Below are 113,280 nucleotides of genomic sequence, written 5' to 3'. Positions count from 1 at the left end.
CGCTGATGACGCGAGCGCATGATCATCTTGTCGGTCGACTTGTTCGACCGGGTGCGCTTGCCCTTGGTCGGCTTGCCCCACGGAGAAACCGGGTGACGACCACCAGAGGTGCGGCCTTCACCACCGCCGTGCGGATGGTCGACCGGGTTCATGACGACGCCGCGGTTATGCGGACGCTTGCCGCGCCAAACAGTACGACCGGCCTTGCCGTCGTTGATGTTGGCATGGTCAGGGTTGGACACCGCACCGATCGAAGCAAGGCAGGTGCCGTGCACGAGGCGCTGTTCGCCCGAGTTCAGGCGAAGGATCGCCATTCCCTGGTCACGGCCGACGAGCTGCGCGTAGGAACCGGCAGAGCGGGCAATCTGACCGCCCTTGCCCGGCTTCATTTCCACGTTGTGGATGATGGAGCCGACCGGGATGTACTGCAGCGGCATCGTGTTGCCGGGCTTGACGTCGACAGCCTTGTCGGAAGCGATGACCTTGTCGCCGGCAGCAAGACGCTGCGGAGCGAGGATGTAGGCCTGTTCGCCGTCGGAGTAGCGGACGAGCGCGATGTAAGCCGTGCGGTTCGGGTCGTATTCGATACGCTCAACGGTGCCTTCGACGTCGAACTTGCGACGCTTGAAGTCGATGATGCGATAGGTACGCTTGTGACCGCCGCCGATGAAGCGGGCCGTGATGCGGCCGAGGTTGTTACGACCGCCGCTCTTGGTCAGACCTTCCGTCAGCGACTTGACCGGCTTGCCCTTGTAGAGGCCCGAACGGTCGACGATGACCAGCTGGCGCTGGCTCGGGGTCGTCGGATTGAATGTTTTCAATGCCATTTTTCTATCCTCAGAGACCGGTGGAGACGTCGATCGTCTGGCCTTCGGCCAACGTCACGACAGCCTTCTTCACGTCCTGCTGCTTGCCGACAAAACCGCGGAAACGCCGGGTCTTGCCCTTGCGCAGCAGAGTGTTGACGGCGGTTACCTTGACGCCGAAGAGCGCCTCGACTGCAGCCTTGATTTCCGGCTTCGTCGCCTTCTTGGCGACATTGAAAACAACCTGGTTGTTTTCCGATACCAGCGTGGACTTTTCGGTGATCGCAGGAGAAACGATCACATCGTAGTGGCGGAGATCGGTCACTTGAATCGCTCCTCTAGCGCTTCAACGGCAGCCTTGGAAAGCACGAGCTTGCCGCGGCGGACGATGTCGTAAACGTTGATGCCCTGGATCGGCAGAACATCGATGTTCGGGATGTTCTGTGCAGCGAGCTTGAAGTTACCGTCGAGCTCGGCGCCGCCGATGAAGAGGGCGTTGGTGAGGCCCAGCGTTGCGAATACGCCGGCCAGAGCCTTCGTCTTTGCTTCGTTGGCGACCAGATCATCGATGATGATCAGCTCGTCTGCCTTGATCTTGGCAGACAGCGCATGACGCAGGCCAAGTGCACGAACCTTCTTGGGAAGGTCGTGTTCGTGGCTGCGAGCAACCGGGCCGTGAGCCTTACCACCGCCGCGGAACTGCGGAGCACGAGCCGAATGGTGACGAGCGCGGCCCGTACCCTTCTGCTTGTACATCTTGGCGCCGGTGCGCCAGACGTCTGCGCGGCCCTTTGCCTGGTGCGTGCCCTGCTGCTTCTTGGCAAGCTGCCAGCGGATAACGCGGGCGAGAATATCTTCGCGGGGCTCAAGGCCGAAAATCGCTTCCGAAAGGGAAACCTTCCCAGCGTCTTTTCCCTCGAGGGTCTTGACGTTCAATTCCATTGGTCTGGCTCCCTTACTTCGCTGCCGACTTGACGGCGTCGCGCACGATGATCCAGGCACCCTTGGAACCGGGTACTGCACCCTTAATCAGGATCAGACCGCGATCTTCATCGGTCGAAACCACTTCAAGGTTCTGCGTCGTCACGCGCGTCTGGCCCATGTGACCAGCCATCTTCTTGTTCTTGAAAACCTTGCCCGGATCCTGGCGCGAACCCGTCGAACCATGCGAGCGGTGCGAAACGGACACACCGTGCGTGGCGCGGAGACCGCCGAAACCGTGGCGCTTCATAGCGCCGGCAAAGCCCTTACCAATCGTCGTGCCGGTGACATCGACGAGCTGACCAGCGGCAAAGTGACCAGCCTTGAGCTCGGTACCAACATCAAGCAGATGGTCTTCCGAAACGCGGAATTCCTGAAGCTTGGCCTTGGGCTCAACGTTAGCGACGGCAAAGTTGCCGCGCATGGCCTTGGACGTGTTCTTGACCTTGGCCTGGCCAGCACCGAGCTGAAGCGCGGTATAGCCATTCTTTTCTACGGTGCGCTGGGCCACAACCTGGCAGCCTTCCAAACGCAGTACCGTTACCGGGACATGCTCGCCGGCGTCGTTGTAGACGCGGGTCATTCCCACCTTCTGTGCAATTACACCTGAACGCATCGGTTCAATCCTTCCAACTCAGCTCGAGCAAGCTCAGAGCTTGATCTCAACATCGACACCTGCGGCGAGATCGAGCTTCATCAGCGCGTCTACCGTCTGCGGGGTCGGATCTACGATGTCGAGCAGGCGCTTATGCGTGCGCATCTCGAACTGTTCGCGACTCTTCTTGTCGATGTGCGGGGACCGGTTGACCGTAAACTTCTCGATGCGGGTCGGAAGCGGAACGGGGCCCCGGACGCTAGCACCGGTGCGCTTCGCCGTCGACACGATCTCGCGCGTGGAAGCATCGAGAATCCGGTGATCGAACGCCTTCAGGCGAATGCGGATATTTTGGCCGTTCATTCGACGTTATCCTTGTGTTTGTTTTTCCACATGTCTTTAGGCAAGACACGGGTTGTTCTTTCTTCCTAAGGCGGACCACCGGTTTCAAAGATCGAGAGAGACGCCTGTTACGGCACCCCTATCCACTCTTCAGGGCCTTTTGACCCACCTTATTGTTTGTTTAGTCGCCGCTTCGTCATCCAAAGCGTTACGCAAATCGCGCTCGCGCGCCATTTGCAACATTTCTGTGTAATAAGCAAGCGGCTTGCGCCGCCTGCATCATAATAATGTCATCGAATCGGCTGCCCCACCGGAGCAGCCGAATGAATTACTCGATGATCGAAGCAACGATGCCTGCACCGACGGTGCGGCCGCCTTCGCGGATAGCGAAGCGAAGCTTTTCTTCCATCGCGATCGGAACGATCAGCTCGACGTCAACGGTCACGTTGTCGCCAGGCATAACCATTTCCGTGCCTTCCGGAAGCGTCACGATGCCGGTCACGTCCGTCGTGCGGAAGTAGAACTGCGGACGGTAGTTCGTGAAGAACGGCGTATGACGGCCGCCTTCTTCCTTCGTCAGGATGTAGGCTTCTGCCTTGAACTTCTTGTGCGGCTTGACAGAGCCCGGCTTGCACAGGATCTGGCCACGCTCGACGCCGTCACGGTTCACACCGCGAACCAGAGCGCCGATGTTGTCGCCAGCCTGGCCCTGATCGAGCAGCTTGCGGAACATTTCAACGCCGGTCACCGTCGTCTTCGAGGTCGGACGAATGCCGACGATTTCGACTTCTTCGCCAACCTTGACGATACCACGCTCGACGCGGCCGGTCACAACCGTACCACGGCCGGAGATCGAGAACACGTCTTCGATCGGCATCAGGAACGGCTGGTCGATCGGACGCTCAGGCGTCGGGATGTAGGCGTCAACTGCAGCCATCAGCTCGCGGATCGCGTCTTCACCGATCTTCTTGTCAGAATCTTCAAGAGCAGCAAGCGCCGAACCCTTGACGACCGGAATGTCGTCGCCCGGGAAGTCGTAGGACGACAGAAGTTCGCGCACTTCCAGTTCGACGAGCTCGAGAAGCTCGGCGTCGTCAACCTGGTCGACCTTGTTGAGGAACACGACGATTGCCGGAACGCCAACCTGGCGGGCGAGCAGGATGTGCTCGCGCGTCTGCGGCATCGGGCCGTCAGCGGCAGAGCAGACCAGGATCGCGCCGTCCATCTGCGCGGCACCCGTGATCATGTTCTTGACATAGTCAGCGTGGCCGGGGCAGTCGACGTGCGCGTAGTGGCGGGCCGGCGTTTCATACTCGACGTGAGCCGTCGAAATGGTGATGCCGCGTGCCTTTTCTTCCGGAGCAGCGTCGATCTGGTCATACGCCTTGAACTCACCGAAATACTTCGTGATCGCTGCCGTCAGAGACGTCTTGCCGTGGTCAACGTGGCCGATCGTGCCAATGTTGACGTGCGGCTTGTTGCGCTCAAACTTACTCTTTGCCATTTTCGGCTCTCCATTCTTTGGCCCCGAGGGGCGCTAATTCTTGTTATCGGTCAATTGGTATTCCGGTCACTTCTGACCGGAATACTTTGCCTGGATTTCGGTTGCGACGTTCGACGGGACCGGCGAGTAATGATCGAAGGTCATCGTGTACTGAGCACGACCCTGCGACATGGAGCGCAGGTTATCGACGTACTTGAACATGTTGGCCAGCGGGACGTTGGCGTTGATGACAACGGCTACACCGCGGCTTTCCTGACCCTGGATCTGACCACGGCGGGAGTTGAGGTCGCCGATAACGTCGCCGACGTAATCTTCCGGGGTAACGACCTCGACCTTCATCATCGGCTCGAGGAGCTGAGCGCCGGCCTTCTTTGCCGCTTCACGGAAGCAAGCGCGGGAAGCGATTTCGAACGCCAGGACAGAGGAGTCGACGTCATGGAAGGCGCCGTCGATGAGCGTCGCCTTGACGCCCAGCATCGGGAAGCCTGCCAGCGGGCCAGAAGACAGAACGCTTTCGATACCCTTCTGAACGCCCGGGATGTATTCCTTCGGAACAGCACCGCCGACGATCTTGGATTCGAACTTGAAGTCTTCACCATCCGGGTTCGGTTCGAAGACGATCTTGACGCGCGCGAACTGGCCGGTACCACCGGACTGCTTCTTGTGCGTGTAGTCTTCTTCGTGCTGGCGCGTGATGGTTTCGCGGTAAGCAACCTGCGGCGCGCCGACGTTTGCTTCAACCTTGAACTCACGACGCATGCGGTCGACGATGATGTCGAGATGCAGTTCGCCCATGCCGGCAATGATCGTCTGACCGGATTCCTGATCCGTCTTCACGCGGAAGGACGGATCTTCTGCTGCCAGGCGGTTGAGCGCGAGGCCCATCTTTTCCTGGTCGCCCTTGGACTTCGGCTCGATAGCGATCTGGATGACCGGCTCCGGGAACTCCATGCGCTCAAGGATAACCGGCTTCAACGGGTCGCAGAGCGTGTCACCCGTGGTGGTTTCCTTGAGACCTGCGAGAGCAACGATGTCGCCTGCAAAGGCTTCTTCGATGTCTTCACGCGAGTTGGAGTGCATCTGCAACATGCGGCCGACGCGCTCGCGCTTGTCCTTGACCGTGTTCATGACCGACGAGCCCTTTTCCAGCTTGCCGGAGTAGATGCGTGCGAAGGTGAGCGAACCGACGAAGGGGTCGTTCATGATCTTGAATGCGAGCATGGACAGCGGCTCGGCATCATCTGCATGACGCTCGATTTCGGCTTCGGTCTTGAAGTCGATGCCCTTGATCGCCGGAATATCAAGCGGCGACGGCAGGTAATCGACAACGGCGTCGAGCAGCGGCTGGACGCCCTTGTTCTTGAAGGCGGTGCCGCAGAACATCGGGTGGAACTTGACGTCGATCGTGCCGCGACGAACGAGTTCGCGGATCTTGTCGTTGTCGGGCATGTTGCCTTCGAGGTAGGCTTCCATCGCGGCTTCGTCGATCTCGACAACGGTCTCGATCAGCTTTTCGCGATATTCTTCAGCCTTGGCCTTCATGTCGTTCGGAATTTCAACGACATCCCACTGAGCGCCGAGGGATTCGTCGCGCCAGATGAGAGCGTTCATCTCGACGAGGTCGATTACGCCCTTGAAGTCGCTTTCAGCGCCGATCGGCAGCTGCATGACGACAGCGATCGCACCCAGACGGGTCTTGATCATCTCGACCGAGCGGTAGAAGTCCGCGCCGGTCTTGTCCATCTTGTTGCAGAAGATCATGCGCGGAACGTTGTACTTCTCAGCCTGACGCCAGACGGTTTCCGTCTGCGGCTCGACACCGGCGTTGGCATCGAGCAGCGCGATGGCGCCGTCGAGAACGCGAAGCGAACGCTCGACTTCAATGGTGAAGTCGACGTGGCCGGGGGTGTCGATGATGTTGAAACGGCGCATTTTGCCGTCACGGCCCTTCCAGTAGGTCGTGGTGGCAGCGGAGGTGATCGTGATGCCACGCTCCTGCTCCTGCTCCATCCAGTCCATCGTGGCTGCGCCATCGTGGACTTCGCCGATCTTGTGCGACTTGCCGGTGTAATAAAGGATACGCTCGGTGGTCGTGGTCTTGCCGGCGTCGATATGCGCCATGATACCGAAATTGCGGTAGTCTTCGATCTTATATTCGCGAGCCATAATGGACTGCCTTTCGATATCGTTCGGGATTACCAGCGATAATGCGAGAACGCGCGGTTGGCATCAGCCATCTTGTGCGTGTCTTCGCGCTTCTTGACTGCAGAACCGCGGTTGTTGGATGCGTCGAGAAGTTCGCCCGAAAGACGATCGATCATGGTGGTTTCGTTGCGCTTGCGAGCGGCAGCGATCAGCCAGCGAATGGCAAGAGCCTGACGGCGCTCCGGACGAACATCGACCGGAACCTGATAGGTCGCACCACCGACGCGGCGCGAACGGACTTCAACGTGCGGAGCGATATTGTCGAGCGCGGAATGGAAAACCGTGAGCGGCTCCTGCTTCGACTTGCCCTGCACGGAGTCAAACGCGCCGTATACGATGCTTTCAGCGACGGACTTCTTGCCGTCGAGCATGATGGCGTTCATGAACTTCGTGACAACGAGGTCACCGAACTTCGGGTCCGGATTGATCTCGCGCTTTTCTGCTTTGTGGCGTCTGGACATACTTCTCGTCTCTTTAACTGTTAAGGCGCTCTACCACGCGGAGGACTTCGCGCAGCGCCGGGATTTCACTTCAAGCCTTTCCGGACGGTATCGCCCGGGGCGAAATTACTTCGGACGCTTCGCACCGTACTTGGAACGGCGCTGCTTGCGGTTCTTGACACCCTGGGTATCGAGAACGCCGCGGATGATGTGGTAACGGACACCCGGAAGGTCCTTTACGCGGCCGCCACGGATCATGACGACAGAGTGTTCCTGAAGGTTGTGGCCTTCACCGGGGATGTAACCAATGACTTCGAAGCCGTTGGTGAGGCGGATCTTTGCGACCTTACGCAGAGCCGAGTTCGGCTTCTTCGGCGTCGTAGTGTAGACGCGGGTGCAAACGCCGCGCTTCTGCGGGTTCTCCTGGAGAGCGGGAACCTTATTACGCTTTACGTTCGCCTGGCGAGGCTTGCGGATCAGCTGGTTTACGGTAGGCATTCAACCATCCCTTACGTTTGTCTCAGTACCCTTGCGGGCTCGAACTTCGCCGTTTCCGGCATTGCCACACATATTTCCCTCAATGCGCAAAATATGGCCCGATCCGCTTCCGCAGATGGACCACATAGAGCAGAGGACGCAAAAAAGATGCGTCATGCGTGCAGCATCATGACTTCAACGTGCGTATAGAACCTTGTTTGAGGCGATCTTCAGGACGCGTCGTCCCAAACAGCCAAACCTCACATTGGATCTGATGGCGGGCGTACTACTGGTTTCCACCCTGTTCGTCAAGGCCGGTTAAGAAATAATCTCCGCGCCGACGGCATGAAAACCCCTGTGAACAGGCTGTTTACAGGCTCTTTAAGCCGGTTAAAGATACCCGGCAAGATAAACTTGGGCATTGCAGCAAAAACAGATAGGAATCGGTATTTGCAGACATGAAGCCCTTATATGGGATCTGCATATTGCGATTCTCAGAGAGCCGAAGGACAAGAAGATGATCGGGACACCGGACAACGACAACAATTTCGACGGACCGATGATCTTCATCATCATCGGCAAGGGCTATGAATCCGACACGAGCGAGGGCGTTGACCTGCACGTCATGCTGAAGGCCGCCGATGACGATAGCGCCGTGCGCGAAGCATTAAACGCCCTTGCCGAGGAAGGCTTCATCGAAGCCGATCTCGACCAGATCGGCATGTTGACCGAAGTACCCTCCGATGAGCCGCATGCCTCTGCCTATCAGGGTGCCCTGGACGGCGAAGTCTCGATCATCCGCTTTAGCTAAGCCTATATATAAAGAATAGCGCCTGCGCGCCGGTGCAGGCTGCGTCCTCCTCCCCTCACCTTTTTCATTTTGCCGATATCACGAGGGCAGCGAGCCTGGGTTCACGCGATAGCGTCGCCAGTGGCCTCAGCGAGTTCCACATCCACCTTTTGCGCAGATCAAACTGCACACCGCAGTGGCAGCTCGTCTGCGTTCGCGTAACGTCCGCCGACCCTTCGATACCGGTCTCCGTTCGAGGCGGCCGGCGGCTTCGTTTACCGGCGCAACCGGTTGAGCAACGCAGGATGAATGCAGGCATCGCCGTTTGCTTTGGGCCTTGCGGTCTGCCGCCATCGGAACAACAGCGCGACAACGATCTCCCAGCCACCTTCCAGACAAAGAAAAACCGCCCGGATTTCTCCGGGCGGTTTTGGATTCTGGATGTCTCGAACTGGCGATTACTCGGCAGCAGGAGCGCTTTCGTTCGCCAGGTCCTGCAGCATCGGCGTTGCGGCCCCTGCCCCGGAGCCCTTGCGGCGCTCTTCCAGGATCAGGTCGTCGCGAGCCGTCGCAATGCGGCGGATCTGGGTCATGGTGCCACCGGTACCCGCCGGGATCAGGCGGCCGACGATGACATTTTCCTTCAGACCCTGCAGGCCGTCGGTCTTGCCGGCGATCGCAGCTTCCGTCAGCACCTTGGTCGTTTCCTGGAAGGAAGCGGCCGAGATGAAGGACGGCGTCTGCAGCGATGCCTTGGTGATGCCGAGCAGAACCGGATCACCGCTGGCAGGCCTCTTGCCTTCCTCGATGAGGTGGTCGTTGACGTCTTCCAGCTCGATACGGTCGACATTGTCGCCGACGATATAGGTCGAGTCGCCTGCATCGGTGATTTCCACCTTCTGCAGCATCTGACGGACAATCACTTCGATGTGCTTGTCGTTGATGACAACGCCCTGCAGACGATAGACTTCCTGGATTTCGTTGACGAGGTAGGAAGCCAGAGCCTCCACGCCCTTGATCGCCAGGATGTCGTGCGGAGCCGGGTTACCGTCGAGGATGTAGTCACCCTTTTCGATATAGTCGCCTTCCTGAAGGTGGAAGGGCTTGCCCTTCGGGATCAGGTATTCGACCGGCTCGACACCGTCTTCCGCCGGCTCGATGATGACGCGGCGCTTGTTCTTGTAATCGCGGCCGAGGCGGATCGTACCATCGATCTCTGCGATGATGGCGTGGTCCTTCGGACGACGGGCTTCGAACAATTCTGCGACGCGCGGCAGACCACCGGTGATGTCCTTGGTCTTGGCGCTTTCCAGCGGCGAACGGGCAAGAACGTCACCCTGGGAGACCTTCGTGCCCGGCTCGACCGACAGGATCGCGTCGACCGAAAGCAGGAAGCGGGCTTCGCCGCCACGGGAGAGCTTCGCGACATTGCCGCTTGCGTCCTTGATGACGATGGCAGGCTTCAGGTCCGAACCGCGCGGGGTCGAACGCCAGTCGATAACCTGACGCTTGGTGATGCCCGTGGATTCGTCGGTCGCTTCGAGAACGGAGAGGCCGTCGACGACATCTTCGAACTGAACCGTACCGGCTACTTCCGTCATCATCGGACGGGTGTAGGGATCCCACTCCGCCAGACGCTGACCGCGCTTGACCTTGTCGCCTTCATCGACATGCAGCTTCGAACCGTAGGCAACACGCTGCGAGGAACGCTCCACGCCACGCTCGTCCAGGATCTGGACGGTCATGTTACGGCCCATGGCAACGAGGTTGCCATCGGAGTTGCGCAGGATGTTGCGGTTCTTGATCTGCACCGTACCTTCATACGAGGCTTCCAGGAACGACTGGTCGACCACGGTTGCCGTGCCACCAAGGTGGAACGTACGCATGGTAAGCTGCGTGCCCGGCTCGCCGATCGACTGGGCGGCGATGACGCCGACGGCTTCGCCCATGTTAACAGGCGTACCGCGAGCAAGGTCTCGGCCGTAGCAGACCGAGCAGACGCCCGTCTGGATTTCGCAGGTCAGCGCCGAACGAATACGGATCGACTGGATACCGGCCTTCTCGATCTCGACGACGTCGGGCTCAAGGATCATCTTGCCAGCATCGACGATACGCTCGCCGGTCACCGGATGGTCGATGTTGTCGAGGGCCGTACGGCCGAGGATACGGACACCGATCGAGGCAACGACCTGACCGGCATCGACGATGGCGGTCATGGTGAGGCCGGTTTCGGTACCGCAATCGACGTGAGTGACGATGCAATCCTGCGCGACGTCGACGAGACGGCGGGTCAGGTAACCGGAGTTTGCGGTCTTCAAGGCGGTGTCTGCCAGACCCTTACGGGCACCGTGCGTCGAGTTGAAGTACTCGTTGACGGTCAGGCCTTCCTTGAAGTTCGAGATGATCGGCGTCTCGATGATTTCACCCGACGGCTTGGCCATGAGGCCGCGCATGCCGCCCAGCTGACGCATCTGGTTCGGAGAACCACGAGCGCCCGAGTGGGACATCATGTAGATCGAGTTCATCGGCTTCTGACGACCAGTCGCCGGATCGAACTCGACAGCCTTAATGCGGGCCATCATCTCTTCGGCGACCTTTTCGGTAGCCTTACCCCAGGCGTCGACAACCTTGTTGTACTTTTCGCCCTGGGTGATGAGACCGTCGTTGTATTGCTGTTCGTATTCCTTCACCAGGTTTTCGGTGTCGTTGACGATCTTGGCCTTGGTGTCCGGGATGACCATGTCGTCCTTGCCGAACGAAATGCCGGCGCGGCAGGCATGGCTGAAGCCGAGCTGCATGATGCGGTCACAGAAGATGACCGTGTCCTTCTGGCCGCAATGACGGTAGACCGCGTCGATCATCCTGGAGATGTTCTTCTTGGTCATTTCCTGGTTGCAGATATCGAAGGTCACCTTGCCGTTCTTCGGCAGGAGTTCACCGATGAGCAGGCGGCCCGGCGTCGTTTCATAGATCTTCGAGTAGGGCTTGCCGTCCTCGCCGATCGACTTGAAGCGGCCGCGGATCTTGGTGTGCAGCGTCACGACCTTGGTTTCGAGGGCGTGGTGCAGCTCGCCGAGATCGGAGAAGGCCATGCCTTCGCCCGGCTCGTTCTGGTTCATGATCGACAGGTAGTACAGGCCGAGAACCATGTCCTGCGACGGAACGATGATCGGTGCACCGTTTGCCGGGTGCAGGATGTTGTTCGTCGACATCATCAGAACGCGAGCTTCGAGCTGGGCTTCGAGCGACAGCGGCACGTGAACAGCCATCTGGTCACCATCGAAGTCGGCGTTGAAGGCCGTGCAGACGAGCGGGTGCAGCTGGATGGCCTTGCCTTCGACCAGGGTGGGTTCGAAGGCCTGGATGCCCAGGCGGTGCAGCGTCGGTGCGCGGTTCAGCAGAACCGGATGCTCGCGGATGACCTCGTCGAGGATATCCCAGACTTCCGGCTTTTCCTTTTCGACGAGCTTCTTGGCCTGCTTGACGGTCGAAGAATAACCTTTCGCGTCGAGGCGGGCGTAGATGAACGGCTTGAAGAGCTCGAGCGCCATCTTCTTCGGAAGACCGCACTGATGCAGCTTCAGTTCCGGACCGGTCACGATGACCGAACGGCCGGAATAGTCGACGCGCTTGCCAAGCAGGTTCTGACGGAAGCGGCCCTGCTTGCCCTTGAGCATGTCGGACAGCGACTTCAGCGGACGCTTGTTGGCGCCGGTGATGACGCGGCCGCGACGGCCGTTATCGAAGAGCGCATCGACAGATTCCTGCAGCATGCGCTTTTCGTTACGGATGATGATGCCCGGAGCGCGCAGTTCGATCAGGCGCTTCAGACGGTTGTTACGGTTGATGACGCGACGATACAGATCGTTGAGGTCAGACGTCGCGAAACGACCACCGTCCAGAGGAACCAGCGGGCGCAGGTCCGGCGGGATGACCGGAACGACCTTCATGATCATCCATTCCGGACGGTTGCCGGATTCCATGAAGTTCTCGACGATCTTCAGGCGCTTCATCAGCTTCTTCTGCTTGAGATCCGACGTGGTGTCGGCAAGCTCGGAGCGCAGGTCGCCAGCGATCTTCTCAAGGTTCATCGATGCCAGCATCTCATAGATGGCTTCGGCACCGATCATGGCCGTGAACTGGTCTTCACCGTATTCGTCGACGGCAAGCATGTACTCTTCTTCGGACAGGAGCTGGTGCTCCTTGAGTGCGGTCAGACCCGGCTCGGTCACGATGTAGTTTTCGAAGTAGAGGACGCGCTCAACATCCTTCAGCGTCATGTCGAGCAGCGTGGAGATGCGGCTCGGCAGCGACTTCAGGAACCAGATGTGGGCAACGGGAGCGGCGAGCTCGATATGGCCCATGCGCTCACGGCGAACGCGCGACAGCGTGACTTCGACGCCGCACTTTTCGCAGATGATGCCCTTGTACTTCATGCGCTTGTACTTGCCGCACAGGCACTCGTAGTCCTTGATCGGTCCGAAGATGCGCGCGCAGAAGAGACCGTCGCGTTCCGGCTTGAACGTACGGTAGTTGATGGTTTCCGGCTTCTTGATCTCGCCGTAGGACCAGGAAAGAATCTTCTCCGGAGAGGCGATCGAAATCCGGATGGAATCGAAGTTCTGTGCAGGCACCTGCGGATTGAAAAGATTCATGACCTCTTGGTTCATGCCTGTCTCCTTCATGGGCGAAAGCGCCCTTAGCTTGCGAGGTTGGCGGCAAATTCCCGGGAGCCGCGCCAGCGCTTAAACGACAATAACCGCAGAATGCGGCGAAAGCGTCCCTGCCCGGCCAACACGTTAAGGGGCCTCGGCGGGAACTGTGTGCGCTCTTTTGAAGAGCGCACACCCTATCAAGTGGTTACTCGGCTGCGTCCGGCAGCTGGCCTGCAGCCTGCAGGTCCTCGACCTTGGAATTTTCGAGCTCGACCGAGAGACCCAGCGAGCGCATTTCCTTGACGAGAACGTTGAAGCTTTCCGGAATGCCGGCCTCGAATGTGTCGTCGCCACGGACGATCGCTTCGTAGACCTTGGTGCGGCCGGCAACGTCGTCCGACTTCACCGTCAGCATTTCCTGCAGCGTGTAGGCTGCGCCGTAAGCTTCGAGCGCCCAGACTTCCATTTCGCCGAAGCGCTGACCGCCGAACTGCGCCTTGCCGCCCAGCGGCTGCTGGGTAACGAGCGAGTACGGGCCGATCGAACGAGCGTGGATCTTGTCGTCGACCAGGTGGTTGAGCTTCAGCATGTAGATGTAGCCAACCGTGACCTGGCGGTCGAACTGCTCGCCGGTACGACCGTCGTACAGCGTCGACTGACCTGTGTCCTTGAGACCTGCAAGGCGCAGCATCTCATTGACGTTCTCTTCGTTCGCACCGTCGAAGACCGGGGTCGCGATGGAGACGCCACGCTTCCACTGATCGGCCAGACGCAGGACCGAGTCATCGTCGAAATCCTTGACCTGTTCGGCCTTCGGACCGTCACCGACAACGTCGCCGATCGTCTTGCGCAGCGGTTCGATGTTGCCGTTGGCCTTGTAGGCCTCCAGCATATCGCCGATCTGACGACCCATGCCGGCGCAAGCCCAGCCAAGGTGCGTCTCAAGGATCTGGCCGACGTTCATGCGCGAGGGCACGCCGAGCGGGTTCAGAACGACGTCCACATGCGTACCGTCTTCCAGGAACGGCATGTCTTCGACCGGCACGATGCGCGACACGACACCCTTGTTGCCGTGACGGCCGGCCATCTTGTCGCCCGGCTGGATCTTGCGCTTAACAGCGACGAAGACCTTGACCATCTTCATGACGCCCGGAGGCATTTCGTCGCCGCGCTGGACCTTTTCGACCTTGTCCATGAAGCGCTGTTCAAGGCGCGACTTGGATTCGTCGTACTGGCCGCGGAGTGCTTCGAGCTCGCTCTGGACCTTTTCGTCTTCGACGGCGAACATCCACCACTGCGAGCGGGGATATTCGGAAACGACGGCATTCGACAGCTCGGTGCCCTTCTTGAAGCCCTTCGGGCCTGCAATGGAGGACTGGCCGCGCAGCATGTCGATCAGACGGCCGTAGACGTTACGGTCGAGGATCGCCTGCTCGTCGTCGCGGTCCTTTGCCAGACGCTCGATCTCTTCGCGCTCGATAGCCATCGCGCGCTCGTCCTTTTCAACGCCGTGGCGGTTGAAGACGCGCACTTCGACGATCGTGCCGTAGGTGCCGGGCGGCATGCGCATGGACGTATCGCGGACGTCGGATGCCTTTTCACCGAAGATGGCGCGCAGGAGCTTTTCTTCCGGCGTCATCGGGCTTTCGCCCTTCGGCGTGATCTTGCCGACCAGGATATCGCCTGGCTGAACTTCGGCGCCGATATAGACGATGCCGGCTTCGTCGAGGTTCTTCAGCGCTTCTTCCGAAACGTTCGGAATGTCGCGGGTGATTTCCTCAGGACCAAGCTTGGTGTCGCGCGCCATCACTTCGAATTCTTCGATGTGGATGGAGGTGAACACGTCGTCGGCAACGATGCGCTCGGAGAGCAGGATCGAGTCTTCGTAGTTGTAGCCGTTCCAGGGCATGAACGCGACGAGCGCGTTGCGGCCGAGAGCCAGGTCGCCGAGATCGGTCGACGGGCCGTCGGCGAGGATGTCGCCGCGGTTGACCTCGTCACCGACGGTGACCAGCGGACGCTGGTTGACGCAGGTGTTCTGGTTCGAACGCTGGAACTTCTGCAGGCGGTAGATATCGACGCCGGACTTGCCGGCTTCGAGGTCTTCCGTGGCGCGGATAACGATACGCGTCGCATCGACCTGGTCGACCACACCGCCGCGGCGCGCGCCGATGGCGGCGCCGGAGTCGCGGGCGACGACCGGCTCCATGCCGGTACCGACGAACGGCGCTTCAGCGCGCAGAAGCGGAACGGCCTGACGCTGCATGTTCGAGCCCATGAGAGCGCGGTTGGCGTCGTCGTTTTCCAGGAACGGGATGAGAGCGGCTGCGACCGAAACGACCTGCTTCGGCGAAACGTCCATCAGGTTCATGCTGTCGCGCGGGGCGAGCATAACTTCGCCGGCGTGACGGCAGACGACGAATTCATCGACGAAGGAACCGTCCGACGTCAGTTCGGCGTTGGCCTGGGCAACATAGTACTTCGCCTCTTCCATGGCGGAAAGGTATAGTACGTCAGTCGTGACCTTGCCATCGACGATACGACGGTACGGGCTTTCGATGAAACCGTACTTGTTGACGCGCGCAAAGGTCGCCAGCGAGTTGATCAGACCGATGTTCGGGCCTTCCGGCGTTTCGATCGGGCAAATACGGCCGTAGTGCGTCGGATGAACGTCGCGGACTTCGAAGCCGGCGCGCTCGCGGGTCAGACCACCCGGGCCAAGAGCCGAGAGACGGCGCTTGTGGGTGATTTCCGAGAGCGGGTTCACCTGGTCCATGAACTGCGAGAGCTGCGAGGAACCGAAGAATTCGCGGACGGCTGCAGCAGCCGGCTTGGCGTTGATCAGGTCCTGCGGCATGACCGTGTCGATTTCGATCGAGGACATGCGTTCCTTGATCGCGCGCTCCATGCGAAGCAGGCCGAGACGGTACTGGTTCTCCATCAGCTCGCCAACCGAGCGGACGCGGCGGTTGCCAAGGTTGTCGATGTCGTCGATCTCGCCCTTGCCGTCGCGCAGTTCGACAAGCATCTTGACCACGGCCAGGATGTCGTCCTTGCGCAGGATGCGGACGGTGTCTTCGACGCTGAGGTCAAGACGCATGTTCATCTTCACGCGGCCGACGGCGGAGAGGTCGTAACGCTCCGCATCGAAGAACAGCGAGTTGAACATGGCTTCGGCCGAATCCATCGTCGGCGGTTCACCCGGACGCATGACGCGGTAAATGTCAAACAGAGCGTCCTGACGGTTCTCGTTCTTGTCTGCGGTCAGCGTGTTGCGGATGTAGGCGCCGACATTGATGTGATCGATGCCGAGAACCGGGATCTCGTCGAAATGGTTGGCGAGGATGACGCCGAGCGTCTTCTCGTCGATTTCGTCGCCGGCTTCGAGATAGATCTCACCCGTCGAGTAGTTGACGATGTCTTCGGCGAGGTAGTTGCCGTACAGATCGTCGTCCGTCGCCTTGAGTGCCTTCAGGCCCTTGTCGGAGAGCGTGCGAAGCAGGCGTGGCGTGAGCTTCTTGCCAGCTTCGACAACGACTTCGCCGGTATCGGCGTCGACCATCTCGGTGATCGCCTTTGCACCCTTCAGCGTTTCCGGCTTGAAGGGAATGCGCCAGCCTTCGCCGTCGCGCTTGTAGAGCGACTTCGTGTAGAAGGTGTCAAGGATTTCCTCGCCGTCCATGCCGAGGGCCATCAGCAGCGACGTCACCGGAATCTTGCGGCGGCGGTCGATACGGGCATAGACGATGTCCTTGGCGTCGAATTCGATATCGAGCCAGGAGCCGCGATACGGGATCACGCGCGCAGCAAAGAGCAGCTTGCCGGAAGAATGGCTCTTGCCCTTGTCGTGGTCGAAGAAGACGCCCGGCGAACGGTGCATCTGGGACACGATCACGCGCTCGGTGCCGTTGACGATGAACGTACCGTTATTCGTCATGAGCGGCATGTCGCCCATGTAGACGGACTGTTCCTTGATGTCCTTGATCGACTTCGCGCCGGTATCCTCGTCGATATCGAACACGATGAGACGGAGAGTAACCTTCAGCGGCGCGGCGTAGGTCAGGTCGCGCTGGCGGCATTCGTCGACGTCGAACTTCGGCGGTTCGAATTCATAGGACACGAACTCCAGCATGGAGGCGCCGGAGAAGTCGGTGATCGGGAAAACGGACTTGAAGACGGCCTGAAGGCCTTCGTCGGGACGACCGCCCTTGGGCTCTTCAACCATCAGAAACTGGTCGTAGGAAGCCTTCTGAACCTCGATGAGGTTCGGCATTTCTGCGACTTCGGGGATTTTACCAAAAAACTTGCGTACGCGCCTGCGACCATTGAACGTAAGGGTCTGAGCCATCGTCGCTCCTTCAAAAATTGCATCCGGGCCTGCAACGGACGGGAACCGATGGCCAGTCGATCCCGTCAACCAATGGATAGTTCAACCTCGTCCCACCTCCCGAAACAGCCAGGCCGGATTGCCTTGGCGCCTCGGTTCGAGACCATGCTCTTGAAGAACCCATTACCCAAAAGCCGTTTTCACGCGGCTTTTGGGTAATTCGTTCAAAAAAACGGCAAATGGGAGACGGTAAATACCGTCTCCCAAAAGACGTTCAAGATTACTTGACGTCGGCCTTTGCGCCAGCGTCTTCAAGCTTCTTCTTGATGTCAGCGGCTTCAGCCTTGTTAACGCCTTCCTTGACAGCCTTCGGAGCGGCTTCGACAAGGTCCTTGGCTTCCTTGAGGCCCAGGCCGGTGATGGCGCGGACTTCCTTGATGACGTTGATCTTGTTGGCGCCGGCATCCGTGAGGATGACGTCGAACTCGGTCTTTTCTTCTTCAACGACAGCAGCAGCACCTGCACCGCCAGCAGCGGCAGCAACAGCTACCGGAGCAGCAGCGGAAACGCCCCACTTTTCTTCGAGAAGCTTCGACAGCTCAGCGGCTTCCAGGACGGTCAGCGAGGAGAGGTCGTCAACGATCTTTGCGAGATCAGCCATTTTACTAGTTCCTTTTGTTCGGTTCGAACCGGTTGATTATAAACAGCGAAAAACCGCCTTAAGCGGCTTCGTCCTTCTTGGCGTAGGCCGCAAACACGCGGGCAAGCTGGCTTGCCGGTGCTGCAACAACCCCAGCGATGCGGGTAGCCGGCGTCTGGATCATGCCCAGCAGCTTCGCACGCAGCTCATCGAGCGAAGGCAGGGTCGCAAGCGACTTGACAGCTTCAGCATTGAGCGTGGTTGTTCCCATGGCGCCGCCGAGGACAACGATCTTGTCGTTGGTCTTGGCGAAATCCATGACGACCTTCGGAGCGGTGATCGGATCATTGCTGTAAGCAATGAGGGTCTGACCTTTGAAGAGATCGGCGATCCCTTCCGCTTCCGTACCCTGAAGGGCAATTTTGGCCAGGCGGTTCTTCGCGACTTTGATGGTGCCGCCAGCAGCGCGCATCTTCGAACGAAAATCGTTCATCTGTGCGACTGTAGCACCAGCATAGTGGGCCACGACAACCGAGCCGGATGCCTTGAAGACATCGTTCAGTTCCGTGACGAATTCGCGTTTTTCCGCTCTTTCCACTGCCTATCTCCAGTTGATGGGACCGCTTGAACGGACCCACCGGGTTGCCTTTGCCTCCTGGGATCAGAAGCGATCCCAAGCGACGCTTGAGGATCCTGTCCCCTCGCGCTCCGCGCCAATTAAGGCAAAGGAGGCACAAGGCATCCAAGGCTCGAACCGATTTCCTAGAAGCAGAACTTCATGCAATTCGGGTCTTACCCGTCTCATGCAGGCAACAGTGATTAAGGGAAAACCACCTGCAATCTCGGACAGGATTCCGGATTTCTCCGGAATATTCCGGCCTCTTGCGAGGCCGGAATTCTTTACAATCGGGCCGAAGCCCGATGAAACTTAAGCAGCAGTAACCGCTGCGGTGACCGAGCCGACTTCGATCTTGACGCCCGGACCCATGGTCGAGGAGAGGGCTACGCGCTTGACGTAGTTGCCCTTGGCGCCAGCCGGCTTTGCCTTGATGACGGCGTCAGCGAAGGCACGGATGTTTTCTTCCAGAGCCTTGGCATCGAAGGATGCCTTGCCGATGCCGGCGTGAACGATACCAGCCTTCTCGACGCGGAACTCGACAGCGCCGCCCTTGGAAGCCTTGACGGCACCAGCGACATCCATCGTAACCGTGCCGACCTTCGGGTTCGGCATCATGCCACGCGGGCCGAGAACCTTACCGAGGCGGCCGACGAGCGGCATCATATCCGGGGTGGCGATGCAGCGATCGAAGTCGATCTTGCCGCCCTGAACGATTTCAACGAGCTCTTCCGCGCCAACGATATCTGCGCCGGCAGCCTTGGCTTCATCAGCCTTGACGCCACGAGCGAAAACAGCAACGCGAACCGTACGGCCGGTGCCGTTCGGCAGGTTGACAACGCCGCGGACCATCTGGTCTGCGTGACGCGGGTCGACGCCGAGGTTCATCGAAACTTCGATGGTTTCATCGAACTTTGCGACAGCACGTTCCTTGACCATGCCGATGGCGGTCGTCAGAGCGTAGAGCTTGGTCGGATCAACACCTTCGTTGATCTTCTGAGTGCGCTTGCCTGCCATGGTCTTAACCCACCACTTCCAGGCCCATGGCGCGGGCAGAGCCCTCGATCATCGCCATTGCACCTTCGATATCCGCTGCGTTCAGATCCTTCATCTTGGCTTCGGCGATCGTCTTGATCTGAGCCTTGGTGAGGGTACCGGCCTTTGCGCCCTTGCCCGGGGTCTTGGAACCGGACTGGATCTTCGCTTCCTTCTTCAGCCAGTAGCTGACCGGAGGCTGCTTCATGGCGAAGGTGAAGGACTTGTCCTGGTAATAGGTGATGACGACCGGGATCGGCATACCCTTTTCCATTTCCTGCGTAGCCGCGTTGAACGACTTGCAGAATTCCATGATGTTAATGCCACGCTGACCAAGCGCCGGGCCGATCGGCGGGGACGGGTTTGCCGATCCTGCCTTGACCTGCAGCTTGAGCTGGCCTGCAACTTTCTTAGCCATATATCTCTCTGCCTTTCACTGATGACCGGTTTCCCGGCCCTTGATGCCGGATCACTCCGGCGGCTGCGGTTGCGTGGTGCGGATCGTTAGGACCTGGCTTAAGACCCCTCACCTTCCACGCGATGCGGCTTTCGCCGCCCGAAGAACGGTCACAAGTGACCGAGCCTCGATCTCGAAAATCAGACCTTCTCGACCTGAGCGTATTCCAGCTCGACCGGCGTAGCGCGACCAAAGATCGACACTTCCACTTTCAGGCGCGAACGCTCTTCGTCCACATCCTGAACCGTGCCGTTAAACGAAGCGAACGGACCATCGGAAACGCGAACCTGCTCGCCGATTTCAAAGGTAACGGAAGCCTTCGGCCGCTCGACACCTTCCTGAACCTGACCGAGAATGCGCTCAGCCTCAGAATCCGGAATCGGAACGGGCTTATTGTCCGAGCCAAGGAAGCCCGTGACCTTCGGCGTATTCTTGATCAGGTGATAGGCCTCATCCGTCAGGTTCGCACGAACCATGACATAGCCCGGGAAGAACTTGCGCTCGGAATCGACCTTGCGGCCGCGGCGCACTTCCACCACCTTTTCGGTCGGCACGAGGATCTTCTCGAACAGGTGCTCAAGCCCCTTCTGGCGAGCCTTGTTCTCGATGTCCTCAGCCACCTTCTTTTCAAAATTAGAATATGCGTGGACGATGTACCAACGTGCCGCCATTTTCATCTCCACTCGTATCAGTTGCCGGTATTGAGCACAAAGCTCAGGGCCCAGCCAATGAGCTGGTCGGCGGCAAAGAAAAACAGCGCAGCAAAAACAACCATAAACAGCACCATGACCGTCGAGATCATTGTCTCGCGGCGCGACGGCCAAGTAACTTTAGACGTCTCCGTGCGGACCTGCTGCAGAAACGCGAATGGATTGGATTTGGATGCCATCGACTGCCCACGCAATTACGGCGCGTAAAGCTGAAACTATCAGCCCCACGCACCGCGTGTCTGTTGAACCCTAAATAAACATCGATTTCCGAATACACAAGAGGGAAACCGATGTTTAACGAAATTTGTCGCCATATGCCCAATCCTCGCCGGAACGCTGCGTTCACGTCCGCGCTGTCCGTTCAAGGAAAAATGGCAGGGGCAGTAAGGCTCGAACTTACGACCTGCGGTTTTGGAGACCGCCGCTCTACCAACTGAGCTATACCCCTTTACGCTTTGCATTCAGCCTGTTGACCTTGAGATCATCAGCCGGTGAAAGCATGGCGCTCCCTTTAAAACGGCGGCTCGGGATATGCAAGAGCGATTTTTGATTTTCAGAACCATTCTCCGCAGGCGACCGGAAGAAGTGGCCGACAGCAACGTATCTGGCGGCCGGACGCGAAATTGAATGCGCCCGACCCCGCAAGAGTTTTCTGACCGGAATCTCAGACTTTTACATATTTGCGCCAGTCGTGCTCTTCCTTAAAGCCGAGCACCTCGCGAATCTTCCGGTTGGAAAGCAGGCCCTCATATTCGCCGATCTCACGGGTGAAGGGCACATTCGGGAAGAATCGTTTGGCGAGCTCTCTCGACGGGGTATTGGCCGAAACCGTGTCGTTGGCGGCATTAAAGACCTGGAAGCCCAATCCGTCCTTCTCAATGCAGCGATGGACGATTTGGCCGAGGTCGCGCGCGTCAATATAACTCCAGGCGATGCGCTTGCGCATTTCCGGATTGGCGAAATAGGTCGGAAATTTCTCGTATTCATGCGGCTCGATGACGTTGCCGATGCGCAGCGCGTAAATATCGAAGCCTGAGCGCTCGGCAAAAGCGCGCGCCGTCTTCTCGTTCAGGACCTTCGAGAGGCCGTAGGAATCCATCGGATTGACATCATAGTCCTCATCCAGCGGGAACTGGTGGAAGTCGCGATGGCCTTCGGCGAAACAGACGCCATAGGTCGTCTCGCTCGACGCGACGATGACCTTCCGGATACCGAGCTTCACTGCAGCCTCGATGACATTATAGGTGCCCATCGTGTTGATGCGGAAGGTCTCGTTGTCCGGCTTGATCAGGATACGCGGCACCGCCGCAAAATGCACAACGGCGTCGAAAGGCTGTACGCCCTTGCCCGCTTCCAGATCCGGAAAGTCCCGGTGCATGGAAAGCACGTTGAACATCTGGCCGCTGTCGGTGATGTCGGCGATGAGATTGGTGACTTTAGGGCTTTCGAGTGGCACGAGATCGACATTGTGCACATCATAGCCAGCATTGATGAGCCACGGCACGGCATGGCGTCCCGCCTTGCCCGAACCGCCAGTGAAGAGAATGCGCTTTTTCATGGAAAATCCTCCGCGTCATGAAATCGGAGGCATAGATAAACTCTTCCGCGCGAAGAGCAAGCGAGCGTCTCACGGGCAGGTTCAAACCCACCTCGGCCAGGAGCTTCCTCCCGGAAGCACCTGCGCTGTTACTTTTACGGCCCGCCGGAATATCCGGCGATCCAGTCATGCTATCATTTAACGACGCTTACTTCGTCTATCTGCACGCCAGCTGCCTGAACAACTTCCTGCGGAATTGCAGCGATGAAAAACATCGTGAAAACATACATCGCGAAAATCGTCGCAACGAATGTAGCTTTGTGAATCATCCTACTCTCCTCTCTATAATGAGGAGTCTGGACTAAAAATGCCGGAACGCAAAACGCTTTCTGAACGCTAGATGAACAAAATACTGTTATGGGGCATCTTAACGATATTTTTACAACATCTCAGGAACGCCTGAGGATGCTGGAAAACGAAAAAACCCCGCAGTCTCCAGCGGGGTTTTTCCTAAAATCGGGGATAATTCCGATTATTCGATGATCGAAGCAACGATGCCTGCACCGACGGTGCGGCCGCCTTCGCGGATAGCGAAGCGAAGCTTTTCTTCCATCGCGATCGGAACGATCAGCTCGACGTCAACGGTCACGTTGTCGCCAGGCATAACCATTTCCGTGCCTTCCGGAAGCGTCACGATGCCGGTCACGTCCGTCGTGCGGAAGTAGAACTGCGGACGGTAGTTCGTGAAGAACGGCGTATGACGGCCGCCTTCTTCCTTCGTCAGGATGTAGGCTTCTGCCTTGAACTTCTTGTGCGGCTTGACAGAGCCCGGCTTGCACAGGATCTGGCCACGCTCGACGCCGTCACGGTTCACACCGCGAACCAGAGCGCCGATGTTGTCGCCAGCCTGGCCCTGATCGAGCAGCTTGCGGAACATTTCAACGCCGGTCACCGTCGTCTTCGAGGTCGGACGAATGCCGACGATTTCGACTTCTTCGCCAACCTTGACGATACCACGCTCGACGCGGCCGGTCACAACCGTACCACGGCCGGAGATCGAGAACACGTCTTCGATCGGCATCAGGAACGGCTGGTCGATCGGACGCTCAGGCGTCGGGATGTAGGCGTCAACTGCAGCCATCAGCTCGCGGATCGCGTCTTCACCGATCTTCTTGTCAGAATCTTCAAGAGCAGCAAGCGCCGAACCCTTGACGACCGGAATGTCGTCGCCCGGGAAGTCGTAGGACGACAGAAGTTCGCGCACTTCCAGTTCGACGAGCTCGAGAAGCTCGGCGTCGTCAACCTGGTCGACCTTGTTGAGGAACACGACGATTGCCGGAACGCCAACCTGGCGGGCGAGCAGGATGTGCTCGCGCGTCTGCGGCATCGGGCCGTCAGCGGCAGAGCAGACCAGGATCGCGCCGTCCATCTGCGCGGCACCCGTGATCATGTTCTTGACATAGTCAGCGTGGCCGGGGCAGTCGACGTGCGCGTAGTGGCGGGCCGGCGTTTCATACTCGACGTGAGCCGTCGAAATGGTGATGCCGCGTGCCTTTTCTTCCGGAGCAGCGTCGATCTGGTCATACGCCTTGAACTCACCGAAATACTTCGTGATCGCTGCCGTCAGAGACGTCTTGCCGTGGTCAACGTGGCCGATCGTGCCAATGTTGACGTGCGGCTTGTTGCGCTCAAACTTACTCTTTGCCATTTGAATGCTTCCTGTGGACGTAAATGGGTGACCCCGGCGAACCGGTTTAGTGCCGCCGTTTAAGGCTTTCGGCGAAATTGCGCAAGACTTAATTGCAGACGCCATTCTTGGCGTGTCAGCGCATATGGGAGATAATTCGCAACCCGCAAGACGATTCGTCGGCACCTGCCCCAAAACACCTGAAATCTAAGGTAAAATCGAGAGAAAGCCCGCTTCTGGCCTTGTTGATGCCAGCAGCGACTGCAATTTCTGCAGTCGTGACCCGGGTGCCGCGCGATCTCATCGGCGCGACGCCTGCCGACAAGATTATATTACATTTTACTAATTGATTTCACCGAACGGGAAAACTTGCATGATATCCCTCTAATATTCGGAGGGACACCCAATGCAATCGGAGAGCTATACCAACCACTATTCGGCATTCATGGAAGACCATCGTGAATTCGGCTATCCGCGCGAAGACGATGCAGGCACGGGCGTCAAAAAGAACACGGGCCAGTCTTCGGTCTTCATCGCCGGCATCGCCATAGGGGTGCTCGGCTACTGGATCATTGGCAATTTCATGAATCTCGTATTCGAGTTCTGAAAGCGGGCGTGATTCGTCGAGAACGGCAAGGAAGATGGAGCGGGTAGCGGGAATCGAACCCGCGTATTCAGCTTGGAAGGCTGCTGCTCTACCATTGAGCTATACCCGCGGGGTTGGTCCGATCCAATGACGAATGGTGGAGAGAGTTGGATTTGAACCAACGTAGGCTGAGCCAACGGATTTACAGTCCGTCCCCTTTAACCACTCGGGCATCTCTCCAGTTTTTCGTCCGGATCTTGAAGACCAAGTTCGTCAGACTTTGAAGCGTTGCCGCCCCGTCGTCTGCGCCGCGTATATGACCGGACGATTTCAGTCTGTCAACACGATGACAATGGAAAAGACAGGAAAAATTTCATCGCCTGTTGAAAGCCGGCGTATGAAAGAAGGCCTATGCGGCAACAGGCGCCATCGTTATAAAGCCGCATGAGCAAAGATAAGAAATCCGGCGACAAGCCCGCTATCGACAAGTCCGCAAAGGACACGCATTACGCAACCTTGCGACGCGCGCATCGCGACGGCAAGCGCGAACGCGGTGAGATTCCAACACCGGCACCACAGAAGCGCAAGCGTGGCGGAGACGACTGGAAACCGCCGGCGCTCGCCCCCGATCAGGTCTTCCTCTACGGTCTTCATACCGTTCGTGCCGCGCTTGAAAATCCTGAGCGCAAAAACATCAAGCTATCGGTGACACAGAACGCGCTTGCTCGATTGGAGATCGATCCTGATACGATCGGCATTCCCGTCGACATGGTCTCGCCGCAGGATATCGACAAGGTGCTCGGCCCCGAAGCGATCCATCAGGGCGTGATGCTGGAAACACGCCCCCTGCCCGTCCGGCGCCTGGAAGCACTGAAGGACAGCCCATTGCTTCTCCTGCTCGACCAGGTAACCGATCCGCACAATGTCGGCGCCATCATGCGATCGGCCGTCGCCTTCAATGCAGGCGCCGTTATCACCACCCAGAGACATAGCCCGACTGAATCGGGCGTGCTTGCCAAATCGGCTTCCGGCGCGCTGGAACTGATACCTTATATACAGATCACCAATCTCTCGGATGCGCTCGGCGAATTGCACAAGCTCGGCTTCTTCACGATCGGGCTTGATTCGGAAGGACCGGCGCCGCTGGAAGGCACGTTCTCAGGTGGTCGAATCGCGCTGGTGCTCGGCTCCGAAGGCAAGGGCCTGCGGCAGAAGACCCGCGAAACCGTCAGCGCGCTCGCCCGGCTCGATATGCCCGGCGCCATCAAATCGCTGAACGTATCGAATGCCGCGGCGATTGCCCTTTATGCAGCGGGACTGCACCTGAAGGCATAGGCCACAGTCGGCAGATCACTGTTGATATGTCGCAGAGAGAGGGAATGATGGTCGCCATTGCGGTTGAACACCCTCTTCCCTGGTCCATATTCCGCCTTGGAAAGAGCTTGCCGGTCACTATCATCGGCAGTGCATTCATCTTTGGGGCGCCGGCAAAAGGGAATCCGCACTATGGCAATTCGACCGCTGATCTTCGGCGTTCTTTTCATTGCGGTCCTCGTCATGGTCATTTTGAGCATCACGTGGGTGGACAGGTCTCACCCGATCCGCCAGCCGGATCCCCTGGCACCGTCGACGACGCCATCAAATCCACCTCCATCTGTGCAATAACCGATCCGGAACCCGCAACGTCGCCGGGCGTTTAATCCCACCAGACAAATAGGGATCTAGATGTTCATGCGCCTGATGATTGCCGTCGTTGCCGTTATGATTGCTTCGGTCCTCAGCATCGCGATGATGTCTCCGTCCGGTGCCGGACAGACCGGCAGCGGTACGAAGATCGCATCGAGCATGAACGAGCCGGCACGGAAGTGACTGCAAATCGCCTCATCGGATGAGGCGCAGAACACCATTCTCGATATTGCTAAGCAGTTTTGATTGCCCGGCATCATCGTCGCCGATGCCGCTCTGATTTACGACGCCGTGCAATGCGTTAAACAGGAATATGGCGGTGAATGCCGGCTCCTTCAGTGACCAAGCTCCCTCACGGCTTCCTGCTGCAAGCAATTGCTGGAGACTATAGATCAGGATGTTGCTCGTCAGGCCCTCGCGGCTTGGAGGCGGAGAAGCAGCAAAAACGAGATTGTGCAGGCGCGCGGCTTTTAGATATCCCATGGCGCAGGCTTTTGCCCAGGCCGTCAACTTGCCGTCCCAGTCGCCAGTCTCCTGCTTACCCACTTCTTCCACGATGCCGTTCAGAAGCTTCTGAACGAAGCGGGTCCGCAATGCTTCGATAACATCCGCCTTCGAAGAGAAATGAAGGTAAAAGGCACCCTTCGAGACGGCGGCACCTCGGGTGATCTCCTCGATCGTCGTATGCTCCACCCCCTTGTCGAGAAAGAGGCGTTCGGCCGCGACCATGAGGTCGTCCCGCCTTTCCTCGGCTGGTTTGGTTCTTGGCCTGCCGGCCATGCGTGATGTCATCGGAAAGTCCGTCAATGCCCGCGACGCTGAGGCTCCGCCCGGTGCAGGTAGCCCGCGAATACGTCGCGCATAGCAGTGTTTTCAATGTCGGGCAAAAGACGACCGACCTCCCCGCGGTGATAACCGCTGTGGGTGATGACATGGGCCAGCATCTCCTCCCGCGACATGCGGCCCTGCCCACCATCGGTGAAAGTGAAGTCAATCGTCTCTTCGAGCTCCTCGGGCGCCACCTGCACCATATAATCCAGATACCACCTGTCGGTTTTCCTAATCGCGGAAGCAAGATCTCCAAAAGCTGGCGGCTCGCTGGTCCAACTCGCCGTATAACCATGCGGCTCCTTCCGCAGGTTGGCAGCGAAAATCCGATCGACGATTTGAGCGTGATTGAGAACACGAAAAGCGGACTGGAGGTTTTCCGATAGCCCGCTTTCGGGAAAAGCAGCAAGCGCGGTCAGAAGTTCCTCATCAGCGCTGGCCTTATATCGAAAGAGAGAGGTCAGGAGTGTTTTTGCGGACATGGCGAACTCCATCGCGGCGATTGATGAACTGATCTTTAAATTATTGACTGGTGGTCAGTCAATAAAATTGTCAAATGCGCCGAATAACGATCAAGCAAAAATCCCGTCGCAAGTTCGAAAACTTGCAACGGGATTTTGCTAAAGCATGCCGCGTAAAACTGTGCAGCGGTTTTGCGATAACGACCTGCGTGAAGACAAAGACCTAAAGTGTGGAAAGCGAATCTGAAAGATCGCGGCATGCTTCAGGATCGGAAAATGCGTGGCTCGGTCAGCTATCAGCTCCGGTAGAGCCAATAGGGTCCATCGTGGTGGCGACGCCAATAATGACGCTCGCGCCAACGCTCTTCCCGCCACGGGCTCCAGCGGCGTTCATAGCCCCAGGCCGGACGCCAGTAGCGACGTTCACGCCACTCGCGACGCTCGCGCCAGTCACGGCGATCACCCCAATCGCGGTCGCCCCGGTCACGGTCGCCCCAATCTCGATCACCCCAATCCCGATCAGCGCCGCGGACCTGGATCACATCGCTCTGTTGCGAGGCTGCCGGACGGTCGAGAGGGATGGCCGCAGCCGGAGCTACGGCGGAAAACAAAGTACCGGCCGAAAGGGCGGCTGCTAGGAGAAAACTGGAGATCCTCATGGCTCACTTCCTCGTTTCTGATGAAGCGAGAATGACCTGATGCTCCTGAATTGCCGCTGAATCGACCCTTCAGTCTCTGTTCATGTAATGCAATGGCTTGGGAAAACTGGTGCCCCCGGCAGGGTTCGAACCCGCGACCCCCTGATTACAAATCAGGTGCTCTACCAACTGAGCTACAAGGGCAATGGCTGCGAAGTAGCAGATTCTGATCTTTTGTAAAGAAAATTTGCCCATTCCGGCAGCTCGGTAAAGCTATCCACAGCCGGTTGTCGATCAACGCTATGGTTGGGAAAGCCCGCTGGGGGCCATGTGGACATGTTCATCACCGGAATCACCGGCCGATCTATCAGGGCGATAAGATCATCCGAACTTCGCCCGCAACGCAAAACGTCTTGTCGTATAGGCCCTTTATCCTTTAGCTAGAGCAGCATAACAAAGGGCATTGCATGGGCCGGTCATTTCAGACGCTTTCTTTTATCGCCTCGCCGACCACGGAAGCACTCGCCGCGCGAGATGAACTGATTCGCCTTTACGGCGATGTGCCCGCAAACGAGGCCGATGTCATCGTCGCGCTCGGCGGCGACGGCTTCATGCTTCAGACACTGCACAGTACCATGAACAGCGGCAAGCTTGTCTACGGCATGAATTGCGGCTCGGTCGGCTTTCTGATGAACGATTACAAGACTACCGACCTGCATGACCGTATCTGTACCGCCGTTGAGAATGCCTTTCATCCGCTGAAGATGACGACATCCAATGCCGACGGCAGCAGTTCCTCGGCGCTTGCGATCAACGAGGTCTATCTTTTCCGGCAATCCTATCAGGCAGCGAAGCTCAGGGTGGAAATCGACGGACATGTGCGGCTGGAGGAATTGATCTGCGATGGCTTGATGGTGGCAACGCCTGCAGGCTCGACCGCCTACAATCTTTCGGCCCACGGCCCGATCCTTCCGCTTGACGCGCCCCTCCTCGCCATGACGCCGGTCAGCGCCTTCCGGCCTCGGCGCTGGCGCGGAGCGCTGCTTCCCAACCGGGTGACGGTGGACATCCATATATTGGAAGCCGAGAAGCGGCCCGTGAATGCGGTCGCCGACAATACGGAGATCAAATCCATACTGCATGTGCGCATCGCCCAGTCCGAGGACATGACCGCACGCATCCTTTCCGATCCCGACCGCTCTTGGTCGGACCGGATTCTGGCAGAACAATTCGAGGATTGAAATGATGGCGATGCGGCAAGCATTTATGACGGCGCTCCTCGTTTCCGGCTGGGCGATCGCCGCAGAGGCGCAGACCGTTCATGACGATATCCTGCCGGCCTCGATCATCTTCGCGACCAGCACCGGCTATTGGGAAGATGACGGTAATTCGTTGCCGGTCGAGCGTGCCCCGACAACCACGCAAAGCGTCAGCGCCCAAAATGTGAGCGAGGGGGATGCCAAGCAAGAGCAGCGGCATGGCTATTACAAGCTTTTCGCTGTGCGCCAGCCGGACAAGACCTCCAAAGTCTTTCTGCAGCAGATCGCGCAGAGAGACGCTGGCCCCACCATCATCTCGACGGTCGAACTGCAGGAAATCAGCGATCTCAAGCCCTATGTCACCGACATCCGGCCCGAAAATTCGAGCGGCCTCATCAAGGAACCGGGCCTTTTCGCCACGGTCTATCTGAAGACCGATCCAGCCGCCGAATCCGATGGCTGGACGGTGCTGATTGACGAGTTTGGGGACATTACTGTGGAGAAAGCGACCAACTGAGCGCCGCAGGCTATTCATCGGGACTAAGCATGAAACTCGGCTTTCGCGAAGGCGTCCTCCACGACGAGACGCGGCCGGACTGGGATGAGACCGGGCCAAGACCTGTCCGCTGGTCGCTCTGGTATCCGGCAACCGAGGGATCGATCGAAACCGAAATCCCGGGACGAAGCTGGTTCCGAAGGGCCGCGGTCGCCCGTGATGCGCCCGTTCAGCCGGCGACGAAGCCCTACCCGCTGGTCCTGCTGTCGCATGGTACCGGTGGCTCGGCTGCAGGGCTGGAATGGCTCGCCCGCCGCCTGGTCAATCGTGGATTTATCGCGCTCGGCGTCGACCACCACGGCAATACCGGCGGCGAAGCCTATCGCGCCGAGGGCTTTGCCTGCCTTTGGGAGCGTGCGCCCGATCTGAGCCTCGTGCTCGATCGCCGAAAAGACTGGCAGGGTGATCTTGCCGGGCATGTCGATACAAGGAGCGCGTTCGCCGCCGGCTTTTCAGCAGGAGCCCATACGGTGATGCTGCTTCTCGGCGCGGTCGCGCAATTCTCGCAGTTCGAACAATCCAGATTGAAGCCGGGGGGCCTGCGCGGCCCGAGGGAGTTTCCTGACCTCGCCGATCATATTCCGTCGCTGCTTCGCACGAGCACGGCATTTCGCGATTCATGGTCGCGGATGTCGCAATCCTATCGCGACGACAGGATCAAGGCCGCGCTGGTCTGCGCGCCGGGTCGATCTATCCGCGGCTTCAGCGAAGAGAGCCTGAGAGCCATCAATAAGCCTGCCCTCATTCTGGTCGGTGATGCCGACAACACGGCCCCGGTCGAAGAATGTTCGTCATGGCTGCATGCGCGGCTTGATCGAAGCACCTTCAAGATACTCCAGGGCGGCCTTGGGCATTATGTCTTCCTGCCCGAGGGCACGGCATTGGGGTTTTCCTTTGCAGAGCAACTCTTCACCGATCCGGCTGGCGTGGAACGTGCTGATGTCCACGAGGAGATCGCCGAACTATCGGGTTTGTTCTTTCGCGGAACAGGCATTCCAGTGGACATCTGAAAAAGAAAGAGCCCCGTTTCCGGGGCTTTCTATCTCAGGTCCGTCTTCGCCCACTCAGTCGACGTCGTCAACAACAGCATCGGCTGCGCCGCTGATGCGGTGAGCAAGTGCTGCTTCCATGAACTCGTTCAGGTCGCCGTCGAGCACGTCATCCGGAGCCGTGCTCGCAACGCCGGTGCGCAGGTCCTTGACGAGCTGGTAGGGCTGCAGAACGTAGGAGCGGATCTGGTGGCCCCAGCCGATATCCGTCTTGGAAGCGGCTTCGGCGTTGGCGGCGTCCTCGCGTTTCTTCAGCTCCGCTTCGTACATGCGGGCGCGCAGCATGTCCCAGGCCTTGGCGCGATTCTTGTGCTGCGAACGCTCCTGCTGGCACTGCACGACGATGCCTGTCGGGATATGCGTGATGCGCACGGCCGAGTCTGTCGTGTTGACGTGCTGGCCGCCGGCGCCCGACGAACGGTAGGTGTCGATACGGCAATCGCTTTCGTTGATCTCGATCTGTATCGAGTCATCAACGACGGGATAGACCCAAATCGACGAGAAGGACGTGTGGCGGCGCGCATTGCTGTCGTAGGGCGAGATACGCACCAGGCGGTGCACGCCCGATTCGGTCTTCAGCCAGCCATAGGCGTTGTGGCCCTTGACGAGAAGCGTTGCGGACTTGATGCCGGCTTCTTCACCGTCATGCACTTCCAAAAGCTCGACCTTGAAGCGCTGACGCTCGGCCCAGCGAGTGTACATGCGCAGAAGCATGTTCGCCCAGTCCTGGCTTTCCGTGCCGCCGGCGCCGGAATGGACTTCCAGATAGGTGTCGTTGCCATCGGCCTCGCCTGACAGCATAGCTTCGACCTGTCGGCGGGCTGCCTCGGCCTGCAGGCTTTTCAGCGCGGCCTCAGCTTCCTTGACGATGCTTTCGTCGCCTTCTTCTTCCCCGAGATCGATGAGCTCGACATTGTCAGACAGCTGCTGTTCCAGCGCCTTGACGCCATTGATGCCGTCATCGAGCTGCTGGCGCTCGCGCATCAGCTTCTGGGCTTCCTGCGCATCGTTCCAGAGGTTGGGGTCCTCTGCCTTGTTATTCAACCAGTCCAGTCGTCTTACCGCCTGGTCCCAGTCAAAGATGCCTCCTCAGCAGGGTGATAGCCTGCTTGGTTTCATCGACTATGTTCTGGATTTCCGCTCGCATTTTCCTGCTTCTTTGCTTCGGTATTCTGTGAGTGCTGGTGACATAGAGACGCCCGCCGCGGATGTAAAGAGCCGTGGCGGGCGCAAAGGAAATCGGTCTCGATCAGAACAGGCCGGGCGTGTTGGTCTGGACCGCCTGGTTTGCCTGCGGCGACGTGCGCAGGATTTCTTCCGGCGCCATCGTGCCGTCCATGCCGATGACAGAGAAGCTGTCAGCCGGGCCGGTGCCCGGCTTGAAGGCTTCGATGATGGTGCCCGGCTCGCCGTCGACAGCAGCCATGCCGGTCTTGCGGTTGATCGCGATCATGTTCATGCCGGCCGGGACCACGAACTTGGATTCCGGCATGTCCTTGACGGCCGCCTGCATGAATTCATTGAAGATCGGCGCCGAAAGAACGCCACCCGTGCCGCCGCGGCCAAGCGGAGCCGGCGTATCGAAGCCCAGGTAAAGGCCTGCAACCAGATCCGGCGTGAAGCCGACGAACCAGGCGTCCTTTTCATCGTTGGTCGTACCGGTCTTGCCTGCAACGTCACGGCCGGAGAGATCGACCTTGCCAGCGGCGGTACCGCGCTGGATGACGCCCTGCATCATCGAGGTGATCTGGTAGGAGGTCATCGGATCGAGAACCTGCTCGCGGTTGTCGACGATATTGGGTTCTTCCTGGTTCTGCCAGTCGCCGGCATTGCAGCCTTCGCAGAGACGCTCTTCATGCTTGAAGATCGTCTTGCCGTAACGATCCTGGATGCGGTCGACCAGCGTCGGCTTGATCTGCTTGCCGCCATTGGCGATGACCGAGTAAGCCGAAACCATACGCAGCACCGTCGTTTCGCCCGAGCCGAGCGACATGGCGAGCAGCGGCGGCATCTTGTCGTAGATGCCGAAGCGTTCGGCATATTCGGCAACGATATTCATGCCGAGGTCATTGGCGAGGCGCACCGTCATCAGGTTGCGCGAATTCTCGATGCCGGAGCGCAGCGTCGAGGGGCCACTGACTTCGCCGCCGTAGTTTTCCGGCTTCCAGACCTGACCACCCGAAACGATCTCGATCGGCGCGTCCATGATGACCGAGGCCGGCGTATAGCCGTTGTCCATGGCGGCGGCGTAAACGAAAGGCTTGAAGGAGGAACCTGGCTGGCGCATCGCCTGCGTGGCGCGGTTGAATTCCGACTGGGCATAGGAGAAGCCGCCGACCATGGCGAGAACGCGACCGGTCTTCGGGTCCATGGCAACGAGACCACCCTGTACCTTCGGCGGCTGGCGCAGGCGATAGGAGGTCGAATTGTCGCCGCCGAGGCGCTCAACGTAAACGACATCTCCTGCCGAGACGGCGCCGACCGGCGACTTCGTCGTCTTGCGGTCGCCGGCGGCGGAGCGGAATGCCCACTGCATATCCTTGGCTGCAATCGAACCACGTTCGCGTTCGCCTGCGACTTTGCCGCCTCCATCCTTGGGCGGCTGGAGGCCGATATCGACGGCCTCATTGGACACGGCAAGGACGACCGCAAGGCGCCATTCCGGCACGTCGGAGAGAGCGGGAACTTCGGCGAGCGCCGGTCCCCAGTCGCCAGACGTGCTGATCTGCTTGACCGGTCCGTGGAAACCACGACGCTCGTCGTAATTGGTCAGGCCATCCTGCAGCGCCTTACGCGCAAAGAGCTGCATCTGCGGATCGAGCGAGGTGCGCACCGAAAGGCCGCCTTCATAAAGCGCCTTCTCGCCATACTGATCGATGAGCTGGCGTCGGACAGCCTCGGCGAAATAATCGGAAGCAAAAAGGGACGGTCCGCTGGTGCGGGCGGTGACGCCGAGTGGTTGCTTTTTGGCATCCTCGCCGTCGCTCTGGCTCACATAACCGTTCTCGACCATGCGGTCGATGACCCAGTTGCGGCGTTCAAGCGCGGCATCCGGATGGCGGAAGGGATGGTAGTTGGCCGGCCCCTTCGGCAATGAAGCGAGATAGGCAGATTCGGCGATCGTCAGCTCGGTGACCGACTTGTTGAAATACGTGAGCGAGGCACTGCCAATACCGTAAGAGTTCAGGCCGAAAAAGATCTCGTTGAGATAAAGCTCGAGGATCTTGTCCTTGCTGTAGGCCTGCTCGATGCGGAAGGACAGGATCGCTTCCTTGATCTTGCGGTCAATCGTCTGGTCGGAGGTCAGAAGAAAATTCTTCGCCACCTGCTGGGTGATCGTCGATGCACCGACCGGGCGGCGGCCGGAGCCGAAATTCTGAAGGTTGACGAGGATGGCGCGGCCAAGGCCGGTCAGATCGACGCCGGGATGGTTGTAGAAGTTCTTGTCTTCGGCCGAAAGGAAAGCAGCCTTCACGCGGTCCGGGATAGCCTGGATCGGCAGGAAGAGGCGCTTTTCCTTGGCGTATTCGGCCATGAGCGCACCGTTACCGGCGTGAACGCGGGTGGTAACCGGCGGCGCATAGCTGTTCAGCACCGCATAGTCAGGAAGATCCTTCGCGACATTAGCAAGATAGACGGCAATAACAGCCGCAGCGCCCAGGAACAGGACGCATGCTATCCCGAAGAAATATCCAAGAAGTCTAACCATATTTTCAGCTACCGGTATTTCTAATCATTAGATCGGCGCAGCCGCCACAATCGCACAGATCATGTCTCTTTGCACGTTGCGCGGCTTACTCCATGCGCGTTGGCGCCACAAGCCGATTTCCGTCTTACATGTTCGAAACATATAGACCGGAGTAACGGCGCGAATGTGAGCAAAATAGGGCCCGTCCCGCCACTTTCGCCTTCCCGGTCGGCAAGAGGTCCCGGTTTAGGCGCGAGTGTCACTTCCGGGCAACGCCCAGACTAGCCACCGTTTGCCATCAGGCTCGTGCGGTAACGTTTCACCGCATCGGTCAGGAGATCGGCCATCTTCAACCGCCAGGCATCGTCAAGCAGACGCTTTTCGTCCTCGACATTGGAGAGGAAGCCGAGCTCGAGCAGGATAGACGGGACGTCCGGCGCCTGCAGCACACGGAAGCCCGCGTGACGGTGCGGATTGTTGATCGTGCCGACCTGGTCCTTGAACGAGGCAAGTACGCTTTCGGCGAGCGAGATCGAGAAGGCCTGCGTTTCGCGCCGCGTCAGGTCGAGAAGGATATCGGCGACCTCAGGCGGCTCGGCGACCGTTTCCTTGCCGGCGATCTGGTCCGACAGGTTTTCGCGTTCGGCGAGATCGGCGGCGAGCTTGTCCGAGGCCTTGTCGGAAATCGTGTAGACCGTCGCGCCGCGAATATCTTTCTGCTTCAGCGTATCGGCATGCAGGGAAATGAAGAGGCCCGCATGGTTCTGCCGGGCGATCAGCACACGCTGCGAGAGTGACAGGAATTCGTCATCGTCGCGCGTCAGGAAGGCCTTGATGCCCGGCTCCTTGTTCAGGCGATCGGCCAGCGCCTTGGCGAAGGCGAGCGTCACCAGCTTTTCCTCGGTCTTCGTATCGACGCCGATGGCGCCCGTGTCGATACCGCCGTGGCCGGCATCGACAGCAATGACGAAATCGCCAGGTGCGGTCTTTTCCGGCTGGGGAATGGCACTCGTGGTCTCAGCCGCATCGGCTTGGTCGTTCCAGGACTGGGTCTTCACCAGTTCGGCGAATTTCTGCTTGTCGATCATCTCGGCATCGAGCACCAGCCGGTGGCCATTACCGCTCTCATCCGTCTGCACCTTGGCAAGGGCGAGCTGGACCGGGCGCGCCGCCGTCAACACGATGCGGGCGCTTCCTTCGTCCATGGCGCCATAACGGATGTCCTTGAAGAGGCCCCGCGCCTCAAGATCTTTGGCCGGAAAGCCGAAAGCGGTTGCCGGCAGGTCGACGACGATGCGCTCGGGATTGGCGATGTAATGGACGGAAAAACGAGGCTCACGGTCGAAATCGATGACGATACGGGTTCTGGCGTCGTCGCCGACGATACGCGCTCCGTAAGCCAGCAAGGGATTCTTTGCACCGGCTGCGCTGCCCGGAACCGCGCAAAGCGCTGCGAAGGCGAAAAGCCACGCCGCAAAACCCAGTTTTCGCCCTGCGGACAACTCCACCGCGATCCGAAACCTCTTAAACAATAGCCCGCCACACCCTATTTATTTCTGCGATGGACCCTACATGGCCTCCGCGGTCGCCCGCTAGAGGCGAGCGCACACGCACTGACCCTCGAATCGAGATCGCTCATCCCCGAGAAGTTTATGCGATACGAAATCCATCAATATTATGGCACATTTGGCTTTTCCCTTGCTATTGTGACAGAGAAAACATACAACGAATTTTAGGGTAGAAGTGTTGACGGGATAGAGTCGCCGCGAGGCAGCCAGCCGACCCCCGGATCTGGCGCTACAACCGGTAATCGTCCGCCGTCTAGTGCATTTCCACCCGAGAACTGGATCCTGATTTTCCGGCTTCATGCTGGGATTTCATTGGTGGATCAGCCACCACGCTCTCAGGGAGCAAACTCATCGGACCCGAAACGGGTCTTCGTCATTGTCGATCACGCTTGGTTGTTGATGGTTTCGCAGCAGGTTTTATCTGAAGTGTACAGGCCCCGGAACGAAATGGTTCCGGCTGCGGTCTGGCTGCTGCATTCTCCTTCGCACCAATCGCGACTTTCATTATCCGGCGCGGCCACGGCGGACCGCATTCTTTCTGTGTCAACAGCAGTCGGGAATGCGCTCTCGCGGCCTCGCCGAGGAGCTCAGCTTACATGGCAGACAAAATGCTTATCGATGCGTCTCACGAGGAAGAGACGCGCGTCGTTGTCGTTCGCGGGAACCGCATAGAAGAATTTGACTTCGAGTCGCAGCACAAGAAGCAGATCCGCGGCAACATCTATCTTGCAAAAGTAACGAGGGTCGAGCCCTCGCTGCAGGCCGCTTTCGTCGATTACGGCGGCAACAGGCACGGCTTCCTGGCCTTTGCCGAAATCCATCCCGACTATTACCAGATCCCGCTTGCCGACCGTCAGGCCCTGCTTCGCGCCGAAGCCGAGGAGCATCGCCGCGACGAGGATGTCGAGCATGTCGAGACGGCGCCTCTCGTCGATCTTTCGACACAGGACCAGCCGGATATCGGCATCGTTCCGGTCGAGACTGATGTCGCCCCCGCTGTAGAAGCGGCACCGGCGGAAGAGGTAGTCATCGCTGCAGAGGCTGCCCCAGTTGCCGAGGAAACGCCGGCAAAGAAGCCGCGCGCACGCCGTAGCCGCAAGAAGGTAGTCGAGCCTGTCGCGGAAGAGACCGAAGCATCCGTCGCGGACAACGACGATGAAGGCTCGACCGGCGGCGAAATGGCCGCGATGGTCGAAACCGACTCCATTTCCGAGGACGTTTCCAAGCGCCGTCAGGATGATGACGACGATGACGACGACCACGGCGAAGAGGAAATCATCGAATCCGTTGGCGCCGAAGACGCGATGGAAGAGGTTCCGGACCGCGTGCAGCGCAAGCCGCGCAAGCAGTACCGCATCCAGGAAGTCATCAAGCGCCGCCAGATCCTGCTGGTGCAGGTCGCCAAGGAAGAGCGTGGCAACAAGGGTGCTGCTCTCACCACCTATCTTTCGCTCGCAGGTCGCTACTCGGTTCTGATGCCGAACACGGCGCGCGGTGGCGGTATTTCCCGCAAGATCACCAACCCCCAGGACCGCAAGCGGCTGAAGGAAATCGCCCGCATGCTCGAAGTGCCGCAGGGTATGGGCGTGATCCTGCGTACGGCCGGTGCGAACCGCACCAAGGTCGAGGTCAAGCGCGACTTTGAATATCTGATGCGCCTGTGGGAGAACGTCCGCACGCTGACGCTCGCTTCTACCGCTCCGTGCCTCGTCTACGAGGAAGGCTCGCTCATCAAGCGCTCTATCCGAGATCTCTACAACAAGGATATCAGCGAGATCATCGTTGCCGGCGAAGAAGGCTATCGTGAAGCAAAAGACTTCATGAAGATGCTGATGCCGAGCCACGCCAAGGTGGTTCAGCCCTACCGCGATATCCACCCGATCTTCTCGCGCTCCGGCATCGAAGCGCAGCTCGATCGCATGCTGCAGCCGCAGGTAACGCTGAAGTCCGGCGGCTATCTGATCATGAACCAGACGGAAGCGCTGGTTTCGATCGACGTCAACTCCGGCCGTTCGACCCGCGAACACTCGATCGAGGACACGGCCCTTCAGACGAACCTCGAAGCGGCGGAAGAAATCGCCCGTCAGCTTCGCCTGCGCGACCTTGCCGGCCTGATCGTCATCGACTTCATCGACATGGAAGAAAAGCGCAACAACCGCGCTGTCGAGAAGAAGCTGAAGGAATGCCTGAAGAACGACCGCGCCCGCATCCAGGTCGGCCGCATCTCGCATTTCGGCCTTCTGGAAATGTCGCGCCAGCGCATCCGCGCTTCCGTTCTCGAATCGACGACGCAGGTCTGCTCGCATTGCGGCGGCACCGGCCATGTCCGTTCACAGTCCTCCGTCGCCCTGCATGTGCTGCGCGGCGTCGAGGAATATCTGCTCAAGAACACCACGCACAACATCACCGTGCGCACGACGCCAGATATCGCGCTCTACCTGCTCAACCATAAGCGTCAGACGATCGTCGATTATGAAAGCCGCTTCGGTGTGGCGATCATCATCGATGCGGATGGCTCGGTTGGTGCGCAGCACTTCGCGATCGATCGTGGCGAGCCGGTTGAAAACCCGGTCAAGATCGAAAGTCTCTTCAATTTCGCAGCCATCCCCGATGACGATGACGACGATATCGTCATCGAGCATGACGAGGAGGAAGACGAAGAACTGGAAGAAAAGCCTGTTGCTGCCGAACGCCCGGCTGCTCGCGCAGAGGCTGAAGGCGAAGGTGGACGCAAGCGCAAGCGCCGTCGCCGCCGTCGCGGCCGCAATGGCAATGCCGAGCAGCAGGTTGGTGCCGATACTGTCTCTGACGTGGCTGACGATAGTGATGAGGGCGAGGACGACGGCAGCGAGGGCGATAGTGACGCCAGCGAAGCTCCAGCCGAAACCCACGCCGACGGCGAGGATTCGCAGCGCCGCAAGCGCCGCCGTCGCGGCAAGCGCGGTGGCCGCCGCAACCGCGGTGAAGAAGGTGCTGAAGTCAACGCCGCTTCCGAAGGTGACGAGGGCGACGATAGTGGAGCCGACGAGACGTCCGAGACCGCAGCGGAAGTGATCGAAGTCGTCGCAGCCGAAACGGTTGAAGCTCAGCCGGCAATGGCTGCTGTCGAAGCTGGCGAAAGTGTTGCCGAAGAGGTCAAGCCGGCACGCGGCCGTGGCCGCCGCAAGGCAGCTGCCGCACCCTCGCCGATCGAGGAGCCCGTAATCGAAGCGCCTATCGCTGAGACCGCGGCCCAGGCCGACTCGGAAGTGATGGAAGCGTCTGCGGATCTCGCAACACCGGCGCAGGAAGAGGCAAAGCCGGTTCGCGCCAACCGCGGATCGAACATCTCGTCTTCTGAGCCGACCGTCACCTCGACCCGCACCGAAAGCGCGGAAGCTGAGGGCGAAGGCAAGCCGAAGAAGGCTGGCTGGTGGCAGCGCCGCGGCTTCTTCTGAAAGCTGATTTTCGGCGATAAGTGATATGATCCGGCTGCGGCGACGCGGCCGGATTTTTTTGTGCCGTAGAGTGGCAGAGCCCAGTATCAGCCGGCCAGAAAAAAGTTCAGGATTAGAGTGTTCAGCGAACCAGATGGTGGTTTCCGAAGACGAAACAAGCTGCGGCACAAGACGCGTAGAGCCGCGCGAGGATCAAAAGCGCAGCCCGCCCTGATTTGCCCGCATTGACGCCGAGATGAATGTCGCTGATGGCCGCCTTGCGAGCCTGCGACACCCGCTCATCCGAAAGCGCAATGCAGTCGCCCTGCCCCTGAAGGCGTGGCAGGCGGTTCATGCCATGCTTGTCCGACACGAGAACGGTCTTCTTCGGGACTCAGCACCAGATAGAGGTGGAATAAATGTGACCGATCAGCCTGATATCGCGGTACAGATGGCTCGCATCCTGCCCACTGTCACCAGTCGCAAGCGAGATGGCGTAGACCTCACCGAGATCGTCTTGCCGCGCGTTGCGAAATGGCAGCATTTACGCTGCCGGCGGATAGAGCAGATCGACGATGTAGCTCGCATCGAAGCGGGAATCGAGCATGCCGTAGGTCGAGCGCCAGCCGCCTGCAAGACGGGTCTCGATGAAGGCATCGGCAATGCGCCCTGCCCCGAGCCGGTAAAGCTCGGCGGCGCCGGCAACGAGCGCCAGCTGCTCGACGAGCAAGCGGGCAGCGCCCTCGTCTTGTTCGCAGAGCGCGATCGCGGCGCGCAGCACGTCGATCGTCTTCTTGCCGGCCGGCCCAAGATCGCGCGCAAAGCCTGCAAATACCGTCTCGAACAGATCCTTGCCGCGGTTCAGCACACGCAGCACATCGAGCGCCATGACGTTGCCCGAACCTTCCCAGATCGCATTGACCGGCGCCTCGCGATAGTGGCGGGCGATCGGGCGTTCTTCGATGTAGCCGCTGCCGCCGATGCATTCCATCGCCTCATAGATCAGCGACGGGGCGATCTTGCAGCACCAGTATTTGGCGACCGGCGTCATGACGCGGGCATAGGCGGCATCTTCCGCATTGCCGCGCGCCTTGTCGAAGGCATCGGCCAGGCGGAAGGAAAGAGCCGTGGCGGCTGCCACATCGAGCGCCATGTCGGCGAGCACGCGCGTCATGATCGGCTGGTTGACCAGCATCTTGCCGAAAACGCTGCGGCCGCGGGTGTGGTGCACGGCCTCGGCGAGCGATGCGCGCATGATGCCCGAAGAGGCAAGCGCGCAATCGAGCCGCGTCAGCGTCACCATATCGAGGATGGTGCGGATGCCGGCATCGGGACCGCCGAGCAGGAAACCGAACGTATCGGTGAACTCCACTTCGGAAGAAGCATTGGAGCGGTTGCCGATCTTATCCTTCAAGCGCTGGAACTGCAGGCCATTGGCAGAACCATCCTCGAGCAGACGCGGCACCAGGAAGCAGCCCATGCCGTCCTTGGTCTGTGCCAGCATGATGAAGGCGTCGCTCATCGGCGCGGACATGAACCACTTGTGGCCGGACAGCCGGTAAATGCCTTCGCTGACCTTTTCGGCAGTGGTCTTGTTGGCGCGGACGTCGGTGCCGCCCTGTTTTTCCGTCATGCCCATGCCGATCGTCACGGCCGATTTCTGCATGGCCGGACGATTGGACGAGTCATATTTGCGCGACAGGATCTTCGGCGCCCAGTCCTTCTGCACGGCCGGTGAGGCCGAGAGAGCGGCAACGGACGCGCTTGTCATCGTCAACGGGCAAAGATGGCCGGATTCCAGCTGCGCCGTCAGATAGAAGCGGGCTGCGCGAATATGGTGGGCCTGATCCTTGGCCTCCGTATCGGCCTGCGGATCCCAGACGGAGGAATGCAGGCCGGACGCCATCGAACGGCGCATCAGCGCATGCCAGGCGGGGTGGAATTCGACGATATCAAGACGTTCGCCGCGCGGGCCATGGGTGCGCAGCTGCGGCGTGCCCTGGTTTGCCATGCGCGCCAGTTCCTGCGCTTCCGGCGAGGTGACGAAGCGGCCCATGTTTTCAAGGTCTTCACGGATGGTGCGTGGCAGTGTGGCAGTCAGATCGACGATCAGCGGATCGGATCGGTAGGCGTTGATTCCCGACCAGAGGCTCGGCTGGTTGAGTTCGGCGAGTTTGTCTTCAGTCCGGTTTGCGGAGGTCATAGTTCGCTTCTATTTCATGAGCCCGGCAAAAGGAAACCGGAAGTTCGTGATTCGCAGATTTCTGCTCTAGCGGGATTCGATGGAAAATGCATGGGGAACATGGGATTTGCGTACAGCACAAGCTTGCCCCTTCCCCCCGCACTCTTTATAGACCCCGCGAAGACAATAAGAGGCAGGGTCATGGTCTTTTTCCCCCACCGCCACCTCATTGGCATCAAGGGCCTCACCGAGCAGGATATTACCTATCTTCTCGACAAGGCTGACGAAGCCGTCAAGATCAGCCGACAGAGAGAAAAGAAGACGTCGACCCTTCGGGGCCTGACGCAGATCAACCTCTTCTTCGAGGCATCGACACGGACGCAAGCCTCCTTCGAACTTGCCGGCAAGCGCCTCGGCGCCGACGTGATGAACATGTCGGTCGGCAATTCCTCGGTGAAGAAGGGCGAAACGCTGATCGACACGGCTATGACGCTGAACGCGATGCGGCCGGACGTCCTGATCATCCGCCACTCCAGCGCCGGTGCCGCGGCACTTCTCGCCCAGAAGGTCTCCTGCTCCGTCGTCAATGCAGGCGACGGCCAGCATGAGCACCCGACGCAGGCGCTGCTCGACGCGCTGACGATCCGTCGCGCCAAGGGCCGGCTGTCCCGCATCATCGTCGCAATCTGCGGCGACGTCTTACATTCGCGGGTGGCGCGCTCCAACATTCTTCTTCTGAACGCCATGGGCGCGCGGGTGCGGGTCGTCGCTCCCGCTACGCTGCTGCCGGCCGGCATTGCCGAGATGGGCGTCGAGGTCTTCCATTCGATGAAGGAAGGGCTGAAGGACGCAGATGTGGTGATGATGCTGCGGCTGCAGCGCGAGCGCATGTCCGGCGCCTTCGTGCCGTCGGTGCGCGAATATTACCATTTCTACGGCCTCGACGCGGAAACACTGAAGGCAGCGAAGGAGGATGCTCTCGTCATGCATCCGGGACCGATGAACCGCGGCGTGGAGATTGCCTCCGAGGTCGCCGATGGCCCGCAGAGCGTGATCGCCGAACAGGTGGAAATGGGGGTCGCCGTGCGCATGGCCGTCATGGAGACGCTGCTCGTTTCCCAGAACCAGGGTCCCCGCACTGATGGAGTGGGCGCATGAGCAATCTCGTCCTCAAGAACGTCCGCATCATCGACCCTTCCCGCAATCTCGATGAGATCGGCACGATCGTCGTCAAGGATGGTCTCATCGTCGCGGCCGGCAAGGATGCACAGAGCCAGGGAACGCCTGAGGGTGCCACCGTGCGCGACTGCACCGGCCTCGTCGCGGCGCCGGGCCTCGTGGATGCGCGCGTCCATATCGGCGAACCGGGCGGCGAGCACCGCGAGACAATCGCTTCGGCAAGCCGGGCTGCGGCAGCGGGCGGTGTGACCTCCATCATCATGATGCCGGATACGCATCCCGTCATCGACGACATCGCGCTCGTCGAGTTCGTCAAGAAGACGGCACGGGACACGGCCGTCATCAACGTCTACCCGGCAGCAGCCATTACCAAGGGGCTCGCTGGTGAGGAGATGACTGAAATCGGCCTCCTGATGCAGGCAGGCGCCGTCGCCTTTACCGACGCACATTCCAGCATCTCCGATACACAGGTGCTGCGCCGGGTGATGACCTATGCACGCGAATTCGGCGCCGTCCTTTCCTGCGCCACGCGCGACAAATATCTTGGCGCCAATGGCGTCATGCATGAAGGCCTGCTTGCAAGCTGGCTCGGCCTCTCCGGCATTCCGAAGGAAGCGGAACTGATCCCGCTCGAGCGTGACCTGCGCATCGCGCAGCTGACGCGCGGCAACTACCATGCGGCGATGATCTCCGTGCCTGAGTCGGTCGAGGCGATCGAGCTTGCCCGCGCGCGTGGCGTGAAGGTCACCTGCGGTGTCTCGATCAACAATCTGGCGCTGAACGAGAATGACATCGGCGAATATCGCACCTTCTTCAAACTCTATCCACCGCTGCGCTCCGAAGACGACCGGGTTGCAATGGTGGATGCGCTGGCAAAAGGCGCGATCGATATCATCGTCTCCTCGCATGACCCGCAGGATGTCGATACCAAGCGCCTGCCCTTCGGCGAGGCCGAAGATGGCGCGGTCGGACTGGAGACGATGCTCGCGGCAGCGCTACGGCTTTATCACAGCGAGCAGGTCAGCCTGTTGCGGCTGATCGATGCGATGTCGACGCGGCCGGCGCAGATCTTTGGCCTCGATGCCGGCACGCTGAAGCCCGGCGCCAAGGCCGATATCGCGCTGATCGATCTCGAAGAACCTTGGCTTGTCTCCAAGGACATGCTTCTCTCCCGCTCGAAGAACACACCGTTCGAGGATGCGCGCTTCAGCGGGCGAGCCGTTGCGACCTATGTCGAGGGCACGCTGGTTCACGCATTGCAGGACTGAGGGCTGCCCTGCCCTTCCGGGCATCCTCTCGGCAAAAGACTTGGGGAACAAAAATGATATCTGATCTTGTCACCTGGCAGATTACCCTGCCTCTGGCGCTTGCCGCCGTCGTCGTTGGCTACCTGCTCGGCTCCATCCCGTTCGGTCTCATCCTCACGCGCGCCGCCGGCCTTGGTGATGTGCGCAGCATCGGCTCCGGCAATATCGGCGCGACCAACGTTCTACGTACCGGCAACAAGAAGCTCGCGGCCGCTACGCTTCTGCTCGATGCGCTGAAAGCCGCCGCGGCCGCCTGGATCATGGCTTATTTCGCAGGTGAGGAAGCGGGCATCATCGCCGGTTTCTTTGCCTTCATTGGCCACCTGTTCCCCGTCTGGATCGGTTTCAAGGGCGGCAAGGGTGTTGCCACCTATATCGGCACGCTGCTCGGCGTTGCGCCATCAATGGTTCTGCTCTTTGCAGCCGTCTGGCTTGGGGTTGCCTTCGTCAGCCGCTATTCCTCGCTTTCAGCGCTTGTTGCGATGCTTGTCATTCCGGTTGCATTGTGGATATTGGGCGACGAAAAGGTTGCGGCAATCATGGCGATCATGAGCGTCATCTCCTACTGGAAACACAAGGCCAATATCTCCCGCCTGATCAGCGGGACGGAAAGCAAGATCGGGGCTAAGGGGTAATGGACGCGCTCAGCGCAAAGCCAAAAGGAATTGCGCTGACGGAGAGACAGAGGATCGCCTGGCTGAGGCTGATCCGCTCCGACAATGTCGGCCCTGCGACCTTTCGCGATCTCATCAATCATTTCGGTTCGGCGGAAGCCGCTCTTTCCATGCTGCCGGAACTATCGGCGCGTGGCGGCGCGACGCGTTCGATCCGCATCGCCACCGAAGCCGAAGCATACCGCGAACTCGAAGCGGCGCAGCGCTTCGGCGCCCGCTTCATCGGCATCGGCGAGCCTGATTATCCGCAGGCGGTCCGCCAGATCGACGGTGCGCCGCCACTGCTCGCGGTCAAGGGCGATCTTTCCGTGCTGGACAGGCCGGCGGTCGGCATCGTCGGTTCGCGCAATGCTTCCGTCAGCGGCGCGAAGTTCGCGGCGATGATCGCCCGAGACTGTGGCCGGGCCGGCTATGCGGTCGTCTCCGGCCTCGCCCGCGGTATCGACACGGCCGCCCATCGGGCGAGCCTCGTTACCGGCACCATTGCCGCAATGGCCGGAGGGCTGGACCAGCCCTACCCGCCTGAGAATGTCGGATTGCTGGAGGAGATATGGAATGGCAACGGGCTTGCCGTCAGCGAGATGCCTTTCGGCTGGGAGCCGCGTGCGCGTGATTTCCCCCGCCGTAATCGGCTGATTGCCGGCATCTCGCTCGGCGTTGCGGTCGTGGAGGCAGCAGTTCGCTCCGGTTCGCTGATCACGGCGCGGATGGCGGGCGAATTCGGGCGGCTGGTCTTTGCCGTGCCGGGTTCGCCGCTCGATCCGCGCTGCCACGGCACGAACGGCCTTCTGAAGGACGGGGCGATGATCGTCACTTCGCCCGAGGATGTCGTGGAAGCGCTGGCGCCGCTCTCTCAACCCGATCTCTTCTCGCTGCCGTCAGCCGAAGAACCGAAGCGCGAAGGCAGCAGGATGTCGCTTCCGCCCGACGAAACGGATCGCACGCTCGTCATCGATGCGCTCGGTCCGACGCCGACGGAGGTCGACGACATCATCCGTCATACCGGTCTTTCGGCTTCCGCCGTCTATCTCGTTCTTCTGGAACTGGATATGGCCGGGCGGCTCCATCGCCATGTCGGCGGGCTGGTTTCAATTTCCATGGCCGACTGAGCCGCTATCGATGCGTGACTGCAGGTCTCCGGCTTCGACACAGGCCATTTCGATGAGATAACAGAGCATCTCCGCATTTTCGCGTTCTGCCACCTGGCGCAACTCTGCGAGCATCTGCCGGATGAAAGCAATGTTTTCAAGCGATGCCGAGCGATCGGCGTCTTTTTCTGCAGCCTTGGGCGCCATAATTGTCTTTATGAAATCGGAGAGCGCTGCTTTACCAGGAGCCCGAACCACACTTCAAAAACGATAGCGCAATCATCCTGAATTGCAATAGGTTCAGAATCTCGTAATGGTTGCGATACGCGGCAAAGAGGTAAAATTGAAGCAAACCTCTTGACCAGAGCGAATTCCCTGTCCATGTCGGGGGGCCGGTATTCATGTTGCAGTGCATGTTACGCCTGCCTCTCCGCCGGATCGGCATCTTTTTTAGAGAATCATCATGAATGTTGTAGTGGTGGAATCGCCTGCCAAGGCCAAGACGATCAATAAGTATCTGGGTCCAGGATACAAGGTGCTCGCCTCTTTCGGCCATGTGCGCGATCTGCCTGCCAAGGATGGATCAGTTCTTCCGGATCAGGATTTCGAGATGCTTTGGGAGGTGGACAGCGCGTCCGCCAAGCGCATGAAGGATATTGCCGACGCGGTGAAATCCTCCGATGCCCTGTTCCTGGCGACCGACCCGGATCGCGAAGGCGAAGCAATCTCCTGGCATGTTCTCGACCTTCTGAACAAGAAGCGTGTCATCAACGGCAAGCCGGTCAAGCGTGTGGTCTTCAACGCCATCACCAAGAAGGCCGTGCTCGATGCGATGGCCGATCCGCGCGACATCGACGTCCCGCTGGTCGATGCCTATCTGGCACGCCGCGCACTCGATTACCTCGTGGGCTTCAACCTCTCGCCGGTTCTCTGGCGCAAGCTGCCCGGTGCGCGTTCCGCCGGCCGCGTGCAGTCGGTTGCGCTGCGCCTCGTATGCGATCGAGAATCCGAGATTGAGCGCTTCATTTCCGAGGAATACTGGAACCTTTCGGCGCTCTTGAAGACGCCGCGCGGCGACGAGTTCGAGGCAAGACTGGTTGCCGCCAATGGCAAGCGGCTGCAGCCGCGCTCGATCGGAAATGGCGAAGAAGCCGGCAAGCTGAAGGCGCTGCTGGAAGGCGCCAGCTATGTCGTCGAAAGCGTCGAGGCAAAGCCGGTCAAGCGCAACCCGGCACCGCCCTTTACCACTTCCACGCTGCAGCAGGCGGCCTCCTCCAAGCTCGGCTTCTCGGCCTCGCGCACCATGCAGATCGCGCAGAAGCTTTACGAGGGCGTCGACATTGGCGGCGAGACCGTCGGTCTGATCACCTATATGCGTACGGACGGCGTGCAGATGGCGCCGGAAGCGATCGATGCGGCGCGAGGCGCCATCGGGGAACAATTCGGCGAGCGTTACCTGCCGGAAAAGGCACGTTTCTACTCGACCAAGGCGAAGAACGCCCAGGAAGCACACGAAGCGATCCGCCCGACCGACTTCAACCGCTCACCGGATCGCGTCCGCAAGTTCCTGGATGCCGACCAGATCCGTCTCTACGATCTGGTCTGGAAGCGCGGTATCGCCAGCCAGATGGCATCGGCCGAAATCGAGCGTACGACGGCTGAAATCATTGCCGACAACAACGGCCAGAAGGCTGGCCTGCGCGCCGTCGGTTCCGTCATCCGCTTCGACGGCTTCATCGCCGCCTATACCGACCAGAAGGAGGATGGCGAGCAGAGCGACGACGCAGATGACGAAGACGGCCGCCTGCCGGAGATCAATGCGCGCGAGAACCTCGCCAAGCAGAAGATCAACTCGACGCAGCACTTTACCGAGCCGCCACCGCGTTATTCCGAAGCCTCGCTCATCAAGAAAATGGAAGAGCTCGGCATCGGCCGTCCGTCGACCTATGCCGCGACGCTCGCTACCTTGCGCGATCGTGACTATGTGACGATCGACAAGCGCAAGCTGATCCCGCAGGCGAAGGGGCGTCTCGTTACCGCCTTCCTCGAAAGCTTCTTCACCAAGTATGTCGAATATGATTTCACGGCCGATCTCGAAGAGAAGCTCGACCGGATCTCCGCCGGCGAACTGAACTGGAAGCAGGTTCTTCGTGACTTCTGGAAGGATTTCTTCTCGCAGATCGAAGACACCAAGGAACTGCGCGTCACCAATGTCCTGGATTCGCTCAACGAAGCACTGGCGCCGCTGGTCTTCCCGAAGCGCGAAGACGGCAGCGATCCGCGCATCTGCCAGGTTTGCGGCACCGGCAACCTGTCGCTAAAGCTCGGCAAGTACGGCGCCTTCGTCGGCTGCTCCAATTATCCGGAGTGCAACTATACCCGCCAACTCTCCTCCGAAAACGGCGGCGAGGCCGAAGGCGCTGCTGTGAACGAGCCGAAGAACCTCGGCACCGACCCGACAACCGGCGAGGAACTGACGCTGCGTTCGGGCCGTTTCGGACCCTATATCCAGCGCGGCGACGGCAAGGATGCCAAGCGCTCCTCACTGCCGAAGGGCTGGAAGCCCGAGGATATCGACTACGAGAAGGCGATGGCGCTGATTTCGCTGCCGCGCGATATCGGCAAACATCCGGAATCCGGCAAGATGATCTCGTCCGGGCTCGGTCGCTACGGGCCGTTCCTGCTTCATGACGGCACCTATGCCAATCTGGAAAGCATCGAGGACGTCTTCTCGGTCGGTCTCAACCGCGCCGTGACGCTGATTGCCGAAAAGCAGGCCAAGGCGCCAGGCGGCAACCGCGGAACGCCGGCAGCCCTGAAGGAACTCGGCGCTCATCCTGACGGTGGCGCGATCACCGTTCGCGACGGCCGCTACGGCCCCTATGTCAACTGGGGCAAGGTCAACGCGACGCTGCCGAAGGGCAAGGATCCGCAGGCCATCACCGTCGAAGAGGCGCTGGCGCTGATTGCGGAAAAGGCAGGCAAGGCTCCCGCCGCCAAGACAAAGGCCAAGTCAGCAGCGAAGCCGAAGGCTGCGGCCGCTGAAGCCAAGACGACGAAGACCGCCGCAAAGCCGAAGGCAACCAAGGCAAAAGCGCCGGCGAAACCGAAGAAGAGCTGAGAGTGGCGAGAGAACCGCGCGAGACTACGAGAGCCATGGGCAAGCGCCCGGGAAAATTCGGACGCGCGAGCAGGGAACCTGCGCCTGAGCCGCTAAACATCGTGCACGGCATCTTGCCGCCGCGCGAAGTCATCTTGCGCTTCATCGCCGAACATCCGCAGAAAGCCTCCAAACGCGAGCTCGCTAAGGCCTTCGGGCTGAAGGGCGAAAGCCGCGTCGAGCTCAAGCACCTGCTGCAGGAGCTGGAGCAGGAAGGCATGCTGCAGAAGACCCGCAAGTCGCTGATCCGGCCCGGTGCGCTGCCGCCCGTCACCGTGCTCGACATTACCACGCGCGACAAGGATGGCGAGTTGATCGGCCGCCCGGCCGAGTGGCCCGAGGATCAGGGCGTAGCACCCGCTGTCGCCATCCGCCAGCAATCGCCGGCTGGCCGCCAGGGCAAGGGCAAGTCGCCCGTTGCCGGTCTCGGCGACCGCATCCTCGCCAAGATCTTCCCGGCCGTCGATCGAGGTGGCCCCGCCTATACGGCCCGCATCATCAAGGTGATCGACAAGCGGCGCGGCGCCAGCATGGGCGTCTTCAAGGATGCCCCCGGGGGGGCCGGACGCCTGCTGCCGATCGAGCGGCGCGGCGAGGAAATGGTGATCGACCCTGAATACAAGGGCGACGCCAAGGACGGCGATCTCGTCGAAGTGGAAATTGCCCGCCTCGGCCGGTTCGGCCTGCCGCGTGCCAAGGTTCTCTCGGTCGTCGGCTCGGTCGCTTCGGAAAAGGCGATCTCGATGATCGCCATCCATGCGCACGGTATTCCGCACGTCTTCCCGCCAGCCGCAGTCGCAGAGGCGGATGACGCCAAGCCTGCCACCATGTCGCATCGGGAGGACTGGCGCGACCTGCCACTGATCACCATCGACCCTGCCGATGCCAAGGACCATGACGACGCGGTCTATGCCGAGGATGATCCATCGGAAGACAATGCCGGCGGCGTTATCGTCACCGTCGCCATTGCCGATGTCTCCTGGTATGTGCGGCCGAATTCGCCGCTCGACCGTGAAGCGCTGAAGCGCGGCAACTCGGTCTACTTTCCTGATCGTGTCGTGCCGATGCTGCCGGAGCGGATCTCCAACGATCTCTGCTCGCTGAAAGAAGGGGTCGACCGCCCTGCCCTTGCGGTTCGCATGGTCTTCTCGAAGGACGGCCGCAAGATCGGCCATACCTTCCATCGCATCATGATGAAGAGTGCTGCCAAGCTGTCCTATCAGCAGGCGCAGGCGGCGATCGACGGCAAGCCTGACGACAAGACCGGGCCGATGCTGGAGCCAATCTTGAAGCCGCTGTGGCACGCTTACGAGACGATGAAGCGCGGCCGCGACCGGCGCCAGCCGCTCGAGCTCGACATGCCCGAGCGCAAGATCCTGCTGAAGCCTGACGGCACCGTCGACAGGGTCTTCGTGCCGCCCCGCCTCGATGCCCACAAGCTGATCGAAGAAATGATGATCCAGGCGAACGTTTGCGCTGCCGAGACATTGGAAAAAAAGCGCCAGCCGCTGATTTACCGTATCCACGATACGCCAACGCTTGCCAAGCAGGAGGTGCTGCGCGAGTTCCTCGCTACCCTCGGCATCTCGCTTGCCAAAGGCGGCAATATGCGCGCCAACAGCTTCAACGGCATCCTCGCCAAGGCTGACAACACGCCGCACCAGACGATGGTCAACGAGATGGTACTGCGCTCGCAGAGCCAGGCGATCTACAGTCCCGAAAATATCGGCCATTTCGGCCTGAACCTGATGAAGTATGCGCACTTCACCTCGCCGATCCGCCGTTATGCCGACCTGATCGTGCATCGTGCGCTAGTCGGCTCGCTCGGCTTCGGCGAGGGCGGCATCACACCGGACGAGGAAGCGACGCTCGACGACATCTCCGCCGAAATCTCCACCTTCGAACGTCGCGCCATGGCCGCCGAGCGCGAGACGGTCGATCGGCTCATCGCCCATCATCTTGCCGGCCGCATAGGCCAGGAATTCGAAGGGCGCGTTTCGGGCGTCACCAAATCCGGTCTGTTTATCATGCTGCCGGACTATGGCGCTGATGGTTTCATCCCTATATCTACGCTCGGCACCGACTACTTCATCTATGACGAGGCGCATCAGGCGCTATCGGGTGAAAAGACAGGTCTTGGCTATCGTCTCGGCGACGATGTGACTGTGCGGTTGGCAGAGGCGATCCCGCTTGCGGGCGCCCTGCGCTTCGAGATGCTGAGCGAGGGACGCAAGATGCCGACGGCTGTGCGCTCCTTCCACAAGGCGGGGCGACGCGACGCAAGCCGCGCTCGCAAGAAGATCGGAACGAGGCCACCGAGCGGGCGGCGCTGAAGCAACTCCAGCAAAAGTGCGCAGCGGTTTTGCGTCCGGAATTGCGTGAAGAGAAAGAGACGGAGCCTTTCCATATTTCGAAGAAAAATGGAAAGGCTCTGGTTCCGGGAAGGGAAAGATCGATGAGCACACCGACAGACGAGGTCGTACGCTACGGGGATACGCCCGATGCCGAGCGCCCGCTCGGACGCTCCATCATGCGCGGCATGCTGAACCGCTGCCCGGCCTGCGGCAGCGGCAAGCTGTTTCGCGCCTTTCTGAAGCCGGTCGATCATTGCGCCGCCTGTGGCGAGGCGATGTACCACCAGCGCGCCGACGACCTGCCGCCCTATATCGTCATCCTCGTGCTCGGCCATGTCGTCGTCGGTGGGTTCATGCTGACGGACATGGCCTTTGTCCTGCCGGTCTGGGTGCATCTCGCCATCTGGACACCGATCACCATCATCACGGCGCTCGTCTCGATCCAGCCGATCAAGGGCGGCGTCGTAGGCCTGCAATGGGCGCTGAAGATGCACGGTTTCGGCGGCCATGATGACGAACCAGAAGATTACGACGTACCCGGCCGGCAAGCTTGAACACCTTCACCTTCCAGACATATTTCGCGTGTAGTGGCAGCGACCAGAGCGCCACGGCCCATAGCCGACTATCTGCAGAGGATCGACACGGTCATCATCTTTTGTACGGGGAAAGCTTACACTCAAGAAATCGTCGGCGGATGCCAGAAATATTGTGAAACCCTGCCCGTCACTTGGATTTGGCATGCCTATGTCTTTCTATGTGGCTCCAGACGGACGATTCGTCCGCATACCTCTCTAAGGATGGATAAATGTCTCAGCCGAGGAACGGCACACCGGGCGATGTTGAGGAAATCCATTGGCCTTCTCTGGTGGCAGCCGTCTCGTCCATCTCCGCCGTCGGCATAGCGATCGGCCTGGGACTTCCTCTCCTCAGCATAATTCTCGAAAAGCGTGGCATTTCTTCCACCCTCATCGGCCTCAATACCGCTATGGCCGGTATTGCGGCGATGGCGGCGGCACCGATCACCACCAAGCTCGCGCATAAATACGGTGTCGCGCCCACCATGATGTGGGCGGTGCTGATCTCGGCGCTCAGCGCGCTCGGCTTCTACTATGCGCAGGACTTCTGGATGTGGTTTCCGCTGCGTTTCGCCTTCCACGGCGCAACGACCACACTCTTCATCCTCTCTGAATTCTGGATCAATGCGGCCTCGCCGCCTTCCAAACGCGGCTTCGTGCTCGGCATCTACGCGACCGTCCTTTCACTCGGCTTTGCTGCTGGGCCGCTGATCTTCTCGCTGCTAGGCAGCGACGGCATCCTGCCCTTCCTGGTCGGTGCCTTCGCGATCCTGCTGGCTGCGATCCCGATCTTCATCGCCCGGCACGAAAGCCCTGTCCTGGACGAGAAGCCAGAACTGCATTTCATGCGCTATGTCTTCCTGGTGCCGACCGCAACCGCGGCCGTCTTCATCTTCGGTGCAGTCGAAGCCGGCGGCCTGTCGCTCTTTCCGATCTTTGCGGTGCGCGCGCATTTCACCGAAACGCAGGCGGCCCTGCTGCTCACCATGATGGGTGTCGGCAACGTCATCTTCCAGATCCCGCTCGGGTTGCTTTCGGACCGTATCAAGGACAAGCGTCCCCTGCTGGCGCTGATGGCGCTGACCGGTTTCGTCGGAACAATGATGCTCCCGGTCCTCGTCAATAACTGGATTCTCATGGCCGGACTTCTGCTTTTCTGGGGCGGCTGCGTCTCCGGCCTCTACACGGTCGGTCTCAGCCATCTCGGCTCGCGGCTGACAGGTTCGGACCTTGCGGCGGCCAATGCGGCCTTCGTTTTCTGTTATGCCGTCGGCACCGTTGCAGGCCCCCAGGTAATCGGCGCTGCCATCGATGTTGCCGGAAACAACGGTTTTGCCTATGCAATTGCCGGTTTCTTCGGGCTTTATGCCTTGCTTGCCGGCATAAGACTGCTTTTCCTCGGAAAGCGGGCTTGACTTTTCGGGCTAGATTCGTAGTTTCGCGCCAGAATTTGCCGTGGAGCCTATCCGGTTTTCCACGGCTTTCATTTTCTTAAAGGCAGGACGACCATGGCCAAGGCTACCACTATCAAGATCAAGCTTCTGTCGACGGCCGACACCGGTTTCTTCTACGTCACGACGAAGAACAGCCGTACGATGACGGACAAGATGACGAAGACCAAGTACGACCCGATTGCCAAAAAGCACGTCGAGTTCAAGGAAACCAAGATCAAGTAATTACCTGATCTCACGGCTCTTTCAAAAAGCGCGCGCCTCCGGGTAGCGCGCTTTTTGTTTGCACTGGACTTCCTGACGGCAATGTTAGCGCAAACAAAGAAAAACGCCGCCCTTCCATCTTCGGGAAGTGACGGCGTTTTTACGAAAAGGGGGTCGGCCAGCATGCAAAACGGCACGAGGAACCGTTTGAGATTGCGTACCAGCCGACCGACCCCACGACCCAGGAGATGCGGCGGACCTGAGCATCATGGGGTATCGACAGCTCCTCCATGGGAGCGTTTTCTGTTCTGAGCCGATAATTTGCGCAAAAATGAAAGAAAATCAACAAATTCTTAATGGTAAAATTTCCGAGTATGATTCTATGGTTAAAAGTCCAGTTTTGGCACGTGTAAAGACGCAACCAAATCTCTTTTACCAAAAGGACAATATTTGATATCAGCAAGAATTTCAGAAATATATTACAACAACACCTCAGCCCCTCCCCTAACGTAAGGCGCCGGCGTTACGTTTTGTGAAATACGATTTACAGAGGCCAGACAATCAGGATGCAACTATAGTCCGCTCTTCTTTTCGCGTTCGACGCCTCTAGCTTTCGGAAGCAGGCGATACGTGTTATCGGAAGAAACACGCTTTAAAGTCCATTTTCTGGCTATCGGGTTGAAAAACCGGCGCCTTCGTTTCAGCCAACAAAATTAAATATTCGTAAGGTTCAGCTACTCCCAGTGGATAACCGAAAGCGACGCATTACGGAACGTTATGTCGTCAGGCGGCGGAGGCTACGACGCGGTTGCGCCCGGTATTCTTCGCCTCATAGAGCGCAAGGTCTGCCTGCTTCATGAGCTGGTCGGGCGTTATGACCGAGGCGATGCGCGAGGATATGCCGAAGGAGGCCGTAATATTCAGCGTTTCGCCCGACGACTTCAGCAGGAACGGCGTGCTTTCGATGGCCGCGCGCAAGCGCTCGGCAACGGCCGCGGCAATTTCCGGCGAGGTGTCCGGCATGACGACGACGAACTCTTCCCCGCCGTAACGGCAGGCAAGATCAGCGCCGCGGACGGTCGAGCGCACGCGGTTTGCGAATTCCTTCAGCACCTGGTCGCCGCCGTCATGGCCATAGGTGTCGTTGACCTGCTTGAAGCGGTCGATATCGGTAATCAGCACCGAGAGCGGCCGGCCACGGGCCATCGAGCGGTTGAAGAGCACATTGAGATGGTTGTCGAGATAACGGCGGTTATTGAGACCGGTCAACGGATCGGTGACAGCGAGTTCGATCGTCTGCTTGACACTGGCGCGCAGGCGGTCGTTGTAGCGCTTGCGGCGGATCTGCGTCAGGCTGCGGGCGACCAGCTCGTTCGGATCGACAGGGCGCACGATGTAGTCATTGACCCCGAGATCGAGCGCGCGGACAACCATCTCGTCGGCCCCCTGCTCCGTGATGATCAGGATCGGCAGGAAACGGGTCCGCTCCAGCGAGCGGAACTGCGAGCAAAGCCTGAGCGGATCGTATTCATCGAAATTGGCGTTGACGATGACGAGTTCGAAGGCGCTCTCGGCGGCTTCGAAAAGAGCCGCCTGCGGATCGGAGATGGCGACCACGTCTGCGACGGGCTTCAGCGTCTTGATGATGCGTTCCTGCGAGTTGGCACGGCTGTCGACCAGCAACACCTGTCCCGCCTCGTCGGAGCGTCCGTCGCCGGTGCGCATCAACTCGTCCATCCCCATCGTATGGGCGGTCTCGGCGCGCACGCGCAACTCGTCGCTCAGCGTCTTCAGGCGCAGCAGACTTTTTACGCGGGAAATGAGCTGCAGGTCGTTGACGGGCTTTGTCAGGAAGTCGTCGGCACCGGCCTTCAGGCCGCGCACGCGGTCGGCCGACTGGTCGAGCGCGGTGACCATGACGACGGGGATATGGGCGGTCTTCGGATTGGCCTTCAGCCGCTCGCAGACTTCGAAACCGTCAATGCCGGGCATCATGATGTCGAGCAGGATGAGATCCACCTGGTTGCGGTCGCAGATCGCCAGCGCCTCGTAGCCGTCGGCCGCGGTCAGCACGTCGAAATATTCTGCCAGCAGCCGCGCTTCGAGCAGCTTCACATTTGCCGGAATATCATCAACAACCAGTATTCGCGCAGTCATGAATCTTTTTTCCGATGCCTCAGGCGTCGCCCAAATAAGTCTTAATCGTCTCAATGAATTTCGGAACGGAGATCGGTTTCGAGACATAAGCCTCGCAGCCGCCCTGCCTGATCCGCTCCTCGTCGCCCTTCATGGCAAAGGCCGTAACGGCAATGACCGGGATCACATGCAGTTCGTCGTCTTCCTTCAGCCACTTGGTGACTTCGAGGCCGGAAACTTCCGGAAGCTGAATATCCATAAGTATAAGATCGGGGCGATGTTTGCGCGCAAGATCAAGCGCTTCCATGCCGTTGCGGGTCTGGATCGTGGTATAGCCCGAGGCCTCGATGAGGTCGCGAAAGAGCTTCATGTTGAGCTCGTTATCTTCTACAATCATCACCTGTTTGGGCATGATCAGCTGTCCCTACGTCCGCTCTTGAAGCCAAATGTCCATGATAAGACATTAGCTGACAAATGGCTCCATGAAACCGATAGTGCAAGCTACCGGTATTTGGTTGAAGAAAAGGTAACTCGACCACCGCAATGCAAAGCAATTTCAAGACTTCGAAACAACTTGCGGCGGCAGCCGATCCGCAAGAAACGGCCATCGCCGTCCTTGGCTGGCTTGCGAACGACCCGGATCTCTTCGGTCGCTTCCTGGCATTGACAGGCGTAGAACCCCAGCAAGTGCGTAATGCCATCAACGATCCTGGCTTTCTCGCCGGCATGCTGGATTTCCTCATGAACCATGAGCCGACGGCGATCGCCTTCTGTGAGGCGACGAACACGACGCCGGAAGCGCTGACTGGGGCATGGCGCCACTTCTCGCCGCCCGGCCTCGACTCTGGGGAATACTGATCGTGAGCAACAGCGCCGAATTCGACATCTCGCATATCCGCCTTGGCGACAGGCCGCTCATCGTCTGCGATGTCGATGATGTGGTGCTGCAATTCATCGGTCCTTTCCAACTGTACCTCAAAAGTCTCGGCCATGAATTTCTGCCGCGCTCCTTCCGTCTTCATGGCAACATCGTCTCGCTGGCCGACGGGGTTGCGCTTGAGGATCAGCATGTCAGCCGGCTGATCCTGGAATTCTTCGAAGCCCAGGAAAGCTGGCAGACGCCTATGGATCCCGTCGTTTCGACGCTCGAACGCTTGTCTGATGATGCCGACGTCCTGTTCCTCACCGCGATGCCACCGCAGTTTTCCGCCCACCGTCGTCGCCTTCTCGACAGCGCGGGCCTTACCTTCCCGTTGCTTGCCAGCGAACAGCCGAAGGGACCGATCGTGCAGGCGCTGCATGGCGGTCGCGATCTTCCTGTCGTCTTTATCGATGATATGGCGCGCAACCTGCATTCCGTGAAGGAGCATGTGGCAGATTGCCTGCTCATCCATCTCATGCCGGATTCGCCCGTTCACCGCTTCGCGCCGGCCGCCGCCGAGAATATCGCGCGGGCGAGAGACTGGGCTCATGCCGCCGAACTCATCGACCAACACCTTGCGGCACACACGATCAGCCGTGCAAATCCAGCCGCATGAGCGGCCGGCCGTCCTTGCGCCGCGCGATCGTTTCGAAACCTGCCGTGTCGAAAATCGCCGTGGAGCCGATGCAAAGCGTGACGGATTTCGACTGCTTCACATGGTCGATCGGACAGGCTTCCAGCAACCGTGCGCCCTGACCGCGGGCATAATCGACGGCACCAGCAAGCAATCTGTGGCTCAAGCCTTTTCCGCGCAGCTTCGGCAACAGGAAGAAGCAACTGACTGCCCAGATAGAGGGATCATGAGCGTCACCCTCCTCGAGTGGCCGCGAAACCGTTCGCGGCGAATTGAACTGCGGCACGTCGTGGCGCGGCCCCACCTGAACCCAGGCCACAGGCTCGCCCTCGATATAACAGAGAATGCCCGGCGGCGGTCCCACCTCAATGCGGCCCTGCATATGGGCCTTGCGCTCCGAAGGCTCCATCGTCGTGCGGACGGCATGCGGAAGGCGCAGTGCCACGCACCAACAATTATAGAAGGCACCCTGCGGGCCGAACAGCTTTTCGAAATCGCCCCAGCGCTCGGCCGTGACAGGTTCGAAACGAAGATCGATATCCACGGCCAAGCTGTCCTCCCTCTCTTGAGACTCAAAAGCTTAGGGCGTAATGTTGCAATGTTCAACCTTTGTTCTCACCATGGCGCCTGCATCTGACAAGACACCCGGCTTCTGTCGCGACTGCCTTGCCGAGCAGAAGGGAGACGTGCGTCGCTGCCATGTTTGCGGCAGCCCGCGTCTGGTGCGTCACAAAGAGCTCTATGATCTGACGCTCGCGCATATTGACTGCGACGCTTTTTACGCCGCCGTGGAGAAACGCGACAATCCGGAGCTCGCCGATAAACCCGTGATCATCGGCGGCGGCAAGCGCGGCGTTGTCTCCACCGCCTGCTACATCGCCCGCATCCACGGCGTACGCTCGGCTATGCCGATGTTCAAGGCGCTGGAGGCTTGCCCGCAGGCGGTCGTTATCCGCCCGGACATGGAGAAATATGTCAAGGTCGGGCGGGAGGTTCGCGCACTGATGCAGGAACTGACACCGCTTGTGCAGCCGCTCTCCATCGACGAGGCCTTCCTGGAACTCGGCGGCACGGAACGGCTGCATCACGATCCGCCGGCCCGCACGCTGGCGAAGTTTGCCCGCCGCGTCGAAAAGGAGATCGGCATTACCGTCTCGGTCGGTCTTTCCTATTGCAAATTCCTCGCCAAGGTCGCCTCCGATCTGCAGAAACCGCGTGGTTTTTCCATCATCGGACGCGAGGAAGCCGTGGAGTTTCTGGCGCCCCGTCCCGTGACGACCATCTGGGGCGTCGGCAAGGCATTTGCCGCGACGCTCGAAGCAGACGGCATCCGCACGATCGGCCAGTTGCAGCAAATGGAAGAGAACGACCTGATGCGTCGTTACGGCAGCATCGGCCAGCGGCTTTCCCGCTTGTCGCGCGGCATCGACGACCGCGAGGTGCATATCAACGATGCCGCCAAGAGCGTCTCAGCCGAAACCACCTTCTTCGATGACATCTCTCGTTATGACGATCTGGTGCCGATCCTGCGCAACCTCTCGGAAAAGGTCTCCTGGCGGCTGAAGAAGAACGGCATTGCCGGCCAGACGGTGGTGCTGAAGATGAAGACGGCCGATTTCAAATCGCGCACCCGCAACCGGCGCCTTGAAGACCCGACACAGCTTGCCGACAAGATCTTCCGCACGGGGCTCGACCTTCTGGAGAAGGAAACCGACGGCACGAAATTCCGCCTGATCGGCATTGGCGTCACCGATCTCGGCGATGCCGGCCGCGCCGACCCGCCCGATCTCATCGACCAGCAATCCGGCCGCCGCGCGGCGGCGGAAGCCGCCATGGACAAGTTGCGCGACAAGTTCGGCAAGGGCACGGTCGAAACCGGCTATACTTTTGGCGGCAAGGGGAACCGCTAGCCTACAGCATCAGGCTTTCCGAAAATCGGAATCGATTTTCGGAAAGCCTGATGCGTAGATTCCAAGAGTTAGAGCGTCTTTGTGCGTCCGAATGGACGCACGGCGCTCTAGGCCGGCACCGCGGCCAGTTCCTGTAGTGCCGCCGCCCTGTTCTTCGCAGCCTGTGCATAACCGGGTTCGATCGCGATGGCACGATCATAGCTTTCCAGCGCCTCATCGTGGCGCCCCAGTCGCCGTAAAACATTGCCGCGATTGTTGAGAGCGATGGCGTGACCCGCATCGAGAGCGATTGCCCGATCGTAACTTGCAAGCGCGCCATCGAAATTCGAAAGCCGCGCCTGGATATTGCCGCGATTGCAATAGGCTGAGGCGGATGTCGGTTTCGCCTCGATCGCATTGTCGACGCAGACTGCTGCGCCACGCAGATCGCCCTTCTGCAACAGAAGCAATGCCAGATGCTGCAGAGCATCGAAATGATCTGGCATGACTAAGATCACGTCGCGATAGCCAGCTTCCGCAGCAGTAAGATCGCCGGCCCGATGACGTTCGGCGGCAGCACTGAAATGGGTTTCGGGGTCACCGGTCAACCTTGGCCGCCGCGCCGCCTCGATTTTCGCCAGCAATGAGCTGGCTTGCGCATGTTTCTCGTCGACGGCCAGGATCTGCCGGCAGCAGAGTTCGGCGGCGGTCGGGTTTCCATTCCTGAAGAAATGCACCGCCTGATGCATGGCGATGCCAAGCGAGTGCGGATCGAGACGGTCGCCGATATTACGGCCGGTGAGCGTCGAGATCTGTAGCTTCTCGACGATATGATGCTCCGATCCGAGTAAATCCTTATAACTGTAATTGCCGGTGCCCATGTCGTAGATGCGGTAGCCATTTTCGATCGCCCAGCGCAGATTGTAGCAATGGAGCATGAAGCCGGGGCTGATCGAGTGGCGGAAGGTCAGGTCGCGGCTTCCGAGAAAGCACATCATCGACTTGCGGTAGGGATCGAGGAAGATGATGAAGGTGCCGACCGGCTTGTCCTGATGCCAGAGGATCGGCATGAAGACCGTGCCATGCTCGATGCAGGCCGGCAGCATATGACGGCTGTTGTCGAGAATGAACTTTCCGTAGCGCGGCTGGCGCTCGCCCCATTGCAGGTTCCACATCTCGTAAAAGAGCGCCAGGTCGCGCTCCATCGTCTCGGGCGTGACGTGCGTGATGCGCAGCTTGTTCTGCGGCGCGACCAGATCGCGCAGCGCTTTTCGCGCATTGCGCCGGGTCTTCGAGCCGAAACGCTCATCGACGAAGGTTTCGAAATCATCGCCGAGCGGCACATAGACATAGACGTCGTGGTCGATGTTTTCACCAACCGAGGTGATGTGCGGCCTGCGAGCGACCTTTCTCTTTGAAAATTCGGAAGCCGGAAAGGCCTCGAGGAGCGCCTTCAGTCTCTCCTCGGATATATAGACATCGTCGAGATCGAGATGTTTCCAATTGAAGGTCTGGAGGCAACCGGCAAAGGCGCTGAGCGCCGCTTCGACATCCTCGGGACGCGTCAGGAGGCCGTTATAGCCGGCATAGGGTGTGCCGCCGAGCCGCAGGATATTGACGAGGCCCTGCCCTTCCTCGAATTCGACATGCAGCTGGATGGGCAGGAAAGCCACGTATCGTTCATCCCCCTCCTGCCGCCTGGCGGCGAGAACGAACCACGACGCGCGCCGCTCCAGCCATTTGACGATCCAGTGCCAGGAGAGGAAGTAGTTCCCCTCCGGATCGGCAGCATAGACCTCGTTCCAGTTGTCTTTCAGGGCATGCAGATCATCGAACGCGGAAACAATATCGACATGCATTTCCAAGTCTCCCCCAAGACTTCTCCTTTTTTAGATTTGCATAAAATTGAATATCCCACAATCTCGTGATCAAAGCGGCGCCGCGTATTCAAGCCTTCGTTAAACTTCGCGTGCTTAACTCGCGTCGTTTTTGTGCATGTGGTGTATTGCGTCATGTCTGTGCGTGTAAGCGTTCTTATCGGGTTGCTGTCGGCAACCGCTCTTGTCCATCCGGCTTTTGCAGCAGACGCGCGCACGCTGCAGATTTTCGTGTCCAAGGATAAGCAGTCGCTGGCCGTCTATGACGGTGCGGAGGTCGTGGCGACCTCCAAGATCTCGAGCGGCAAGGACGGGCACACGACGCCGAGCGGTATCTTCTCCGTCATCGAGAAGCAGAAGTACCACGAATCCAACATCTATTCGAACGCGCCGATGCCCTTCATGCAGCGGCTGACATGGTCCGGCATCGCGCTGCACGAGTCTAGTTCCGTGCCGCGCTATCCGGCCTCGCATGGCTGCGTGCGCATGCCCGGCGCCTTTGCGAAATCGCTCTACAAGATGACCGAGATGGGCGTGCCTGTCATCATTACCGACAGTGAGCTGATACCAGAGCCGATTGACCATCCGACCCTGTTCCGCCCCGACCGGCCCGAACCGGCACCACTGCTGTCGGACGTGGAGCTGCGGCCGTCCATAGGTGACGCGAAGAAGCAGGTGCAGGTCGCCATGAACGAGACGACGGCTGCCCTGCCGATGCCGCAGTTCCAGCTGCAGGCGCCTGCTGCGGATAGCGCGCCGATCAGCATGCTGATTACGCGTCGGACGCTGCGTGAAAACGTCATCGATATCCAGACCCTGCTGAACCAGCTCGGCTTTGCTGCCGGCGAGCCTGATGGGCTGGCCGGTCCTGCGACCGTTCAGGCCATCAATGCCTTCAAGGCGCTGCGGCCAACGGAATTTGTCCGTGACAAGGGCCTGGTCACTGATACTCTCCTTAAGGAAGTTTACGCCGCGGCAGGCAAAGGCGAGCCTCCGAATGGCGTCATCATGGTACGCCAGGATTTCAAGCCGCTCTTCGAGGCGCCCATTACCATCGCCGATCCGGGTCTTGCTCTCGGCACGCACTTCTTCTCGCTGCATTCAGTCAATGAGGCCGCCGGCACGGCGGACTGGCTGGGCGTAACGCTGGAGAACAATCTCTCCCGCGAAACGGTGAAGCGGCTCGGCATCGCCAATCAGGAAAGCTCCATCATCAGCGGCCGTTCAATCGCCAGAGCGCTCAGCCGCATCTCGATGTCAGAAGAAACCCGTCACCGGATCGATGCACTGATCTCGCCCGGCTCAACGCTGACGATATCAGATACCGGCCTCGGATCCGAAACCGGCGAAGGCACGGGATTCATCACCATCACCCGCGAGAGCTGAGGCCTACCAAAGCTTCTCGCTGGCGCGTTCATCGTAGCTTCGGCGGGCGGAGATGATCTTTGCCTGGTTCGTTTCCGTCCAGACCACGAGCGCCTTGATTGTGTCGTGCAGCGTGCAGCCGAGCTCCGTCAGAGCATAGTCAACCCTTGGCGGAACGACGGGATAGACTGTCCGCTCGATCAGCCCGTCACGCTCGAGCTGACGCAATGTCGTCGTCAGCATGCGCTGGCTGATGCCATCGATGCTCTTGCGCAATTCGGTAAAGCGCAAGGTGCGTTTTTCGAGCAGGGCAATGACCAACAGCGACCATTTGTCGGCGATGCGATCGAGGATCTGGCGCACCTCACATTCCTCCCGCGAATCCCACTGGTGGACGTCGTAATCGCGGTCGGTGCTGCAGCAGTCACTCGGTGAGTTTGAAGTGCCTTCTTCCATGGCTGCAAACCATGCCTTATGTCAGCCTTGGTTACAATAGGGAACCGAGGATCAATATGTAACCATTCTCGCTCTTCCCTGCTTCACCGACAAGGAAATCAGAATGTCTACAAGTCCTCCACTGGCAGTGGATAGCGGAAGAATGAGCCGCAGCGCCGCCGGAATGCTCGCCGTTCTGTGCGGCGCGATCTTTCTCGAAGGCGTCGATGCGGCCATGCTCAATATCGCGCTTCCATCGATCCGGGCCGAGCTTGGTCTTTCGACCACCACGCTGAGCGCCGTGGTTTCGGCCTATGTGCTTGCCTATGCCGGGATGATGCTGCTTGGCGGGCGCGTCGCCGACATGTACGGCAAGCGCAAGGTCTTCCTGACGGCACTGACCGTCTTCCTGCTGTTCTCCGGCCTCGGCGGCTTTGCGACCGAGGGCTGGATGCTGCTGACGGCCCGCTTCGTGACGGGTGCAGCGGCCGCCTTCATGACGCCCGCCGGGCTTGCGCTCATCAATGGCAGCTTTCGCGAGGGATCGCAGCGTAACAGGGCCGTGCTGATCTATGCCGGCACGGCATCAGCCGGCTTCTCCCTCGGCCTTGTCATCGGCGGGCTTCTGTCCGCTGTCGGCTGGCGATGGGTGTTCTTCGCACCTGTTATCTTCTCCGCCATCCTGCTCGTTGCCGGCATGAAGCTGATCGTGGAGAACAAGGAGGACACAACCCCACGCCAGAGGTTCGACATTGCCGGTGCGGTGACCCTGACTGGCGCCATGCTGCTTGCCGCCTATGCGCTGACCCGGCTGGAACATGCCACCAGTGAGCTAACCTTGACGATCGCAGCAGCAGGCGCGAGCGCTGTGCTCTGGCTCGCCTTCATCCTGATCGAACGCAATTCGCGGGCGCCGCTGGTACGGTTCGGGATCTTCCGGTCTGCCGCCTTGGTACAATCCAACCTCGGAGCGATGCTCTTCACCGGCGCCTTCTTCGGCTTCCAGTTCATCGTCTCGCTCTACCTGCAGGAACTGCTCGGCTGGTCCTCTTTCGAAACCAGCCTCGCCCTCATCGTCATCGGCATGGACGCCATTCTGGCGCCGCTGCTGACGCCCCTGCTCGTCGAGCGCTTCGGTAATGGACGCGTGGTGCTTGGCGGCTTTGCTTTTGCCATCGCGGGCTACGCGCTCTTCCTTGGTATGGGGCTCGACTGGACTTATGCGGCGATGCTGCCGTCGACGATCCTGCTCGGCCTGGCCTTCTCGCTTGGCTACGGCCCGCTGACGATCATTGCGACTGAGGGTATTGCCGAAAACGAACAGGGACTGGCAAGCGGGCTGGTGAATACGTCGTTCCAGTTCGGCGCGGCACTCGGCCTCTCTGCCGTCAGCGCCGTCGGCACACTTGCTCTCGGCGATGGAGACAGCCCATCCGAACGCCTGGAAGCGCTGCGCACCGCCTTGCTGGTGCCGGTAGCGGCGACGTTGATCGGCATGGTCATCATGGGCTTCGGCAGAGGCCGCTGCGCGGATGCATCCTGCCGTCTGCAGGCCGGCTGAAAAATAATGGCGACCGGTGCACTGCCGGTCGCACTTTTCGTTCAGACGAGTTCGACGTCGACGACGCCAGGAGCAGCCCGCAACGCAGCTGCGATCTCGGGCGTGATGCGATATTTCTCTTGCAGCACCACTTCGACCTCGCGCTTGCCCTCCTCCTTGATGACGATGAAGGAGACGAGGCCGTCGCCCTTGGCGTTCAGATGTGCGGCGACGGCGCGTAGCGGGCCGGAGTCGCGGACATAGACGCGTAGCGCCTTCTGCATCTGCAGCGACTTTTCCTCCAGCGACTGGATGGTCTGCAGACGCAGGCTGACACCTTCCGGCCGCTCTTCGCCGATCGCGGTGATGACGAAGGATTTCCCGGGCTCGAGTATGTCACGATACTGGTTCAGCATTTCGGAGAAGAGCACGGCTTCATACTGGCCGGAGGAATCCGAGAAGACGATGATGCCCATCTTGTTGCCGGTGCGCGTCTTGCGCTCTTGCTTGGAAATGACGGTGCCCGCCAGTCGCCCGTTCGCAGCACCTTGCTTCACCGCCGTCGAGAAATCCGCGAAGGTCTGTACGCGCATCTTCTGAAGGATGTTGTTGTAGCTGTCGAGCGGATGGGCGGTCAGGTAGAAGCCCAGCACCTGGAACTCCTTGAGTAGCCGCTCGGAGGCAAGCCAGGGCGAGAATGGCGGCAGGGCGATCTTTTCCGGGCCCGAGGATAGGGCACCGCCGAAAATATCCGACTGGCCGCTCAGTTTGTTTTCCTGGGCGCGCTGCGCATAGCCGAGCACGCGGTCGAGACCGGCCGAAAGCTGGGCGCGATCCAGGTTGAAGCAATCAAAGGCTCCGGCGTAGATCAGGCTTTCCAGCACGCGGCGGTTCACCTGGCGCGGATCGATCCGCAGGCAGAAATCCTCGATGCTGGCAAAGGGCTTATCGCCGCGCATTTCGACGATGTGATCGACAGCGGATTCGCCGACACCCTTGAGAGCCGCAAGCGCGTAATAGATACGGTTATCGCCGGTCTCGAACTGGCGGAAGGAGGTCTGGACGGAGGGCGCGATGACCTCGATGCCCAGGCGCTTGGCATCCTGGCGGAAGTCGTTGACCTTTTCGGTGTTCGACATATCGAGCGTCATCGACGCGGCCAGGAATTCGACCGGATAATGCGCCTTCATATAGGCCGTCTGATAGGAGACGATGGCGTAGGCGGCAGCGTGCGACTTGTTGAAGCCGTAGTTTGCGAACTTTGCGAGCAGTTCGAAGATGTTGTCGGCCTGCGGCTTCGACACGCCGTTCTGGACCGCGCCAACGACGAAGCGCTCGCGCTGCTGGTCCATTTCTGCCTTGATCTTCTTACCCATGGCGCGGCGCAGAAGATCGGCTTCGCCAAGCGAATAGCCCGACAGGACCTGGGCGATCTGCATCACCTGCTCCTGGTAGACGATAACGCCCTGCGTTTCCTTGAGCAGATGATCGATCATCGGATGGATCGATTCCAGCTCTTCATCGCCATGCTTGCGGGCATTGTAGGTCGGAATGTTTTCCATCGGACCCGGGCGATAGAGCGCGACCAGCGCGATGATGTCCTCAATGCAGTCTGGCTTCATGCCGATCAGTGCCTTGCGCATGCCGGCACTTTCAACCTGGAACACGCCGACCGTCTCGCCGCGCGAAAGCATCTCGTATGTTTTCTTGTCGTCGAGCGGGATCTTGGGAAGATCGACCTCAATGCCGCGCTTCCTGCAGAAGTCGACAGCGACCTTGAGCACGGTCAGCGTCTTCAGGCCGAGGAAGTCGAACTTGACTAGACCGGCCTGTTCCACCCACTTCATGTTGAACTGGGTGACCGGCATGTCGGAACGCGGATCGCGGTACATCGGCACGAGCTTCGACAGCGGGCGGTCGCCGATCACGATGCCGGCGGCATGGGTCGAGGCGTGGCGGTAGAGGCCTTCGATCTTCTGGGCGATATCCAGGAGGCGGGCAACCACCGGTTCCTTGGCTGCCTCTTCCTGCAGCTTCGGCTCTTCCTCGATCGCCTTGGAAAGCGGCGTCGGGTTTGCCGGGTTGTTCGGCACCAGCTTGCAGATCTTGTCGACCTGACCGTAGGGCATTTCCAGCACGCGGCCGACGTCGCGCAGCGCGGCGCGCGCCTGCAACGAACCGAAGGTGATGATCTGCGCCACCTGCTCGCGACCATATTTCTGCTGCACGTAGCGGATCACCTCTTCGCGGCGGTCCTGGCAGAAGTCGATATCGAAGTCGGGCATCGAGACGCGTTCCGGATTGAGGAAGCGTTCGAAGAGCAGCGAGAAACGCAGCGGATCGACGTCGGTGATCGTCAGTGCATAGGCGACGAGCGAACCCGCACCTGAACCGCGGCCGGGACCGACCGGAATATCATGCTGCTTGGCCCATTTGATGAAATCCGCAACGATCAGGAAGTAGCCGGGAAACTTCATGCGCTCGATGACGCTGAGCTCGAATTCCAGCCGTTCACGATAATCCTTCTCCTCGTAGCCGGCCGACATTCCAAGCTCGGCAAGGCGCATGTCCAGCCCCTCCTCCGCCTGGCGGCGAAGTTCGAGCGATTCTGCGCGCTCGGCCTCCTCGGGATCATCGGTCGCGCCGGTGAAGCGCGGCAGGATCGGCTTGCGGGTCTTCAGAATGAAGGAACAGCGCCTTGCGATCTCGACGGTATTATCCAGTGCCTCAGGCAGATCCGCGAAAAGCTTTTCCATCTCAGCACGGCTCTTCAGATAATGGTCCGGCGAGAGGCGGAAGCGGCTGTCGTCGGAAACGATCGCGTTGTGCGCCACCGCCATCAGCGCGTCATGCGCGTCGTAATCGTCTCGTGTTGGGAAGAAGGCCTCGTTGGTCGCCACCAGCGGCAGATCATGCTTGTAAGCAAGGCCGATGATCTTCTGTTCGTGCCGCTTGTCGTAGGTTCCGTGCCGCTGCAGCTCGACATAGAGCCGGTCACCGAAGAGGCGCTTCAGCGCCAGCAGCCGCGTCTCTGCCGCAGCAGCATGGCCGTCCTTAAGCGGCATGTCGACAGGGCCGGTCGAGGCACCGGTCAAAGCGATCAGCCCCTCGGTACCGATTTCCTCCAGCCAGGAGGAACGGATATGGACAGCCTGATTGCTCTCGCCGCCGAGATAAGCGCGGCTGACGAGATCGACCAGCCGCTCATAACCTGCGTCCGTAGCGGACAGAAGCACGATCGAAGGCAATTTGACCAGCGCCTGCTGACCGCCCCGCTTCTCGGTGTCGAGGCCATCTTCCATGTCGATCGACACCTGGCAGCCGATGATCGGCTGCAGACCGTCGTCCAGCGCCTTCTGGGAAAATTCCAGGGCGACGAAAAGATTGTTGGTATCGGTGATGGCGATTGCCGGCTGGCTGTCGCCCGATGCCTTGTAGAGGATCTTTTTGAGGGGCAGCGCGCCCTCGAGCAGCGAATAGGCGGAGTGGACCCTCAGATGGACGAAGCCCGGTTTCCCGCCGACGACTGCGCCAGCAGCACCTTTTTCCGCATCCGCCATGATCTGCCTTTCGAACCGCCTCACTGAAGAGTGCGCATTGTCGGCATTGTCGGCGATTCTGTCCAGAAAAAGTCCTGCTTCGGGACCGCATGGCTGCCATGCGATCCCCTGAATTCTTACATTGCCATGACGATCAGCGAGAAGCTGGTAATGAACATTGCGATGGAGGTGAATGCTGCGATATCACGGATCATGTCAGTCATTTGGCTCTCCTTTTGCTCTTATGTTTTTAATTTGTTCCATGTATGTTCTGTTGTCAACAGGTTTACCCCCCGCTTCTGCGGGACATGGTTAACATCGGAGCAGTGGGACGATGGACACGCAGGAACTCAACGGCTTCATTGTCGAAGCCAAATCGCAGACTTATGTTGCCGGCGCCAAGGCACAGCCTTCCTATCGGATCGGCGCCCATGACCTCGGCTACAAGCGCGGCATCTGGCGCTATCTCGACAGCTATTTCGGCGGCACGGATTTTGCCGGTCAGGAAGTGGTGTGGCTGGAGGAAAAGCCGGTGTGGGCGATGAACTATTTCGGGCGGATCATCGAGCCCGGGATCATCGACGGAACTGTCGCCGGCACGATCATTAGCGCCGCGCTGTCACAGCTCTACAAACAAGGCCGCTTCCTCGGCGGCATGGTCTTCGATCATTCGCTGGGGCGCTATGTCGATACGAGCGAAGGCGACTGCACGCATTTCCGTGGCCATGAATTCATCCTTGTCGATGGTCACAAGGCCTATGAGCTCGATTATCGCGGCGGGCTGATTATCCCCTGATAATCAGAAATCCACGACCTTGCCGTCGGAGATCGTCACGCGCCGGTCCATGCGCCGGGCGAGCTCGTGGTTGTGTGTGGCGATCAGCGCGGCAAGGCCGGACTGACGCACCAGAGCCTCGAGAGCGTCGAAGACATAGCTGGCGGTTTCCGGGTCGAGATTGCCGGTCGGCTCGTCGGCCAGAAGCAGGCTCGGTGCATTGGCAACGGCGCGAGCGATTGCCACGCGCTGCTGCTCGCCGCCGGAAAGCTCGCCCGGGCGATGCGTACCGCGGTGGCCGATGCGCATGTAATCCAGAAGCATCTTTGCCCGCTCGCTCGCTTCCTTCCATGAGAGACCGGCGATGAGCTGCGGCATCATGATGTTCTCCTGCGCCGAGAATTCCGGCAGCAGGTGATGGAACTGATAAACAAAGCCGATCTCACCGCGGCGGATGGCCGTGCGCTTGTCATCGGAAAGGCCATCACAGGGGCGACCGTTGACCATTACCTCGCCGCCGTCAGGATGCTCCAGCAGCCCTGCGACATGCAGCAGCGTCGACTTGCCGGTGCCTGACGGCGCCACCAGCGCCACCATCTCACCGCTCGACAGGGTGAAATCCGCACCCTTGAGGATGGTCAGCAGCGTTTCGCCCTGCCCGTAATGGCGCTCGACGCCCGAAAGCTTGAGAACGACGTTGCGTTTCATGAATGCGGCATTCCTTGGATTGGGCCGGGGATTTGACCTTGGATCACGGCCCTATTCGTAACGAAGGGCCTGGACGGGGTCGAGGCGGGAGGCGCGCCAGGCGGGGAAGATCGTCGCGATGAAGGAGAGCGTCAGCGCCATGATGACGACGGACACCGTTTCGCTCACATCCATTTCCGCCGGAAGCTGGCTCAGGAAGTAGAGCTGCGGATCGAAAAGCACCGTGCCAGAGACCCATGAGAAGAACTGGCGGATGGACTCGATGTTGATGCAGACGAGCACGCCGAGCAGCACGCCAGCGATCGTGCCGACAATGCCGATTGCAGCTCCCGTCATGAAGAAGATACGCATTATTGCGCCGGCGCTCGCGCCCATGGTGCGCAGGATCGCGATATCGCTGCCCTTGTCCTTCACCAGCATGATGAGGCCGGAGATGATGTTGAGCGCTGCGACGAGCACGATCAGCGTCAGGATCATGAACATGACGTTGCGCTCGACCTGCAGGGCGGAAAAGAAGGTCTGGTTGCGCTGACGCCAGTCGGTGATGGCTATCTGCCGACCGGCCGCCTCCTCCACCTTGGGCCTCAGATTGTCGATATCGTCGGGGTTATTGACGAAGAGTTCGATCGACTGCACCAGCCCGTCGGCATTGAAATAAAGCTGCGATTCCTCGAGCGGCATATAGATGATCGAGGAATCGTATTCCGACATGCCGATCTCGAAGAGACCGGAGATCTTGTAGGATTTGATGCGCGGATTGACGCCCATCGGCGTCACATCACCTTCCGGTGACGTCAACGTAATCAGGTCACCGACCCGCAGGCCGAGCTGGTCGGCCATGCGCGTGCCCATCAAAACGCTGTCGCCTGCAGCAAAGCCTACCATGTCGCCGGACTTGATATTGTCGGATACTGCCTTGAGCTTGGTCAGGTCTTCGGCGCGCGTGCCGCGCACCAGCGCACCGGTGCTGCCGCCCGTCCGCGAGGAAGCCAGCACCTGGCCCTCGACCAGCGGCAGCGCCATCTTGATACCGGGCACCGCCTCGAATTTCTTCACGAGGTCGGCATAGTCGGTGAAGGGACCATCGACCGGCTGGATGATCATGTGGCCGTTGATACCGAGGATGCGGGAGACGAGTTCCGTGCGGAACCCGTTCATAACAGCCATGACGATGATCAGCGTCGCAACGCCCAGCATGATGCCGACAAAGGAGAAGCCGGCAATCACCGAAATGAACGCTTCCTTGCGGCGGGCGCGCAGATAACGCCACGCCACCAGGCGTTCGAAGGTGGAAAATGGCTTGCCAGCCGGACCCAAGCCGGATTTGGAACTCCGGTCCAATGCTGCCTCTGCCATTTCGCCTCCGTCTTTCTTAAGCCACGAACCTGTTAATCGCCGCCTCGATGGTCATCGTCTCGCGGGCGCCAGTCTTGCGGTCCTTCACTTCCACTTCGCCATTCGCGACCGCGCGCGGACCGGCAATGATCTGGTACGGCACGCCGATCAGGTCGGCGGTCGCAAACTTGGTGCCGGCACGGTCGTCCGTGTCGTCATAGAGCACATCCTTGCCGGCCTTGGTCAGCGCCGCGTAGATCAGCTCGCAGGTGCCGTCGCAGGCTTCGTCGCCGGCCTTCATGTTGATGACCACGACATCGAAGGGCGCGACCGACTCCGGCCAGATGATTCCGTTCTCATCATGCGATGCTTCGATGATGGCGGGAACAAGGCGTGTCGGGCCGATACCGTAGGAACCCATGTGAACGGTATGTTCCTTGCCGTCGGGACCCTGGACCTTCGCACCCATCGGCTCGGAATACCTGGTACCGAAGTAGAAAATATGACCGACTTCGATGCCGCGCGCAGAAAGACGCTCGCCTTCCGGAATGGCGTTGAAGGCGGCCTCGTCATGCATCTCGGAGGTCGCGGCATAAAGCGACGTCCACCTGTCGAAGATCGACTTCAGGCCGTCAACGCTATCGAAATCCGTATTTTCCACGGGAATGTCAAAATTGACGAAATCCTTGTGGCAGAAGACTTCAGACTCACCGGTATCGGCAAGAATGATGAACTCGTGGCTGAGATCGCCGCCGATCGGGCCGGTGTCCGCGCGCATCGGAATGGCGCGCAGGCCGAGACGATCGAAGGTGCGCAGATAGGCGGTGAACATCTTGTTGTAGGAATGTTCCGCACCTTCGCGCGTCAAGTCGAAGGAGTAAGCGTCCTTCATCATGAATTCGCGCGAGCGCATGGTGCCGAAGCGCGGACGGATCTCGTCACGGAATTTCAGCTGGATATGATAGAGATTGAGCGGCAGGTCCTTGTAGGACTTCACGGAGGAACGGAAGATATCCGTGATCACTTCTTCGTTGGTCGGGCCGTAGAGCATCGGACGGTCCTGACGGTCCTTGATGCGCAGCATCTCCTTGCCATAGGCGTCGTAACGGCCACTCTCCTGCCAGAGCTCGGCCGACTGCAGCGTCGGCATCAGAAGCTCGATGGCGCCGGCGCGGTTCTGCTCCTCGCGGATGATGTTGTTGACCTTGTCCAGCACCTTCTTGCCGAGCGGCAGCCAGGAATAGATGCCCTGGGACTGCTGGCGCACCATGCCGGAGCGCAGCATCAGCCGGTGAGAGACGATTTCCGCCTCCTTGGGGTTTTCCTTCAGGATGGGTATGAAAAAGCGGGACAGACGCATGGCGGATTCCGGTACAGTTGAGACGCCGCTTACCCAAGCGGAATCGACGGCATTTGTTAAAGATGGGAGCGTTCATAGCCGCTTCGCGGCAGGAAGGAAACCCGCGACCGGTGCCAGCTGCCTCCCGCAGACGCATGTTAGCGCCCACAAATTGAGCAGGCGCGAAAAAGCGCGTATTTATAAGGGCTTGAAGGCAAATCTTGTCAACAGAAAAATTTTGCGTGAGTGTAGCAAAAATGCAAAAAAAGCTAATGACAAAGCACAATCTTTGAGCTAGCTTTAGCTCACAAAACAGGCAGGAAGGTTAAATTCTTGCCGAACTCGCGGTCAAGTCTTGGGAGGATCAGATCTTAGGCGCGCTCGTCGCTGCCCCGGTAACGGTTAAGGATCACGCGATAATTAAAACAAGGCTTTTAGCCTTGTTTTTTTTTGCTTTTTCGGCTTCCACCATTCCTGAAAAATCAAGCTCGCCTTTCGTTAAGTAAGCTCGCCTTCCGTTACGCAAGCTCTTTGCCTCACTTGCGTGACGTACGTATGACAGATTTTTCGCGGTTGCATTTACATCTGCTCAAAGATTGAGCAAAAGCCATCCCTAATAGAAGCTAGGCCCTATTTGTGGAAGTGCATCGAAGCCGAGACCGAAATAGGTCGAGCAGATATACCAGAAGCCATAAATTGCACCTGAAACGAGCGTCGTCAGCGAAAAAACAAAAACCGGACGAAAACGGGTCGGGGCGCTCGGCACGGTGCCCAGCACAACATCATTATCGTCCGCCTGGGTGCGCAGGCCGATCGGCAGTACGGCAAAAAGCGTGATCCACCAGATGATGAAATAGACTGCGAATCCCTGGAGGAAGGCCTGAAACATCTTGGTTCCCGTCGATATGGTGCCTTGGCGGCAGGTTTTGGCTGCTTATAAGGCGGAATGGCCGCGAGTTCAAAGGCGGTGAACAGTTTAGGTCACTCTGACGCAGAGCTTCAGACCTGTTCCAGCTCGATCAATGTACCGAAGAAGTCCTTCGGGTGGAGGAAAAGCACCGGGTTGCCATGCGCGCCAATCTTCGGCTCGCCATTGCCAAGCACCCTCGCCCCCGATGCCGTTAACCGATCGCGGGCGGCGAGGATATCGGCGACCTCGTAGCAGATGTGGTGCATTCCGCCCGACGGGTTCTTCTCGAGGAAGGCCGCAATGGGTGAGGCTTCACCGAGCGGCTCCAGCAGTTCCACCTTGGTATTCGGCAGTTCCACGAAAACGACCGTCACGCCATGCGCCGGTAGTGCTTGCGGCTGCGAGACCGCTGCCCCCAGAGTGTCGCGATAGCTCGCGACTGCGGCGGCCAGATCAGGCACGGCGATGGCGATATGGTTCACCCGGCCAAGCATCATCAGACCCTGGTGATGAAGACCGTGACGAGAGGCTTCTTGCCCCAGGTATGATTGGCGGCAGCGCGCACGGCGCGGCGCAGAGCCTCCTGTACCATGTCGATATCCTTCCGGCGGGCGCGTGGAATGCTCTCGAACGCCCCGATCGCGGCGTCGAACAACCCATCTTCCATATCCTCGCCCTCGTCGTCATAGACCGGCAGGCCGATCGCCACGAGATCGGGCTCGCCGATGATGTCGTAGCGGCTGTCGAGCACGATGCTCAGGGCGACATGGCCGACATAGGAAAGCTTCTTGCGCTCGCCGATGCCCATCTCATCGAAGTCACCGATCAGTGACCCATCCTTGTAGATGCGGCCATGCGGCGCCTCGTCGATCACCTCGACCGGTCCCGGTGCAAGCCGCAACACATCACCGTTTCGCACGCGCGGCACCGTCGGAATGCCCGACTGTTCGGCAAGCTCCTTATGCGCCGTCAGATGCGTTGCCTCGCCATGCACGGGCACAACGACTTTCGGCCGTGTCCACTCGTACATCTTCTGCAACTCGTTGCGGCGCGGATGGCCGGAGACATGCACCAGCGCCTCTGTGTCGGTAATGATGTGAACGCCCTGCTCCACCAGACCGTTCTTGATGTCCTGGATCGCCTTCTCGTTACCGGGGATGGCACGCGAGGAGAAGACAACGATATCGCCGGCGGTGAACGCCACATTGCGCATCTCGTCACGGGAGAGCTTGGCAAGGGCAGCGCGCGGCTCGCCCTGACTGCCGGTGAGGATCACCACGACCTTGTCACGCGGGATGAAGCCGTAATCTTCCTCGGAAATGAAGGGCTTTACGCCTTCCAGCAGGCCGATGTCCTGAGCAACGTCGCACACACGCTTCAGCGAGCTTCCGAGCAGCAGCACTTCGCGACCGGCGGCTTCGGCGGCTTCGGCGACAGTGCGGATACGGCCGACATTCGAGGAGAAGGTGGTAATTGCCACACGTCCTTCGGCATTCTCGATGATCTTGCGCAAGCTCTCCGAGACATCCTTCTCGGAGGGCGAAACGCCGTCACGCAGCGCATTGGTGGAGTCGCAGAGCAACGCCAGCACGCCCTCATCGCCAATCTGACGGAAGCGCGCCTCGTCGGTCAGCGGTCCGAGCGACGGCTCATGGTCGATCTTCCAGTCGCCGGTGTGGATGACATTGCCGAGCGGCGTGCGGATCACCAACGACATGGGCTCGGGGATCGAGTGATTGACGGCGACACCCTCGATGCTGAAGGGGCCGACATTGATCGTATCGCCGGCCTTGAAGATCGTCACCGGTACTTCGCCGATCGCATCCTTCTCGAAATTGCGCTTGGCTTCCAGCAAGCCGGCCGTGAAGGGCGAGGCATAGACCGGCACGTTGAGGCCCGGCCAGAGATCGGCGAGCGCGCCATAGTGATCCTCATGGGCGTGGGTGATGATGATCGCCTTGAGGTTCTTGCGCTCATTGGCAAGGAAGCGGATATCCGGCAGGACGAGATCGACACCCGGCAGATCCGGCCCCGGAAAGGTTACGCCGCAATCCACCATGATCCACTGGCGATGATCCGCCGGGCCGTAGCCGTACAGCGCGAGATTCATGCCGATCTCGCCGACGCCGCCCAGGGGCAGAAATACCAGTTCGTCCTGTTTCGCCATAATGTTTGTTTTTTCCACTATCCAAAGAATACATCGCCGGCCGCAATCGGCATTATCCTGCCTGCGCCGGTATCGAGCATCAACAGGCCATTATCATCTATTCCGGCGAAATATCCTGAAATCGACCTGTCGGGCAGATTCACGGTTATCTTTTCGCCAATGCCGCATGCAACCGCACGCCATAGCGCCGTGACCTCGCTTATACCCTGCCCCTCGTCCCAGATATCCAGCACTTCGGTCATCGACGCAAAGAGGTGGGCGAAGAGTTCTTCGGGCGAAGCCGCACTTCCCTGATCACGCAGGCAGGTCACCGGATAGATTGGGTTGTCCGGCATGACGGATACATTGATGCCGATACCGATCACCACGGCATGGCGACCATCCGCCAGCCGTTCGCCTTCCACGAGGATGCCGCAGGTCTTCTTGCGGCCGATCAGGATATCGTTCGGCCATTTCACTTCCAGCGGCTCGGCGCCCGGCGGCAACACGCTTCGGATCGCCTGATGCACGGCGACCGCGATTGCCAGCGGCAGGGAGGCAAGGCGCTCCATAGGCGCCGGATCGATCAGAAGAAGGGAGGCGTAGAGATTGCCGCGCTCGGAAACCCAGGGACGGCCCCGACGGCCGCGGCCGCCGGTCTGTCTTTCGGCGGTCACCCAGAGCAGACCGCCATCCCCTGCCCGAGCCCGGGCAAGGCATTCCGTGTTGGTCGACGACGTATCCGACAAGGCCTCGTGCCTGATATCGCCGAGCGATATCCGGCGCCGCTTGTCGGAAGCCATCAGAACAGCGTTGCCGCAGCGAGCTCTGCCGCACCACCGATCGGACCGCCGATGAGAACATAGGCAGCGACGAAGAGGCCGGAGAGACCGAAGACGAGGCGCAGCGAACCGGAAACGCGGGCGAACTCGCCGGTCGCCTCATCGAACCACATCAGCTTGATGACGCGCAGGTAGTAGTAAGCGCCGACGACCGAAGCCAGGACACCGATGACGGCAAGCGCATAGAGCTTGGCTTCGATGGCGGCGACGAAGACGAAGTACTTCGCAAAGAAGCCAGCGAGCGGCGGGATACCGGCAAGCGAGAACATCAGTGCGGTCAGCACGACAGCCATGAAGGGGTTCGTCGTCGACAGGCCGGCGAGATCGCTGACATTCTCGACAACCGTACCGTCCTTGCGGCGCATCGACATGATGATGGCGAAGGAGCCGAGGGTCATGACCATGTAGATCGCCATGTAGAGTATGACGCCTGTGACACCCGTCTGGTTGCCGGCTGCGAGGCCGACCAGTGCATAACCCATGTGACCAATCGAGGAATAGGCCATCAGTCGCTTGATGTTCTTCTGGCCGATGGCGGCAAACGAACCGAGCAGCATGGAAGCGATCGAAATGAAGACGATGACCTGCTGCCAGTCGGTCAGCACCGGCTCGAAGGCGGTGATGACGATACGGGTCATCATCGCCATGGCGGCAACCTTCGGTGCGCTCGCCAGGAAGGCAGTGACCGGGGTCGGCGCGCCTTCATAAACGTCCGGCGTCCACATGTGGAACGGAACGGCCGAGATCTTGAAGGCGATGCCGGCGAGGATGAAGACGAGGCCGAAGATCAGGCCGAGCGAGCGTGCTCCTTCGACCGTGAGCGCCTGGGCAACCTCGGCGAAATGCGTGTGACCGGTGAAGCCGTAGACCAGCGACATGCCGTAGAGCAGCATGCCCGAGGAAAGCGCGCCAAGGACGAAATACTTCAGGCCGGCTTCGGTCGACTTCAGGCTGTCGCGGTTGATCGCAGCGATGACGTAGATCGCCAGAGACTGCAGTTCGAGGCCGAGGTAGAGCGCAATCAGATCATTTGCCGAGATCATCAGCATGATGCCGAGCGTGCAGAGCACCAGGAGAACCGGGAACTCGAACTTGTCGAGCTGGTTTTCCCGCGCATGACCCATCGACATGAACAGCGCGACCAGAGAACCGATCAGGGCCAGCACCTTCATGAAGCGTGCAAAGCCGTCGGCGAGATAGACGCCGCCATAGGCAAGGCCGTCGCCGGGAACGAAGATCAGCCACAGGCCCGAGATGGCAATCACGATCATCGCCAGCGCGCTGACGAGCGGACCGGACCGCTCGCCCGAGAAAACGCCGATCATGAGCAGCAGAAGGGCACCGATCGCGAGGATGATTTCCGGCGCGGACAGGTACAGGCTCAGGGAGATTGTTTCAGCAGTCATGTCCTAAAGTCCCGTCATTTCATCGACAGCGCAACATTCTGCGCTGCCTGCACTGCGGCCGAATAGCTGTTGATCAGATGGTCTACCGAAGCTGCGGTCGCATCGAAGACCGGAGCCGGATAGACGCCGAAGAAAATAGTGAGCGCGACCAGCGGATAAAGGATGACCTTTTCACGCGGCGAAAGGTCGAGCAGAGCCTTCAGCTTTTCCTTCTCCAGCGCACCGAAGATCACCCGGCGATAAAGCCAGAGCGCATAGGCAGCCGAGAGGATGACACCGGTGGCGGCAAAGAGCGCAACCCAGGTGTTGGCGCGGAAGACACCGATCAGCGTCAGGAATTCGCCGATGAAGCCCGAAGTGCCCGGCAGGCCGACATTGGCCATAGTGAAGACCATGAAGGCCACGGCATATTTCGGCATGTTGTTGACCAGACCGCCGTAAGCCGCGATCTCGCGGGTGTGGGTACGGTCATAGACGACACCGACGCAGAGGAAGAGCGCGCCCGAGACGATGCCGTGCGACAGCATCTGAAAGATCGAACCCTGCAGGCCCTGAGCGTTCGCCGCGAAAATGCCCATGGTCACGTAGCCCATGTGAGCGACCGAGGAATAGGCGATCAGCTTCTTGATGTCGTCCTGCATCATCGCGACCAGCGAGGTGTAGATGATAGCGATAACGGACAGCGCGAACACGAGCGGCGCGAAATGATCCGAAGCGACCGGGAACATGCCGATCGAGAAGCGGATCAGGCCGTAGCCGCCGAGCTTCAGAAGCACGCCTGCCAGGATGACGGAACCGGCCGTCGGCGCCTGGACGTGTGCGTCGGGGAGCCAGGTATGGACCGGCCACATCGGCATTTTCACCGCGAAGGACGCGAAGAAGGCAAGCCACAGCCAGGTCTGCATTGCCGGCGGGAACTTGTAGGCCAGCAGCGCGGTGATGTCAGTCGTGCCGGCCTGCCAGTACATGGCCATGATGGCGAGCAGCATCAGCACCGAGCCGAGCAGCGTGTAGAGGAAGAACTTGTAGCTCGCATAGACGCGGTTCGCACCGCCCCAGACGCCGATAATCAGGAACATCGGAATGAGGCCGCCTTCGAAGAAGACGTAGAAGAGAACGATATCGAGCGAGACGAAGACACCGACCATCATCACTTCAAGGATGAGGAAGGCGATCATGTATTCCTTCAGGCGCTTCTCGATCGAGAGCCAGCTTGCGAGCACGCAGAAGGGCATCAAGAAGGTCGAGAGGATGATGAACAGCATGGAGATGCCGTCGACACCGACATGGTAGCCGATACCGGTGCCGAGCCAGCTATGCTGCTCGATCATCTGGAAGCCCGGATTGGCGTTGTCGAAACCGATCCAGATGAAGAGCGAGAGGATGAAGGTGAAGACCGTGGTGATCAGCGAAATCCACAGCACGTTCTTGCGGCCGTTCTCGGTTTCGCCGTTCATCAGCAACAAGAGCACCACGCCGACGAGCGGCAGGAAGGTGACCGTTGAAAGAATAGGCCAATCGGTCATCAGAAGGAACTCCCGAGCATCATCCAGGTAACGAGCGCTGCAACGCCGATCAGCATCGCGAAGGCATAGTGATAGAGGTAGCCGGTTTGCAGGCGCACGACGCGGTCGGTAACGTTGACGACGCGGGCGGCAATGCCGTTCGGACCGTAGGTATCGATGACGCCGACATCACCCTTCTTCCAGAGGAAGTTGCCAAGCGCCTTGGCGCTGCGCACGAAGAGGAAGTCGTAGAGCTCGTCGAAGTACCACTTGTTGAGCAGGAACTGGTAGAGCACACGGTGCTGCTCGGCGAGCTTGCGCGGCGTCGACGGCGACCTGATGTACATGTACCAGGCGGTAACGAAACCGAGCAGCATGGCGATGAAGGGACTGAGGCCGACCCAGGCCGGGACGTGATGGAATTCTTCCACCAGTTCGTTCTCGGCACCAGTGAAGAGTGCGCCCTTCCAGAACTCGGCATATTCCTCGCCGTAGAAACGGCCTTCGAAGAGCACGCCCGCGACGACCGCGCCGATCGCCAGGATGTAGAGCGGCACCAGCATGACCTGCGGCGATTCATGGACGTGATGCATGACTTCATGCGAAGCGCGCGGCCTGCCGAAGAAGGTCATGAAGATCAGGCGCCAGGAATAGAAGCTCGTGAAAAGTGCCGCAATAACGAGCAGCGTGAAGGCGAAGCCCGCAGCCGGCGAATGCGACGCATAGGTAGCCTCGATGATGACATCCTTGGAGAAGAAGCCTGCAAAACCGATCGGGGTGAAGGGGATGCCGACACCGGTGATCGCGAGCGTACCGATGATCATGAGGCCGCCGGTAACTTTGATATGCGGGTACAGACCACCCATATGACGCATGTCCTGCTCGCCATCGACGGCGTGGATGACCGAGCCGGCGCAAAGGAAGAGCAGAGCCTTGAAGAAGGCGTGCGTGAAGAGGTGGAAGATCGCCGCGCCATAGGCGCCGACGCCGAGGGCGACGAACATGTAGCCGAGCTGCGAGCAGGTCGAGTAGGCGATGACGCGCTTGATGTCGTTCTGCACAAGGCCGACGGTCGCCGCGAAGAAGGCAGTGATCGCGCCGATGATCGTCACGACGACGAGTGCGTCCGGCGACAGTTCGAAAAGCGGCGACATGCGGGCGACTAGGAAGACGCCGGCGGTCACCATTGTTGCGGCATGGATGAGTGCGGATACCGGGGTTGGGCCTTCCATGGCATCCGGCAGCCAGGTGTGCAGCAGGAACTGCGCCGACTTACCCATTGCGCCCATGAAGAGCAGCAGGCAGGCGCCGGTCAGCGCATGCGCCTTGTCGAGATGCATGCCGAAGAGGTTCAGGATCACTTCACCGGCTTCACCGCCGCCTTCCGCCGGAGCGAAGGTCGAAGCATTGGCGAAGATCGTGTCGAAGTTGATCGAGCCGAACAGCACGAAGACGGTGGCAATACCGAGCACGAAGCCGAAGTCGCCGACGCGGTTGACGATGAAGGCCTTTATTGCAGCCGCCGATGCCGAGGGCTTCTTGTACCAGAAGCCGATCAGCAGATATGAGGCGAGACCCACGCCTTCCCAGCCGAAGAACATCTGGGCGAGGTTGTCGGCGGTCACCAGCATGAGCATGGCGAAGGTAAAGAGCGACAGATAGGCGAAGAAGCGCGGGCGATGCGGATCGGTGTGCATGTACCCGATCGAGTAGACGTGCACCAGGGTCGAGACCGTATTGACGACGATCAGCATGACCGAGGTCAGCGTATCGACACGCAGAGACCAGGAGACGTCGATGCCGCCGGACTGGATCCAGCGCAGAACCTCGACCTTGATCACGCCTTCCGGATGGCCGAGCGCAACCGTGAAGAAGACGACCCAGGACAGGATGGCGGCGATGATCATCAGGCCGCTGGTGACATATTCCGACGCCTTGGCGCCGATCGCACGGCCAAAGAAGCCGGCAATGATCGCACCGATCAAGGGAAGGAAGACGATAGCCTTATAGAGGAACATGAGCCGCTCAGCCCTTCATCATATTGACGTCTTCGACCGCGATCGAACCGCGGTTGCGGTAGAAGACAACGAGAATTGCGAGACCGATCGCCGCTTCAGCAGCAGCAACAGTCAGAATGAACAGTGCGAACACCTGGCCGACGATGTCGTTGAGGAACGACGAGAAGGCGACCATGTTGATGTTGACCGACAACAGGATCAATTCGACCGACATCAGGATGACGATGATGTTCTTCCGGTTCAGGAAGATGCCGAAGATGCCGATCGTGAAGAGGATGGCGCTGACCGTGAGATAGTGGGAAAGTCCGATGACCATGTTCTTTGCTCCTTGACCTCTCGGCTCAGCTCACGCCTTGGCCCGGCTTGACCTTGATCACCTCGACGGCGGTCGCAGGCGTGCGGGCAACCTGGCGGGAAATATTCTGCCGCTTGATATTGGTGCGATGCTTCAGCGTCAGCACGATCGCGCCGATCATGGCGACCAGCAGGATCAGACCGGCGATCTGGAAGAAGTAGACGTAGTTCGTATAGAGCACATCGCCGAGAGCCGCCGTATTGGTGCGTTCGGTCAGTGCCGGGATCGGCATGGCGACCGTCTTGGCAATCTCGGGCGAGATCGAGCTGCCGCCGATGACGACGATGAGTTCGGCTGCGAGGATGAGACCGATCAGCGCGCCGATCGGCGCATATTCGAGAACACCGGCGCGAAGCTCGGTGAAGTCGATGTCGAGCATCATCACAACGAAGAGGAAGAGAACAGCGACCGCGCCCACATAGACGACGAGCAGGATCATCGCCAGGAATTCGGCACCCAGCAACAGGAAGAGACCCGCTGCATTGAAGAACACCAGGATCAAGAACAGAACCGAGTGAACCGGGTTCTTCGCCCAGATGACCATGAACGCCGACGCTATCGCGACAAAGGCGAAAAGATAGAAAAATAGAGCCTGCAGACCCATGTTGGTGCCTTTTTCATCTTCCCCCGGGCAGCCGGGAGTTTCCCTGCCCGATAGGACTTCGCACAGCTTTCGCCGGCAAAGCCCCGGTGCATGTTGACCGCGGTGAGCAAGAGTGCTCTTCCCGCGGCATTTCAAATTTCAATCAACGATACGGCGCATCGATCGCCATGTTGCGGGCGATTTCACGCTCCCACCGGTCGCCGTTTTCGAGGAGCCTCTGCTTGTCGAAGTAGAGTTCTTCACGGGTTTCGGTGGCGAATTCGAAATTCGGGCCTTCGACGATCGCATCAACAGGGCAAGCTTCCTGGCAGAAGCCGCAGTAGATGCACTTCACCATGTCGATGTCGTAACGCACTGTGCGGCGCGTGCCGTCATTGCGGCGCGGGCCGGCTTCGATGGTGATCGCCTGAGCGGGACAGATCGCTTCGCACAGCTTGCAGGCGATGCAGCGCTCTTCACCGTTGGGATAACGGCGCAGTGCATGCTCGCCGCGGAAGCGCGGGCTGACCGGACCCTTTTCGAAGGGGTAATTGATCGTCGCCTTCTGCTTGAAGAAATAGCGCATCGACAGGAAGAAGGCGCCGACGAATTCCTTAAGAAAAAGCGAGTTGATGGAGGCGGACAGGCTTCCCATCTTCAATCTCCAATTTTGCCGGAAACGAGGTTGGACATCAGCCTGCCCATCCCGTCAGTTTCAGCACGAATGCAACGATGACGACCATGGCGAGCGACAGCGGAAGGAAAACCTTCCAGCCGAGACGCATGAGCTGGTCGTAGCGGTAACGCGGCACGAAAGCCTTGACCATGGCGAACATGAAGAACACCAGGCACGACTTCAGCATGAACCAGATGATACCGGGCACCCAGTTGATGAGCCAGAAATCAACCGGCGGCAGCCAGCCACCCAGGAAGAGGATCGTCGTCAGCGAGCACATCAGCACGACGGCCGCATATTCGCCGAGCATGAACATCATGTACGGAGCCGAGCCGTATTCGACCATGAAGCCGGCGACGAGTTCGGATTCTGCTTCCGGAAGGTCGAAAGGCGGGCGGTTCGTCTCGGCGAGCGCAGAGATGAAGAAGACGATGAACATAGGGAACAGCGCCAGCCAGTGCCAGTCGAGGAACGAGTTCGGCAGGCCGAGCATCGTACCGAGGCCGGTGCGCTGGGCATTGACGATGTCAGTCAGGTTCAGCGAACCGACGCAGAGAAGAACGGTAACGATGACGAAGCCGATCGAGACTTCGTAAGACACCATCTGTGCGGCGGAGCGCAGCGCGCCGAGGAACGGATACTTCGAGTTCGAAGCCCAGCCACCCATGATGATGCCGTAAACTTCGAGCGAGGAGATCGCCAGGATGTACAGGATGCCGACATTGATGTTGGCAACCACCCAGCCGTCAGCAAGCGGCACGACCGCCCAGGTCGACAGCGCCAGAAGCACGGTCACGAGCGGGGCGAGCAGGAAGACCGCCTTGTTGGCGCCGGCCGGAATGACCGGCTCCTTGAAGACGAACTTCAGAAGGTCGGCGAAGGACTGGAACAGGCCGAAGGGGCCGACGACGTTCGGACCGCGGCGCAGCTGGACGGCAGCCCAGATCTTGCGGTCGGCAAGAAGGACGTAAGCAATGAAGACCAGCAGGCAGACGAGCAGCAGCAGTGACTGACCGATCATGATGATCGCCGGCCAGACATAGGTCGAGAAGAAAGAATCCATGAGTTCCTGCCCTTACTCTGCCGCGACTTTGAAATTGTTGCGGGCCAATGCCGAGCACTCGGCCATGACAGCCGAGGCGCGCGCTATCGGGTTCGTCAAATAGAAGTCTTTGACCGACGACGCAAACCCGGATTTGTTCATCTTACCGGCTTTTTTCGCCAGTGCGGCAATTTGGGCGCTATCACCTTCGGTGATCTCATCGATGGCCGCAAAATGCGGGAATGCCGCATAGAGTTTGCTGCGCAATTCGCCGAGAGAATCAAAGGGAAGCTTCTTGCCGAGCACGTCGGAAAGGGCGCGGATGATCGCCCAGTCTTCGCGGGCGTCGCCCGGTGCGAAACCGGCGCGATTGCCCATCTGGACACGGCCTTCGGTGTTGACCCAGGTGCCGGACTTTTCGGTGTAGGCAGCAGCCGGCAGGATGACATCGGCGCCATGTGCGCCGTTATCGCCATGCGAGCCGATATAAACGGTGAACTTCGCAGCCTTGGTCGAGAAGTCGAGTTCGTCGGCGCCGAGCAGGAAGAGCACGTCCATGGCCTTCAGCATCTCGGCGGCATTGGCGCCCTTGGCGCCCGGCACGAAGCCGAGGTCGAGGCCGCCGACGCGCGACGCCGCGGTGTGCAGCACCGCAAAACCGTTCCAGCCTTCAGCGATCGCGCCGACATTGACGGCGAGCTTGGCGGCGGTTGCGAGAACGCCTGCGCCATCCGTGCGGGTCAGAGCGCCCTGACCGATGATGATCATCGGCTTGGAAGCCTTGGAGAGGACTTCGGCGAAGGCGTGGCCGCCGTCGAGAATGTCCTTCAGCGTATCGGGGCCTGCGCCGAGGTAATCATACTTATAGCGCATCTCGCCGCCCTCACCGATCACACCGATCGGGAAGCCGCCGCGACGGAAACGCTTGCGGATGCGGGCATTGAGGATGGCGGCTTCAAAGCGCGGATTCGCACCGACGATAAGCAGCGCGTCGGCCTGTTCGATGCCTGATATAGTCGGATTGAAGAGGTAGCTTGCACGGCCGAGCGACGGATCAAGTGCCGCCCCATCCTGGCGACAGTCGAGGTTCCCGGAACCCAGCGACTTTACCAGTTCGGACAGGGCATACATTTCTTCAACCGAAGCGAGGTCGCCGGCAATCGCGCCTATCTTTTCGCCCGACGTTGCCGATACGGCAGCCTTGATGGCGCCGAAGGCTTCGCCCCAGCTCGCCGGCTGCAGGCGGCCGTCCTTGCGGACGTAAGGGCGGTCGAGGCGCTGCGTCTTCAGGCCGTCCCAGACGTGACGGGTCTTGTCGGAGATCCACTCTTCGTTCACCGCCTCGTTGACGCGCGGCAGGATGCGCATGACTTCGCGGCCGCGGGTATCCACGCGGATTGCCGAACCGACAGCGTCCATGACGTCGATCGATTCGGTCTTGTTCAGCTCCCACGGACGGGCCGTGAAGGCGAAGGGCTTGGAGGTGAGCGCGCCGACCGGGCAGAGGTCAACAACGTTGCCCTGCAGCTCGGAGGTCATGGCCTGCTCGAGATAGGTGGTGATTTCAGCGTCTTCGCCGCGGCCGATCAGGCCGAGTTCGGAAATGCCGGCCACTTCCGTCGTGAAGCGGACGCAACGCGTGCAGTGAATGCAGCGGTTCATGACGGTCTTGACGAGCGGGCCGATATACTTGTCTTCGACGGCGCGCTTGTCTTCCTGATAGCGCGACGTGTCGATCCCGAAGGCCATGGCCTGGTCCTGCAGATCGCATTCGCCGCCCTGGTCGCAGATCGGGCAATCCAGCGGATGGTTGATCAGCAGGAATTCCATCACGCCTTCGCGGGCCTTCTTGACCATCGGCGTGTTGGTGAAGACTTCAGGCAGTTCGCCGTTCGGGCCGCCGCGGATATCGCGCACGCCCATGGCGCAGGAAGCCTGCGGCTTCGGCGGACCGCCCTTGACCTCGACGAGGCACATGCGGCAATTGCCGGCAACCGACAGACGCTCATGGAAGCAGAAGCGCGGAACTTCAGCACCGGCCTCTTCGCACGCCTGAATCAGCGTGTAATGATCCGGAACTTCGATCTCGTTACCGTCAATCTTCAGTTTTGCCATCGTCACTCAGTCCTGTTTCCCATTCGCCGGGCACCGGCAAACAAACCTATTTTTGCAACATCCATATTGCCAAGACAGACATTTCGTCCGTCCTGGCGCCGGAATTGCCCAAATTCTCTTTCGCTGGTTCCGAGACCCGAAACCCGCCATCGGCACCACGACCCGGAGCCCCTGCCCCGTCGATCAATATGCCATTCTTCCGGCCATCGCCTGCGGCCGGAAACCTATTTCTTCCTGCGACCCCGTGTCGCCAGGACCTTGGCCTGGCCAACCCAGTCGTCACGCAGGATGCGGCCATCGAAGCCGAGTTCGGCGTCCAGGCTCGCAACGTCGGCATCGCTCCATGCCGCGATATCAGCAAAGGTGCGGATGCCTCTTTTGTTCAGCACCTGCTCCAGCTTCGGACCGATGCCGGCGATCAGCTTCAGGTCGTCAACCTTCCTGGACCTTGCGGCCGGCTTCGCCTTGGCAACCGTCGGCTTTACAGTTTCTACCGTCGGGGCCCTGGTGGAAACCACCGTCAGCTTCGGCTTTACAGCCTTGCGAACCGGCATAGCCGTTTCAGCCGGGCGGCGAATATTCTCCGGACGGATGGCCATCTCAGGCGTTTCTTCATCCGGCGGCGTTTCGTCGAGCGCTGCGGCTGCCATGTTCGCCGTCTCGAATGCTCCCTGCAGCGCGCCGAAGAAGACGCCGGCCATCTGCGTGGAAATGCCGAAACCGATCGCCGTGGCTGCGGCAAATGCCGCAGCTTGATGCGCCATCAGCGGATGAACGGGCATCGCACGCGCATTTTCCAGCATGCCGGCAGCAAGACGGCCGAAGTCAGCCGCGAAATCGGCTGCCCCTTCTCCCACCTTGCTATCGGATGCCTTGGTCGTCATGCGCTTACTCTGCCGCCTCCAGAACCGCACCGTGATCGAGCGCACTGGCCGTATACTGGTCGATGCGGGCTTCGATTTCCGGACGGAAGTTACGGATCAGACCCTGCACCGGCCATGCGGCGGCATCGCCGAGCGCGCAGATGGTGTGGCCTTCGATCTGCTTGGTGACCTGGAACAGCATGTCGATTTCGCGCTTCTGGGCGTTGCCGCGTGCCATACGCTCCATCACGCGCCACATCCAGCCGGTGCCTTCGCGGCACGGCGTGCACTGGCCGCAGCTCTCATGCTTGAAGAAGGCCGAGATACGGGCGATCGCCTTGATGACGTCGGTGGACTTGTCCATGACGATCGAGGCGGCCGTGCCGAAGGAGGAGCCGACGGCGCGCAGACCGTCGAAGTCCATCGGGCAGTCGATGATGTCCTTGGCCGGAACGATCGGGCACGATGCGCCACCCGGAATGACGGCCAGCAGGTTGTCCCAACCGCCGCGGATGCCGCCGGCGTGCTTGTCCACCAGTTCGCGGAAGGTGATGCCCATGCTCTCTTCTACGGTGCACGGCTTGTTGACGTGACCGGAGAGCATGAAGAGCTTGGTGCCGACGTTGTTCGGACGGCCGATGGACGAGAACCAGCCGGCACCACGGCGCAGGATGGTCGGGGCAACGGCGATCGATTCGACATTGTTGACCGTCGTCGGGCAGCCATAGAGACCCATATTGGCCGGGAATGGCGGCTTCAGGCGCGGCTGGCCCTTCTTGCCTTCAAGGCTTTCGAGCAGCGCGGTTTCTTCGCCGCAGATATAAGCGCCGGCGCCGTGATGGACGAAGATGTCCATGTCCCAGCCGAGCTTGTTGTTCTTGCCGAGAAGGCCGGCATCATAGCATTCATCGATTGCGGCCTGCAGCGCTTCGCGCTCGCGGATATATTCACCGCGCACATAGATATAGGCAGCGTTGGCGCCCATGGCGAAGCTTGCGACCACGCAGCCTTCGATCAGCGTATGCGGATCGTTGCGCATGATGTCGCGGTCCTTGCAGGTGCCGGGCTCCGATTCGTCGGCATTCACGACGAGGTAATGCGGACGGCCGTCGCTCTGCTTGGGCATGAACGACCACTTGAGACCCGTCGGGAAGCCTGCGCCGCCACGTCCGCGAAGGCCGGAAGCCTTCATCTCGTCGATGATCCAGTCACGGCCCTTTTCGAGGATCTGCTTGGTGCCATCCCAGTGGCCGCGGCTCATCGCGCCCTTCAGGGATTTGTCCTTAAGGCCGTAGATGTTGGTAAAGATGCGGTCTTTATCTTCTAACATATCTCACACCTCTTACCGCGGCTTCTTGCCGAAGACCTTGATATATTCCGCTTCGCCGCCCTTGGCGAGCGCCTTGGCCTGCTTGACCCAGTCATCGCGCTCGATGCGGCCGCGGAAATTCAGGAAACCATCGACCCATTCGCGTTCGGCCTTCTTCCAACCCGCGATCTGCGAGAAGGTGAAAATGCCGATTTCGTTCAACGTTGCTTCGATCTTCGGACCAACGCCGGAAATCATCTTGAGATCATCGGGAGCGGCGGGCTTTTCGATGCCGGCCGGGCGATTCTTGTCGGTCAGCGACGGCTTTACAACGGCTTCAGCAACAGGTTTCGGCGCGGGTTCGGAAGCAGCCGTACCGGACAGCGGCTGAACTTCGGCAGCCTTCGCGTTCTTGGCCGATGCCTTGGGAGACGTTGCCGGCGTCTTCAGCGACGCGTTGGTCTCTGCATCGGTGCTCTTCGGGCGAGCGGCCTCGGAGGGCGGAACCGGCGCGCCGTCGACAGGCGCGGCAGCCGGGGCCTTCTTAACCCCAGTGCGGCTGACAGCAACATCGTCCAGCAGGGTCGTCGGGCCACCTTCGGGTGAGGACAGGTGACGGTCGATCTGCGGGCCGACCTTGACGCTCGCCCCATTTCCTGCCGCGAACGTATCGATGATTTCTTCCAGGCGCTCCGGCGTCAGATCCTCGTAGGTATCCTTGCCGATCATCACCATCGGAGCGTTGACGCAGGCCCCGAGACATTCGACCTCTTCCCAGGAGAGCGTGCCCTCGGCGTTGCGCTCGAACGGATGCTGGTGGATCTTGCTGCGGCAGACCCCCATCAGCTTTTCCGAACCGCGCAGCATGCAGGGCGTCGTGCCGCAGACCTGCACGTGAGCGCGGGTGCCGACGGGATGAAGCTGGAATTGGGTATAGAAGGTCGCGACTTCGAGGACACGGATATAGGCCATGTCCAGCATGTCGGCGATCTTTTCGATCGCCGGACGGGTGACCCAACCATCCTGCTCCTGCGCACGCATCAACAGCGGAATAACCGCGGACTGCTGACGGCCTGCGGGATATTTCTGAATCGTCTTTTCCGCCCAGACCGCATTTTCATCGCTGAAAGCGAATGCGGCCGGCTGGAATTGATCTTCGGCTAATCGACGAACGGACATTCTTCCTCACGCCTTGTCAGTTTAGCGTTCCACACCGCGAAGCAGTCAAAGACTGCATTTCACAGGCATAGGCCGACTGGTCTTTTTGCATAAACACCACGAACTTGCCGCCATTCGGCACGGCGGCCTTGATTTGATAGCCCTTGGACAAAAGATCGCCCATGGACGATTGCTCTGCCGGCGGCTGCGCTTCCTCATGGCCCAGCGGCGTGCCGAGCTTTCCGGCATCCTGCGCAAAGGCGGAGGAAGCCGAAAGAAGAAGTGCGGCTGCGAGCGGCAGAGCCTGCATCAGCGGTCCACCTCGCCGAACACGATGTCGAGCGAGCCGAGAACGGCCGCGACGTCGGCAAGCTGGTGGCCACGGCACATGAAGTCCATCGCCTGCAGGTGTGCATAACCCGGAGCGCGGATCTTGCAGCGGTAAGGCTTGTTGGTGCCGTCGGAGACGAGGTAGACGCCGAACTCACCCTTTGGCGCTTCGACGGCAGCATAAACTTCGCCGGCCGGAACGTGATAGCCTTCGGTATAAAGCTTGAAGTGGTGGATCAGCGCTTCCATCGACCGCTTCATCTCGCCGCGCTTCGGCGGAACGACCTTGCCGTCGATCGAGGAGAACGGTCCCGCCTTGGCATCACCGAGCAGGCGGTTCACGCACTGCTTCATGATCTTCACCGATTCGCGCATCTCGATCATGCGGATCAGGTAACGATCGTAGTTGTCGCCGTTCTTGCCGATCGGAATGTCGAACTCGAGATCCGAGTAGCATTCATAGGGCTGCGCGCGGCGCAGGTCCCAGGCAGCGCCCGAACCGCGCACCATGACGCCCGAGAAGCCCCAGGCCCAGCAATCTTCCAGCGAGACGACACCGATATCGACGTTACGCTGCTTGAAGATGCGGTTGCCGGTCAGAAGGTCGTCGATATCGTCGAGCTTGCCCGGGAATTGGTCGCACCACTTGCCGATATCCTGCACGAGCTCTTCCGGCAGGTCCTGATGGACACCGCCCGGACGGAAGTAAGCGGCGTGCATGCGTGAGCCGCTAGCACGCTCATAGAACACCATCAGCTTTTCGCGCTCTTCGAAGCCCCAAAGCGGCGGCGTCAGCGCACCGACGTCCATGGCCTGCGTCGTGACGTTCAGCAGGTGCGACAGAATACGACCGATTTCCGAGTAGAGCACGCGGATGAGCTGGCCGCGAATCGGGATCTCGATGCCGAGCAGCTTTTCGACCGCCATCGCATAGGCATGTTCCTGGTTCATCGGCGCCACGTAGTCGAGGCGGTCGAAGTAGGGAACGGCCTGCAGATAGGTCTTGGTCTCGATCAGCTTTTCGGTACCGCGGTGCAGCAGGCCGATATGCGGATCGACGCGCTCCACGATTTCGCCGTCAAGCTCCAGCACAAGACGCAGAACGCCGTGCGCTGCCGGATGCTGCGGCCCGAAATTGATGTTGAAGTTACGGACGTTATGTTCGGTCATGGCGATGGGCTCGCTTTTTCAGGTAGTCAGTGAACAGCAGGCTTTCGGCCCGCCACACGCCTCAAACTTACTGCTTCGCCTTTTCGTCGCCCGGCAGCACATATTCCGTGCCTTCCCAAGGGGACAAGAAATCGAAATTGCGGAATTCCTGCTTCAGTTCGACAGGTTCGTAAACGACGCGCTTTGCCGCATCGTCGTAGCGAACTTCAACGAAACCGGTCGTCGGGAAGTCCTTGCGCAGCGGATGGCCTTCGAAACCGTAGTCGGTCAGGATCCGGCGCAGGTCCGGGTGGCCGGTGAAGAGCACCCCGTACATGTCCCAGGTCTCGCGCTCGAACCAGTCGGCGCCCGGATAAACGGCGCAGGCGGACGGAACCGGCGTATCCTCGTCGGTCGCCACCTTCACGCGGATGCGCAGGTTCTGCTTCGGAGACAGAATATGATAGACGACATCGAAGCGCAGTTCGCGCTGCGGCCAGTCGACGCCGCAAATATCCGTCAGGTTGACGAAGCCGCATTTGGCGTCATCGCGCAGGAAGGTCAGCAGCGGAATAAGGTTATCGCCAGTCGTCGTCAGCGTCAGCTCGCCATATTTGAGCTGTGAGGCGGCAATCAGGTTGCCACGCGCTTCCGAAAGGTACGACGAAAGCTCAGTAAGGGCTTCGCTCATAATTCTCTGTCCTTACCCTTAGCGTTCGATCGTGCCGGTGCGGCGGATCTTCTTCTGCAGCAGAAGCACGCCGTAAAGCAGCGCCTCCGCCGTGGGGGGACAGCCCGGCACGTAGATATCGATCGGCACGACGCGGTCGCAACCGCGCACGACCGAATAGGAATAGTGGTAGTAGCCGCCGCCATTGGCGCAGGAGCCCATGGAGATGACGTAACGCGGCTCGGGCATCTGGTCGTAGACCTTGCGGAGCGCAGGCGCCATCTTGTTGGTCAGCGTGCCGGCGACGATCATGACGTCGGACTGGCGCGGCGAGGCACGCGGGGCGAAGCCGAAACGCTCGACGTCGTAACGCGGCATGGAGAGCTGCATCATTTCGACGGCGCAGCAGGCAAGACCGAAGGTCATCCACATCAGCGAGCCGGTACGGGCCCAGTTGATCAGCTCATCGGTCGAGGTGACGAGAAAACCCTTGTCGGCGAGCTCGTTGTTGATCTCGCCGAAGAACGCGTCGTTGCTGCCGATCGGCTTGCCGGTGGAGGGATCGATAATCCCCTTCGGCTGCTGCGCTACGAGCGTCTGATTGCTAGCGGGGGCTACTCCCATTCCAGGGCTCCCTTCTTCCATTCATAGATAAAGCCGATGGTCAGCACGAAAAGGAAGACCATCATGGACCAGAAGCCGAACCAGCCGATGGCGCCGAAGGAAATGGCCCACGGGAAGAGGAAAGCGACTTCAAGGTCGAAGATGATGAAGAGAATCGACACGAGATAGAAGCGGATGTCGAACTTCATGCGAGCGTCGTCGAATGCGTTGAAGCCGCATTCATAAGCCGAAAGCTTTTCCGAATCGGGCGCCTTGAAGGCAACGGCAAACGGCGCAATGAGAAGCGCCAGGCCGATAACGAGCGCGATGCCGATGAAGATAGCGATCGGAATATAGGAACTGAGCAGTTCAGTCATCATGTTCATCCCTGCTTGCGGGCGGCGCCTGGCGGCGCAACTGGGCAAATGCCCGGCAAGCGAACGTGCGTTGCAACAAGCCGTGGTTAGCGCAGCCGGAGCCCCGGCGCAAGACTTTTACAGAAGCTATTCGAACAGCGTGAGACGGACATTATCAAGCAGATGCAACGATGTCGCGACAAATCCGCAAATGTCGTGGAAGGCCGCATGGCTGACCCTCGGAAACTGCATGGCTTTTCGGAGATAAATGGCGCGAGTGACGGGGCTCGAACCCGCGACCTCCGGCGTGACAGGCCGGCACTCTAACCGACTGAGCTACACCCGCGCATTGGACCTTTCGGACCGTGAGGATACCACGCAACCGGACAGACGGCGTCAAATTGACGCCTGCTTTGAAATGGCGCGAGTGACGGGGCTCGAACCCGCGACCTCCGGCGTGACAGGCCGGCACTCTAACCGACTGAGCTACACCCGCATTCTTTCAAGCAATCCGGTGCCTGAGCACCTTCTCCAAACGGGCTGGCCGTTGGGATGAGCGGCTAACTAAGGGGTTCGCCTTTTAGTGTCAAGCAGGTTTGGAGACAAAACCATGACAGTCCTGAAATTGTTTCGGAAAGCCTTCTCGATCCTCCCGGCAAATCGGCGATTCTGCTTTGCCTGCGGACCTCATATCCGTTGCGTCAGGTTTTCCACAAGCAGCCCGCACGGATGCGGTGGGGATGCCTGAAACGCCTCGGCCCGCGACAGAGCTTCGCAACGGAAGCTCGAATCGCATGCGCTCTCTCAGAGCCTGAAGTCGGGCAGCCGCCTCAGGCCTTGCCAGCATATTGCTCGTCGCTGACCTGCTCCAGCCAGTCGGCGACGCTGCCGTTCAATGCTTCCTGGATGGCGATATGGCTCATGGCGGTCTCGGGGCTTGCGCCATGCCAGTGCTTCTCGCCCGGCGGGAACCACACAACATCACCCGGGCGGATTTCCCTGATTTCCCCGCCCCATGTCTGAGCGAGGCCTCTGCCTGACGTAACGATCAGCGTCTGCCCCAGGGGGTGCGTATGCCAGGCAGTGCGCGCGCCCGGCTCGAAGGTCACGTGAGTGCCCCGCACGCGCGCCGGCTCCGGCGCCTCGACGAGCGGATCGAGACGAACTGAGCCGGTGAAATAATCGGCCTGGCCCTTCGTGGAAGGGCGCGAGCCTGTAGCCTTGATATCCATGATCTTTCCTGTTCTTCCGTCGTCTGCGGTTGAAGCCGTCGTGGACAAGGATATTTGATCGCAGCAGGCGATCCAAGCGCCATCGGCAATTGCCGCCCTACCCGGCGCCTGCTACTGCGAGGGCCTTTCATCACGAACGGAGGATTTCCATGAAACATCATGCTTTTGGCCGCCTGCCCTTTACCGTCACCGATGTGGGCTTCGGCGCCTGGCAGATCGGCGGCTCCTGGGGCGATGTCAGCGAAGCGGACGGCCGCGCTGCCTTGAATGCCGCGCTCGACGCCGGCATGACCTTCATCGATACCGCCGACGTCTATGGCGACGGCCGTTCCGAAAAGATCATTGCCGAAGTGCTGAAGGCGCGCGGCGGTGAACGCCCGATGGTCGCGACCAAGGCCGGCCGCCGTCTGAACCCGCATGTCGCTGATGGCTACACCAAGGCCAATCTGGAAGGCTTCATCGACCGCAGCCTGAAAAACCTGCAGGTCGACAGCCTCGATCTCGTGCAGCTCCACTGCCCGCCGACGGAAGTGCTCTATCGCCCGGAAGTCTTCGCAGGTCTGGACGAGCTGCAGAAGGCCGGCAAGATCAAGGGCTACGGCGTCAGCGTCGAGAAGGTCGAGGAAGCACTGAAAGCGATCGAATATCCCGGCGTCGTCAGCATCCAGATCATCTACAACATCTTCCGCCAGCGTCCCGATCATCTGTTCTTCAGCGAAGCCCGCCGCAAGAACGTGGCGATCATCGCCCGCGTGCCGCTCGCCAGCGGCCTGCTCTCCGGCAAGATCACCCGCGACACGAAGTTCGCAAGCGACGACCACCGCAACTTCAACCGAAATGGCGAAGCCTTCGATGTCGGCGAGACCTTCTCGGGCGTGCCCTTCGAGGTCGGCCTGCAGGCCGTCGAGGAAGTACGCAAACTGGTGCCGGCGGGTGCGAGCATGGCCGCCTTTGCGCTGCGCTGGATCCTGATGGCAGAGGCCGTCACGGTCGTCATCCCCGGCGCACGCAATGCCGAGCAGGCCAAGGCCAATGCGGCCGCCGCCGATCTTGCGCCGCTCTCGGCTGACGTCATGGCGGCGACACGCGAGATTTACAAGCGACTGATCGCACCGCATGTCCATCAGCGCTGGTAGGCCCTGACTGATTGCTCAGGCCCGGCCGGCCAAGACGGCCGGGCCTGATCTATCCATCCGGCCCGTGCTGGATCACACCGTTACGACAATCTTGCCGAACTGCTCGTTCGATTCCAGGAAGCGGTGCGCCTCGACGATCTGCTCGAAGGGGAATGTCCTTGATATGACGGGTTTGAGAGCACCGGATGCGAACCCTTCCAGAATAAACCGCTTTGCCGCGTCCAGCCGGGCCGGATCGCGGGTGATTTCGTGAACGAGATAGCCGCGCAGCGTCAGACATTTTCCGAGCACGGCAGGCAGAGGAAAGGGCGTCGGCGCCGAGCTCAGTCCGCCATATTCGATGAGAATGCCGCCCGATGACATTGCTGCCGTCAGCGGTCCGAAGATCGGGCCTGCCACGGCGTCGAAGACGACCCGCACACCGTCCGCCCCGGCGATTTCCCTCAGCCGCATTTCAAGGTCCTCCTCCTGCGATGCAATGACATGCGCGGCACCGACATCCTGCAATGACTGACGTTTCGCCGCGGTCCTCGTGATCGCGATCGGCGTGGCACCCACCATGTTGACGATCTGGATCGCAGCAAGCCCCACGCTGCTCGATGCCGCGGTAACGGCAATGAAATCACCCTTCTGCAGCCGAGCAATATCGATAAGAGCGCCATAGGCCGTGAGATATTGCATCCAAATCGCGGCTGCCGCCACCCAGGAGAGCGACGGCGGGTGCCTGACTACGTATTCAGCGGGAAATGCGACCAGTTCGCCATAAGCCGGTGTGCGCACCATGGAGATCGGCGGAATGATGCTGACGCCGTCACCCGGCGCAAAGCCATCCACGCCCTCGCCTACCGCCTCGACGATGCCGGCCGCTTCGAGGCCCAGCCCAGATGGCAAAGGCGCAGTCTCGATGTAGTTGCCGGACCGGAGCAGCGCCTCGGCTCTGTTGATGCCCAGCGCCTTGACGCGGATTTGAACCTGCCCCGGCCCGGGTGCCGGTACATTTACATCCTCGATGCGAAGAACCTCGGGACCACCCAGCTCGTGAAAGCGGATTATGCGTGCCATTTCCATCGACTCCAAAACAATTGAACCGAATGAGCTATGACAAGCGGACGACAGAAGATAAATTCGCCAGAAAGCAAGACAGAAGAAACTATGGGTTTGCAATATGGATCGTCTCACCAGCATGACCGTCTTCGTGAAGGCCGTGGATCTGGGCTCATTTGCGGCAGCGGCAGCAGCACTCGGCCTATCTGGCCCCATGGTCGGCAAGCACATCCGCTTTCTGGAAGAGCGATTGGGGGTCAGCCTTATCAGCCGGACGACACGCCGCCAGAGCCTGACGGATTTTGGGCGCGCCTATTATGAGCGCTGTCGGATGATCCTTGCCGAGACGGAGGCGGCGGATGCGCTCGCGATCGATCATCTTTCCGAACCATGCGGCAAGCTGCGTGTCACCATGCCCGTGCATTTTGGGCGTCATTGCGTGCTTCCGGTTCTGATCGAGCTTGCAAAGCGATATCCGAACCTCGAACTCGATCTGTCGCTCAGCGATCCCATTACCGATCTCGCCGATGACGGTTACGATCTCGCGATCCGGACCGGCGAACTGGCAGACAGGTCAGGCATTATCGCGCGCCGCGTCGCGCGCCAGCGCATGGTGGTCTGCGCCTCAGCGAGCTATCTCGATGCGCATGGTAGACCTGAGCAGATCGAAGATATCGGCAGGCACAATGCGATCATCTACGCACGCTCTGCCCGCTTCAGCCCATGGCTCTTCCCGCATGGCGACCAGCCTCCGGTGGAAGTTCGGCCGAACAGCCGATTGCGGCTCGATGATCTCGATGCAATTGCAGATGCGGCAACGGCCGGCATGGGGCTTGCCTGGCTGCCTTACTGGCTCATCCGCGACCGCGTGCAGGCTGGAGCGCTGGAAGTGCTGCTGCCGGGTCAGCCGGAGTTTCTCTATGACTGCCATGCGCTTTGGCTGCAGACACCGCACCTGCCGCTCAGGATCCGTCTTGCCGTCGACGCATTGGCGGCCGCACTGCCCAAATTCATGGTCTAGGTCCGTCGGGTCGTCAGTGTGATTGAGCCAAAGAAAAGGCCGGGCAAAACCCGGCCTTTCCATTTCGCGGGAATGCGAACTCAGTTCGTAGCGGTCAGGTTGACCGGGAAGAACAGGGTTTCGCCCGAGGAGTCGCTCACACCGTCATTGTCGGTCACAGCATAGGCCTTGCCTGATGCGTCGAAGGCGAAACCTTCCAGCTTGTCGAGAACATAGCCATTGGTGGCCGACTTCAGGTCGCCGATGAAATCATGGGCTTCCGTCTTCTTGACGACCGGCAGTTCGGCCCCGAGCTTGCCGGGCTTCAGGTCGGAGATTGCGACCTTATAGAGCTTCTTCAGCTTGGCCGCATCGCCGACGAGGTTGTCGCGCTCGATGATGTAGACGCTGTCGCCCTGAGCGGTGATTTCGGAGAGGCCGACCCAGCCGCTCTCGGTCTTATCAAGCGGATAGCGGACGCCGCCCCATTCCTTCTTCTTGGGGTTATAGGAGAGGAGCTTCACAAAGCCCTTCTCGTCGTCGTTCCACTCGCGCTGAACGGCCATCCACAGCGTTGTATCGTCGCCGGTACCGATGATCGTGACACCTTCGAAGCCGTAGCGGATTTCGTTGGCGAGCAACTCCTTCGGCAGGGCGATCTCGGTCTTGATGTCGCCCTTGGCGGTAACATTGTAGAGCGCATGCGGAACCAGGCGCTCGGTATAGCCTTCCGAAGCCAGCCAGAAGGAGCCGTCGGCGGCAACAGCGATGCCTTCGATATCGAGCTTCTGAGCCGGAGCGCCGTCACGCTTGACGACCAGCGCATCGGTGATGACGGCCGGCTTCTTGGTGGCGTCGATCGTGTAGATCGTCGGCTGCGAACCGAGGACGCTGTCGCTGACGGCGTAGAGCATGCCCGGCTTGCCCGGAACGGCGGCGAGGCCCGAAAGGGCTGCAAAGCCGATCGGATTGCCGTCCTTCTCGGCGGAGACAATGTGCGGATAGGCCTTCTCGCCTTCGCGGCGCTCGTAGATCATCACGTGCGAACGCGCACCGCCGTCTTTGCCGAGGTCGAGTTCATTGGCGGTCGCAAGCAGGTTACGCTGCGGAATGGCGATCGCGCCTTCCGGAGAAATACCCGACGGCAGGATCTGCAGCAGTTCCGGATCGGCGCCCGTGTCCTTGTAGACGCCGACGACGGAAGCGCGCTCGGCGAGCAGGAAGAACAGGTTGTCAGTGCCGAACTTGGCCGCTTCGAGACCTTCCGGCTCGACGCCCTTCGACGAGGAGCGGCTTTCCGGATAGTGGCCGAGCGCGGCGACGGCACGCTCGAAGGAGCTGCCGGATTCGAAGAGGACCTTGCCGGTCTTGTCGAAGATGGTGAAGCCGCGCGAACCGCCTTCATAATCGCCTTCGTTGGCGACGACGAGACGGTTGTCGTCCAGCCACTTCACAGCGTCGGGCTCGCGATGGACGCCCTTCTTCTCGCCGGTAAATTTCAGGGCGCCGTCACGCTTGGTGTCGATGCCGGTGAGATCAACGGTGCCGGCGGTGAAATGCGTCTTCACCGTGCCGGTCGCGCCGTCGAGGATGATGATCTCGTTATTTTCCTGCAGGGTCAGGGCGATTTCGTTCTGGCTGTTGAAGGCAACGAATTCCGGCTCCGGATCCTCGGGTGCAACGCCGGCGAGACCGGCCAGGGCAACGTGCTTGATTGTGCCACAATCGACGGTACCGTCGGTCTTGACCTGGAAGACGACGAGGTCGCCTGCCGGCATCTGCGGGATCTTGCCGTCGTTGACATCTTCGTCGCGCTCGTTTTCGATCGCGATAGTGCCGAGCGTCCTATCCTTGTTGAGGGCGATCGAATCAGGCTGGCCGCCGAGATCGCAGGTGGCATCGATCTTCTTACCGGCGATATCGACGATCGCCAGACGGCCTGACGGCTTCTGCTTGCTTTCGCCGGTGTTGACGGCGACGAGCGCCTTGCCGGCTGCAGTCGTGACCGAGGTCGGTTCACCGTCCATCATCAGCGCGCCGCCGGCCTTGGGCGCTTTGGCATCGGTGATGTCGATGAAGCCAATCGCGCCGAGCGGACTGTCGCTGTAGATCAGCGTGTTACCATCCTGCGAAGCGGTAATGATTTCGGCCGAGGTGGCCGAAAGCTTGTCCTTGTCAGCCGGCAGGTTGGTCGCGACCGGGAAAGAGGCGATGCGGTTGAAAACCGGCTCGGCCGCTGCCGGGAAGGCAACGGATGCAAAAAGCATGGCAGCGAGCGCTGCCTTGCGCGAAGACAATGTCATTGAAAATCCCCCAATGTCGAAAAAATCGAACAGAGGTTTTTTGCGGGACTGCCATGACAGACACATGACAGCCTGCGACATTTTGTACGGTTTGCGTCAGGCCGCCTGCCGTTCGCGACGCATCTCGCTGCGCATGATGAAGAGCGACGCGGCGAGGATAAGCGCAGCGCCGAGCCACAGATAACCAGCCGGCGCATAGCCGAAGAAAAGCCAGCCGGCGAGCACGTTCAGCGGCAGCTTCAGGTCGTCGAAAGGCTGCACATAGGCAGCGTCGGCACTGGCATAGGCGAGCGTCAGCAGATATTGCGCCACGACCGTCAGGAGGCCTGCCAGAAGGAAGAGAGCAAGTGCGGCGCCCGTCGGCACCACAAAGCCCGCCGCGAGCGCCAGGCCGCCATTGATCGGCGTCAGCAGCACCAGCAGCCACACGGTGATCGTCTCCGGCTTCTCAATGCCGGTCAGGCTCTTGGTGATGAGCGAAGAGGCGCCCCAAAGCAGGGCCGAGATAACAGGCAGAAGTGCTGCCCAGGTGAAGCTGTCCGACCATGGCTGGAGGATGATCATGGCGCCGATAAAGCCGACACCTGTCGCCATCCAGCGAGTGGGGCCAACACGCTCGCCGAGGAAAAGGCGTGCGCCGAGAATGATGAAGAAGGGCGAGGTCATGACGAGTGCGATCGCCTGCCAGATCGGCACGGAGGCGAGGCCGGAGACCCAAGCCTCGACGCCGAGCGCGGCAAGGACGACACGCACGATATGCCGCCAGGGATAATCCGTGCGCATGGCAGAAAGGCCAACCTTGCGCAGGAAGGGCAAGGAGAAAAGGAAGGCGAAGCCATATTGCCAGAAGGCTGCGGAGGCCGCCGGGAAGGCAAGCTTCATCGTGAGCCATTGGGTGACGACATTGAGGAGCGAGAAGACGACGCCTCCAAGCACCATGAAGGCTGCACCGGCGAAGGCGCGGGAGTGCGAAACTGCAAGGGAATTCTGATTCATGTCTTCCATCCGGAATAGGGACCAAACATAAATCAGGACGCATGAGGCTACAGAACGCAGACGCCGACAGATCCCTGCCCGCGCGCGGCCATGCTCATTCTCTTTCATCCGGACTCTAACCGTCGGCTCCGGAATCACACCGGATCTGCTGACCCTTCCCAAACCAAGGCTTGAGAAGGCGCTCGCGGGCTCAGGCCGTAGCCCTTACCGCCGGTGGGGACTTTCACCCCGCCCTGAGAACATCACCGTCGTAAGACAAAGCGCTGCATGCCGCAAGCGGCGAAAACAAAAAGGGGTCCGGCGATGCCGAACCCCCCTCGAAATCCTGCGCGACCGTTCTCGTTTACGGCCGGCGGACAATCTCGTATCAGCCGTTGACGGCGTCCTTCAGGCCCTTGCCGGGCGTGAACTTCGGCACGTTGCGTGCCGGAATGTCAACTTCGGCGCCGGTCGACGGGTTGCGACCCTTCGTGGCAGCGCGATGAGAAACCGTGAAGCTGCCGAAGCCAGCGAGACGGATGTCGCCCTTGTTCTTCAGCTCGGCCTGCACAACATCAAAAACTGCGTCTACGGCAGATGCTGCGTCAGACTTCGTCAGTCCAGCCTTTTCGGCTACTGCGGACACGAGTTCATTCTTGTTCATGTTTCCACCCCTTTCTAAATGGTTTGAAACAACTCAATCTGTAAGCTAGGCGCAGAAATCGCTTTCATCAGGCCCGCCGAGAACCCAAAAACCCTGCAAATCAAGGAAAAGCAAGCGTCTACATGACGTTTTCACAAAAAAGGCCGGCGTTTCCGCCGGCCTTTTTCAGGATTTGCAACAATTGGGCATAAATGTGGCCGCCAAAGCTCAATGAGCGATGGCTGCACCTGCATCATCGAGCCCTTCGACAGTCGCGATGACGGGCGTTTCCACCGTGCCATCCCACTCGATCGGCTCGGGACGACGGACCAGCGCATGCTTGATCACTTCGCCCATGCGGGAGACCGGAATGATCTCCATGTTGTTCTTCACGTTGTCCGGAATCTCTGCCAGATCCTTGGCATTCTCTTCCGGAATCAGCACCTTCTTGATGCCGCCGCGCAATGCGGCCAGCAGCTTTTCCTTCAGGCCGCCGATCGGCAGGACACGGCCGCGCAGGGTGATTTCACCCGTCATTGCCACATCCTTGTTGACCGGAATGCCAGTCATGATCGAGACGATCGCGGTTGCCATCGCGACACCTGCAGACGGACCATCCTTCGGCGTTGCGCCTTCCGGCACGTGCACATGGATGTCGCTCTTGTCGAAGAGCGGCGGCTGGATGCCGAAATCGACGGCGCGCGAGCGGACGTAAGACGCCGCTGCCGAGATCGATTCCTTCATCACTTCCTTCAGGTTGCCGGTGACGGTCATGCGGCCCTTGCCGGGCATCATGACGCCTTCGATCGTCAGCAACTCGCCGCCAACTTCCGTCCAGGCAAGACCCGTGACCACGCCGACCTGATCCTCACGCTCGGCTTCGCCGTGGCGGAAGCGCGGAACGCCAAGATAATCGTCGATATTCGCTGCCGTGACGTGAACCGACTTCGTCTTGCCCTTGATGATCTCTGTGACCGCCTTGCGGGCGAGCTTCATCAATTCGCGTTCGAAGTTACGGACACCGGCTTCGCGGGTATAATGCTGGCTGATCGCCATCAGGGCATCGTCGCTGACCGAGAATTCGCTCGGCTGCAGCGCATGTTCCTTGATGGCCTTCGGCAGCAGGTGCCGCTTGGCGATCTCGCGCTTTTCGTCTTCGGTGTAGCCGGCGATACGGATGATTTCCATGCGGTCCATCAGCGGAGCCGGGATGTTCAGCGTATTCGCCGTCGTGATAAACATCACGTCCGACAGGTCGTATTCGACTTCCAGGTAGTGGTCCATGAAGGTCGAGTTCTGAGCCGGATCGAGTACCTCGAGCAAAGCCGAAGACGGATCGCCGCGATAATCCTGGCCGAGCTTGTCGATCTCATCGAGCAAGAAGAGCGGGTTGGACTTCTTCGCCTTCTTCATCGACTGGATGACCTTGCCGGGCATCGAACCGATATAGGTGCGGCGGTGGCCGCGGATTTCGGCTTCGTCACGGACGCCACCGAGAGCCATGCGGACATATTCACGGCCGGTTGCCTTGGCAATCGACTGGGCGAGCGAGGTCTTACCGACGCCCGGAGGGCCGACCAAGCACAGGATGGGACCCTTGATCTTGGTGGCACGAGCCTGGACCGCCAGATACTCGACGATGCGCTCCTTGACCTTTTCGAGACCGAAGTGATCGGCTTCGAGGATCTTCTCGGCATTGTTGAGATCGGCCTTGATCTTCGACTTCTTGCCCCAGGGAATACCGAGCAGCCAGTCCAGATAGTTGCGCACGACGGTGGCTTCCGCCGACATCGGGCTCATCTGGCGCAGCTTCTTCAGCTCCGCATCGGCCTTTTCACGGGCTTCCTTGGACAGTTTGGTCTTGGCGATGCGCTCTTCCAGTTCGCTCATCTCGTCGCGGCCTTCCTCGCCGTCGCCGAGTTCCTTCTGGATCGCCTTCATCTGCTCATTCAGGTAGTATTCGCGCTGGGTCTTCTCCATCTGGCGCTTGACGCGCGAGCGGATGCGCTTTTCGACCTGCAGGACCGAGATTTCGCCTTCCATGAAGCCAAGCGCCTTTTCGAGGCGAGCCTTGACGCTGGTGGTTTCCAGCATCTCCTGCTTCTCGGTGATCTTGATCGACAGGTGCGAAGCAACCGTATCGGCGAGCTTCGAATAGTCGTCGATCTGGCTGGCCGCACCGACAACCTCGGGCGAAATCTTCTTGTTGAGCTTCACGTAGCTCTCGAATTCCGACACGACGGAACGCGACAAGGCTTCCAGTTCGACCGGATCGTCATGCGGCTCTTCGAGCACATGGCCGAGGGCTTCGTAGAAATCCTCGCGGCTCGTATAGGTATCGATCTCGGCGCGGGCACGGCCTTCGACCAGAACCTTTACGGTGCCGTCAGGCAGCTTCAGGAGCTGCAGCACGTTCGCAACCGTACCGACGCGATGGATCGCTGACGGGTCCGGATCATCATCGCTGGCGTTGATCTGGGTGACCAGCATGATCTGCTTGTCGGAACCCATGACCTCTTCGAGCGCGCGGATCGACTTTTCCCGTCCGACGAACAGCGGGACGATCATATGGGGGAATACCACGATGTCGCGCAGGGGGAGAACAGGATAGGCGGTGCTGGTGCTCGCTACAGACGTTTTCTTCGTCATTTTTATTCCTTTCCATCGTCCCGTTACCGGGCTCTTTGGCGCGGCCGCTTGGGACCGGCCGGCACTCTCACTTGTTGTTACAAGTGGAGGTTCTGACTACGCTTTTCAAGCCACGTTAACGCCCGCGTTCCACGGTTGTGACAGCTTTATTACATGGAACGCCAACACAATGAAGCGCCTATCTGGAGCGACGCTTACCATTTCCGAACCGCCTAAAATAACAACGCCAGCAACACGCTACGGAATCACAGCATCATTGCCAAGGGTCATCCTTTGCGCAATATCGGCGAAGGCTGTTTTCAACCTTGCCCGCAACTATTATCAGCGCCCGGCACCTGTTTTCAAATAGAAAGGGGCCTGCACAAGGCAAGCCCCTTAAAATAACGGTTCTCAGCTCAAGCTTCAGGCCGAAACGTTTGCCTTCTCGTCCTGGCGGTCGGCGTAGATATACAGCGGACGGGCCGAGCCGCGTGCGACCTCTTCGGAGATGACGACTTCACGAACGCCTTCCAGCGCCGGCAGTTCGAACATCGTGTCGAGCAGGATCTTTTCCATGATCGAACGCAGGCCACGAGCACCGGTCTTGCGGATGATCGCCTTGCGGGCGATTTCGCGCAGCGCGTCCTCGTGGAAGGACAGTTCCACGTCTTCCATCTCGAACAGGCGCTGATACTGCTTGATCAGGGCGTTCTTCGGCTCGGACAGGATCTGGATCAGTGCATCCTCATCGAGGTCTTCCAGCGTCGCCAGAACCGGCAGACGACCGATGAATTCCGGGATGAGGCCGAACTTGACCAGGTCTTCCGGCTCTAGTTCGCGCAGCACTTCGCCGACGCGGCGGTCGTCCTGTGCCTTAACGGTCGCGCCGAAGCCGATCGAGGTCTTCTCGCCGCGAGCCGAAATGATCTTGTCGAGGCCAGCAAAGGCGCCGCCGCAGATGAACAGGATGTTCGTCGTGTCGACCTGCAGGAATTCCTGCTGCGGATGCTTGCGGCCGCCCTGCGGCGGTACGGAAGCAACCGTGCCTTCCATGATCTTCAGAAGCGCCTGCTGCACGCCCTCGCCCGATACGTCACGGGTGATGGACGGGTTGTCGGACTTGCGGGAGATCTTGTCGACTTCGTCGATGTAGACAATGCCGCGCTGGGCGCGCTCGACATTGTAATCCGCAGCCTGCAGAAGCTTCAAAATGATGTTTTCGACATCTTCACCGACATAGCCGGCTTCCGTCAGCGTCGTCGCATCGGCCATCGTGAAGGGAACGTCGATGATGCGGGCGAGCGTCTGGGCAAGATAGGTCTTGCCGCAGCCGGTCGGGCCAACCAGCATGATGTTCGACTTCGCCAATTCGACGTCGCCGTTCTTGGAGGCGTGCGCGAGACGCTTGTAGTGGTTGTGAACGGCGACCGACAGGATCTTCTTCGCCTGACGCTGGCCGATGACATATTCGTCGAGGACCTTGATGATGTCCTGGGGCGTCGGGACGCCGTCACGGGACTTGACCATCGAGGACTTGTTCTCCTCGCGGATGATGTCCATGCACAACTCGACGCATTCATCGCAGATGAACACGGTCGGTCCGGCAATAAGCTTCCGGACTTCATGCTGGCTCTTTCCGCAGAAAGAACAATAGAGGGTGTTCTTACTGTCGCCGCCGTTGCTGCCGCTGACCTTGCTCATATCACTTTCCTTCCAGCACGCCGCATTTCGAACGCGAAATCACGGTCCACTCAATCAGCTCCCTGGCAGCACTCCCTACCCGGAGTTCCTGCCGACAAGGGCTTCAGGGGGTACGAACCGGGCCCAATCAATCATGTCCGGGTACCGGCGGCAACGAATTCCCCTTCGAATGCCGAATGCTATGTCACAAAAATTCAACATAGCATTAATAGTTACTATTAGCGTCTCCGCCGCCAGATGAAACCCCTTGTTCAATCACAAATGGGATAGAACTGTGGCGGCGAAAACACCATCCCTATTAATTACTAGGCCTGATCGCCTTCCATTTCGATGCGCGAGGTCAGAACCTTGTCGATGACGCCCCAGGTCTGGGCCTCGTCCGCATCCATGAAATGGTCGCGGTCAAGGGTCTTTTCGACTTCCTCATAGGTACGGCCCGTGTGCTTCACATACACCTCGTTGAGGCGGCGCTTCATCTTCAGGATGTCGCGGGCGTGGCGCTCGATGTCCGATGCCTGACCCTGGAAACCGCCCGAAGGCTGATGGACCATGATGCGTGAATTCGGCGTGGCGAAGCGCATGTCCTTGTGACCGGCGGCCAGAAGCAGCGAGCCCATGGAAGCGGCCTGACCGATGCAAAGCGTCGAAACGGCCGGCTTGATGAACTGCATCGTGTCGTAGATCGCCATGCCGGCAGTGACGACACCACCCGGCGAATTGATGTAGAGCGCGATTTCCTTCTTCGGGTTTTCGGCCTCGAGGAAGAGAAGCTGGGCGCAGACGAGTGTCGCCATATGGTCCTCGACAGGGCCCGTCAGGAAGATGATGCGTTCCTTGAGCAGGCGGGAATAGATGTCGTAGGAGCGTTCACCGCGATTGGTCTGTTCCACAACCATCGGCACGAGTGCCATAGCGGTATCGACTGGGTTTCTCATGTGCGTCCTTTTAACGTCTTTCCGGCGAAAGCCGGGAATCAAAGAAAAATGCCTTGTCCCTACATAGAGTGTCCCAGCCCCCCTCTTCAAGACACGCATAAGGATAACGTTAAGAAGCAGGCGCGACATATGGCTTTGACATTTCCCTATCCCGTTTCTCCCAAACGCTTGTTAACGGCGAGGCCAGACCTTTGGCTCTCACAGTTATTCTCTGCGACAGGATGAAGGAAGGCTTACCGCGCCCGATGGATCTCACGGGTATTTACCGGGCGGAAAGCTTACCGGCAGATATCGACGAAATTGCCGAGCGCAGATCTGTGCCATTAATCAAACAGCGAGCTTCTTCGGCAAGGATGCGGCCAATTCTCAAGGGGTTGCTGCCGTGTTCAATGTCACTACAGGTCTGTCCATCTGGTGTTCCGAAGCCCTTACGCTGGCTCTGGTTCTGTTCGTGGCCTGGCGCCACGACCGGAAAAGCGGCGCCTACCTTTATTGGGGGCTCGGCTTCCTGTTCAGCGGCATCGGCTTTGCGCTGGTTGCGGTCCGCGGCGAAATCCCCGACCTGCTTTCCATCGAGATCGGCAATGCCATCGCCCTGCTCGGACAAAGTGCCTGGGTCGCCGGCTTCCTGGCGCTCGACCGCAAGAAGATGGAATGGTGGGCGCTTCTGCCGCCAGTAATCTGGCTTGCAGGCGTCTTCCTGCCGTGGATCAACGAGGATTATTCCAACCGCGTCATTCTCTACAATCTCGCCTCGGCGACCGGCGCCACTGCGCTTGCCATGGCGATAGCCGCCGGCGATATCCATCGCGAACGCACGCGCATCATGCTGATGGCCGTCTTTGTGCTGCAGGCCTTCCTCTGCTTCGGCGTGGCGCTGGCAATGGCGCTTATCCTGCCCTCGGATAAGCAGGCGACGAATTTCAGCGGCGGGGCCGCCATGGCCAGCGCCTTCCTGCTCACCATCGCCTTCGCGCTCACCTGCCGCCTCATCATGGAACGGTCGGAACGTCACCTGCGCTTCCTGACGCTGACGGATTCGCTGACGGGCGTGCTGAACCGCCGCGGCCTGCTCGGCTATTTCGACAAGATCCAGGAAAAGGCACATGACGAGCAGCACCAGGTCGGTGTCATCCTCTTTGACCTCGACCATTTCAAGCGCGTCAACGACCGTTTCGGCCATCAGTCGGGCGATGCCGTCCTCACCGCCTTCGCCCGCCTTGCCCGTCAGTATATCCCGAACAATATCTTCGGCCGCATGGGCGGCGAAGAATTCGCGGCCTTCGTGACCGTCCGCGACCAGACGGAAGCCGAAGCGTTGGCGGAATCGATCCGCGCCGAATTCTGCCGCCTGCCGGTCAGCACGGGCGAGGCACTGATCCCCGCCACCGTCAGCGTCGGCATCGCGCTTTCCTCGGCGATCGAAGCCAATATCGACCGGCTGGTGTCGGCCGCCGACCGTGCGCTCTATTCGGCAAAAGCTGCCGGCCGTAACTGCACGGTCGTCTTCGGCGAGGAAGAAGCGGCGGCACCCGCGCCTGGCGAGCCGAACTCCCATGCCGGCGAACTCGTGCCGACGGTCGACGATCAGGTGGAAGCACTACGCCGCATGGGTGTACTTTCCCGCGCAGGCTGAGTGGCCATCTTTTCGAGGCAAGGCAAATCCGCTAAGCCTCTGCCCATGATGATACCGCCCTTCCTCAAGATCGATCCAGCCACCCGCCATGTGTCGCTCGACGGCAGCGACCCGGCCTTCTACGGCAACCCGAACGCGGTCTATGCCGCGCTCCATGCCCATTGTCCCACCTTCTACTGGGAACAGCAGAAGCAGTGGTTCGTCACCGGCTACGATCATGTGAACGGGCTGCTGCGCGACCGCCGGTTCGGCCGGCAGATCCTGCATATTGCCAGCCGCGAGGAGCTCGGCCTGCCCGAACCTGAACCGCACCTCGCCGCCTTCGATCTCGCCGAGCGCTATTCGCTGCTGGAGCTGGAGCCGCCGGAACACACGCGGCTGCGCACCCTCGTCAACCGCGCCTTCGTCTCGCGCCATGTCGAGAAGATGAAGCCGGAAATCGAAGAACTTACCAACAGGCTGATCGACGCCTTTGCCGACAAGGGCGAAGTCGAGCTGCTTTCGGCCTTTGCCGATATCATCCCGGTGACGATGATCGCCCGCATGATCGGCATTCCCGAGGAAATGGGGCCGCAGCTCCTCAAGTGGTCACATGCCTATGTGCGCATGTATATGTTCGGGCGCACCCGTGCAGACGAAGATGCTGCGGAGCAGGCGGCACGGGAATTTTCCGATTATGTGAAGACGGTCATTGCCGTGCGCCGGTCCGAACCGCGTGACGACCTGCTGACACATATGATCCATACCGAGCACAAGGGCCAGTACCTGACGGAAGACGAGCTCATCTCGACGACCATCGTGCTGCTCAATGCCGGCCATGAAGCGACGGTCCACCAGATCGGCAATTCGGTGCGCATCATTCTGGATAGCGGCTACAACCCGGCTGAGCTTTTCCGCGACGAAACCGCCACCGAGCGCACCGTCGAGGAGTCACTGCGCATCTGCGCGCCCGTCCACATCTTCCAGCGCTGGGCGCTCGAGCCCGCCGAGATCGACGGCATCGCGTTCAAGCGCGGCGACAAGGTGAGCATGATCCTGGCCGCCGCCAATCACGATCCAGCGAAATTCAGCGATCCCCTCACCTTCAAGCCCGACCGCAACGAGGCACCCAATCTCTCATTCGGCGCCGGCATCCATTTCTGCATCGGCGCGCCGCTGGCGCGGCTGGAGCTCAACGTCGTGCTGCCGATACTGTTCAAGCGCCTGCCGGGGCTCAAACTTGCCAAGACGCCCGTCGTCAAGGACGTCTACCACTTCCACGGGCTCGATCGCCTGGATCTCGTCTGGTAAGCCTTCATATCCGACACTCGGAAACGAAAACGGCCGGCAAGCTCATCGCGTGCCGGCCGTTTCTGTTCCGCGAGGAAATATCGCATCAGCCGTAACGGCCGGTGATGTAGTCTTCCGTACGCTTGACCTTCGGAGACTGGAAGATCTGCGCGGTCGGGCCGTATTCGATCAATTCGCCCAGATACATGAAGGCTGTGTTGTCAGAGATGCGGCTTGCCTGCTGCATGTTGTGAGTGACGATGACGATCGTGAACTCGCCCTTCAACTGCGCGACCAGCTCTTCGACCTTGGCAGTCGAGATCGGGTCGAGGGCCGAGGTCGGCTCGTCGAGAAGCAGCACCTCCGGACGCAGCGCCACGCCGCGGGCGATGCAAAGACGCTGCTGCTGGCCGCCCGAAAGGCCGAGGCCGCTGCCCTTCAGCTTGTCCTTCACCTCATCCCAGAGAGCGGCCTGACGCAGCGCCTGCTCGACGCGCACGTCCATATCGGCCTTGTTGAGGCGCTCGTGGTGGCGAATGCCATAGGCGATGTTGTCATAGATCGACATCGGGAACGGCACCGGCTTCTGGAACACCATGCCGACGCGGGCGCGCAGTTCATTCATCGAGAAGCTCGGGTCGAGGATGTTCTTGCCGTCGAGCTTGATCGAGCCGGTGGCGCGCATCTTCGGATACAGCATGTAGATGCGGTTCAGGATGCGCAGCAGGGTGGACTTGCCGCAGCCGGACGGACCGATCAGGGCCGAGACCTGGCGCTCCGGGAAGCTCAGGCTCACATCCTTGATCGCGTGGGCGTCGCCGTAATAGAAATTGACTTTCTCGAGGGAGATCTTATCTCTCGCCATCGGCTTTTCCAGCTTGCTGGCAGTATCGATAGTGTCTGCAGACTGAAGCATCATTTCCCACCTTTTCGGTTCAGGACGGAGCGCGATACGACGCTCAGGATTAGAACGACGGCCGTCATCACGAAGGCACCGGCCCATGCAAGATTCTGCCATTGCTCATAGGGGCTCATGGCAAACTGGAAGATGACGACGGGAATGTTCGCCATCGGCTGCGACATATCCAGGCTCCAATACTGATTGTTCAGAGCCGTGAAGAGGAGCGGCGCGGTTTCGCCCGAAATGCGGGCGATCGCAAGCAGGATACCGGTGAGGATACCCGTGGAGGCGGCACGATAGAGGACGTTGAGAGTGACCTTCCAGCGCGGAATGCCGAGCGAAAGGGCTGCCTCACGCATGACATCGGGAACCAGCCTCAGCATCTCGTCGGTCGTGCGCACCACGACCGGCAGGAAGATGAAGGCGAGCGCGATGCCGCCGGCAAAGCCGGAGAAGCGTGAGGTCGGACGGACGACCACTTCATAGACGAACAAGCCGATGATGATCGACGGCGCAGAGAGCAGGATATCGTTGACGAAGCGGATGGCCTCGCCGAGCTTCTTGCCGCGGGCGAATTCCGACAGGTAGGTGCCGGCGAGCACGCCGATCGGTGTACCGATCACAACGGCGAGAACGACCATCAGCAGGCTGCCCATGAACGCGTTGGCGAGACCGCCGCCGTCTTCGCCGGGCGGCGGTGTCATTTCCGTGAGAAGGCTGGGGCTCAGCGCAGACAGACCGTGGACCAGCGTCGTCCAGAGTATCCACACCAGAAAGACCAGGCCGAGTACGGTGGCGATGCCGCAGAGCGTCAGCGCGATTGCGCTGCCGATCTGGCGGCGGCGGTAGAGGGAGCCCGAATAGGTAGCCATGATTATTCCCCCCTCTGCTTTGCCATACGCACCAGCATGAGTTTGGCGGCCGCCAGAACGATGAAGGTGACAACGAAGAGGATGAGGCCAAGTGCTGCCAGCGACGACCGGTAGAGGTCGTCCGAAGCCTCGGCAAACTCATTGGCGAGCGTCGCGGCAATCGAGGTGCCGGGCTCCATCAGCGACACGGCAATGTTATGGGTGTTGCCGAGGACGAAGGTGACCGCCATGGTCTCGCCGAGCGCGCGGCCGAGACCAAGGAAGATGCCACCGACAACGGCAGTGCGGGTGTGCGGAATGACGATGTCGCGCACCACTTCCCACTTTGTCGAACCAAGCGCATAGGCCGATTCCTTCAGCTGCGCGGGGACGACTAGGAAGACGTCACGCATGACCGACGAGATGAAGGGGATGATCATGATCGCCAGCACGATGCCTGAGGTCAGCATGCCGATGCCGAGCGGGGCACCCGAAAACAGCGCACCGATCAGCGGGATCGGACCCAGCCAGTCGATGAGCACCGGCTGGATGTAATCCGACATGAACGGAGCAAAGGTGAAAAGACCCCACATGCCGTAAATGATCGAGGGGATGCCGGCGAGAAGCTCGATGGCACCGCCGATCGGTCCGCGGATGGAGCGCGGCGCAACTTCGGTAATGAAAACCGCGATGCCGAGGCTAACGGGAACGCCGATGATCATGGCGAGTGCCGAGGTGACCAGCGTGCCGTAGATCGGCACGAGACCTGCGAATTGCTGAGCAACCGGATCCCATTCGGTGCCGGTCAGGAAGCCGAAGCCGAAGGTGCGGAAGGCAAGAAGCCCGCCCATGGCCATGGAGATCGCCGCTGCCAGCAGAGCGGCGAGAACAAACAGGCCGCAGCCCAAAACTATCCAATAAAAAATCCGATCGCCTGCGGCGCCGTCGCGGCGCTTCACGCCCGCGGTGTCGGCGGGCAGCGATGCCAATGCTTCGCTCATATCCGTACGCTCTGCTGCTTTGAGGGGGTGTCAAAGGCATTCGGGGCAGAAAGCTTGGCTTTCCGCCCCGACCGCAGTTTCGTCAGGATCAGCTCTTGAAAGAGGCCGTCCAGTAATCTTCGATCTGCTTCACGAGCGTGTCCGGAAGCGGAACGTAATCGAGCGAGGAAGCTTCCTTCTGGCCCTTTTCGAGAGCCCACTTGAAGAAGGAGAAAGCAGCCTTGGAGCGTTCAGCGTCCTTCGGCTCCTTGTACATGATGGCCCAGGTGGTTGCCGTGATCGGCCAGGCCTTTTCGCCCGGAGCGTTGGTCATGATCAGGTAGAAGTCCTGAGCCTTGCCCCATTCTGCGCTTGCAGCGGCAGCCGAGAAGCTTTCAGCGTTCGGCTTCGGATACTGGCCGGCAGCGTTCTGGATGAGAACGTAGGGCAGCTTGTTCTGCAGGGCGTAGGCGTATTCGACGTAACCGATCGAGTCCTTGACGCGGGTAACGTAAGCAGCAACGCCTTCGTTGCCCTTGCCGCCGATGCCGACCGGCCAGTTAACGGCAGTGCCTTCACCAACCTTCGACTTCCAGTCCGGGTTTACCTTGGAGAAGAAGTTGGTCCAGTTGAAGGAGGTGCCCGAGCCGTCCGAACGGTGAACAACTGCGATCTGGCTGTCGGGCAGCTTCAGGCCCGGGTTCAGATCGGCGATGGCCTTGTCGTTCCACTTGGTGACGTTGCCGAGGTAAATGTCAGCGAGGACCTTGCCGGAGAGCTTCAGTTCGCCTGATTTGATGCCCTTGACGTTGATGACGGGAACGATGCCGCCGACAACGAGCGGGAACTGGCCAAAGCCGCCAGCCGTCAGATCTTCCGGCTTGAGCGGGGCGTCGGAAGCGCCGAAGTCAACCGTTGCAGCCTTGATCTGGGCGATACCGCCGCCCGAACCGATCGACTGGTAGTTCAGCTTGTCGCCGGTTTCCTTGTTGTAGTCTGCCGACCACTTCGAAAGAACCGGATAGACGAAGGTCGAACCAGCGCCGGTAATATCGGCAGCGGAGGCCGAGACTGCCAGAGCGGCAACCAGGCCGGCGCCGAGGCAGGCCGAAAGAAGTTTCTTGGTGAGCATTTGCGACTCTTCCCTGATGGAACGAAAGGACGACGAGGCTCGGCGCCATGGAGGGGGTGTCCACTGTCAGGGGCGCTGAATTTCCTCGTCACGGGAAGGCGGCTAGGCGTCTATTATTACAGTTTGATGACAGTTTGTGACGGGTGACATGAAATGCAACGCTGTGCATAAGTCGCTGAAGTCACTGACTTTCCTAGTGAATCGCGCGCTGACAAAGCCTTCGTAAATGAGGTGCGGCCCTATTGCCGCAGGGCTGCGGTCGATTGCCGCAGCAATGCGTGAAAATGTCGTTTTCAGACGCCAAAATGCTCCGAGGACCGGACGACCACCCGAGTGTGCTGCCGCAATCTATGCGGCAAGCTCTTGAAGCTTGCTGGATATCTCGAGTGCCGACATAGGTTTTCCGATCAGATAGCCCTGCAGCTGGTCGCAGCCGGCCTCACGCAGGATCGCCGCCTGGCGCGTATTCTCGATACCTTCAGCTGTCACGGGAATCTGCAGAGCGGTCGCCAGGGAGATGGTGGCTCTCAGAACATCGGCGCCATTCGAGGCTTGGTCGAGAGCGGATACGAGCGAACGGTCGATCTTCATGCGATCAAACCCGAACTGCCGCAATGCGCCGATGCTTGCATAGCCGCAGCCAAAGTCATCAAGCGCGAATTTTATACCGA

At 59.8% G+C, this 113,280-nt stretch carries 101 protein-coding genes, 6 tRNA genes and 1 riboswitch (2 of these 108 running past the window's edge); of the genes, 29 read left to right on the top strand and 78 right to left on the bottom strand.

The window, feature by feature from the left end; genetic code table 11:
* The 9 genes from rplB to rpsL form a co-directional block, all read right to left on the bottom strand.
* Positions 1–827, bottom strand: the 5' portion of a protein-coding gene (gene rplB / locus AB8B33_RS06245) for a 50S ribosomal protein L2 (protein ID WP_007812864.1). It extends 10 nt beyond the left edge of the window; only the first 827 of its 837 coding nucleotides appear in the window; it begins with the start codon at positions 825–827; its stop codon lies off the left edge, out of view.
* Positions 828–837: 10 nt separating this feature from the next.
* Complete coding sequence (locus tag AB8B33_RS06240; protein WP_007812862.1) at positions 838–1,131, bottom strand: 50S ribosomal protein L23; 294 nt, start codon at positions 1,129–1,131, stop codon at positions 838–840.
* Positions 1,128–1,748: a 50S ribosomal protein L4 gene (gene rplD / locus AB8B33_RS06235; protein ID WP_007812861.1), complete on the bottom strand. Its 621-nt coding sequence runs from the start codon at positions 1,746–1,748 to the stop codon at positions 1,128–1,130. Before rplD ends, AB8B33_RS06240 begins: the two co-directional genes overlap by 4 nt.
* 13 nt (positions 1,749–1,761) lie before the next feature.
* On the bottom strand, positions 1,762–2,403 hold the full coding sequence (gene rplC / locus AB8B33_RS06230; RefSeq protein ID WP_007812859.1) for a 50S ribosomal protein L3: 642 nt from the start codon (positions 2,401–2,403) through the stop codon (positions 1,762–1,764).
* 33 nt (positions 2,404–2,436) lie between these two features.
* Positions 2,437–2,745 carry a 30S ribosomal protein S10 gene (gene rpsJ / locus AB8B33_RS06225; protein WP_003547547.1) on the bottom strand — a complete coding sequence of 103 codons (309 nt, stop codon included), beginning with the start codon at positions 2,743–2,745 and terminating at the stop codon, positions 2,437–2,439.
* Positions 2,746–3,052: 307 nt separating this feature from the next.
* A complete protein-coding gene (tuf, locus tag AB8B33_RS06220; protein WP_113323818.1) occupies positions 3,053–4,228 on the bottom strand; it encodes an elongation factor Tu in 1,176 nt (391 codons plus the stop codon).
* A gap of 66 nt (positions 4,229–4,294) precedes the next feature.
* Positions 4,295–6,394: an elongation factor G gene (gene fusA / locus AB8B33_RS06215; protein ID WP_439014700.1), complete on the bottom strand. Its 2,100-nt coding sequence runs from the start codon at positions 6,392–6,394 to the stop codon at positions 4,295–4,297.
* A gap of 29 nt (positions 6,395–6,423) precedes the next feature.
* Complete coding sequence (gene rpsG / locus AB8B33_RS06210) at positions 6,424–6,894, bottom strand: 30S ribosomal protein S7 (protein WP_007817128.1); 471 nt, start codon at positions 6,892–6,894, stop codon at positions 6,424–6,426.
* A gap of 105 nt (positions 6,895–6,999) precedes the next feature.
* Complete coding sequence (rpsL, locus tag AB8B33_RS06205) at positions 7,000–7,371, bottom strand: 30S ribosomal protein S12 (protein WP_003547537.1); 372 nt, start codon at positions 7,369–7,371, stop codon at positions 7,000–7,002.
* Between the two features lie 496 nt (positions 7,372–7,867).
* Here rpsL and AB8B33_RS06200 point away from each other — a divergent pair, with 496 nt between their 5' ends.
* Entirely contained in the window at positions 7,868–8,161 is a 294-nt protein-coding gene (locus tag AB8B33_RS06200; RefSeq protein ID WP_007817126.1) for a hypothetical protein, read from the top strand.
* 437 nt (positions 8,162–8,598) lie between these two features.
* Here the strand turns inward: AB8B33_RS06200 and rpoC are convergent, their stop codons facing one another.
* From rpoC to tuf (AB8B33_RS06140), 12 genes are all read right to left on the bottom strand, one after another.
* Entirely contained in the window at positions 8,599–12,810 is a 4,212-nt protein-coding gene (gene rpoC, locus AB8B33_RS06195) for a DNA-directed RNA polymerase subunit beta' (protein ID WP_113325480.1), read from the bottom strand.
* 190 nt (positions 12,811–13,000) lie between these two features.
* The gene (gene rpoB, locus AB8B33_RS06190; protein WP_439014699.1) at positions 13,001–17,143 is read right to left on the bottom strand and encodes a DNA-directed RNA polymerase subunit beta; all 4,143 of its coding nucleotides are present in this window, start codon (positions 17,141–17,143) and stop codon (positions 13,001–13,003) included.
* A 259-nt stretch (positions 17,144–17,402) separates the two neighbouring features.
* On the bottom strand, positions 17,403–17,783 hold the full coding sequence (gene rplL, locus AB8B33_RS06185; protein ID WP_007817117.1) for a 50S ribosomal protein L7/L12: 381 nt from the start codon (positions 17,781–17,783) through the stop codon (positions 17,403–17,405).
* A 58-nt stretch (positions 17,784–17,841) separates the two neighbouring features.
* On the bottom strand, positions 17,842–18,360 hold the full coding sequence (gene rplJ, locus AB8B33_RS06180) for a 50S ribosomal protein L10 (protein ID WP_007817115.1): 519 nt from the start codon (positions 18,358–18,360) through the stop codon (positions 17,842–17,844).
* 330 nt (positions 18,361–18,690) lie between these two features.
* Positions 18,691–19,395, bottom strand: a complete 705-nt coding sequence (gene rplA / locus AB8B33_RS06175) for a 50S ribosomal protein L1 (protein ID WP_113325481.1) — start codon at positions 19,393–19,395, stop codon at positions 18,691–18,693.
* A gap of 4 nt (positions 19,396–19,399) precedes the next feature.
* Complete coding sequence (gene rplK, locus AB8B33_RS06170; RefSeq protein WP_007817112.1) at positions 19,400–19,831, bottom strand: 50S ribosomal protein L11; 432 nt, start codon at positions 19,829–19,831, stop codon at positions 19,400–19,402.
* 179 nt (positions 19,832–20,010) lie between these two features.
* Positions 20,011–20,541, bottom strand: a complete 531-nt coding sequence (gene nusG / locus AB8B33_RS06165) for a transcription termination/antitermination protein NusG (protein ID WP_007817111.1) — start codon at positions 20,539–20,541, stop codon at positions 20,011–20,013.
* A gap of 17 nt (positions 20,542–20,558) precedes the next feature.
* The gene (secE, locus tag AB8B33_RS06160; RefSeq protein ID WP_007817110.1) at positions 20,559–20,759 is read right to left on the bottom strand and encodes a preprotein translocase subunit SecE; all 201 of its coding nucleotides are present in this window, start codon (positions 20,757–20,759) and stop codon (positions 20,559–20,561) included.
* Between the two features lie 193 nt (positions 20,760–20,952).
* A tRNA-Trp gene (locus AB8B33_RS06155) sits at positions 20,953–21,028 on the bottom strand.
* Positions 21,029–21,244: 216 nt separating this feature from the next.
* Positions 21,245–22,138 carry an NAD-dependent epimerase/dehydratase family protein gene (locus AB8B33_RS06150; protein WP_439014698.1) on the bottom strand — a complete coding sequence of 298 codons (894 nt, stop codon included), beginning with the start codon at positions 22,136–22,138 and terminating at the stop codon, positions 21,245–21,247.
* Positions 22,139–22,311: 173 nt separating this feature from the next.
* Positions 22,312–22,446, bottom strand: a complete 135-nt coding sequence (locus AB8B33_RS06145; RefSeq protein ID WP_007817108.1) for a hypothetical protein — start codon at positions 22,444–22,446, stop codon at positions 22,312–22,314.
* Between the two features lie 203 nt (positions 22,447–22,649).
* Positions 22,650–23,825: an elongation factor Tu gene (tuf, locus tag AB8B33_RS06140; protein ID WP_113323818.1), complete on the bottom strand. Its 1,176-nt coding sequence runs from the start codon at positions 23,823–23,825 to the stop codon at positions 22,650–22,652.
* A gap of 385 nt (positions 23,826–24,210) precedes the next feature.
* On the opposite strand from tuf (AB8B33_RS06140), the gene AB8B33_RS06135 reads away from it, so the two are divergent.
* On the top strand, positions 24,211–24,411 hold the full coding sequence (locus AB8B33_RS06135) for a hypothetical protein (protein WP_113324884.1): 201 nt from the start codon (positions 24,211–24,213) through the stop codon (positions 24,409–24,411).
* A gap of 35 nt (positions 24,412–24,446) precedes the next feature.
* Here the strand turns inward: AB8B33_RS06135 and AB8B33_RS06130 are convergent.
* Both AB8B33_RS06130 and AB8B33_RS06125 read right to left on the bottom strand, forming a co-directional pair.
* Positions 24,447–24,520, bottom strand: a tRNA-Gly gene (locus AB8B33_RS06130).
* 25 nt (positions 24,521–24,545) lie between these two features.
* Positions 24,546–24,630: transfer RNA gene (locus tag AB8B33_RS06125), tRNA-Tyr, on the bottom strand.
* A gap of 204 nt (positions 24,631–24,834) precedes the next feature.
* Between AB8B33_RS06125 and rlmB the strand changes: the two genes are divergently transcribed.
* From rlmB to AB8B33_RS06110, 3 genes are read left to right on the top strand one after another with little or no spacing between them, the layout of a single operon-like run.
* Positions 24,835–25,725, top strand: a complete 891-nt coding sequence (gene rlmB, locus AB8B33_RS06120) for a 23S rRNA (guanosine(2251)-2'-O)-methyltransferase RlmB (protein ID WP_439014697.1) — start codon at positions 24,835–24,837, stop codon at positions 25,723–25,725.
* Between the two features lie 44 nt (positions 25,726–25,769).
* Positions 25,770–26,090, top strand: coding sequence for a hypothetical protein (locus tag AB8B33_RS06115; RefSeq protein WP_439017304.1), 321 nt, complete (start codon positions 25,770–25,772; stop codon positions 26,088–26,090).
* A 25-nt stretch (positions 26,091–26,115) separates the two neighbouring features.
* Entirely contained in the window at positions 26,116–26,259 is a 144-nt protein-coding gene (locus AB8B33_RS06110) for a hypothetical protein (RefSeq protein WP_439017303.1), read from the top strand.
* A 12-nt stretch (positions 26,260–26,271) separates the two neighbouring features.
* Here the strand turns inward: AB8B33_RS06110 and AB8B33_RS06105 are convergent, their stop codons facing one another.
* The 4 genes from AB8B33_RS06105 to AB8B33_RS06090 all read right to left on the bottom strand — a co-directional run bounded on the left by AB8B33_RS06105 (position 26,272) and on the right by AB8B33_RS06090 (position 28,207).
* Positions 26,272–26,868: a TetR/AcrR family transcriptional regulator gene (locus AB8B33_RS06105; RefSeq protein ID WP_439014696.1), complete on the bottom strand. Its 597-nt coding sequence runs from the start codon at positions 26,866–26,868 to the stop codon at positions 26,272–26,274.
* Between the two features lie 11 nt (positions 26,869–26,879).
* Positions 26,880–27,386, bottom strand: coding sequence for a DinB family protein (locus tag AB8B33_RS06100; RefSeq protein ID WP_439017192.1), 507 nt, complete (start codon positions 27,384–27,386; stop codon positions 26,880–26,882).
* 275 nt (positions 27,387–27,661) lie between these two features.
* Positions 27,662–28,024, bottom strand: coding sequence for a hypothetical protein (locus AB8B33_RS06095; protein WP_439014695.1), 363 nt, complete (start codon positions 28,022–28,024; stop codon positions 27,662–27,664).
* A 107-nt stretch (positions 28,025–28,131) separates the two neighbouring features.
* Positions 28,132–28,207 (bottom strand) — tRNA-Thr (locus AB8B33_RS06090).
* Between the two features lie 263 nt (positions 28,208–28,470).
* Here AB8B33_RS06090 and AB8B33_RS06085 point away from each other — a divergent pair.
* The 3 genes from AB8B33_RS06085 to AB8B33_RS06075 are packed head-to-tail and all read left to right on the top strand — an operon-like array spanning position 28,471 to position 30,828.
* Positions 28,471–29,244, top strand: a complete 774-nt coding sequence (locus AB8B33_RS06085; RefSeq protein ID WP_007823974.1) for an NAD kinase — start codon at positions 28,471–28,473, stop codon at positions 29,242–29,244.
* A 4-nt stretch (positions 29,245–29,248) separates the two neighbouring features.
* A complete protein-coding gene (locus tag AB8B33_RS06080; protein ID WP_439014694.1) occupies positions 29,249–29,779 on the top strand; it encodes a hypothetical protein in 531 nt (176 codons plus the stop codon).
* 29 nt (positions 29,780–29,808) lie between these two features.
* The gene (locus AB8B33_RS06075) at positions 29,809–30,828 is read left to right on the top strand and encodes an alpha/beta hydrolase family protein (RefSeq protein ID WP_439014693.1); all 1,020 of its coding nucleotides are present in this window, start codon (positions 29,809–29,811) and stop codon (positions 30,826–30,828) included.
* Between the two features lie 54 nt (positions 30,829–30,882).
* Here the strand turns inward: AB8B33_RS06075 and prfB are convergent.
* From prfB to AB8B33_RS06060, 3 genes are all read right to left on the bottom strand, one after another.
* A protein-coding gene (gene prfB, locus AB8B33_RS06070) for a peptide chain release factor 2 (RefSeq protein WP_439014692.1) occupies positions 30,883–32,014 on the bottom strand; the annotation gives its coding sequence in 2 pieces (ribosomal slippage) (positions 30,883–31,944 and positions 31,946–32,014; 1,131 coding nt in all).
* 102 nt (positions 32,015–32,116) lie between these two features.
* The gene (locus AB8B33_RS06065; protein WP_113324891.1) at positions 32,117–34,576 is read right to left on the bottom strand and encodes a penicillin-binding protein 1A; all 2,460 of its coding nucleotides are present in this window, start codon (positions 34,574–34,576) and stop codon (positions 32,117–32,119) included.
* A gap of 260 nt (positions 34,577–34,836) precedes the next feature.
* Positions 34,837–35,961: an N-acetylmuramoyl-L-alanine amidase gene (locus AB8B33_RS06060; RefSeq protein WP_439014691.1), complete on the bottom strand. Its 1,125-nt coding sequence runs from the start codon at positions 35,959–35,961 to the stop codon at positions 34,837–34,839.
* A gap of 758 nt (positions 35,962–36,719) precedes the next feature.
* Between AB8B33_RS06060 and AB8B33_RS06055 the strand changes: the two genes are divergently transcribed.
* Positions 36,720–39,560: an Rne/Rng family ribonuclease gene (locus AB8B33_RS06055; RefSeq protein WP_439014690.1), complete on the top strand. Its 2,841-nt coding sequence runs from the start codon at positions 36,720–36,722 to the stop codon at positions 39,558–39,560.
* A gap of 121 nt (positions 39,561–39,681) precedes the next feature.
* Here AB8B33_RS06055 and AB8B33_RS06050 read toward each other — a convergent pair whose 3' ends face one another.
* From AB8B33_RS06050 to AB8B33_RS06040, 3 genes are read right to left on the bottom strand one after another with little or no spacing between them, the layout of a single operon-like run.
* Positions 39,682–39,912 (bottom strand): hypothetical protein, encoded by a 231-nt coding sequence (locus tag AB8B33_RS06050; protein WP_439014689.1) that lies wholly within the window; start codon positions 39,910–39,912, stop codon positions 39,682–39,684.
* A 21-nt stretch (positions 39,913–39,933) separates the two neighbouring features.
* On the bottom strand, positions 39,934–40,083 hold the full coding sequence (locus tag AB8B33_RS06045; protein ID WP_439014688.1) for a hypothetical protein: 150 nt from the start codon (positions 40,081–40,083) through the stop codon (positions 39,934–39,936).
* A complete protein-coding gene (locus tag AB8B33_RS06040) occupies positions 40,084–41,742 on the bottom strand; it encodes an acyl-CoA dehydrogenase family protein (RefSeq protein WP_439014687.1) in 1,659 nt (552 codons plus the stop codon).
* Between the two features lie 180 nt (positions 41,743–41,922).
* Here AB8B33_RS06040 and AB8B33_RS06035 point away from each other — a divergent pair, with 180 nt between their 5' ends.
* The 4 genes from AB8B33_RS06035 to dprA are packed head-to-tail and all read left to right on the top strand — an operon-like array spanning position 41,923 to position 45,990.
* Positions 41,923–42,879 (top strand): aspartate carbamoyltransferase catalytic subunit, encoded by a 957-nt coding sequence (locus AB8B33_RS06035; protein ID WP_007823958.1) that lies wholly within the window; start codon positions 41,923–41,925, stop codon positions 42,877–42,879.
* The gene (locus AB8B33_RS06030) at positions 42,876–44,168 is read left to right on the top strand and encodes a dihydroorotase (RefSeq protein ID WP_439014686.1); all 1,293 of its coding nucleotides are present in this window, start codon (positions 42,876–42,878) and stop codon (positions 44,166–44,168) included. Before AB8B33_RS06035 ends, AB8B33_RS06030 begins: the two co-directional genes overlap by 4 nt.
* Before the next feature lie 53 nt (positions 44,169–44,221).
* Positions 44,222–44,842 carry a glycerol-3-phosphate 1-O-acyltransferase PlsY gene (gene plsY / locus AB8B33_RS06025; RefSeq protein WP_113323308.1) on the top strand — a complete coding sequence of 207 codons (621 nt, stop codon included), beginning with the start codon at positions 44,222–44,224 and terminating at the stop codon, positions 44,840–44,842.
* On the top strand, positions 44,842–45,990 hold the full coding sequence (gene dprA / locus AB8B33_RS06020) for a DNA-processing protein DprA (protein WP_439014685.1): 1,149 nt from the start codon (positions 44,842–44,844) through the stop codon (positions 45,988–45,990). The genes plsY and dprA overlap by 1 nt, the downstream gene beginning before the upstream one ends.
* Here dprA and AB8B33_RS06015 read toward each other — a convergent pair.
* Positions 45,970–46,176, bottom strand: coding sequence for a hypothetical protein (locus AB8B33_RS06015; protein WP_439014684.1), 207 nt, complete (start codon positions 46,174–46,176; stop codon positions 45,970–45,972). The genes dprA and AB8B33_RS06015 overlap by 21 nt on opposite strands.
* 256 nt (positions 46,177–46,432) lie before the next feature.
* Between AB8B33_RS06015 and topA the strand changes: the two genes are divergently transcribed.
* The 5 genes from topA (at position 46,433) to rpmG (ending at position 53,734) form a co-directional block, all read left to right on the top strand.
* The gene (topA, locus tag AB8B33_RS06010; protein ID WP_439014683.1) at positions 46,433–49,090 is read left to right on the top strand and encodes a type I DNA topoisomerase; all 2,658 of its coding nucleotides are present in this window, start codon (positions 46,433–46,435) and stop codon (positions 49,088–49,090) included.
* A gap of 2 nt (positions 49,091–49,092) precedes the next feature.
* The gene (gene rnr, locus AB8B33_RS06005) at positions 49,093–51,462 is read left to right on the top strand and encodes a ribonuclease R (protein ID WP_439014682.1); all 2,370 of its coding nucleotides are present in this window, start codon (positions 49,093–49,095) and stop codon (positions 51,460–51,462) included.
* 122 nt (positions 51,463–51,584) lie between these two features.
* On the top strand, positions 51,585–52,037 hold the full coding sequence (locus AB8B33_RS06000; RefSeq protein WP_439014681.1) for a DUF983 domain-containing protein: 453 nt from the start codon (positions 51,585–51,587) through the stop codon (positions 52,035–52,037).
* A 251-nt stretch (positions 52,038–52,288) separates the two neighbouring features.
* Positions 52,289–53,473, top strand: coding sequence for an MFS transporter (locus AB8B33_RS05995; protein ID WP_113323302.1), 1,185 nt, complete (start codon positions 52,289–52,291; stop codon positions 53,471–53,473).
* 93 nt (positions 53,474–53,566) lie between these two features.
* Positions 53,567–53,734, top strand: coding sequence for a 50S ribosomal protein L33 (gene rpmG / locus AB8B33_RS05990; protein ID WP_003587245.1), 168 nt, complete (start codon positions 53,567–53,569; stop codon positions 53,732–53,734).
* Between the two features lie 762 nt (positions 53,735–54,496).
* Here the strand turns inward: rpmG and AB8B33_RS05985 are convergent.
* Positions 54,497–55,870, bottom strand: a complete 1,374-nt coding sequence (locus AB8B33_RS05985; protein WP_439014680.1) for a PleD family two-component system response regulator — start codon at positions 55,868–55,870, stop codon at positions 54,497–54,499.
* 19 nt (positions 55,871–55,889) lie between these two features.
* Positions 55,890–56,261, bottom strand: a complete 372-nt coding sequence (locus AB8B33_RS05980; RefSeq protein ID WP_003547430.1) for a response regulator — start codon at positions 56,259–56,261, stop codon at positions 55,890–55,892.
* 131 nt (positions 56,262–56,392) lie between these two features.
* On the opposite strand from AB8B33_RS05980, the gene AB8B33_RS05975 reads away from it, so the two are divergent.
* Both AB8B33_RS05975 and AB8B33_RS05970 read left to right on the top strand, forming a co-directional pair.
* On the top strand, positions 56,393–56,707 hold the full coding sequence (locus tag AB8B33_RS05975) for a DUF3572 domain-containing protein (RefSeq protein WP_113323300.1): 315 nt from the start codon (positions 56,393–56,395) through the stop codon (positions 56,705–56,707).
* Positions 56,662–57,387 carry a hypothetical protein gene (locus tag AB8B33_RS05970; RefSeq protein ID WP_439014679.1) on the top strand — a complete coding sequence of 242 codons (726 nt, stop codon included), beginning with the start codon at positions 56,662–56,664 and terminating at the stop codon, positions 57,385–57,387. Before AB8B33_RS05975 ends, AB8B33_RS05970 begins: the two co-directional genes overlap by 46 nt.
* Here AB8B33_RS05970 and AB8B33_RS05965 read toward each other — a convergent pair.
* Positions 57,362–57,949, bottom strand: coding sequence for a GNAT family N-acetyltransferase (locus AB8B33_RS05965; RefSeq protein WP_439014678.1), 588 nt, complete (start codon positions 57,947–57,949; stop codon positions 57,362–57,364). The genes AB8B33_RS05970 and AB8B33_RS05965 overlap by 26 nt on opposite strands.
* Before the next feature lie 76 nt (positions 57,950–58,025).
* On the opposite strand from AB8B33_RS05965, the gene AB8B33_RS05960 reads away from it, so the two are divergent.
* The gene (locus AB8B33_RS05960; protein WP_439014677.1) at positions 58,026–59,315 is read left to right on the top strand and encodes a DNA polymerase IV; all 1,290 of its coding nucleotides are present in this window, start codon (positions 58,026–58,028) and stop codon (positions 59,313–59,315) included.
* Positions 59,316–59,422: 107 nt separating this feature from the next.
* Here the strand turns inward: AB8B33_RS05960 and AB8B33_RS05955 are convergent, their stop codons facing one another.
* The gene (locus tag AB8B33_RS05955; protein WP_439014676.1) at positions 59,423–61,153 is read right to left on the bottom strand and encodes a GNAT family N-acetyltransferase; all 1,731 of its coding nucleotides are present in this window, start codon (positions 61,151–61,153) and stop codon (positions 59,423–59,425) included.
* Between the two features lie 153 nt (positions 61,154–61,306).
* On the opposite strand from AB8B33_RS05955, the gene AB8B33_RS05950 reads away from it, so the two are divergent.
* Positions 61,307–62,557, top strand: a complete 1,251-nt coding sequence (locus tag AB8B33_RS05950; RefSeq protein ID WP_439014675.1) for a L,D-transpeptidase family protein — start codon at positions 61,307–61,309, stop codon at positions 62,555–62,557.
* A gap of 3 nt (positions 62,558–62,560) precedes the next feature.
* Here the strand turns inward: AB8B33_RS05950 and AB8B33_RS05945 are convergent, their stop codons facing one another.
* Positions 62,561–62,992, bottom strand: coding sequence for a winged helix-turn-helix transcriptional regulator (locus tag AB8B33_RS05945; protein ID WP_113324428.1), 432 nt, complete (start codon positions 62,990–62,992; stop codon positions 62,561–62,563).
* Positions 62,993–63,134: 142 nt separating this feature from the next.
* Here AB8B33_RS05945 and AB8B33_RS05940 point away from each other — a divergent pair, with 142 nt between their 5' ends.
* Positions 63,135–64,532: an MFS transporter gene (locus AB8B33_RS05940; protein WP_439014674.1), complete on the top strand. Its 1,398-nt coding sequence runs from the start codon at positions 63,135–63,137 to the stop codon at positions 64,530–64,532.
* Positions 64,533–64,573: 41 nt separating this feature from the next.
* On the opposite strand, the gene dnaE is transcribed toward AB8B33_RS05940, so the two are convergent.
* Positions 64,574–68,071: a DNA polymerase III subunit alpha gene (dnaE, locus tag AB8B33_RS05935; RefSeq protein WP_310382971.1), complete on the bottom strand. Its 3,498-nt coding sequence runs from the start codon at positions 68,069–68,071 to the stop codon at positions 64,574–64,576.
* Between the two features lie 313 nt (positions 68,072–68,384).
* Here dnaE and AB8B33_RS05930 point away from each other — a divergent pair, with 313 nt between their 5' ends.
* The gene (locus AB8B33_RS05930) at positions 68,385–68,846 is read left to right on the top strand and encodes a DUF5680 domain-containing protein (protein WP_439014673.1); all 462 of its coding nucleotides are present in this window, start codon (positions 68,385–68,387) and stop codon (positions 68,844–68,846) included.
* A gap of 3 nt (positions 68,847–68,849) precedes the next feature.
* Here the strand turns inward: AB8B33_RS05930 and AB8B33_RS05925 are convergent, their stop codons facing one another.
* The 3 genes from AB8B33_RS05925 to proS are packed head-to-tail and all read right to left on the bottom strand — an operon-like array spanning position 68,850 to position 72,228.
* Positions 68,850–69,533, bottom strand: a complete 684-nt coding sequence (locus tag AB8B33_RS05925; protein ID WP_439014672.1) for an ABC transporter ATP-binding protein — start codon at positions 69,531–69,533, stop codon at positions 68,850–68,852.
* A 51-nt stretch (positions 69,534–69,584) separates the two neighbouring features.
* Positions 69,585–70,889, bottom strand: coding sequence for a lipoprotein-releasing ABC transporter permease subunit (locus AB8B33_RS05920; protein WP_310382968.1), 1,305 nt, complete (start codon positions 70,887–70,889; stop codon positions 69,585–69,587).
* A 16-nt stretch (positions 70,890–70,905) separates the two neighbouring features.
* Positions 70,906–72,228: a proline--tRNA ligase gene (proS, locus tag AB8B33_RS05915; protein WP_439014671.1), complete on the bottom strand. Its 1,323-nt coding sequence runs from the start codon at positions 72,226–72,228 to the stop codon at positions 70,906–70,908.
* Between proS and AB8B33_RS05910 the strand changes: the two genes are divergently transcribed.
* Positions 72,227–72,505: a hypothetical protein gene (locus tag AB8B33_RS05910; protein WP_162748094.1), complete on the top strand. Its 279-nt coding sequence runs from the start codon at positions 72,227–72,229 to the stop codon at positions 72,503–72,505. The genes proS and AB8B33_RS05910 overlap by 2 nt on opposite strands.
* Positions 72,506–72,820: 315 nt before the next feature.
* On the opposite strand, the gene AB8B33_RS05905 is transcribed toward AB8B33_RS05910, so the two are convergent.
* From AB8B33_RS05905 to AB8B33_RS05795, 23 genes are all read right to left on the bottom strand, one after another.
* On the bottom strand, positions 72,821–73,096 hold the full coding sequence (locus tag AB8B33_RS05905; RefSeq protein WP_192727455.1) for a DUF1467 family protein: 276 nt from the start codon (positions 73,094–73,096) through the stop codon (positions 72,821–72,823).
* 110 nt (positions 73,097–73,206) lie between these two features.
* Positions 73,207–73,611 (bottom strand): methylmalonyl-CoA epimerase, encoded by a 405-nt coding sequence (gene mce / locus AB8B33_RS05900; protein ID WP_439017191.1) that lies wholly within the window; start codon positions 73,609–73,611, stop codon positions 73,207–73,209.
* Positions 73,612–73,613: 2 nt separating this feature from the next.
* On the bottom strand, positions 73,614–75,284 hold the full coding sequence (locus AB8B33_RS05895; RefSeq protein ID WP_113324436.1) for a ribonuclease J: 1,671 nt from the start codon (positions 75,282–75,284) through the stop codon (positions 73,614–73,616).
* 17 nt (positions 75,285–75,301) lie between these two features.
* Positions 75,302–76,066 carry a biotin--[acetyl-CoA-carboxylase] ligase gene (locus AB8B33_RS05890; protein ID WP_113324437.1) on the bottom strand — a complete coding sequence of 255 codons (765 nt, stop codon included), beginning with the start codon at positions 76,064–76,066 and terminating at the stop codon, positions 75,302–75,304.
* On the bottom strand, positions 76,066–77,511 hold the full coding sequence (gene nuoN, locus AB8B33_RS05885; protein ID WP_113324438.1) for an NADH-quinone oxidoreductase subunit NuoN: 1,446 nt from the start codon (positions 77,509–77,511) through the stop codon (positions 76,066–76,068). Before nuoN ends, AB8B33_RS05890 begins: the two co-directional genes overlap by 1 nt.
* Positions 77,512–77,525: 14 nt before the next feature.
* Positions 77,526–79,037 (bottom strand): NADH-quinone oxidoreductase subunit M, encoded by a 1,512-nt coding sequence (locus tag AB8B33_RS05880; protein ID WP_007823904.1) that lies wholly within the window; start codon positions 79,035–79,037, stop codon positions 77,526–77,528.
* On the bottom strand, positions 79,037–81,034 hold the full coding sequence (nuoL, locus tag AB8B33_RS05875) for an NADH-quinone oxidoreductase subunit L (RefSeq protein WP_113324439.1): 1,998 nt from the start codon (positions 81,032–81,034) through the stop codon (positions 79,037–79,039). The genes AB8B33_RS05880 and nuoL overlap by 1 nt, the downstream gene beginning before the upstream one ends.
* 7 nt (positions 81,035–81,041) lie before the next feature.
* The gene (nuoK, locus tag AB8B33_RS05870; RefSeq protein ID WP_007823900.1) at positions 81,042–81,350 is read right to left on the bottom strand and encodes an NADH-quinone oxidoreductase subunit NuoK; all 309 of its coding nucleotides are present in this window, start codon (positions 81,348–81,350) and stop codon (positions 81,042–81,044) included.
* 25 nt (positions 81,351–81,375) lie between these two features.
* Positions 81,376–81,993, bottom strand: coding sequence for an NADH-quinone oxidoreductase subunit J (locus tag AB8B33_RS05865; protein ID WP_113324440.1), 618 nt, complete (start codon positions 81,991–81,993; stop codon positions 81,376–81,378).
* Positions 81,994–82,135: 142 nt separating this feature from the next.
* A complete protein-coding gene (nuoI, locus tag AB8B33_RS05860; protein WP_037096244.1) occupies positions 82,136–82,627 on the bottom strand; it encodes an NADH-quinone oxidoreductase subunit NuoI in 492 nt (163 codons plus the stop codon).
* A gap of 37 nt (positions 82,628–82,664) precedes the next feature.
* Positions 82,665–83,711, bottom strand: coding sequence for an NADH-quinone oxidoreductase subunit NuoH (gene nuoH / locus AB8B33_RS05855; RefSeq protein WP_007823890.1), 1,047 nt, complete (start codon positions 83,709–83,711; stop codon positions 82,665–82,667).
* 12 nt (positions 83,712–83,723) lie between these two features.
* The gene (nuoG, locus tag AB8B33_RS05850) at positions 83,724–85,805 is read right to left on the bottom strand and encodes an NADH-quinone oxidoreductase subunit NuoG (protein WP_113324441.1); all 2,082 of its coding nucleotides are present in this window, start codon (positions 85,803–85,805) and stop codon (positions 83,724–83,726) included.
* A gap of 224 nt (positions 85,806–86,029) precedes the next feature.
* Positions 86,030–86,689, bottom strand: a complete 660-nt coding sequence (locus AB8B33_RS05845) for a 5' DNA nuclease (RefSeq protein ID WP_113324442.1) — start codon at positions 86,687–86,689, stop codon at positions 86,030–86,032.
* A 4-nt stretch (positions 86,690–86,693) separates the two neighbouring features.
* The gene (gene nuoF / locus AB8B33_RS05840) at positions 86,694–87,998 is read right to left on the bottom strand and encodes an NADH-quinone oxidoreductase subunit NuoF (protein WP_113324443.1); all 1,305 of its coding nucleotides are present in this window, start codon (positions 87,996–87,998) and stop codon (positions 86,694–86,696) included.
* A gap of 12 nt (positions 87,999–88,010) precedes the next feature.
* Positions 88,011–89,156 (bottom strand): NADH-quinone oxidoreductase subunit E, encoded by a 1,146-nt coding sequence (locus AB8B33_RS05835; RefSeq protein WP_113324444.1) that lies wholly within the window; start codon positions 89,154–89,156, stop codon positions 88,011–88,013.
* 16 nt (positions 89,157–89,172) lie between these two features.
* On the bottom strand, positions 89,173–89,445 hold the full coding sequence (locus AB8B33_RS05830) for a hypothetical protein (protein ID WP_113324445.1): 273 nt from the start codon (positions 89,443–89,445) through the stop codon (positions 89,173–89,175).
* Positions 89,445–90,635 (bottom strand): NADH-quinone oxidoreductase subunit D, encoded by a 1,191-nt coding sequence (locus AB8B33_RS05825; protein WP_113324446.1) that lies wholly within the window; start codon positions 90,633–90,635, stop codon positions 89,445–89,447. Before AB8B33_RS05825 ends, AB8B33_RS05830 begins: the two co-directional genes overlap by 1 nt.
* A 67-nt stretch (positions 90,636–90,702) precedes the next feature.
* Positions 90,703–91,305, bottom strand: a complete 603-nt coding sequence (locus tag AB8B33_RS05820) for an NADH-quinone oxidoreductase subunit C (protein ID WP_007823880.1) — start codon at positions 91,303–91,305, stop codon at positions 90,703–90,705.
* Positions 91,306–91,323: 18 nt separating this feature from the next.
* Positions 91,324–91,908, bottom strand: coding sequence for a NuoB/complex I 20 kDa subunit family protein (locus AB8B33_RS05815; protein ID WP_037096229.1), 585 nt, complete (start codon positions 91,906–91,908; stop codon positions 91,324–91,326).
* A complete protein-coding gene (locus AB8B33_RS05810; protein ID WP_113324478.1) occupies positions 91,899–92,264 on the bottom strand; it encodes an NADH-quinone oxidoreductase subunit A in 366 nt (121 codons plus the stop codon). The genes AB8B33_RS05815 and AB8B33_RS05810 overlap by 10 nt, the downstream gene beginning before the upstream one ends.
* Before the next feature lie 248 nt (positions 92,265–92,512).
* Positions 92,513–92,589: transfer RNA gene (locus tag AB8B33_RS05805), tRNA-Asp, on the bottom strand.
* A 73-nt stretch (positions 92,590–92,662) separates the two neighbouring features.
* Positions 92,663–92,739 (bottom strand) — tRNA-Asp (locus AB8B33_RS05800).
* 334 nt (positions 92,740–93,073) lie between these two features.
* Positions 93,074–93,475, bottom strand: coding sequence for a (R)-mandelonitrile lyase (locus tag AB8B33_RS05795; protein WP_113324447.1), 402 nt, complete (start codon positions 93,473–93,475; stop codon positions 93,074–93,076).
* 149 nt (positions 93,476–93,624) lie between these two features.
* On the opposite strand from AB8B33_RS05795, the gene AB8B33_RS05790 reads away from it, so the two are divergent.
* Positions 93,625–94,611 (top strand): aldo/keto reductase, encoded by a 987-nt coding sequence (locus AB8B33_RS05790; protein WP_310382960.1) that lies wholly within the window; start codon positions 93,625–93,627, stop codon positions 94,609–94,611.
* A 72-nt stretch (positions 94,612–94,683) separates the two neighbouring features.
* Here AB8B33_RS05790 and AB8B33_RS05785 read toward each other — a convergent pair whose 3' ends face one another.
* On the bottom strand, positions 94,684–95,673 hold the full coding sequence (locus tag AB8B33_RS05785) for a zinc-dependent alcohol dehydrogenase family protein (RefSeq protein ID WP_113324479.1): 990 nt from the start codon (positions 95,671–95,673) through the stop codon (positions 94,684–94,686).
* Between the two features lie 103 nt (positions 95,674–95,776).
* Here AB8B33_RS05785 and AB8B33_RS05780 point away from each other — a divergent pair, with 103 nt between their 5' ends.
* Positions 95,777–96,676: a LysR substrate-binding domain-containing protein gene (locus tag AB8B33_RS05780; RefSeq protein WP_113324449.1), complete on the top strand. Its 900-nt coding sequence runs from the start codon at positions 95,777–95,779 to the stop codon at positions 96,674–96,676.
* Positions 96,677–96,756: 80 nt separating this feature from the next.
* Here the strand turns inward: AB8B33_RS05780 and AB8B33_RS05775 are convergent, their stop codons facing one another.
* From AB8B33_RS05775 to clpP, 6 genes are all read right to left on the bottom strand, one after another.
* The gene (locus AB8B33_RS05775) at positions 96,757–98,958 is read right to left on the bottom strand and encodes an esterase-like activity of phytase family protein (RefSeq protein WP_439014670.1); all 2,202 of its coding nucleotides are present in this window, start codon (positions 98,956–98,958) and stop codon (positions 96,757–96,759) included.
* A gap of 96 nt (positions 98,959–99,054) precedes the next feature.
* Positions 99,055–99,963 carry a DMT family transporter gene (locus tag AB8B33_RS05770; protein WP_439014669.1) on the bottom strand — a complete coding sequence of 303 codons (909 nt, stop codon included), beginning with the start codon at positions 99,961–99,963 and terminating at the stop codon, positions 99,055–99,057.
* Between the two features lie 83 nt (positions 99,964–100,046).
* Positions 100,047–100,199: riboswitch (FMN riboswitch) on the bottom strand.
* Positions 100,200–100,321: 122 nt separating this feature from the next.
* Complete coding sequence (hupB, locus tag AB8B33_RS05765) at positions 100,322–100,597, bottom strand: DNA-binding protein HupB (RefSeq protein WP_003558438.1); 276 nt, start codon at positions 100,595–100,597, stop codon at positions 100,322–100,324.
* A gap of 207 nt (positions 100,598–100,804) precedes the next feature.
* Positions 100,805–103,225 (bottom strand): endopeptidase La, encoded by a 2,421-nt coding sequence (gene lon, locus AB8B33_RS05760; RefSeq protein WP_113324451.1) that lies wholly within the window; start codon positions 103,223–103,225, stop codon positions 100,805–100,807.
* A gap of 402 nt (positions 103,226–103,627) precedes the next feature.
* Positions 103,628–104,905 carry an ATP-dependent Clp protease ATP-binding subunit ClpX gene (clpX, locus tag AB8B33_RS05755; protein ID WP_007819824.1) on the bottom strand — a complete coding sequence of 426 codons (1,278 nt, stop codon included), beginning with the start codon at positions 104,903–104,905 and terminating at the stop codon, positions 103,628–103,630.
* Positions 104,906–105,210: 305 nt separating this feature from the next.
* Complete coding sequence (clpP, locus tag AB8B33_RS05750; protein ID WP_007819825.1) at positions 105,211–105,840, bottom strand: ATP-dependent Clp endopeptidase proteolytic subunit ClpP; 630 nt, start codon at positions 105,838–105,840, stop codon at positions 105,211–105,213.
* Between the two features lie 382 nt (positions 105,841–106,222).
* Here clpP and AB8B33_RS05745 point away from each other — a divergent pair, with 382 nt between their 5' ends.
* A complete protein-coding gene (locus tag AB8B33_RS05745) occupies positions 106,223–107,476 on the top strand; it encodes a GGDEF domain-containing protein (RefSeq protein WP_113324452.1) in 1,254 nt (417 codons plus the stop codon).
* Positions 107,477–107,521: 45 nt separating this feature from the next.
* Positions 107,522–108,766: a cytochrome P450 gene (locus AB8B33_RS05740; RefSeq protein WP_113324453.1), complete on the top strand. Its 1,245-nt coding sequence runs from the start codon at positions 107,522–107,524 to the stop codon at positions 108,764–108,766.
* 85 nt (positions 108,767–108,851) lie between these two features.
* Here AB8B33_RS05740 and pstB read toward each other — a convergent pair whose 3' ends face one another.
* From pstB to AB8B33_RS05715, 5 genes are all read right to left on the bottom strand, one after another.
* Positions 108,852–109,661, bottom strand: coding sequence for a phosphate ABC transporter ATP-binding protein PstB (pstB, locus tag AB8B33_RS05735; RefSeq protein ID WP_439014668.1), 810 nt, complete (start codon positions 109,659–109,661; stop codon positions 108,852–108,854).
* Positions 109,661–110,518, bottom strand: a complete 858-nt coding sequence (gene pstA / locus AB8B33_RS05730; RefSeq protein WP_439014667.1) for a phosphate ABC transporter permease PstA — start codon at positions 110,516–110,518, stop codon at positions 109,661–109,663. The genes pstB and pstA overlap by 1 nt, the downstream gene beginning before the upstream one ends.
* Positions 110,519–110,520: 2 nt before the next feature.
* Positions 110,521–111,498 (bottom strand): phosphate ABC transporter permease subunit PstC, encoded by a 978-nt coding sequence (pstC, locus tag AB8B33_RS05725; protein ID WP_439014666.1) that lies wholly within the window; start codon positions 111,496–111,498, stop codon positions 110,521–110,523.
* A gap of 88 nt (positions 111,499–111,586) precedes the next feature.
* Entirely contained in the window at positions 111,587–112,609 is a 1,023-nt protein-coding gene (pstS, locus tag AB8B33_RS05720) for a phosphate ABC transporter substrate-binding protein PstS (protein ID WP_007819837.1), read from the bottom strand.
* A gap of 348 nt (positions 112,610–112,957) precedes the next feature.
* Positions 112,958–113,280, bottom strand: partial view of a bifunctional diguanylate cyclase/phosphodiesterase gene (locus AB8B33_RS05715; RefSeq protein ID WP_310382949.1) — the end only. Its footprint extends 1,804 nt past the window's final position; 323 of the gene's 2,127 nt are visible here — the last part of the coding sequence; its start codon lies off the right edge, out of view — the gene reads right to left on this strand; it ends in the stop codon at positions 112,958–112,960.

Source organism: Rhizobium sp. 768_B6_N1_8, from assembly GCF_051811225.1.
Lineage (GTDB): Bacteria > Pseudomonadota > Alphaproteobacteria > Rhizobiales > Rhizobiaceae > Rhizobium.
Note: the sequence above shows the minus strand (reverse complement) of the source record. Positions and strands in the feature narration are given on the sequence as shown.

Excerpts from the sequence above, each read along its gene's own strand:
- rplD (WP_007812861.1), bottom strand. The coding sequence starts at position 1,748 with ATGGAATTGAACGTCAAGACCCTCGAGGGAAAAGACGCTGGGAAGGTT.
- rplC (WP_007812859.1), bottom strand. The coding sequence starts at position 2,403 with ATGCGTTCAGGTGTAATTGCACAGAAGGTGGGAATGACCCGCGTCTAC.
- rpsJ (WP_003547547.1), bottom strand. The coding sequence starts at position 2,745 with ATGAACGGCCAAAATATCCGCATTCGCCTGAAGGCGTTCGATCACCGG.
- tuf (WP_113323818.1), bottom strand. The coding sequence starts at position 4,228 with ATGGCAAAGAGTAAGTTTGAGCGCAACAAGCCGCACGTCAACATTGGC.
- fusA (WP_439014700.1), bottom strand. The coding sequence starts at position 6,394 with ATGGCTCGCGAATATAAGATCGAAGACTACCGCAATTTCGGTATCATG.
- rpsG (WP_007817128.1), bottom strand. The coding sequence starts at position 6,894 with ATGTCCAGACGCCACAAAGCAGAAAAGCGCGAGATCAATCCGGACCCG.
- rpsL (WP_003547537.1), bottom strand. The coding sequence starts at position 7,371 with ATGCCTACCGTAAACCAGCTGATCCGCAAGCCTCGCCAGGCGAACGTA.
- AB8B33_RS06200 (WP_007817126.1), top strand. The coding sequence starts at position 7,868 with ATGATCGGGACACCGGACAACGACAACAATTTCGACGGACCGATGATC.
- rpoC (WP_113325480.1), bottom strand. The coding sequence starts at position 12,810 with ATGAACCAAGAGGTCATGAATCTTTTCAATCCGCAGGTGCCTGCACAG.
- rpoB (WP_439014699.1), bottom strand. The coding sequence starts at position 17,143 with ATGGCTCAGACCCTTACGTTCAATGGTCGCAGGCGCGTACGCAAGTTT.
- rplL (WP_007817117.1), bottom strand. The coding sequence starts at position 17,783 with ATGGCTGATCTCGCAAAGATCGTTGACGACCTCTCCTCGCTGACCGTC.
- rplA (WP_113325481.1), bottom strand. The coding sequence starts at position 19,395 with ATGGCAGGCAAGCGCACTCAGAAGATCAACGAAGGTGTTGATCCGACC.
- rplK (WP_007817112.1), bottom strand. The coding sequence starts at position 19,831 with ATGGCTAAGAAAGTTGCAGGCCAGCTCAAGCTGCAGGTCAAGGCAGGA.
- nusG (WP_007817111.1), bottom strand. The coding sequence starts at position 20,541 with ATGGCGGCACGTTGGTACATCGTCCACGCATATTCTAATTTTGAAAAG.
- secE (WP_007817110.1), bottom strand. The coding sequence starts at position 20,759 with ATGGCATCCAAATCCAATCCATTCGCGTTTCTGCAGCAGGTCCGCACG.
- AB8B33_RS06150 (WP_439014698.1), bottom strand. The coding sequence starts at position 22,138 with ATGAAAAAGCGCATTCTCTTCACTGGCGGTTCGGGCAAGGCGGGACGC.
- AB8B33_RS06145 (WP_007817108.1), bottom strand. The coding sequence starts at position 22,446 with ATGATTCACAAAGCTACATTCGTTGCGACGATTTTCGCGATGTATGTT.
- tuf (WP_113323818.1), bottom strand. The coding sequence starts at position 23,825 with ATGGCAAAGAGTAAGTTTGAGCGCAACAAGCCGCACGTCAACATTGGC.
- AB8B33_RS06135 (WP_113324884.1), top strand. The coding sequence starts at position 24,211 with ATGCAATCGGAGAGCTATACCAACCACTATTCGGCATTCATGGAAGAC.
- rlmB (WP_439014697.1), top strand. The coding sequence starts at position 24,835 with ATGAGCAAAGATAAGAAATCCGGCGACAAGCCCGCTATCGACAAGTCC.
- AB8B33_RS06115 (WP_439017304.1), top strand. The coding sequence starts at position 25,770 with ATGATGGTCGCCATTGCGGTTGAACACCCTCTTCCCTGGTCCATATTC.
- AB8B33_RS06110 (WP_439017303.1), top strand. The coding sequence starts at position 26,116 with ATGTTCATGCGCCTGATGATTGCCGTCGTTGCCGTTATGATTGCTTCG.
- AB8B33_RS06105 (WP_439014696.1), bottom strand. The coding sequence starts at position 26,868 with ATGACATCACGCATGGCCGGCAGGCCAAGAACCAAACCAGCCGAGGAA.
- AB8B33_RS06100 (WP_439017192.1), bottom strand. The coding sequence starts at position 27,386 with ATGTCCGCAAAAACACTCCTGACCTCTCTCTTTCGATATAAGGCCAGC.
- AB8B33_RS06095 (WP_439014695.1), bottom strand. The coding sequence starts at position 28,024 with ATGAGGATCTCCAGTTTTCTCCTAGCAGCCGCCCTTTCGGCCGGTACT.
- AB8B33_RS06085 (WP_007823974.1), top strand. The coding sequence starts at position 28,471 with ATGGGCCGGTCATTTCAGACGCTTTCTTTTATCGCCTCGCCGACCACG.
- AB8B33_RS06080 (WP_439014694.1), top strand. The coding sequence starts at position 29,249 with ATGGCGATGCGGCAAGCATTTATGACGGCGCTCCTCGTTTCCGGCTGG.
- AB8B33_RS06075 (WP_439014693.1), top strand. The coding sequence starts at position 29,809 with ATGAAACTCGGCTTTCGCGAAGGCGTCCTCCACGACGAGACGCGGCCG.
- AB8B33_RS06065 (WP_113324891.1), bottom strand. The coding sequence starts at position 34,576 with ATGGTTAGACTTCTTGGATATTTCTTCGGGATAGCATGCGTCCTGTTC.
- AB8B33_RS06055 (WP_439014690.1), top strand. The coding sequence starts at position 36,720 with ATGGCAGACAAAATGCTTATCGATGCGTCTCACGAGGAAGAGACGCGC.
- AB8B33_RS06045 (WP_439014688.1), bottom strand. The coding sequence starts at position 40,083 with ATGCTGCCATTTCGCAACGCGCGGCAAGACGATCTCGGTGAGGTCTAC.
- AB8B33_RS06040 (WP_439014687.1), bottom strand. The coding sequence starts at position 41,742 with ATGACCTCCGCAAACCGGACTGAAGACAAACTCGCCGAACTCAACCAG.
- AB8B33_RS06035 (WP_007823958.1), top strand. The coding sequence starts at position 41,923 with ATGGTCTTTTTCCCCCACCGCCACCTCATTGGCATCAAGGGCCTCACC.
- AB8B33_RS06030 (WP_439014686.1), top strand. The coding sequence starts at position 42,876 with ATGAGCAATCTCGTCCTCAAGAACGTCCGCATCATCGACCCTTCCCGC.
- plsY (WP_113323308.1), top strand. The coding sequence starts at position 44,222 with ATGATATCTGATCTTGTCACCTGGCAGATTACCCTGCCTCTGGCGCTT.
- dprA (WP_439014685.1), top strand. The coding sequence starts at position 44,842 with ATGGACGCGCTCAGCGCAAAGCCAAAAGGAATTGCGCTGACGGAGAGA.
- AB8B33_RS06015 (WP_439014684.1), bottom strand. The coding sequence starts at position 46,176 with ATGGCGCCCAAGGCTGCAGAAAAAGACGCCGATCGCTCGGCATCGCTT.
- topA (WP_439014683.1), top strand. The coding sequence starts at position 46,433 with ATGAATGTTGTAGTGGTGGAATCGCCTGCCAAGGCCAAGACGATCAAT.
- AB8B33_RS06000 (WP_439014681.1), top strand. The coding sequence starts at position 51,585 with ATGAGCACACCGACAGACGAGGTCGTACGCTACGGGGATACGCCCGAT.
- AB8B33_RS05995 (WP_113323302.1), top strand. The coding sequence starts at position 52,289 with ATGTCTCAGCCGAGGAACGGCACACCGGGCGATGTTGAGGAAATCCAT.
- rpmG (WP_003587245.1), top strand. The coding sequence starts at position 53,567 with ATGGCCAAGGCTACCACTATCAAGATCAAGCTTCTGTCGACGGCCGAC.
- AB8B33_RS05985 (WP_439014680.1), bottom strand. The coding sequence starts at position 55,870 with ATGACTGCGCGAATACTGGTTGTTGATGATATTCCGGCAAATGTGAAG.
- AB8B33_RS05980 (WP_003547430.1), bottom strand. The coding sequence starts at position 56,261 with ATGCCCAAACAGGTGATGATTGTAGAAGATAACGAGCTCAACATGAAG.
- AB8B33_RS05975 (WP_113323300.1), top strand. The coding sequence starts at position 56,393 with ATGCAAAGCAATTTCAAGACTTCGAAACAACTTGCGGCGGCAGCCGAT.
- AB8B33_RS05970 (WP_439014679.1), top strand. The coding sequence starts at position 56,662 with ATGGCGCCACTTCTCGCCGCCCGGCCTCGACTCTGGGGAATACTGATC.
- AB8B33_RS05960 (WP_439014677.1), top strand. The coding sequence starts at position 58,026 with ATGGCGCCTGCATCTGACAAGACACCCGGCTTCTGTCGCGACTGCCTT.
- AB8B33_RS05955 (WP_439014676.1), bottom strand. The coding sequence starts at position 61,153 with ATGCATGTCGATATTGTTTCCGCGTTCGATGATCTGCATGCCCTGAAA.
- AB8B33_RS05950 (WP_439014675.1), top strand. The coding sequence starts at position 61,307 with ATGTCTGTGCGTGTAAGCGTTCTTATCGGGTTGCTGTCGGCAACCGCT.
- AB8B33_RS05945 (WP_113324428.1), bottom strand. The coding sequence starts at position 62,992 with ATGGAAGAAGGCACTTCAAACTCACCGAGTGACTGCTGCAGCACCGAC.
- AB8B33_RS05940 (WP_439014674.1), top strand. The coding sequence starts at position 63,135 with ATGAGCCGCAGCGCCGCCGGAATGCTCGCCGTTCTGTGCGGCGCGATC.
- dnaE (WP_310382971.1), bottom strand. The coding sequence starts at position 68,071 with ATGGCGGATGCGGAAAAAGGTGCTGCTGGCGCAGTCGTCGGCGGGAAA.
- AB8B33_RS05930 (WP_439014673.1), top strand. The coding sequence starts at position 68,385 with ATGGACACGCAGGAACTCAACGGCTTCATTGTCGAAGCCAAATCGCAG.
- AB8B33_RS05925 (WP_439014672.1), bottom strand. The coding sequence starts at position 69,533 with ATGAAACGCAACGTCGTTCTCAAGCTTTCGGGCGTCGAGCGCCATTAC.
- AB8B33_RS05920 (WP_310382968.1), bottom strand. The coding sequence starts at position 70,889 with ATGGCAGAGGCAGCATTGGACCGGAGTTCCAAATCCGGCTTGGGTCCG.
- AB8B33_RS05910 (WP_162748094.1), top strand. The coding sequence starts at position 72,227 with ATGGCGGATTCCGGTACAGTTGAGACGCCGCTTACCCAAGCGGAATCG.
- proS (WP_439014671.1), bottom strand. The coding sequence starts at position 72,228 with ATGCGTCTGTCCCGCTTTTTCATACCCATCCTGAAGGAAAACCCCAAG.
- AB8B33_RS05905 (WP_192727455.1), bottom strand. The coding sequence starts at position 73,096 with ATGTTTCAGGCCTTCCTCCAGGGATTCGCAGTCTATTTCATCATCTGG.
- mce (WP_439017191.1), bottom strand. The coding sequence starts at position 73,611 with ATGCTTGGCCGGGTGAACCATATCGCCATCGCCGTGCCTGATCTGGCC.
- AB8B33_RS05895 (WP_113324436.1), bottom strand. The coding sequence starts at position 75,284 with ATGGCGAAACAGGACGAACTGGTATTTCTGCCCCTGGGCGGCGTCGGC.
- AB8B33_RS05890 (WP_113324437.1), bottom strand. The coding sequence starts at position 76,066 with ATGGCTTCCGACAAGCGGCGCCGGATATCGCTCGGCGATATCAGGCAC.
- nuoN (WP_113324438.1), bottom strand. The coding sequence starts at position 77,511 with ATGACTGCTGAAACAATCTCCCTGAGCCTGTACCTGTCCGCGCCGGAA.
- AB8B33_RS05880 (WP_007823904.1), bottom strand. The coding sequence starts at position 79,037 with ATGACCGATTGGCCTATTCTTTCAACGGTCACCTTCCTGCCGCTCGTC.
- nuoL (WP_113324439.1), bottom strand. The coding sequence starts at position 81,034 with ATGTTCCTCTATAAGGCTATCGTCTTCCTTCCCTTGATCGGTGCGATC.
- nuoK (WP_007823900.1), bottom strand. The coding sequence starts at position 81,350 with ATGGTCATCGGACTTTCCCACTATCTCACGGTCAGCGCCATCCTCTTC.
- AB8B33_RS05865 (WP_113324440.1), bottom strand. The coding sequence starts at position 81,993 with ATGGGTCTGCAGGCTCTATTTTTCTATCTTTTCGCCTTTGTCGCGATA.
- nuoI (WP_037096244.1), bottom strand. The coding sequence starts at position 82,627 with ATGGGAAGCCTGTCCGCCTCCATCAACTCGCTTTTTCTTAAGGAATTC.
- nuoH (WP_007823890.1), bottom strand. The coding sequence starts at position 83,711 with ATGGATTCTTTCTTCTCGACCTATGTCTGGCCGGCGATCATCATGATC.
- nuoG (WP_113324441.1), bottom strand. The coding sequence starts at position 85,805 with ATGGCAAAACTGAAGATTGACGGTAACGAGATCGAAGTTCCGGATCAT.
- AB8B33_RS05845 (WP_113324442.1), bottom strand. The coding sequence starts at position 86,689 with ATGACGACCAAGGCATCCGATAGCAAGGTGGGAGAAGGGGCAGCCGAT.
- nuoF (WP_113324443.1), bottom strand. The coding sequence starts at position 87,998 with ATGTTAGAAGATAAAGACCGCATCTTTACCAACATCTACGGCCTTAAG.
- AB8B33_RS05835 (WP_113324444.1), bottom strand. The coding sequence starts at position 89,156 with ATGTCCGTTCGTCGATTAGCCGAAGATCAATTCCAGCCGGCCGCATTC.
- AB8B33_RS05830 (WP_113324445.1), bottom strand. The coding sequence starts at position 89,445 with ATGCAGGCTCTGCCGCTCGCAGCCGCACTTCTTCTTTCGGCTTCCTCC.
- AB8B33_RS05825 (WP_113324446.1), bottom strand. The coding sequence starts at position 90,635 with ATGACCGAACATAACGTCCGTAACTTCAACATCAATTTCGGGCCGCAG.
- AB8B33_RS05820 (WP_007823880.1), bottom strand. The coding sequence starts at position 91,305 with ATGAGCGAAGCCCTTACTGAGCTTTCGTCGTACCTTTCGGAAGCGCGT.
- AB8B33_RS05815 (WP_037096229.1), bottom strand. The coding sequence starts at position 91,908 with ATGGGAGTAGCCCCCGCTAGCAATCAGACGCTCGTAGCGCAGCAGCCG.
- AB8B33_RS05810 (WP_113324478.1), bottom strand. The coding sequence starts at position 92,264 with ATGACTGAACTGCTCAGTTCCTATATTCCGATCGCTATCTTCATCGGC.
- AB8B33_RS05795 (WP_113324447.1), bottom strand. The coding sequence starts at position 93,475 with ATGGATATCAAGGCTACAGGCTCGCGCCCTTCCACGAAGGGCCAGGCC.
- AB8B33_RS05790 (WP_310382960.1), top strand. The coding sequence starts at position 93,625 with ATGAAACATCATGCTTTTGGCCGCCTGCCCTTTACCGTCACCGATGTG.
- AB8B33_RS05785 (WP_113324479.1), bottom strand. The coding sequence starts at position 95,673 with ATGGCACGCATAATCCGCTTTCACGAGCTGGGTGGTCCCGAGGTTCTT.
- AB8B33_RS05780 (WP_113324449.1), top strand. The coding sequence starts at position 95,777 with ATGGATCGTCTCACCAGCATGACCGTCTTCGTGAAGGCCGTGGATCTG.
- AB8B33_RS05775 (WP_439014670.1), bottom strand. The coding sequence starts at position 98,958 with ATGACATTGTCTTCGCGCAAGGCAGCGCTCGCTGCCATGCTTTTTGCA.
- AB8B33_RS05770 (WP_439014669.1), bottom strand. The coding sequence starts at position 99,963 with ATGGAAGACATGAATCAGAATTCCCTTGCAGTTTCGCACTCCCGCGCC.
- hupB (WP_003558438.1), bottom strand. The coding sequence starts at position 100,597 with ATGAACAAGAATGAACTCGTGTCCGCAGTAGCCGAAAAGGCTGGACTG.
- lon (WP_113324451.1), bottom strand. The coding sequence starts at position 103,225 with ATGACGAAGAAAACGTCTGTAGCGAGCACCAGCACCGCCTATCCTGTT.
- clpX (WP_007819824.1), bottom strand. The coding sequence starts at position 104,905 with ATGAGCAAGGTCAGCGGCAGCAACGGCGGCGACAGTAAGAACACCCTC.
- clpP (WP_007819825.1), bottom strand. The coding sequence starts at position 105,840 with ATGAGAAACCCAGTCGATACCGCTATGGCACTCGTGCCGATGGTTGTG.
- AB8B33_RS05740 (WP_113324453.1), top strand. The coding sequence starts at position 107,522 with ATGATGATACCGCCCTTCCTCAAGATCGATCCAGCCACCCGCCATGTG.
- pstB (WP_439014668.1), bottom strand. The coding sequence starts at position 109,661 with ATGCTTCAGTCTGCAGACACTATCGATACTGCCAGCAAGCTGGAAAAG.
- pstA (WP_439014667.1), bottom strand. The coding sequence starts at position 110,518 with ATGGCTACCTATTCGGGCTCCCTCTACCGCCGCCGCCAGATCGGCAGC.
- pstC (WP_439014666.1), bottom strand. The coding sequence starts at position 111,498 with ATGAGCGAAGCATTGGCATCGCTGCCCGCCGACACCGCGGGCGTGAAG.
- pstS (WP_007819837.1), bottom strand. The coding sequence starts at position 112,609 with ATGCTCACCAAGAAACTTCTTTCGGCCTGCCTCGGCGCCGGCCTGGTT.